The sequence below is a fragment of the Bifidobacterium catenulatum PV20-2 genome, assembly GCF_000800455.1.
Classification (GTDB): domain Bacteria; phylum Actinomycetota; class Actinomycetes; order Actinomycetales; family Bifidobacteriaceae; genus Bifidobacterium; species Bifidobacterium kashiwanohense_A.
Window position 1 is genome coordinate 863,541 of record NZ_CP007456.1, and the last position, 115,343, is coordinate 978,883.

Below are 115,343 nucleotides of genomic sequence, written 5' to 3' on the forward strand. Positions count from 1 at the left end.
AAGTCTCGTTAATGGCTCTCGACACCGTCGAGCGCCGTGCCGAACGTAGTGCCGCAGGTCGTCTGTTCTATGAACGGATAAAACCTGATTTAATCAAGGTGGCATGAGCATGGTTGTACATCAGGATTGGCGGTATCGTGACTTTGTGACATTGATCGCCATGGTAGAGCATCTGGTCCATGCGTATGGTGATGCGCAATATTTTGATGCTGCGGAAGAGTTGGCTTGCGATCGGAGATCGTTTAATTCTGTTGCTATGGAGCTTACTCAAGCACAGGAGTGCGCACGTCGGTTGTCCAATGAGTTTCGTGATGTCACGCCGCAATTACCATGGCGTGAATTGCGCGGCATGCGAAACGCCATTATTCATGAGTACGATGCCATTGATGAGGAGGTTTTGTACAGCACTGCCATCTCGGATGCGTGGGAACTCGCACAGATGCTTAAACCGAAAGTGGAAGCTATGGCAGCGGCTTTTGGTGTGGAACTGGGAAAAGTGTGGGACGAATTATGGCAATGTAGTTCAGAATCAGTATAACGTCCACTTCAGGTCGGCGATGGTCCAGAATAGGAATGCTGATCAGTCCTAGGTATCCAATAATCATGCCTCTCATGGAATACCGCTTCTCTGCAGGGTTTCCATGGTTCGATCGCTTATTAACCTTCATGATGTCCATTCAAAACTGCACGGTGATACGGAATATGTGAACTCGCTGAAAACGGTGTTGAAATCGGATGTAATGAAGGGACAGTGGATTGCGGAATGTAATACAGAAGAAAACGTCAATCGTTTGACTTCATGTGGGATTGAACGGTTATGATGGCGCAAGAGGGATTGTGTTCATTTTTGAGTGAGGAGTTCGTCATATGAGTATCGCAGCAGGAAAGAAAATCGCTATCGTCACCGGTTCCGCGCTTGGATTGGGATATGAGCTGACTCGACAGCTGATCGCCAAAGGATGGTTCGTTGCTGGTATTGATTTCAATGGCGCACGCCAGGCGGAGTTGTCGAAGACTTTTGCTGCCGACGAATACAGAGCTTTTGTGGGCGATATTTCCGACGAATCGTTCGTGAAGGACTCTGTTGCCGCAATCTCGAAAATCGGTCATATCGATTTGCTGATCAACAATGCCGGGCAGCCTTCGTTCAAAGTCCCGACCGCATACGAGGCGGCCGATGTGGACAAGTGTCTGAAGGGCCTGAAAGGCATGGTGTTGTGGAGCGTGGAAACGCTGAAAGCGGACGGTGAGCAGGATCTCAAAATCGCCAACGTCATGTCTACTGCGGCAACGCGAGGTAATCCCAACGAATCCGTGTACTGCGCCACCAAGTGGGGCGAGAAGGGTTACACCAAGAGTTTGCAGGCCGCATACAAGGGGACCAGTGTGAAAATCGTGGGTGTCTATCCAGGTGGCATCGACACCCCGTTCTACCGTGACAGCCATGACTACGTTTCAGAAGAAAAGCAGCATACCTTCATGCGTGCCAACCAACTGGCCGAAGTGATTCTGTTCAATCTGGTCAACGAAGCGAATCTGACCGTCACCGATATCGAAATCAACCGCAATCCGGCGTGAATATAACGGATATGAAGGATTGAAGGAACGTAAGAAAAAGTATCGGGCATAGGCTACAGTTATCAGGTTTGCGCAACGTGCGTAATATTTGACATGAAAGGCCATTGTGCCCGATACCGTTTTTGATGAAGATACCCTCGCAGCCGCTTCCGAAGCGATGGGCGAGGAAGAGGAACGCCCGCTGACGTTCGCCGAGCTCGGCGTTCCTGGTCCGCTGGTCCGCGTGCTTGCGGCCGATGACAAGAAAACCGCTTTCCCGATTCAGGCCGACACGCTTCCCGATTCGTTGGCTGGGCGAGACATTCTCGGCCGTGGTCGTACCGGCTCCGGTAAGACGTTGGCATTCTCGATTCCGCTGGTCGCTCGCCTGGGCGAAGTGGATGCCAACGAATATGAGAACATGAGCCAGTTCCGCCATGAGGTTGATCGTGTGAAGCAGGCTCATGCCAAGGAGCGTCGCGCCGACGATTTCGTGCCTCATCCGCGTGGCTTGGTGCTTGCTCCGACCCGTGAGCTTGCCAACCAGATCAACGACGTGCTGATGCCACTTGCCCAGATATACGGCATCAACACCACCACCGTGTACGGCGGCGTACGTTATGCCCGCCAGATCCGTGACCTTCAGGCCGGTGCCGATATTGTGGTGGCCTGCCCAGGTCGTCTTGAGGATTTGATCGAACAGGGCGCGCTCACCTTGGACAAGGTTGAGGTCGCGGTTATTGATGAGGCCGACGAAATGGCCGATATGGGCTTCCTGCCGCCAGTCAAGCGACTGCTCGGCCAGATTTCGTTCGACGCGCAGATCATGCTGTTCTCCGCCACGCTCGACCATGGCGTGGACGAAGTGGTGGAAACCTTCCTGTCCGATCCGAAGGTGCATAGCGTCGATTCCGCGACGGCGACCGTTGACGAGATGACCCACCATGTGTTCAAAACCACGCAGGGCAACCGTCACGAGCTGGTGCGCACCCTCGCTTCCGGCAAGGGCCGTCGCATTCTGTTCACCCGTACCAAATTCCAGACGCAGAAGCTTGCCAAGGATTTAACGCAGAATGGCATTCCTGCGGCCGAATTGCACGGGAATCTGAGCCAGAACCAGCGTGACCGCAATCTGGCCGCCTTCAACTCCGGCGATGTGAACGTTATGGTGGCCACCGATGTGGCCGCGCGAGGCATCGACGTTTCCGGTGTGGAACTCGTGGTGCAGGTCGAACCTCCGGAAGATCCGAAATCCTTCCTGCATCGTTCCGGACGAACCGCGCGAGCCGGCCATTCCGGTGACGTGGTGACCATCATTCTGCCGAACCAGCGCCGCAGGACCCGTCGCATGATGCGTGAGGCCGGACTGACGGTCGAACCGATCGACGTGGCCCCTGATTCGCCGGAAGTGTTGGAACTCGTAGGCGAAGTGGCCGAGCCGGTGTTCGGCTGGACGCTTGAGCAGTCGCAGCCGGCAGGAAATCCGCGCCGTAGGAAGAACGGCAAGGGGAGTGCCGACGGCGAACGTTCCGGCAGGTCGAACCGTTCCGGCGGGCGTAACAAGGATCGCGGCAAAGACAAGGGCGGCAAGCCGTTTAAGTCCGAACGTAAGGATCGTCGCGATCGCGATCAGCGTGAGGAGCGTAACGACAGCACGAAGAAGTTCGAACCGAAGAAGAACCGTGCGGAACGCCGTGCCGCCAAGTTCAAAGGTCGTGACAATCGTGAATTCGAAGCGCGTGAACATCGTTGGGAACATCCTGAAATTCAGGAGGAACGCCGCGAACAGCACGAGGAAAAGCGCAACAACAAGCGTCGTGAAAAGTATGCGCGCCTGCATGAGCAGCAGCGCAGCGACAACGAACAACGCGAAACGACGAACAAGCGTAGGAACGACAGCGATTACGGCAATACCGACAATCGCAGGAAACTGGGAAAGAAGAAGTCCGGACAGCTTGCGAAAAAGCAGGGTGCGCCAAGCAAGAAGCAGCGCAAGTCTGAAGCCCGTGCCGAACGTCAATATGACGATAATCGTCGGTCCAAAGGCAAGAAGCATGACGAGCGTTCCTCGGATGCGAAACGCTATGACCGTCATACGGAAGTCAAGCGTGGCGGCCGTGGCGAACGTCACGACAAGCATGCAGGACAGTCGCGCCATCGCCATGCGAACATCAGGAAAGCGCCATTCCGCACGCGTTGATCGCTGAAAAGCAAAATCAAAGCTTGCGCAGCTGGTAGATAATAGAAAACGGCGTCCGCCAAGGTATATGAACACTTGGCGAACGCCGTTTTCTGTTAAATCTGATCGTCTATTAATTTGATTGACTATATGAAAGTTGTTTAGCCTGCGATCGGATTGTATTGATCGTCTGCAGTGAAGCACTTACGGTACGCCATCACCATAATGAGACTGTCGGCCAGAAGTGTCAACGCTGCGATGGCGGCGAGAATCAGGAACTGGTATTTCGCCGCATCGATAGGATTGCCGCCGGCGATGATCTGACCGGCCATCATGCCAGGCACCGTCACAATGCCGCTGGAAGCCAGCGAGGCGGTAGTCGGCAGCAGACCCAAACGAATCGACGAGACGATGGACGGGCGTGCGGCCTCCCAAGCGGTCGCACCCAACGCCAGCAGCGTATCCACTTCGTCACGGCGTTCCTTCATGCTTTCGAAGAACCGGCTCAATCCAACCGCCAAAGCGGACACGGTATTGCCAAGCAGCATGCCGGTCAACGGTACCACCAATTGCGGCGCATACCACGGTTGCGGGCGAATGATCAATTCGGTGACCAACGAAATCATAATGAGCATGGTGATGACCAAGCTCAAAAACACGGGACCGGCCAAGCCCTTCGGCACACCCTTGGCACGAGACAAGGTGATTTGCACGGCCGCGATCAGCATGAACATCACCAGCAACAGCACCAACCATGGATTATTCGACTTGATGACGAACTCCATAATGAAACCCATGGCGCACAATTGCAGTAACGCACGGCACGCCGACCATAGCAGTGTCTTGCCAATGCCCATGCGCATCGCTTCGGAAATGCCCGCAGCCACGGCAACCATAACCAATGCGATAAGCAGACCCCAAATATCAATGGAATAATAATTGCCGCTCATGCCTGCACTCCTTGCATCGAATCGGACTGTGCCGCGAAACCATTGGAATCATTGGTTACTGCGGTGCGCGGAGCATTCGCACTTTGCAATACGCCATTGGCCAGTGTGAGAATGCGTGTGGCACGCCCATCCGGCGGGCGATGGCGAATACGGATCACCGTCATGCCCCGCTCTGCAGCCTGAGCCATGATGGACGCTACCTTATCGGCGTTCTCATCATCCAAACCGGCATCAACCTCATCGGCAAGCAGCACTTTCGGCGAAGTAAGCAAGGTGCGCGCCAAACTCACGCGGGCGGCCTGGCCTCCAGACAAGTCATGCGGAGCACGCCCCAAATCAATATCCGCGCAGCCAATGGCGTCAAGCGTGGCTCGAATGCGAGCATCCGGCAGTAGATCTGCGGGTTTGAGAGACTTGTCGGCCGACCATTTCCTGCCGAATCCACGCTTGGCTTCACCAGTGCGAATGGACAGCGTGAACGGTAAACGAATCGCCTCGGCCACACTCGCACCGATCAATACCGGCTTCTGCGGCAAATACGCCACCTGACTACGCCACTGCTGCGGTGTGAATTCGCTGGCAGGGCGCCCTTCAAGCTGAAAATCGCCGTTCGCATTCGGATTCAATCGTGCGAAAGCGGTAAGCAGACTACTTTTGCCCGATCCGGAAGGGCCGACCAAATCCACAATCTCACCATGCTTCACATCAACGGATAATCCGCTGAAAATCGTGCGTTGCTCACCATCGACAGGCACGACACAGGAAACATTCGACGCCGAAAAAACATACTGCATAGTCCAACACCATACCGCTTGGCTGCTGCTCGGGAGCATTGGCCGCGTTTCTAGTGTCTTCTGAGATGGAATCACATTGTATGGGAATATTTTGCATCTGCCAGTCACGAATTGAAGACACTGCTCGACGTGGTGCAGACAGAAAATTCGGAAAAACACCGTCAATGCGGCACATGATGGCGTTCGAGGCGTGATCGGCAAAAGGCAAGAACGCTACCGAATAGCATCATTCATTCAGCTTGCTCACAGTATTTTTCGTCGATATTCCAAGGAAAATCAGCCTCAAGGATGAGGTCGTGCCAACGTTTCATGGACTACAACTGGCACATTGGAAATGAAGAATATGAAAGCAAGAAGTGAGCATGCGTGCATGGTTGATGAACATAAGCTTGGTGGATGGCTGGTTTCCGGCAACGTTGTTTTCGATAACCGCGGTGCTGGCGGCGATACTGTTGGGTATTGCAATATGGGAGACGGTTGGCGGAAGCCGTGACGGCGGTAAACGTGCAATTGCCATAGTTACGTGTCCGATGGTGATTGCGGTTATTGCCGGCATTGTCGGATTGGTGATTGCCTGGTTGCTGTCGGACGTGTTTGTGGTGTTCGGTGTTGAGCTGGGCCCGCGTGTGATCGCATGGGCTGGTTGCGGTTGCGCGATCATCGGATTCGCGGTCAGCCATGCGATGCTGCATAGGGGAGTGTTGCGTGTCGTCGCCGTAATACTGGTGGTATGCGCAGTGTCTTCCACCGCCACCGGCATCGATCAGGCGTATGGAGAATATGCCACCATCGGATCACTGTTCGGCCAAGACGCCTATCGCGAAGCCGACCTGACGGGAATGACGAAACGCAGCGATTTGATTAGCGTCACGCAATGGAGGCAGGAAGCGGCAGACGGTAGCGTCAGCGATATTCCCGCACATGGCGAAGTCAGGAAAGTAAATATTCCAGCCACAGCATCGCATTTCGAAGCGCGACGGGCGCTGGTATATCTGCCGCCGGCAGCGCTTGTCACAGCCAAACACAAGCCGGCGTTGCCGGTCATACTGATGATGAGCGGCCAGCCAGGCTCTCCGGGTCGTGTGTTTGCCGCGGGCGGCATTCAAACAATGATGGACGATTACGCGCAGCATCATGGCGGACTTGCGCCCATTGTTATTGCAGCCGACCAGTTGGGAGACGATTCGCATAACACCCTATGCGTGGATTCGCCGGTGTACGGCAATGCATTGACCTACTTGACGAAAGACGTGGTCGACTGGGTGGAAACCAATCTTCCTGCGGCACAGCAAGCACAAGATTGGGCAATCGCAGGTTTTTCACAGGGGGCCACATGTTCGCTGCAAATCGGTGCGAACCATCCGGATTTGTTCGGCACCATCATCCCCACCGGCAGCGAGCTTAAACCGACCAATGGCAGTGAAAGCAGTATGATCAGCCGGTTCTTCCACGGCGATCGCACCGCATACGAGAAGCAGATTCCCATCAACGCCATCCGCGACCATGCGCCTTCGAACCAGACGCTTGTTATCGGTGCGGGGGAGCGTGATCGCGAGTCCATGCGCAATATCGAACGCATCGTACCGGTTGCTCAACAGGCGGGCATGCATGTTACGGCAGTCGAATCGCTTGGCAATGCGCATGACTGGCATGCCGTGCAAGACACGTTGCGGTACGGACTTGCCGTATTCGGTTATAATACGGGACTGAGCGATGCCAAGCCAAAATTGGCGGACCATCCGAATCTCAGACGCATCGCGATCTGATATGTCGTTTTGAAGCGTCAGCAACTCGCAATCGCAAGTATCAATCTGAATCGTCAATCTGAATCATTTATCGAATCATTAATCCGAATTATCGAACGGAATCATTGTCATGACAACGCAATCGCAGGAATCAGCAGTAAAACCATTATTCGGCTTTCGTGCGCTCATATCCGATCTTGCCGACTGGATTCGTCGGCACCGTATGACCTTGGGCTTCGTGCTGTTCATCACGCTGTTCAATGTCAGCATGCAGCTCGTATGCGGCATCAGACATACGCAATTTCCGCCGCAATTGTCGCGCGTGAGTTTTGATGCGCTCGCGCATGGGCGCTGGTATACCGCGCCGATCTCACTGCTGTCGGTGCCTCAGTTGGGTCGTCTGCTGATCGACATTCCGCTGATACTCATCGCATTCGGCTTATGCGAAACAATGATTGGAAAGGCGAAGACGGCATGGGTGTCGCTGATCACCACGCTTGGCGGCATAGCGCTCGGCATGGGATTATGCTCGCTGTTCGCAGGAAAAAGTCCGCAATGGCATGCGATTTCGCATGATGGCGCGATTCTGGGGCCGCTGGTTGTTGTGGTGGGTACGCTGATGTGTGCCAGCGCATTCACCGCCATGCTGTGGCGTCGGCGTATTCGTGTGATCGGCTATAGCGTGGTGCTGATCCTGTTCCTTTACCGTGGCGAAGCCGGCGATTATTGTTTGCTGGCTGCCGCGCTGATCGGTCATGTGCTTGGTTATTTGATGGCGTCCGAAAGTCAAGGCGATGTGTATAGGCATGGTGCCTTGTACGAGATGCGAAGGCTGATTGGTATGGCTGCCGGCGTACAGGCGGTCGGTTCGCTGGTTGCCGTTTCCTCAACGCAATCATTCGGATTGCTTTCCATGTTCGGCTTGCTGACCGGTTCCACGGAATTCGACACGGAACAAGTGTTGGATTGTCTCAACGGTTCCTCGCATGCCAACTGTTTCGCGCAATATCGTATGATGCGATTCACCATGCCCGGAAACTGGCTGGTGTCGTTGATGCCGACACTGATGCTGCTGTTGATCGCGTGGGGTCTGTATCGCGGACGCCGCATTGCCGCCGTGTTAAGTGTGCTGTTCAATGCGTGCACGGTGGTATTTGCGACGCTGTTTTATGTGGTGCTTCCGCTGCAATATGTTGGCGATTCGCAGGCTGATGCGTTGCCTGCGTTGGCTCGTCACGGTGCGTTTCACGCGATGTTTTCCACTATGGCATTGCCGTTGATTTTTATCGTTATCGTTATTGTGTTTCGTCAGTGTTTTACGATTCGCACCCGAAGTGAGATCATGTTGCGTGCTGCGGCAGGTGCATTGTCGGCTTTTCTGTTGCTGGGATTGATGTATGTTGGGTATGGGCTTGCCTCTCCCGATGATTTCAACGAAAGTCCGCAATTGATTGCACTGCTTGCCGATTATGTGCAACGATTGTTGCCGATCGGACTGCTGAGTGGCATCGAACCTGAGTTTGTACCCGTCGGGCAAATCTCCTTGCTGGTATATCAGTGCGTCGGTCCGGTGTTTTGGATTATCTCTCTGCTGTGTGTTTGGGATTGTTTGAGGGACCGTTCCATGGTGAATGACGCTTCGCGCCATCGTGTTGACGCGATTATTCCGCTTGGCGGCGAATCCATGTCATTCATGGCAACTTGGAAAGGCAATGATTATTGGTTTTCTGCAACCGGACGTTCCGCAATCGCCTATCGAGTGTCGTACGGCATCGCATTGACGGTGACAGGACCATTCGGAGATTCATGCGAATATGCGGAAGATCTCACTGATTTCGCAACATTCTGCACACAACATTCCTGGACGCCCGTGTTTTACAGCGTACACGAGTCGCAGCGAGCCGAACTCGCCAAAGCCGGATGGGACTCACTTGACGTCGGCACGGAAATGATCGTCAATCCCAACGAATGGCAGACCCGAGGCAAGAAATGGCAGGACGTGCGCACCGCCATCAACAAAGCCAAACGAGACGGCATCACCGACGTGCTTACCACTTTCAAGGAGGCGCCCTTCTCAGTGCAAACGCAGATTCGTGAGATCTCCGCACAGTGGGCCGGCAAAAAGGCCCTGCCGGAAATGGGATTCACCTTGGGAGGCGTCGACGAACTGATTGACTCCCGGGTGCGCCTGCTCTACGCGGTCGACGGCAACGGCAAAGTCCTTGGCGTAACCAGCTGGCTGCCCACCTATCGTGACGGTACGATCATCGGTTGGACGCTTGACTTCATGAGGCATCGCACCGACAGCGTCAACGGCATCATGGAATTCCTGATTGCACGCATGGCTGAACGACTACGCGACGAAGGCAACGTGGAATTCATGAGCCTATCGGCGGCGCCGCTGGCCGGTATGGGGTCCAACGAAAGCGAACACGAGGAAAGCGAAGTGTTGCGTCATGCACTGCAAATGGTCGCAGACATCATGGAACCAGCATACGGATTCCACTCACTGTTCCGTTTCAAATTGAAATTCCACCCCGACGAAGAGAAAGTGTATATCTGCTATCCTGACGCGGCCAAACTGCCGCAAATATCGCTTGCTGTGGCGCAAGCCTACGTGCCGTCGCTCACACCTGCCGAAGCCATGCGTTTTGTGCGCACCATCACGCCACATGATTGACGATACGTCAGATTTGGCATGGTATCAGCTTTGACAGGATGTCAGACTTGAGACGGTCCATGGTTCTGGGGTAGCTCGGGTCTACACTAAAGAACGGTTCATAAAGTACTACTTTTCCTGATGGAAGGGGTCAGCATGTCAGCTGAAGCAAACGTCGGCGTAGTCGGTCTTGCCGCAATGGGCGGTAGCCTCGCGCGTAACCTCGCACACCACGGCAACAAAGTGGCCGTGTTCAACCGCTCCTACGGTCGTACCGAAAAGCTCATGAACGAACACGGCAGCGAAGGCGAATTCTTCCCGGCAAAAACCCTCGAAGAGTTCGTGGACAGCCTCGTCAAGCCGCGTACCGCCATCATCATGGTCAAGGCCGGAGAGCCGACCGACGCCATGATCAACGCGCTCGCCGACCTGATGGAACCGGGCGACATCATCGTCGACGCAGGCAATGCCTACTTCCCAGACACCATTCGTCGCGAGAAGGAAATCAGCGCTCGTGGCCTGCATTTCGTCGGATGCGGCGTGTCCGGTGGTGAGGAAGGTGCTCTGCTTGGACCTTCCATGATGCCGGGCGGCTCCGAAGAATCCTGGAAGACGCTGAAGCCGATTTTCGAATCCATTGCAGCAAAGGCTGAAGGCGAGCCGTGCGTCACCCATATCGGACTTAACGGTGCCGGACACTTCGTCAAGATGGTGCACAATGGCATCGAATACTCCGATATGCAGCTCATCGCCGAAAGCTACGATCTGATGCGTCGCGGTCTTGGCATGACCCCGGCTGAGATCGGTGATGTGTTCGAAGAGTGGAACAAGACCGAACTCGACTCCTACCTAATCGAAATCACCGCTGAAGTGCTGCATCAGGTCGATAAGAAGACCGGTAAGCCGCTGGTTGATCTGATCGTCGACCATGCTGGTATGAAGGGCACTGGCACGTGGACAGTGCAGACCGCACTGTCTCTGGCCGTTCCGGTCACCGGCATCGCCGAAGCCGTGTTCGCCCGCGGTCTTTCCTCCGAAGCTGATCTGCGTGAGGAAGCCGCCAAGCAGGGCTTCAATGGACCTGATGGCAAGCTGAACCTTACCGACGATGAGAAGAAGACCTTCATCGAAGACATTCGTCAGGCACTCTACGCTTCCAAGATCGTCGCCTACGCCCAGGGCTTCAATGAGATCACCACCGCCGCCGATGAGTATGACTGGGATATCGACCTCGCTTCCGTGGCACGCATCTGGCGTGGCGGCTGCATCATCCGTGCGAAGTTCCTCAACCGTATTTCCGAAGCGTTCGAATCCGGCGAAGCCAACGTGTCGCTGCTGTTCGCCCCGTACTTCAAGAACGCCATCGAAACCGCCGAAGAGTCTTGGCGTAACGTAGTGGCTCAGGCCGCCGTCAACGGTTTGCCTACTCCGGCATTCGCTTCCTCGCTGTCGTACTTCGACGGCCTGCGTTCCAAGCGTCTGCCTGCCGCTCTGATCCAGGGTCAGCGCGACTATTTCGGCGCTCACACCTACCAGCGCGTGGATCAGCCGGGCGCATTCCACACGCTGTGGGCTGAGCCGGGTCGTGAGGAAATCGAAGCCTGATTTTCCCGAGTCTGCGATGTCGCAAGACATAATGGCCCCCGCAGCGCATGATATGCTGCGGGGGCCATTATGTCTTGTGGTCTGACATCACCTTCATCGGGTTGTTCTATATTTTCTGGGGAAAAAGCAAAACATGAGGCAGGTCGGCTTGATGAACATATTCCATCAAGCCAACCTGCCTCATGTTTGTCAGTGTGTGCTATGCGTCGATGCCGCGCGTCGCACAGCGACCGAAGCCAGCAAACCGATGAGCAGCATGCAGCCTGCCACCAAAAGTGTCCAACGGTTGCCCTCGATGAATCCGGAAGTCATCGCATCGGCGATTTTCGGCGCTTCGTCACCGAATTGGGCCGCTGGTCCATCTCCGCTGCGGAACGAGCCAATTACACCGCCAGCCGAGCTGCTGACCGCCTTGGCCAGTCCATCGCCGACTTTAGCGGGCAGTCCAAGGGATTCAAGTTGTGCCGGCAACGTCCCGTTAATGGCCATGGTCAATGCCGCGCCTGAGATGGCCGAGCCCATGGCGGTGCCAAGCTGACGGACGGTGGACTGGGTGGCCGATCCTTCACCGGACTGGGGAATCGGCACTTCGGACAGCACCACGCTGGTCAGCTGCGCGGAAGCGAGCCCTAAGCCGCAGCCGTAGGCGGTCAAAGGAAGAAGCTGCCACCACACTGCGAATTCCACCGGCATGAGGACTGCAATCACGGCTACCGCGATGATCTCAATCACCAAGCCAAGTTGGACCACGCCGACCGGAGTGAATTTGGAGGCCAGTATATGTGCCTGACTACCGGCGATAATAGAGCCCAATCCCATCACGGCCAGCATCGCACCGGCCTGTAGCGTGTCGAGTCCGCGTGCGTTGATGAGATACAGCGGAAGCGCGAACACCAGCGCGAACTCGCCGGCGGCGATGGCCGCAGCCGACAGATTGCCCCACGAGAATGTCTTGATGCGGAACAGGGTCATGTCCAGCATCACCGGCTGTCCGGCTTTGCCTCGTGCAAGTTCTACGGTTACGAAGACGACCAGCAGGAGCATACCGGCGACCAGACAAATCGGCACCGGCGACAGCCAGCCGTGGTTCCATGTCAGACCGCCCATCTTCAACTGAGTGGAAGTCTGCTTCCACCAGCCGTAGGTCTCGCCTTCGATAAGTCCGAATACGAGCAGGGCAGAAGTCAGTGCGGACAGCACCACGCCTGGAATGTCCACATCAATGCTTTGGAATCGAATGGTAGAAGAAGCGGTTGAGGAAGTGATGTTCGAGGTATGTCCACCGGTCTTTGGCACCAAAGGGATGGTTGCCACAAAGATGATAATGCCTAGCGGAAGGTTCACTAGGAAAATCCACCGCCACCCCAAGGTCTCGGTAAGCACGCCGCCGAGCAACGGTCCGAGAGCGGCGGCTGAACTCATTACCGCGCCCCAGACCCCGAAAGCCGCAGCGCGATACTTGCCACGGAATGTGGCGGACACCGTAGACAGGGTGTTCGGCATGATCATCGCGCCGCCGATTCCCTGCAACGCGCGAGCGGTGAGCAGCATGCCGGCGTCCTGCGATGTGGCGGCGAGCAATGAGCTTGCCACGAAAATCACAGTTCCGATTTGGAACACCAGTTTGCGTCCCTTGGCGTCGCCAAGCTTGCCGAAGGGAAGCAGCAGCGCGGCAAGCACGATGTTGTACAGTGATGTGACCCACTGTGCGTCGGTCAGGTCGATGCCGATATCGTCGATAATGGTGGGGATGGAGACATTGACGATTGAGCTGTCTAGCACAATCATGGCCAGTCCCAAAGCCAACACCCACAGCGCGCCCCATGGCGGAGTTTGTTCCGGATGAGGTGACGAGGACATCGTGGAAGACGATGGCATGTCGGGCTGAAGCTGATGCTGGAACTTAGATGACTGGTCCATGATGACGTTTCCTCTCATAGTTATAATGCGGAGTCTGGCACGTCTGGCTGCCGTTATACTACTACGCATGGCGTTGGACGCTCACTCGTTCAGACGATTCAGCCTTGATGTTTAGCCATGGGAGTAATCCATGTCAGGCAGAAACTTAGATGACGTGCCCGTCACGGAACCAATGGACCCTGGCTCTCGGGATTCCAGTCCCAAGTTCCTGCATCACAATCTGGAGGCGGCACCTTCATCGATAAGCCAGAGCAGCTCTTCGCCGTTGGCATATGAGCTTGGGGCATGCGGGTTGTTGCGTCGCGCGAAGGCAGTTTTGACAGCGTTGGCCTTGCGTGTTTCGGACGTGAACACCCACGTATGCTTCGAACGGGCGATCATCGGCACGGTCAGCGTCAGTCGCAGCGGCGGCGGCTTCGGCGAATCGCGCACGCCCGCCACCAGCACATGTGGATCGTCGATTTCAGCTTCGCCATGGTCGGGGAACAAGGATGCGAAATGCGCGTCCGGTCCCATGCCGAACATCGCGATATCCAATGCCGGATTTTCTCCCAGCTGCGCAGCCAGCTCACGCTGGTATTCGGCGGCGGCCTCGGCCAGCACCGAATCGGTCTGCTCGGGGGAGGCCTCCGTGATTTCGGTGGCGCTACGGGTGTCGGCAGGCATCGCATGGACGTTCCCGGCAGGCATGCGTCCATCTTCCACAAGCGCACCGTACCAGGCTTCGCGAGCCTGCTTCGCATTGCGGTTGTCGTCATCGGCCGCCACGAAGCGTTCGTCGCCCCACCACACATGCACGCGGTTCCAGTCCACGGCATCGTTCAACGGACTGGCATTCATCGCGGCGAATACGCGGTTGCCGTCGGTGCCGCCGGTCACTGCGATGTCCACGCGACGACGTTCCGGTTCGGCCAGCAGATCGATGATGGTCAGCAATGTGCGTGCGGCCACGGCCTGCGCCAGCATTTCAGGATTCGGATACACAATGGTCTTGCGTTCTGCCATATTTGCTCCTTATACGGTGTCGCCCCGCCGGGTCATGGGCAGGGCGACTGGTTTTTCGGGTTCAGCGCTTCGGATTGATTAGATCCCAACCCTGAGTCACCACTTCGGCGTAAATCTCGTCCGGATAGAGACGTCCCAGTTCCTCGCTCAGACATTCCTCAAGCGTACGTGCGGGCACGCTAATGGTCTGAGGTGATTGACCAGGCACGTTCTGCACCGCGATGCCATCATCGGTGGAAGGGCGTTCCAGACTCAGCACGCCATCGGAACGGGTCAGATACACGCCGGTCACCGCAGTTGCGTTCGGATCGTCTTCTATCACCACCGGTACGTTGAGACGCAAACGCAACCATGCGGCCAACAGGTCCATCGGCAGATAATCCTTCTTGCCGGTCACACGCACACCGCTTACCGGCGGATGCGGAGGCTGGTCGAGCATCGAGGCGAGCATGGCGCGCCATACGGTGAGCCTGGTCCACGACATATCCACGTTCTTCGACGACCAATTACGACGCAGGTCATCCATCGTGTGCATCGGATTCGAGGAATGCATCGCATCCGTGATACGGCTGCGGGCCATCGACCCCAACAGGTCGGTGGACAGGTTCGCCGGAGCCTCGTTCGGCCACCAAGCCACCACCGGCGCATCGGGAACCAGCAATGGAATCACCAGCGTGTCCGGATGATGCACCAAGCCGCCAAGCGGACGCAGCACGATAATCTCTCCTGCGCCGGCATCGGAGCCGAATCGCACTTCCGCGTCGAGGAAGGTGTGCGGCTTGCCATCATCGACAGCGGCATCCACCTTACGTGAATTCGGTGCGATTGCGATCACGCGGCAAGGATGCTCTCGGCTGGCGTTGTTCGCCACGGCAAGATCATGCTCCAGCGACGTCTCATTCGTGGAGATCAGCAGTGTGAGCACACGGCCCAAAGCCGCTTCGCCACGCTCCTCATGCAATTCGTCGATTTTCGCCGAAATCTCACGGGTTTCGGTGTTCTTCATGGTAATGATCACGGCATCCTCCAACGGTGTCCATCGCGGGCCAGCATTTCGGTGGCCTCCTGCGGCCCCCATGTTCCGGAACGATACGGCTGCGGCTGGCCGAGCGTGGACCAGAATTCCTCGATCGGGTCGAGGATCTGCCAGCTCAATTCCACTTCGCGCGTGGTCGGGAACAGCGGCGGATCGCCCAGCAATACGTCAAGAATCAGACGTTCATAAGCTTCCGGAGACGATTCGGTGAACGAACGGCCATAACCGAAGTCCATGGACACGTCACGCACTTCCATCGAGGTGCCGCCCGGTACCTTCGCACCGAATCGCATGGTAACGCCCTCATCAGGCTGCACACGAATCACGATCGCGTTCTTGCCGAGCTCCTTCGTTGCGGTCGACTCGAACGGCAGATGCGGCGCACGCTTGAAAATCACGGCGATTTCCGTGACACGCTTGCCGAGACGCTTTCCGGTACGCAGATAGAACGGCACGCCAGCCCAACGACGGGTATCGACATCCAGTCGGATTGCCGCATACGTTTCGGTGGTCGAGGCTGGATTAATGCCCTTCTCATCCAAATAGCCGACGACCTCATGCGATCCCTGCCATCCGGCGGCATACTGGCCGCGGGCCGTATGCGCGGCCAAATCCTTCGGCAGACGCACGGCGGATAGCACTTTTGTCTTTTCGGCAGTCAGATCGGCGGCGGAGAAGGAGACCGGCTCCTCCATGGCAGTCAATGCCATGAGCTGCAGCAGATGGTTCTGGATGATGTCGCGTGCAGCGCCAATGCCGTCATAGTAGCCGGCACGACCGGCCACGCCGATATCCTCGGCATGCGTGATCTGCACATGGTCTACGTAATTGTTGTTCCAAATCGGCTCGTACATGGCGTTAGCGAAGCGCAACGCCAACAGATTCTGCACGGTCTCCTTGCCGAGATAATGGTCGATACGGAACACGCTTGACGGGTCGAACACTTCGGAAACCACACGGTCGAGTTCCTTGGCACTGGCCAAATCATGGCCGAACGGTTTTTCGATGATCACACGACGCCAAGCGCCCTTATCGCTTTTAGCCAGACCGCAATCGGCCAGCTGGCGGGAGACCTGCGGAAACGCGCGTGGCGGAACGGACATGTAGAACGCATGGTTACCGCGCGTGCCACGATCGCGGTCAAGTTCCGCAACGGTTTCCGACAATCGTTCGAACGCTTTCGGATCATCGAAAGTGCCCTGCACGAAACGGATGCCATCGGCAAGCTGCTTCCAAGTCGATTCCTTGAACGGCGTACGGCAGTGAGATTCGACGTTCTCGCGTACAAAATCCTTGAAATGCTCTTCGGTCCAGTCGCGGCGAGCAAATCCTGTCAGTCCGAAGCTTGGTGGCAACAGACCACGGTTGGCCAGATCGTAGATGGCGGGAAGCAGCTTCTTACGGGACAAATCGCCGGTCACACCGAAAATCACGATGCTGCAAGGGCCGGCAATACGGGGAAGTCTCAGATCGCGCGGGTCGCGCAACGGATTCGTCCACGCGCCGGCCGCGTTGGATGCGGTTGAAACGGTTTCACTCATGTGTTTCATACTAGCCCCATAGCCGCACAGCCCGGCGGTGCGTATCCATTCTCCCGTTTCGATTCTGCCTATAGCCGGTTCCTATGCCGGGTTGTTTGCCGTCTTACCGGTCGAATGAATAGCGTAGCCAGACGGTGTCATCCTCGTACGAGGTGGCGGATTCGAGTTTCAGGGCAACGGGCCTGTGTTCCATCGGCAGGCCGTCGATTGGCATCATCATGTGGCATACGATATAGGGCTTGCTCATGGGCTTTGCATTCCTTTCCTGCATGTACACCGCGAGCCTATGCCGAAACGCTTTGCATATCCAATGCCGATGGAATGGAACATGGAAACGCATGCAGAAATGTGCAGTAATTCTGATGTAGGTGGTCGAACGGCGGATGAGTGGTTCTCAGACGGAGTAGGTCATGGCCTGTTCGAGGAAGTCGTGCACTGCCTCGCCGGTGTCGCGCGGCGAGAAACAGGTGCGCCCGGCATCGAGCGTGGCGATGGCGGCCATTTCTTCGTCGGACAGCGCGAAGTCGAAGATGGCGAGGTTCTGCCGCATGCGTTCCGGATTCGCCGACTTGACGACCGGCACGACGCCGCGCTGCGTGAGCCAGCGCAGCACGATTTGCGGTATCGATTTGTCGTGGACGCCCGCGATATGGGAGAGCAGGTCATTATCCAGCAGTTCCGCATGTCCTGCGGCCAGCGGCGACCATGCCTGCATGACGATGCCATGTTCGTGCAGGTAGCGTTTGTCGTATTCGCGCTGATAAAAGGCGTTGCACTCGACCATGTTGACGGCGGGCTTGCGGTCGTTGAAGAACAGAAAGTCGGCCATGCGATCCGGGGTGAAGTTGTCCATGCCGATGGAACGTGCCAGTCCTTCATCCTGCATTTCGCCGAGTGCGCGCCACGCGCCGTAGTAGTCGTTGTACGGCTGGTGAATGAGCAGCAGATCCACGTAGTCCATGCCGAGCTGTTCCAAGGAACGTTCCACCCCTTTGCGTGCGCCGTTGTAGCTAGTGTCGGTGATCCACAGCTTGGTGGTGACGAAGATCTCGTTTCGTGCCACGCCGCTGCCGCGTACGGCGGCCCCTACCGCACGCTCGTTGCCGTAGGCGGCGGCCGTGTCGATGAGACGGTAGCCGGCCTTGATCGCCTCGGCCACCGCGTGCTCGCATACGGCCGGATCGGTCATGCGGAACACCCCGTAGCCGATGCGTGGTATGCGGTTCCCGTCGTTCAGTGTCAGATAGAGGTCATTCGTATCCATTGGTGCTCCTTGACTTGTCGTGCTTGATTGCGATGTGTTGCCGGGTATTGTATGGACGCTGCCATGGTAATGGCAAATAGCTATGGCTCATCGGTTGCTAGAGTTGATGGGAATAGTATGCAGAAGGAGTGCGGCATATGTGCCGGGTTGGAAGGAGTTGATGATGGATGTTCGCGTATTGAGATATTTCCTTGCCATCGCCAGGGAGGAGAGTTTCACCGGTGCCGCCGAGGCACTGATGATGTCGCAGCCGACACTGTCCAAGCAGATTGCGCAGCTCGAACGCGAACTGGGCAAGAAACTGTTCGAGCGCGGTGGTCGGCGTGTCACGCTGACGGAGGACGGCATGCTGCTCTACCGCCGTGCGGAGGAGATCGTCACATTGTTCGGCAGGGCCGAACGCGAGCTCAAATCCGACGAGTACGATGTGACGGGAGAGGTAGCTGTCGGAGGGCACATCCCCAGGTTCCTGCTCAAGGCCGCGGCCCGGACCCATGAGATGCACCGGGGCATCCGCTTCTACTGGCACAACGGGGATGCCACCGATGTGTCGGAACGGCTCCAGCATGGCACGCTCGACTTCGCGGTGCTGCTCCAGCCGGTGGACGTGGTGTGCTATGACTTCGTGCCGTTGCCGGACGTGGCGCGGTGGGGTGCTCTGGTGCCTACCGGCGGCGAGCTGGCCGGCAGAGACGTCCTGACCGTGGACGACCTGAAGCATGTGCCGTTGGTCATCCACCACCGCGAGGGGCTGCAACGGGAGTTCAGCCTGTGGGCGGGGGCGGATATGGACGAGTTCGACGTCTCCGCCACCTACAACGTGCTCAACGGCAGCCCCTCGCCCTTCGTGATCAGCGGTCTGGGATGCGTGGTCACCACGGACGATCATCTCGACGGCGGCGAATTCGCCGACGTGCGTTTCCTGCCGCTCGACCCACCTCTGGAGACGCGATGCGCATTGGTGTATCGGCGGCATGCTGCACTGTCGAAATCCGCGGCCATATTTCTGGAACAGGTGAACCGATCACTGCAATCCATGCACGAAGGCAATGGGAAGGAATAGCGCATAGCTATTTGCTATTGCATGGCCGTAATCCTACAATTCCCATTCGGGCCGGTACCGTGGGCGCGGTGCGGCAGGCCCGGAACACGGCATGTCATGCCGCGACGCAACGTGAGACGTGGGACGCCGGAGCGCAAGACGCGCAAAGCCGCACGGAAAACAGGGAACAAGGATAAGGGAACGGCAGAGGAACATGACAAGGGGTAAGGCGACAAACAAACAGGAAATAGACATGCTGCACGGCCGTATCTGGATCAAGATCCTGCGCTACGCGCTGCCTGTGGCCGCAACCGGTATCTTGGAACAGCTCTTCAACGCATCCGGCATCATGATCGTCGGCAACTTCTCTCAGTCCGACGGCACCGCGGCGGTCGCCGCCGTCGGTTCCAACGCGCCGGTCACCGGACTCATCCTCAACCTGTTCATCGGCATCGCGCTTGGCACGAACGTCGTCATCGCCAACGCCATCGGACGCGGCAGCCGTGACGCCGTGCGCAAGGCCGTGCACACGTCCATCGTCACAGCCCTGATTGGCGGCATAATCGTCGCTATCATAGGTGAGCTGCTTGCCGGTCCGCTCCTCGGCATGCTTAACGTGACTGATGAAGTGTTCCCGTTGGCGCTCACTTACCTTCGCATCTACCTGCTCGGCATGCCCGTCATCCTGCTTTACAACTTCGAGGCTGCCATTTTCCGCAGCATCGGCGACACCCAGGCACCGCTCGCCGTGCTCGCCATCTCCGGCGTGCTCAACGTGACCATGGGGCTGATCTTCGTCATGCTGTTTCATCTGGGCGTGGCCGGCGTCGCGACAGCCACCGTCATCGCCAACATCACCAGCTCCATGATCCTGCTGTACCGGCTGACGCGCACGGACGCCGCCATCCACGTGGACCTGCGCGAGCTCGGCATCGACCTGTTCACCCTGCGCCAGATCCTGCGCATCGGCCTGCCGGCCGGCGTGCAGAGCGCCGTGTTCGCCGTGGCCAACATCATCATTCAGGCCGCCATCAACAGCCTCGGCACCGTCGTCATGGCCGCTTCCAGCGCCGCGTTCAACATCGAGATCATCGCCTATTACGTGCTCAACTCATTTAGCCAGGCATGCGCCACTTTTACCGGACAAAACTATGGCGCCAAGCAGATCAGGCGTTGCAAGCGCGTGCTTGGCGTCTGCATTCTGGAGGATTTCATCGCCACCGCCGCCACCATCGCCGTCGTACTGTTTTTCGGTCATGGTCTGCTGGCATTGTTTGACGCCACTCCTGAAGTCATCTCAGTCGGCTACACCAGACTCGTCATGGTTTTCTCCGCCTACACGTTCAGCATGCTGTACGAAGTCATGTCCGGTTACCTGCGTGGTTTCGGTATCTCCTTGGTGCCGGCGTTGCTTACCGTGATCGGCGTGGTTGGCGTGCGCATCACCTGGATTGGATGTGTGTTCCCCATGCATCGCACCTTCGAAACAATCATGATCGTCTATCCAATCAGCCTTGCCGCCACCGCCATGCTCATCAGCATCGCCTTGCTGTGTTACCGTCCGTCCAAACGATTTGCGGCAAAACCTTCCGAGGCAGCATCGCAAACAGACTGAATCGTATCGACGACGATGCGCGGACGTTTTAGCGTTTTGGATTTCCACCGTTCATGACGGCGGCGATTTTGCGGGTGAGTGCGCGGGGGAGCGTGCGTTCCGCGGTTGCGCCCGCCTTGGTGAGCGGACCATGATAGGCGAGAACGGAACCGCGCATCATCTTGCGGTAGGCATATACCGCCAATTGCCGTGCGGTGGCCGGTTTGGTCATGGTGAAGAAGTTACGGCCATGCATGTTGGCGGCCTTCTCGAAACCGGTGGTGGTTGGGCCAGGACATACACAGGTCACCATCACACCCGTGCCACGCAGCTCATGGGACACAGCCTCCGACAGTGATCGCACGAACGCTTTCGTGGCGAAGTACATCGCCATATACGGTCCTGCCATCATTGATGCGACTGATGAAATATTCAAAATCCTGCCATGTCCGTTGGCACGCATGTCACAGCCATACCGGTACGTCAATTCGGCGGACGCATGCATGTTGAGCTGCATCATCTCATTCTGCCGGTTCCAATCGGCGTCAAGGAACCCGGTCCAATCCGCGAAACCCGCGTTATTGACGAGATGGTCGACCACAAGGCCCTGTGACGTGGTGAATTCATGGAGTTTCTTCGGCGCGTCGGATTCGCTCAGGTCAATGGCGAATGCCACCACATGTATGCCGAAACGCTGTTCGAGCCGGTCTTTCACCGTATCAAGTCGATCCTGGCTGCGGGCGGTAATCACCAGATTATGTCCGTCCGCAGCGAACAACGTCGCCAATTCACGCCCGATGCCGCCGGACGCTCCCGTGATGAGCACGTATCCCATGCCAACTCCTTCGTTGATGTCCGTTGACAATTATATTGGGAATGTAATGGAAATGGATGTTGCACGGAAGTCCCATTACGATTCGCCACTTGGCGGTATCACCGGTCATGCGGGAGGATTGGAGACCAAAATCCGTCTGCTCCAACTTGAAGGCGCGCTGAAACGGACATATGTGAATCGCGAATCTAGAAACCGGCTGCCGTTGGGGATGTCTTCGTGCGGTATGCGAGCAGGCCGTCGATGAACCGTGCGAGCCCTTCGATCATACGCGAGCGTGGGCATGCCACGTTGATACGTACGAAATCGTGTCCGTTCCCACCGTATTCGGAACCTTCGGAGAACATCACCTTGTGTTCGCGCTTGAGATAATCGCACAGCGCGTCTGTATCGTGCGTGATGGACGAACAATCGACCCACAGCAGATAAGTGGCATGGCCTTCGATCATAATGACGCGTCGGTCGTTCGGCACGGATGCGTTGTATGCGTCAACCATCGCACGCGCGGTGGCCTTGTTGCCTGCCAGATAGGCGCACAGCTCATTCAGCCAAGGTTCGCCTTCCTTGAATGCGGCCAGCGTGGCAGTCATGGCGAAGGCGTTCGGTTCGGCCACTTCGTCGGTGTTAAGCGCACGCCACACCTTATGGCGGAGCACGGGATTCGGAATCATCGCGGCAGCGGAATTGAGGCCGGCGATATTGAAGGTTTTGGTTGGTGCCATGCAGGTCACCGAATTCATCGCGCAACGTTCGCTCACGGAGGCGAACGGTACATAATCAAAACCCGGATCGGTCAAATCGCAGTGGATTTCGTCGCTGATCACCGTCACATGATGCTTCCAACACAGCTCACCGATATGATTCAGCGTCTCTCGGTCCCAGATACGATCGATCGGATTATGCGGATTGCATAGGATCATCAACGTGGTCTGCGGATCGGCAAGCTTCGTCTCGAGATCGTTCCAATCGATCGAATAGTGGCCTTCGCCGTCATAGGCAAGCGGCGATTCGAGTACCCGGCAACCGTTGTTGAGAATCGAATTGAAGAAAATGTTGTAAACCGGCGTCTGGATAAGCACATTCTCATTCGGCGTGGTGAGCTTCCTGACCATGCTGGAGATGGCGGGCACCACGCCAGTGCAGAATACCAGCGAATCAGGGTCGATGACAAGCCCATGGCGACGCCCCCACCAATCCACATACGCCTGGTTCCATTCAGGCGGCACTATCGAATAGCCGAAGACACCATGTTCTACGCGCCGACGCAACGCCTCGCGAATCTCGGGCGCGGTCTTAAAATCCATGTCCGCCACCCACATGGGCAATGCGTCGCCGGCCTCCTCCCATTTGAGCGAATAGGTGCCGGAACGGTCGATCGGAGTATCGAAATCGTAGGTCATATGGCCGATTCTATCTACCGCTCCGTAACGTTGGCCGTGATAACCGTCGTTGCCGACGGATCAATCCTCTCCGGATCAAGCGTCAGCTCACCGATCGCATCGGCGCGGATCACACCGGACGCAGGATTGAACACGCTGTCGATCGTGCCATGCACGTCCACGTCCACGGAAGAATATTCAAACGCCAGCGTGGTGTTGATAAGCCGACAGTTACGCAATACCAGATTGTCCACATAGCACAGGCCCTGCAGACTTTCGATGGTGCAGTTCTCGAACGTCACATTACGTGAGTTCCAAGCCAAGTATTCGCCGGAAATAAACGAATCGCGCACCGTCACGTTCTCGCAGTTCCAGAAGCAATCCTTCGAAATCAGACGGGAATTGGAGATTTCCACATTACGGGCCCCGTCGAACGGATAATTGCCGACCAACCGTAGATTATCGGCCTTCACATCCGCGCAATTCATCGCCAGATAATCGCCATGCGCGCTTACATTGTCCAACGTCACGTCGGAACAGGCCCACAGCGTCTCCTCCGCGTTGACAAAATCCACATTGCGCAATGCCACCCCATGGCAACGGCGGAAATTTTTCGGTGCCTCGATCGTTGAATTCTCTACCGTGATATGGTCCGTGTACCATACGCCGGCGCGCGCCATCTCGAACCATGTGCAGTATTTCGCGTCGATGTTCCGGCAATACCACAGTGGATACTTCCATTTGAATGAACTCGACTCCAGCATGACGTTATGCGCATGCTTCAACGGCGACTCGCCATCGTCGAAAATCGTGTCGACATAATGACGGTCATGTGCAAAAAACTCCGCGCGCTCGCCGGTGAGAAGCGCCTGACGGGTCTCGGGAATGTCTTGATCGGCGTTGGATTCAAGTGTCTTTGGGATGTTCACCATATGCTCCTTCATGTGCTCCGGTGGAAGAGCATAGAAACCTCAAGCACTCGAAGTCAAACGGGCGGCCATGTTCGTGAAAAGCGAAACCTGGCCGCCCGTTCGGCAGTGGATTGCGATATGGGGCGATCAGCCGATTAGCGCGGCAGGATACTTGGACACGGCTTCGTCGATTTGCTCTTCGGTGGACGTGGCAACGCCTTGGACGAGGAACGGCTTCAGATACGTCGCATGCGTATGACGGAACGTGGTCTCGAACGGGGAAAGCAGCTCGTCCATGGTGCGCGCATGGCTGCCTTCACGGGTGTAGGAATCGGCTGGAGATCCGGTGGACACGGACAGCATGAACTCCTTGCCTTCAAGGGCGCGGCCGCCGCCATAAGCCCAACCGGCCTTGATCACGTCATCCTCCCACTGCTTGAGCAGAGCGGGGGAGCTGTACCAGTAGAACGGGAACTGCAGCACGATGCGGTCATGCGTTTCGATGAGCCTCTGCTCATGTTCGACGTTGATTCTGAAATCCGGATATGCGGCGTATTCATCGACCACGGTCACGTCTCCGGTTTCGTTGGCCGCGTCCATGAGCTTGCGGTTGACCTGCGATTTTTCCAGATGCGGATGGAACACCAGAACCAGCGTTTTCATACATACTCCTTTTTGACTGTCCGACGATTTTCGGTATGCAGCATAATAGCCCTTTCCGTTACGTTTCGAGTGCGATCGGCCATAACCGGAGCCGATGGGCCTAAGGGCGTTTGTCGGGGAGCGCGATAGTATGATGGCCGGCGTGCCATGAGATGAGACGAGGATTGAAAGGAAAGGCATTTGGTCTCGCGAATACAGGGTAGGAAGGCGGTCGCATCCACAGCCTTTAAAACCGCTTTGCCCAGAACGTTGCCGGTTTGTGTCACCTTCTTCCTTCTGGCTTTGTCATATGGCGTGCTGATGGGAACGCGTGGTTTCTCCTTCCTGTGGCCCATGTGCATGAGCGCGTTCATCTTCACCGGTTCCATGGAATTCGTGACGGTGAATCTGCTGGTGTCCGCGTTCAATCCGTTCGCCACGTTCATGCTTGCCGTCATGCTAGGCACAAGGCATCTGTTCTACGGCATTTCCATGCTTGGCCGGTTCAAGAACATGGGGGTGAAAAAACCGTATCTCATCTTCTCCCTGTGTGATGAGACCTTCGCCATCGACAACGGCACTGTCATTCCCAAAGGCGTCAACCGAGGCTGGTTCTACTTCTTCGTGGGATTCCTCAACCAATTCTCCTGGGTGGCTGGTGCCACGGTTGGAGGCATTCTCGGCGGACGTATCACGTTCGATACCTCCGGACTCGATTTCATTATGACCGCCATGTTCGCCGTGATCTTCGCAGACCAGTGGCTGACTACGAAACATAAGAGCCATATGGCGGCGTTGACCGGCATCGTCGTGCCTGCGATTTGTTTGGCAGTTTTCGGCGCCGACAATTTCATGATTCCCTCGCTTGCCGGCATGCTGGTCATGTTCGTTCTGCTGCGGCCATATCTGAACGATCTGAAAATCGACAAGACGGATGAAACCGGCGGAGCTGGCAGCGTAACGTCCGACGATATGCAGAAAGAGGCACGCGCATGATGATCATGACCACCTGGCAGGGCGTCGTCACTATTGTCATGGCGATACTTGGCACCATTTTGACCCGTTTCCTGCCGTTCCTGATATTCCCCGAATCGAAGGAACCGCCGCGTTTCATCACCTATCTGGGCACGGTGCTGCCATACGCCATGACCGGTCTGCTCGTCGTGTATTCGCTCAAGGGCGTGCATCTGCTGTCCGGCAGCCACGGCATTCCCGAATTGCTTGCGATTATGGTGATCGTTCTGCTGCACGTATGGAAAAGAAACATGCTGCTGTCCATCGCCGGTGGCACCGCTGCTTACATGCTGTTGGTGCAGCTGGTATTCTCATGAAAGCCTTTGCGTAACAGCGCGGCTTTCGGCCGTGTCGCAGTGGGCCGTGATTATCTGGCGAGTCCCATATCGTATTTCAGCGTCATCACACGGATGGCGGATTGCGTTACCTTGTCTGCAAAAGCGGAATCAGCCGCGGCCTTCGCATTCAAACCATCCAAAACCTGCTGAACATAATCGAAAGCGCCAATACAGGCAAGATCACCGCCGGCTTCAACCAATCGCACACCCAAATCACTCGGCTGAACACCGCTCAGGGCAGTGGCGGAGAGGGAATCCGAAGTGATGACACCCTGAAAATCAACCGTATTACGTAGATAATCCGTTACCAAAGTGCTGGAAAACACGGCGGGATTGTTCGGATCAATGGCCTGATAGGTGGCCAAAGACATCATCACCATGGAAGGGTTCGCCTCCAACGCGCTATTGAATGCGTTGATTTCCGCACCGTCCAACGTGGTGGTGGTGTCAAGAATGCCGTCGGCGGTGAAATCGGTATTGCCGGTTACCGAACCAAGTCCCGGATAATGCTTGACGGCGCTGCCGACACCCGAATCCGCCATGCCCTGAATGAACGCCTTGGCGTGGTCGGCATTACCTGCCGCGTCCAATCCAAAATCACGATTCAACGCTCCGACAGGGTCGTTCGTGGCGCGATCCACCGTCACCGTACCCACCACCGGCGCCAGATCGACATTGATGCCAGCCGATTTAAGCTGGGAACCCCATATGGCCGCCGACTGACGAAGCTGATCGGTCGACATCGTTCCCTGATCGGTGGCGGAAGGCATCTGGTCGAAACCAGAGCCTTGAAGATGCTGCACCAAGCCACCTTCCTGATCGGTGGTCATCAACAGCTGATTATTGGCCGGCGCATACGATTGCAATGCGGATGTGGCTGCGGCGACACCGGCCGTTCCCGAATTCCAGTTGCCGATGATCAGCACCGAACCGACATGCTGGTTCACAATGAGATCCTGCAATAAGGAAGGATCGGATCCCGCGTAGAGGGGTGCCATGACGAGCTGACCGACGCGCTCTGCAAGACTCATGGCATTAACTGCAGCCACGGCTTTGCCGTGCGGAGAGCCGTCCGCCACGCTTGGCACGTTGGATTTGTCAAGCGCATCATGTGATGCGTCGGACCGCTGCGAATTGGATTGCTCGGATTGGTTGGAGCCAGCATTCAAACCCGCGCTGGATGAACACCCAGCGAGTGATAGCGGCATCGCGATGGCGCACAGTGCGGCAGCACAACGAGCGAAATGAACGTGGACCCTCTTCATAGTGCCATTATCTATCACATGCCAGTGATGGCGAATACGATCGCATAAGAAAAGAACGGGTGGATTCGTGTTCGTGAATTGCGTAAACATTAGGCTAGCGGCATAAAGACGTTCCGTGCCTATCGATAGGCTATTAGCATGTCTTTTTTTGATATGTTTGGTCCCATGTTCGACCCGGAAAGCGGCCCGAACCGCCCTCAAGGGCGGCGTGCCAATAAATCCGGCAACGATGATCCCATCATTCTCAATGTCGAAACCGATGGTGATAACACCGCCCGGTCTTCGGCGAACATGCCTCCAAGAGGCCCGTCCGGTCCGCGCATCACACGCAAGCCGAACCGTCCGCGCAAATCGTCGAACGGCAACAAGATTCTGATCGGCGTGGTGCTGGCGCTTGCCATCATTATCGGCCTGTTCTTTGGCTTGGCGCAGTTCATCACCGACGTCATGTGGTATGCGCAGCTTGGCTTCCAAAGCGTGATTTGGACGCAGCTGGGCACCAGGGTAGGTCTGTGGGTGGCATATGCTCTGTTGATCGCCGCGGTCGGATTCCTTTCCGCGTCGCTTGCGATCTGGGCTCGCCCCGATGCCGCCGATGGTTCCACCATTCGTATTAACGGCGACACCATCGAAGTGGGCAAGAGCGTAAGTTCAAAGAGTGCACGTCGTGTGGCGGTAGTGATTTCATTGATCGTCGGTTTGATGTTCGGATCGCAGTTCAATGCGAATTGGTCTGAGATCCTGCTGATGTTCAATGCGCAGAGTTTCGGCACCACTGATCCGCAATTCGGCATTGACAATGGTTTCTACGTATTCGTGTTGCCTGGCTTGAAATTGATTGTGTCGGCGGTGTCGCTGCTGTTGCTTGCAGGCATTATCTTCTCCATCGTCACGCATGTGATGATGGGGGGCATTCGCATCACCATGCCAGTGCATGGTCGTGGACTGTTCCACATCACCAAGCGTGCGCGTAGGCAGATTGGCATCTGGCTGATGCTCAACATGTTCGCATGGGCGGTGAATCAGGTGCTTGGTGTGTTTTCTCACCTCACGCAGGAGGGTAGCCGCATCACCGGCGCCACCTACACCACGGTCAACGCCACGATTCCCGTCACCTTCATCATGGCCGCCATCACCGCCATTCTTGGTGTGGTTCTCGGCGTGTGGATCATGAAATCACATGCGCTGGAAGGCCAAGCCCCGATCGCGGTGCGCGCCTCCGAAGCGCTCAAGGCGTGGAAGGTGCCGACTGTTGCCATCGCATCCGCCATTGTCGTGAGCCTGGTGCTTACCGTGGCATGGCCGATGCTGCTGCAGCGTTTCCGCGTGAACCCGAATGCGCAGGAGATGGAATCAACATATATTCAGCGCAATATCGACGCCACGCGTGAAGCCTATGGTCTGAACAATGTGAAGACGGAACAATACCAGGCCACCACCGAAGGCGAGGAAGGCGCACTGGCCGACTCCGCGGAATCGACCGCGCAGATCCGACTGCTCGATCCGCAGATCGTTTCCCCAACGTTCAAACAGTTGCAGCAATCCAAGCAGTATTACACGTTTGCCGACACTCTTGCCGTCGACAAGTATGAGGTCGACGGTGTGAGCCAAGATACGGTGATCGCAGCACGAGAACTTGACCTTGCCGGTCTTGACAATCGCAACTGGGTCAACGACCATACCGTGTACACGCACGGCTATGGTGTGGTGGCCGCCTACGGCAACAAGGTGACGGCCGACGGCCAGCCGAAGTTCTTCGAAGCGGGCATCCCAACCCAAGGCAAGCTCACCGAATCCGAACAGTATGAGCCGCGTATCTACTTCTCGCCGAACGCTTCCGAATATTCGATCGTGGGCGCTCCGGAAGGCACGCAGTCGTGGGAGTTCGATTACCCGACCGGTTCCGAAGGCGCCACCAACACATTCGGCGGCAATGGCGGCCCGAAGATCGGCAATATCTTCTCTCGATTGTTGTACGCCATCCGTTTCGGTTCCGATCAGATTCTGTTCTCCAACCGTGTGAACTCCGAATCGCAGATTCTCTACGATCGTTCCCCGAAGGAGCGTGTGGCCAAGGTCGCACCATACCTGACGCTTGACGGCCGTGTGTACCCGGCGGTTGTGGATGGTCGTGTCAAGTGGATCGTCGACGGCTACACCACGTCTGACGCCTACCCGTATTCGCAGATGACCGATCTGGGCGAAGCCTCCAAGGATTCCACCACGGAATCTTCGGCCACGGTGAGTGAGCTGGCTTCGAAGAACGCCAACTACATTCGTAACTCCGTGAAGGCCACCGTCGATGCGTATGACGGTTCCGTGGACCTGTACGTGTGGGATGAATCCGATCCGGTGATCAAGGCATGGCAGAAGATCTTCCCCGGCCAGTACCACCAGTTGTCGGAGATTTCCGGCGATTTGATGAGCCACCTGCGTTACCCGGAAAGCCTGTTCAAGGTGCAGCGCGAACTGTTGACCAAGTATCATGTGTCGAGCGCCAGCCAGTTCTTCTCCGGTGAGGATTTCTGGCAGACTCCGGTCGATCCAACCGAATCTCAGCAGGCTCAGGAACGCGACATTCTGCAGCCGCCGTATTATTTGACGCTGCAGACCGGTGGGTCCAACGAGCCGGTGTTCTCGTTGACGTCGTCGTATATTCCCGCAGGTACTTCAACCCGAGAGATTTTGACGGGATTCCTGTCTGTCGATTCCGATGCGGGCAACGAAAAAGGCAAGATCGGCGCGAACTATGGCACTCTTCGATTGCAGGAGTTGCCGAAGGATTCCAATGTGCCAGGCCCCGGTCAGGCGCAGAATAACTTCAATGCGTCGGCCGACGTGTCGAAGGAACTTAATTTGCTTGAATCCGGTTCCACCAATGTGCAGCGAGGCAATCTGCTTACACTGCCGCTCGGCGGCGGATTGGTGTACGTGCAGCCGGTGTACGTCAAGTCCTCCGGTTCCACCAGTTTCCCGCTGTTGAAGAAGGTGTTGGTGGCCTTCGGCGACCAAGTCGGATTCGCCAACACGTTGGACGAAGCGCTCGATCAGGTGTTCGGCGGCAACTCCGGCGCGTCCGCGGGCGATGCCGAAAACGTTGACGGTTCCACCAGCAGTAAGACCGACACGAGCGATACCACCGGTACCAGTGGGGATGCCTCCGCTAACGGTTCTTCCGGAACCGACGGCACTGACTCGTCATCTGGATCGAATTCCGACAATGACAGCAGTTCCGGCAATACTGGCAGTTCCAGCACGATGAGCAACGATCTGAAGAGTGCCCTCAACGACGCTTCCCAGGCAATGAAGGATTCCGACGCGGCCATGAAGAAGGGCGATTGGTCCGCTTATGGCGAAGCGCAGAAGAAACTTCAGGAAGCGTTGAACAAGGCGCTCGAACTCGAACGGTAGTTTCTGCACAAGTTCCGTACGATCGCTGTTTACACAAGGCGGGAGTCTGGTTCCCTCATATATGGTTATATGGAACCGGTCTTCCGCCTTCTGCATATGCCCGGTATGCTCAAAAACATGAGTGAGTATTCCTACCGCATCGCAACGCAAAACGACATTCAAGCAATCACTGACATTTACAACGCTGCAGTCATACGAGGTGGATCATCGGCCGATATAACCCCACGCACATACGAACAGCGCAAAGCATGGGTTGAATCGCATCATGATCCGTACGCGGTGTTCGTTACGGAAACGGCAGATGATGACGGAAAGAAGCAGATCATTGGATTCAGCGCGCTTTCCGTTTTCTATGATCGCGCGGGATATGACGGCGTCACCGATCTTGCCTACTACATCGACCCGCAATGGCAGGGCAGGGGAGTCGGCACATATACGCTCACCAAACTGCTTGAAGAATGCCGACAGCGTAATATGCGTAAGGCATGCGGCATTATTTTCGCAGACAATGCCGGTTCGATCGCACTGATGAAACGGTTCGGTTTTACACAGTTTGGCCTCATGCCAACCGCCGCCACCGATTCCACCGGCACCATGCGTGACATGAGTTACTGGTATCTCGACCTGTAAGTACAATCTTTGCGGTTATCAAGACGAGACAACGTGGCGCAATATGAATGTGCGCAATCGTACGTATGAATGAATGGAACGATTTCAATGGCATCTGATTTCTGGCTGATCGCAGGACTTGGCAATCCGGGCTCCAAATACGAAGGCACCCGTCACAATATGGGATTTATGGCAGCTGATCTGCTTGCCGAACGTTGGTCGGTCAACTTTTCCGACCATAAAGGGCTTGCCATGCTCGGCAAGGGTGTGATGAACCTGTCCGGTCGTAACGTCAAATTCTTCCTGGCAAAGCCGCTCACCTACATGAACGAGTCAGGCAATGCGTTGGCTTCCATCAGCGCCTATTACCAGATTGAACCGGACCATATCGTGGTGATCCACGACGACATGGATCTTGATTTCGGACGTATCAAAGTCAAGGCAGGCGGCTCCGCAGGCGGCCATAATGGCATCAAGTCGATTGATCGTGCCTTGGGAACACCGAAGTATGCCCGTGTACGCATGGGCGTTGGACACGCGCAGCGAGGTGCCCACGCCCACGACAACACCGTGAACTGGGTGCTGGGCGGATTCGGACCGGATCAGCGCAAGCAGCTTCCGGAATTCCTCGCCGATGGCGCTGACGCCGCCGAAACCATCATCTTCAATGGCCTCGCCAAGGCTCAGGAGCAGTTCAATGGCCGCTGATCCGGTGCAGTTGCCGACTTCAGGTTCCCTGGCTGGCATTCTTGACGTACTCGAAACCGACGAGGATTTCCGTGCGTTGATTTCCGGTGAGATCGAGGTGCCGGAATCCGACATAGACCCCAGCATTACCGTTGGCATTCCCGAAGGATTGCGCCCGGCACTGGCCGCTGGAGCATCGGGAACGCGGCCGGTTGTGCTTGTGGTGGCCTCTGGCCGCGAAGCCGAAGAGACGGTCGAGGCGATTCGTTCGTGGTATTCCGGTGATCCAAACGATGTGGCACAGCTTGAAGCATGGGAAACCTTGCCTCATGAACGCCTTTCGCCACGCGCCGATACCGTGGCGAGCCGTATGGCGGTGTTCCGCAGGCTGAAGCACCCTCAAGAGGGAAGCAAGCTGTTCGGCCCCATCCGCATTCTCGTCATGCCGGTGCGATCCCTGATCCAGCCAGTGGTTGCAGGTTTGGCCGACGTGGAGCCTTTGGTGTTCTCTCAAGGCGAGGAATTGGCGCTCGACGAGGCGTCGAGTCGACTGGTGGAGAATGCTTATACTCGAGTCGACTTGGTGATGGATCGTGGTGAATTCGCGGTGCGAGGCGGCATTATCGACGTGTTTCCGCCGACATTGCCGCATCCGGTGCGTATTGAGTTCTTCGGTGATGAGATCGATACCATCAGGGAGTTTCACGCTTCGGATCAGCGCACGTATGGTGAGGACGTTCCTGTGGTTTGGGCCACGCCATGCCGTGAACTGCAATTGACCGACAAGGTGCGCAAGCGTGCGAAATCCCTGATTGGATCCATTCCCAATGCCGAAGACATGCTGGAGTCCATTGCCAACGCCATTCCGGTCGAAGGTATGGAATCGTTGCTTCCCGCATTGGTCGACGACATGGAGCCGGTGCAGGGCATGTTGCCCAAGCATGCGCTGGTCATGCTCTCTGATCCGGAAAAATTGCGTCGTTCGGCTGACGATCTCGCAAAAACCGCCAATGAGTTTCTTGCTGCCAGCTGGCATGTCGCAGCATCCGGTCATGGTGCCGGTGCTCCGATCACGTTTGATCAGGCGAATTTCTACGATTTTGAAGAAACGATTTCATCGCTGGTTTTCTCAAGGCACGACGTATGGAAGCTTACGAGTTTCGGCGTGGACCCAAGCAGGGAAGGACACGTTCAGCTCGACGCTGCCAATCCCGGCGAATATCGCGGGGATGAAGTCAAAGCCGCATCCGGTATCGAAGGTCTTCTTGATGCCGGCTATGCCGTCACCGTCACTGCAGGAGCGCAAGGTACTCTTGTCCGACTCAAGCGTGCCATCAACGAAACGGGAATCGCCAACTTCGACTGCATCAGATCGCGTGCCATTGATGGATTCGTCGATAATGCTGCGAAAGTCGCGTTGCTTACCGAACGCGACCTGACCGGACGTACATCGGCCGCGGGACAGGCAAAAACACCGAAACGTCGCCGTAAGGCCATCGACCTTATGGAGCTCAAAGCCGGCGATTACGTGGTGCATGAGCAGCATGGCATCGGCAAGTTCCTCGAAATGCGACAGCGTACCATCGGAGCGGGAGCTAACCAGACCACACGTGAATATCTGGTCATCGAATACGCATCCAGCAAGCGCGGCGCACCTGCCGACAAACTGTTCATCCCCACCGACCAGCTTGACCAAGTCAGCAAATACATCGGTGCCGACGCTCCAAAACTCAACAAACTGGGCGGATCCGACTGGGCTGCTACCAAGGCGAAAGCACGTAAGCATGTGCACGAAATCGCCGAAGATCTGGTCAAACTGTATTCGGCACGTCAACGCATGCAGGGGTATGCCTTCAGCAAAGACACCCCATGGCAGAAAGAATTGGAAGACGCTTTCCCATACCAAGAAACCGCCGATCAGCTGACCACCATCGACGAAGTCAAATCCGATATGGAAAAGCCCGTGCCGATGGATCGCCTGATTTGCGGCGACGTGGGATTCGGCAAAACCGAAATCGCCGTACGTGCCGCATTCAAGGCGGTGCAGGATTCCAAACAGGTGGCTGTGCTGGTGCCGACCACATTGCTGGTGCAACAGCATTTCGAGACGTTCACCGAACGTTTTGAAGGATTCCCGGTGGAAGTAAGGGCGATGAGCCGTTTCCAAACCACCAAGGAGATCAACGACACCATCAAGGGACTTGAAGACGGTTCCGTCGATGTGGTGATCGGTACGCACAAACTGCTCGGACCGAAGGTCAAATTCAAGGATCTGGGACTGGTCATCATCGATGAGGAACAGCGTTTCGGCGTCGAACACAAAGAGACGTTGAAGGCGCTGCGTACCAATGTGGATGTGCTGAGTCTGTCGGCAACACCGATTCCGCGAACGCTGGAGATGGCCGTTACAGGCATTCGTGAAATGTCCACGTTGGCCACGCCTCCGGAAGACCGCTTGCCGGTGCTTACCTACGTTGGCGCGTATGAGGATGCTCAGGTCACTGCTGCGGTCAGGCGTGAGCTGTTGCGCGGTGGCCAGGTGTTCTACGTGCACAACCGAGTGCAAGACATCGCTTCGGTTGCCGCGAAGATTCACGAGCTGGTGCCGGAATCGCATGTCGGCATCGCCCATGGCAAGATGGGGGAGAAGCAGCTCGACGGTGTGATCCGAGACTTCTGGCATCGCGACATTGATGTGCTCGTATGCACTACCATCATTGAAACCGGTCTTGATATTTCCAATGCGAATACGTTGATCGTCGATCATGCCGACCGTTTCGGCCTAAGCCAGCTGCACCAGCTGCGTGGCCGTGTCGGGCGAGGCCGTGAGCGTGCCTACGCGTACTTCCTGTACGATCCGGCCAAGCCGATGACCCAGCAATCGCATGACCGACTGGCCACCATCGCGCAGAACACTGCGCTCGGTTCAGGTTTTGACGTGGCGATGAAGGATCTTGAGCTGCGTGGCACCGGCAATCTGCTGGGCGACGAGCAGAGCGGGCATATCGAGGGCGTTGGCTTCGATCTGTATGTGCGCATGGTTTCCGAAGCTGTCGAACGGTACAAGGAGCCGGAACGTACGGAATCGGTTGCTGTCACCATCGATCTGCCGATCGAAGCGTCCATTCCCGTCAGCTACATCGATTCCGACAAATTGCGATTGGAAGCCTACCGCAAGCTGGCAGGGGCACGTACGGAAGCCGATCTTGACGAGTTGCGCGATGAGCTTACGGATCGTTACGGCAAGCCTCCGGTCGATTTCGAAGCATTGTTCGATGTGGCGAGATTGCGATTCAAAGCAAGAAAGCTTGGCATTACGGAGATCATCGGTCAAGGGCGCAACATTCGTGTGTCCAAATTCGAGCCACGTGAATCCGTACAGATGCGCATGGCGCGAATTTACAAAGGCATCCAGTACAGGCCTGTCACCCAAACGTATGTGATTCCCACCCCGTTTGCGGGTTCGCTTGGATCCGGGCCAATGAGTTCCGATGAGGTCATTGGATGGACGAACCAACTTCTCGACGATCTTGACTGGAAGCCAACGCCAAGGAAATAGCAGGCGAAGTTCGGGGCGCGTCCGACACGATTTATGTGAGCGTTCACATAAATCGTGTCGGATAAGTTTGCCATACGTCCACAAAACGCACTATTCTAGGCAATGTCATCACAACCTAACGTTTATAAGGAGTAGTTGTGGCAGTAATTGAAAGCGTTTACGCGCGTCAGATTCTCGATTCCCGCGGCAACCCGACCGTTGAGGTCGTTCTCGACACCGAAGACGGTGCTCAGGGCCTGGGCCTCGTTCCGTCCGGTGCTTCCACCGGTGAAGCTGAGGCTTGGGAGCGTCGCGATGGCGACAAGTCCGTGTACCAGGGCAAGGGTGTTCTCAATGCCGTCAAGGCCGTGAACGAAGAGATCGCTCCGAAGGTCATCGGCATGGACGCTTCCGACCAGCGCGCTCTCGATGAGGTCATGATCGAGCTCGACGGCACCCCGAACAAGGGTCGTCTGGGCGCCAACGCCATCCTCGGTGTGTCCCTGGCTGCCCTGTACGCCTCCGCTGAGTCCGCAGGCCAGCCGCTGTACCGCTACATCGGCGGCACCAACGGCCACATCCTGCCGGTTCCGAACATGAACATCATGAACGGTGGCGCTCACGCTGACTTCGCCACTGACATTCAGGAGTACATGATCTCCCCGTACGGCTTCAACACCTACAGCGAGGCTCTGCGTGCAGGCGTTGAGGTCTACCACACCCTGAAGAACGTCCTGAAGAAGGAAGGTCTGGCTACTGGCCTCGGCGACGAGGGCGGCTTTGCTCCGAAGATGAAGTCCAACAAGGACTCCCTGAACTACATCATGGACGCCATCTCCGCCGCCGGCTACGAGCCGGGCAAGCAGATCGGCATCTCCCTCGATGTGGCTTCCTCCGAGTTCTACAACAAGGAGACCGGCAAGTACCACTTCGAAGGTGACGATCGCGAAGCCGGCTACATGCTCGACTTCTACGAGAACCTCATCAACGAGTACCCGATCGTTTCCATCGAGGATCCGTTCCAGGAAGAAGGCTGGGAAGACTGGGCTGCCATCACCGCCAAGCTCGGCGATCGTCTGCAGTTCGTCGGCGACGACCTGCTGGTCACCAACCCGGCACGTCTGGCTAAGGGCATCGAGCTCGGTGCCGCCAACTCCCTGCTGGTCAAGCTGAACCAGATCGGTACCGTCACCGAGACCCTCGACGCCATCGAACTGGCCACCAAGAACGGCTTCACCTCCATGGTTTCCCACCGTTCCGGCGAGACCCCGGACACCACCATCTCCGACCTGGCTGTGGCAAAGAACACCGGCCAGATCAAGACTGGTGCTCCGGCTCGTGGCGAGCGTATTGCCAAGTACAACCGCCTGCTCGAGATCGAGGAGGAGCTCGGCTCCACCGCTCAGTACGCTGGCTACAGCGCTTTCAAGGCTTGCAAGAAGTACATCGCCAAGTGAGCGTAAGCGCATCGAATATGCGCTGATGTAGAGTGCCCGTCGTGTTCCTCGTCGAACGCGACGGGTATTTTCGTTGCTATGAGTTCAAAGTCACGCAAGAAAGCATCCAAAAGAGGCAGCGCTGGTCCCATCGCGTTCTTTGTGGCGGTATTTATCGTGGCTTTAGGATCTATCCAGTTGGCGTCGACATTCCACACCTATGCGTTGAATATGGCTGAATTGAATGGCTTGAAGAAGCAGGAAGCCTCATTGATAGCGCAAAAGCAGGAATTGGAAAACGACATCGCGCGTTGGGATGATAAAGCCTACGTTACGGCGCAGGCGAGGGATCGTCTGGGATTCGTATTTCCGGGAGAACAGGCTATTCGTGTGGAACATCCCGAAGCGGTAACCGGCGAAATCACAGAAGATAAGAAGACGACGGACGAATCGCAGAAAACCGTACTGCCTTGGTACAAGGAAATGGCGTATTCGTTCAAACAGGCCGATCAATCGGATGAAGTGAAATCGAGGGAAACGTCCGAAAGTACGTCAACCGGCGAATCGGATGCGAATGGAACGAGCCAGGAATCCGGTGGCCAGCAGCAGACTTCACAAGACAACAACCAACAGCAATCAGGAGATCAGCAGGAGTGACACAGGGTATGACAATCAGCGAACAGGCCAAAACCTTGGCGAAGAAGGTTCTCGACCAGCCTGCCACCGAGCATGATATTGCTGTGGTCGAGCGTCAGTTGGGGCGTTACCCGCGTGGCATGGTGGCTGTCGGAGCACGTTGCGTGTGTGGCAGGCCTTTGGCTGTGGTCACGCGTCCGCTGCTGCCGGGAGGCGTGCCTTTCCCTACCACTTGCTATTTGACTGGCCCGGAAGCGGTGAAAGCCATCTCCCACATCGAAGCCGAAGGCAAGATGAAGGAGTACAACGATCTTTTGGCTGAAGATGACGATCTGAAAGCTGCTTACGAGCGTGCGCACGAACTGTATTTGGCGTTCCGGCATGAAATTGCCGTTGCTATGGAAGACAGCGAAGAGCATATCGAAGGCACCAGTGCCGGTGGCATGCCTGTTCGCGTCAAGTGTCTGCACGCCTTGCTGGCGCAAACGCTGGTGATGGGCGAGGGCGCCAATCCGATCGGAGACATGGCATTGGAGGCGATTCGTCATGAATTCGACCCCAATGTATGCCGCTGCACGGTGGAAAACGAAGACTGAACCATATTCAGACAGAAAGAAGAAGCAATGAAATCCGTTACTGTTGCCGGCATTGATTGCGGTACGAACTCGATTCGTCTGAAGGTCTCCCGAGTCAGCGAAGACGGCGTTGAAGATATTGTTCCGCGTATTCTTCGTGTGATTCGTCTCGGTCAGGATGTTGATAAGACGCATCGTTTCGCCGATGAGGCATTGGAACGTGCTTACGCCGCTGCCCGCGAATTCGCCGAGGTGCTGAAAGAGCATCCGGTGGATGGCATTCGTTTCGTTGCCACTTCGGCCACTCGTGATGCTGAGAACCGTGAGGAATTCGAAGACAATATCGAGCAGATCCTCGGCGTGCGTCCGGAAGTCATTCCCGGTACGGAAGAGGCTGATCTAAGCTTCCTTGGTGCCACGAGCGTGGTTCGTCGCGACGTCGAAGCTCCGTATTTGGTGGTTGATTTGGGTGGCGGCTCTACGGAATTGGTGCTTGGCGGCGATGGTGTAAGCCATCCGAACACGCAGGTGCAGGCCGCGTTCTCCATGAACATTGGCTCGGTGCGTATGACCGAACGCCACTTGAAGAACGATCCGCCTACCGAAGCGCAGATTCAAGAGGCTATTGCCGACATCGACGAGCATATCGATGAAGCGTTCAAAACGGTTCCTGCAGGTAAAACGCGCACTATCATCGGCGTGTCTGGCACAGTGACTACCATGACCGCTCTGGCCATGGGATTGACCGAATACGACCATTCCGCGGTGGATGGTGCCAGATGCTCGCTGGAAGACGCTTATGCGGTCGATAACAAGTTTCTTAAGATGCCGCGCGAAGAGCGCCTGACCTACAAAACCATTCACCCGGGTCGTGTTGACGTGGTCGGCGGCGGTGCACTGGTGTGGAATCGTGTGCTCGCCAAAGTCAGTGAAGCGGCCTATGCTGACCATGGTCAGCATATCGACTCCTTCATGGCCAGCGAACATGGTTTGCTTGATGGCATTGTGTTGGATTACGGCACGCGATTGCTTGCCGAACGTTAACGTGGCATAATAACTTGGGCGTCGGCTTGTTCGATGCCTTGCCGCCATGGCGAAACTGGTATACGCAACCGACTTAAAATCGGTCTCTTCGGATTGCGGGTTCGATTCCCGCTGGCGGCACCATGCGACCCAATCAGAATATACTGGTTGGATTTTGTTTTATCTCGCGCTGAGATGAGCTTAATGTTGACTCAAAATCCGGTGTCCACATGATGAACAACGCATGACAATCGTCGTGCAAGGGGCTAGTTTTCTCTGCTGTGAGAGTGGTGAACGGCGAACAATCTATGCGAAGCAGAAGATATGCGTCTCTATCTATTGACTATTTGACAACGAATCTTGCATACAGTGCGGTACTGTCGATGCTTCCGATAATGCTCACCCAGCGTGTCGGCTCAGCGAGTGTTTTGTCGGGTGTGATGCTTGGTGTTCTATCGGCTGCAGCACGGGGAAGTACACTGTTTTTAGGCCGGTTGATTGAGAAAATATCAACACTATGGCTCATGCAGATCAGCTTGGCGATTATCGTACTGGGACTAGTATCTTTTGCATGGCTATTGCAGGTTTCGCCTGTATTTGCTTTGCTTGGCTTGATGTTGTTCGGTGTTGGCATTTCATTGGTGAATTTCACTCTTCGAGGGCACATCATTGCAACCACTGCAGATAGCAAGGAGCAAGCATCATTCTTTTCGCTGGCAACCTTGTCTGCGAACTTAGGAGCTGCTATTGGTCCTATCACAGCGTCTTATGTACAGTGCAGACTTGGTCTCGCCAACTTTCTCATCATCATTTGTCTGATATATGCCGTCATATCCGTTATCACCGGAATTTGTTTTGATCGACATGTTTATCTACGAACTTCAGATAGTCCTTCAGAGGAAAAAACTTCGATTCTTTCCACCATCGGTACATTATTGAGCAGTCGAAGAATGTTGCCGGTATTGCTGATTGTCGTTACTGGCAGTGTGATGAATGGGCAGCTTTTTTCTGGCATGTCACTCGTATTTCATGGTTTTTCTTCAGATCTGCTGCCGAGTGGACTGTTCTTCACTGTGGATGCCATTGCTGGGATAGTTTTGCAGTTCCCCATCAGCAGGCTGGTGGTACGCATCATGGATACAGGAAAAACATCAACGTATTGCATGGGCTTAAGCCTAGGGTTGTACGGCATCGCTTTTGTGCTGTTCGCAGCGGGAACGTTGATGCAATCGGTATGGTTCATATTTGCTGCTCTGCTGGTATTTGCATCTGCGGAATGCACGTACGCACCGTTGACAAATGTCGCCATGGTGGAATCCGGAGAAAACATGCCTCTTGTCGACATACTCAATTGTCGTCTTATTCTGACAGCCATTGGTGAATCCATCGGATCATTTTGTGGCGGATTTTTCGTGCCTTTTCTCACATCGGCTTTCCATGCAACATGGATGTATTGGCTGGCTTTGTCCATTATTGCAGTTTGTGGGCTTTTTTTAATGTATCCGAAAGGAAATGCAGATAAATGAATAAGAAATTTGACGTTGTGTCTCAAATACTACGTAATGCAGAAATTGCTCCTAAAAAAAATCGCCGTTGAAGATATGTCTGGATGCCTCACATATGAACAACTAGTTCAACAATCGATGAATCTCAAACAAAAGATACTCTCCCAGTATGCTATTCAATAATGATGACTTGTCATTCATAGTCCGATCTCAGGTCTTCTGGCTGCGATGACGGCCTAATGGTCGAGGTCGTTGTGAAATATTGCTGGATAGCACGTACGAAACAATCCGTTATTACACTGGCGGCATTGATAACCCCAAGTAGCCGACTGGAACGGAAAAAGTATGACGTCGAAAGATATCAAGCCAGTAATCGAACAGCCCGATACGGAAATTCCGCTGATGCTCTCCCAAGCGATTATCGTCGCAGGAATTTTGGCTGTGGGCGAACTGGCTTGTTCTCCGCTGTATTTCTCGTTGTTGAAGGCGTCGTTGGCATTGATTCCATGGGCTATGGAAGCGGTGTTCATGGCAGTGGCGTTCACGTTCGTTGTGGGCTTTGCGCTGCTGTGGTGCGCCGAATCGTTCACGATCAAAATGCGTGAACGGTTTCGACCGTTCGCATATGCGATTGTTGGACTTATCGGTTACGGTGTGTGGAGCCTGCTGGTGTTCTCCGCCACCATCAATTCCGTGCTTGCCATGGTGGGGGAGAGTGTGCTCACCAATGGCCAGATTGGTGCGATTGCGTTGAATGGCGCAGCTCTTGGTTTCGTCGCCTTCCTGTTCGCCAAGTTACTTGACGTTAAACTCGGCAATCGTAAAACCACGGCCATTATCATGCTGGTGGTGGAAGTTGCGGCCGCCATCATTGGTTTGATTATTATGATTCTCATGTTCCGTGCATTGTATGCAGCCTGAGCAAGACACCTGAGAAGCAAGGCGACGATTGGTATGTTCAGTATTCTCGAAATGTTCAAGATAGGCGTTGGGCCAAGTTCCTCACATACTGTTGGTCCGATGGTGGCGGCATGCAAATTTGTCGAATCACTTGAACATACGGGAACGCTTGGCCGTGTGAGCCGCGTGCGCACGGTACTGTATGGATCTCTTGCGTTGACGGGCTTGGGGCACGGTACCGATCGCGCGACTGTGGCAGGTCTGGAAGGTAACATGCCGCAAACCGTCGATACGGACCATGTGAACATCATTCGTCATGAATGCGAGTCGAGTGGGGAACTGCTGCTGGCCGGTAAGCATCGCATCGATTTCGACTATGCGCATGATGTGGTGATGGACATGTGGCATCGCTTGGCCGCACACCCTAATGGCATGCGTTTCCAGGCATTTGACCAGCAGAACAATCTCGTTGATGAACAGGTCTGGTATTCCGTCGGTGGAGGCTTCGTACGGCAAGGCAATGCCGAGGATCTGATGATCGGCATCCATGAGCGTCCGCCGATCGGAACGTCTTTCGCCGATCAGCAGAGTGATTCTTCACTTGATGACGGCTCGGATGTGCCATATCCATTCACGTCATGCGACGAACTCATTGCATTATGTGAGAAGCACCATATGAGCATTGCCGACATTGTGTGGGCCAACGAAACGGCCATGCAGTCGGCGGTGCAGGTTCGCAGCGAACTGGATAATGTGTGGCGGGTGATGCGTCGTTGCGTACAGCACGGATGCCATACGTCGCAGACCGTGTTGCCCGGCGGTTTGAATGCGCCCCGCAGGGCACCGAAAATGTATGCAAGGCTTGCCTCGAACAGTGATGTGCTTGCGCGAGACAAGAAACGCGCGGATGCGGTGCTCGAATCGTCGGATGCGGCATGGGTGGATTTGTTCGCTTTGGCGGTGTCGGAGGAAAACGCCGGCGGTGGGCGAATCGTCACCGCACCGACCAACGGTGCCGCAGGAATCATTCCGGCAGTACTTCACTATTACTGGCATTTCGTTGACCATGCGAACGAAGAGGGTGTTATTACCTTCCTGCTCACTGCAGGCGCGGTAGGGTACCTGTTTAAACGCAATGCCTCCATTTCCGGTGCGGAAGTCGGATGTCAGGGAGAAGTCGGTACGGCATGTTCGATGGCTGCGGCCGGTTTGTGCGCGGTGATGGGCGGTACTCCACAGCAAGTGGAGAACGCTGCGGAAATCGGTATCGAGCATAATCTGGGACTGACCTGTGATCCCGTGGGAGGTTTAGTACAGATTCCATGCATCGAACGCAACGCCATGGCTGCGAACACTGCCATCAACGCGGTTCGTATGGCCATGCTGGGAGATGGAACGCATATCGTGACCCTCGATCAGGCCATTAAAACCATGAAAGACACGGGCGAAGACATGATGTCCAAGTATAAAGAAACCTCAAAAGGTGGTTTGGCGGTCAATGTCGTTGAATGCTAGCGGTGGTTGGTGCTAGTCTAGGTGGCATTGTGCTTTTCAAGGAGGTTCACCATGGCATCTCAAATGCCCGTTGTCAATGTTGAGTTCGGCGATCGCCCGACCATCGAATTCCCGTCCGAGACCGCTCCGACAGGTCTGAAGGTTGTGGAGCTGCTCGAGGGCAATGGTCCGATGGTTCGCCGCGGCGACACCGTCACCGTTAACTATCACGGCGTGGTCTGGGGCAAAGACACCCCGTTCGATTCCAGCTTCGACCGTCACCAGCCGGCTAGCTTCGGCATCGGTGTCGGACAGGTCATCAAGGGTTGGGATCAGACCGTTCCGGGGCACAACGTCGGTTCCCGCTTGGTGGTATCCATTCCGCCGGAGTATGGCTATGGTTCCCGTGGCGTTCCGCAGGCCGGCATCGGCGGCGAAGACACCCTGGTGTTCGTGATCGACATTATCTCTACCCGCTGAAACTAAGCGGTATAAAGTAATTTCCAAGGTCAAGGAGGCAACATGGCCGAAGAAAAAACGCTTCTGCTGACGCAGGAAGCTTATGACAAGATGAAAGAAGAGCTCGCTTGGCGCGAAGGCGAGTATCGTGACGAGATCCTCTCCAAGGTTTCCGCGGCTCGCGCCGAGGGTGATTTGAGCGAAAACGGTGGCTATCAGGCCGCTCGTGAGGCTCAGCGAGTAAATCAGGGCCGCATCGAGGAACTGACCGTCAAGTTGCGCAACGCGAAGATTCTGACCGCGCCCAAGGCCGGCGAAGTCGGTGACGGTTCTTTGGTGACGCTGGATGTCAACGGCCGTGAAATGGTCTACGTGCTTGGTACGCGTGACCTGTCCATCGCTACGGACTACAGCATCATCAGCCCGGAATCCCCGATCGGCGCAGCCATCAACGGTGCTCACGAGGGAGACACGGTGTCGTATACCGCTCCGAACGGACGTGAGATTTCCGTGACCATCAAGGAAGCCAAGCCGCTCGCCTGAGTGATGTTCGTTATAAGCTGAATCTGATATTCCAGCGATATAAATAACAAGGCTGGTTCATCGAATACAACGGATGAACCAGCCTTTTCGTATATTTCGTCAAACTGCAATCAGATATGATCTGAACTTACGGCCATAGCTGCACGATCACCATGTAGATCGCCACCATGTGGCATGCGTAACCGGCGACGGTGCCGCAATGGAAAATCTCATGGAAGCCGAACACCTTCGGCCATGGATCAGGCTTACGTAGCGCGTATACGATGGCTCCGGCGATGTAGCAGGCGCCGCCTGCGGCCAACAGCACCACAACCGCCGGACCGGCGTATGGTGAAATCCAGAACAATCCCATGAATGCCACGCCGGAAACGCCGAAAATAATATACACAATCACATAAAGCCAGCGTGGGGCGCTGATCCAGATGACGTGAATGATGAGAGCCACGGTAGTGCAGATCCACATGCCCGCGATGATTGAATTGCGCCAGAACGGTTCGAGTGCAAAGGAGACCGGCGTATAAGTTCCTGCGATCAGCAGGAAGATATTCATATGGTCGATGCGTCGTAGCACATCGGTAGTGCGAGGTGACCAATCGCCCAAATGGTAGCAGGCGGAATTGCCGAACAATACCAGCGAACACGTCATGAACACGGCGCACGCCCACTTCAAACCGGTACCGTACGCTAGGCAGATCAGCACAATGCCGGCCGCTAATGCCAGAGGAGCGGCCACGGCATGAATCCAGCCGCGCATCGCCGGTTTGGGCCGACCGTGCACGTCAAGACGAATCTTACGTTCGATCTCCGCCGGAGTGATGCCTTCCATTTTCGCGGCACGAGCTTCGCCCTTGGCTATAGCCATTTTCGCCTTGCCGTCGGCCTTCTTGCGGATGTTCTCGGCCTTGTTGCGTGCCTTCACGCGAATAATATCGGCCTTGGCTTGAAGGGCCTGTTCGCGTGCTTCTGCGATGATCGCTCGTTTTTCCTCGATCTGAGCGTCTGTGGGTTTCGCCATCTGCGTGCCTCCACTATAAGTTACGGAACCGTAACCTACGTTACCGTAACTCATGGATATGTCAATATCTTTTTCCAATAATATGCGTCTAATATGCGCATGTGTCGTGCAAAACCTCTGGCGTGATGCGTATGATGGAACGCATGGCTGATTTCTCATATATCTTGACGACCCGTCCCGATTTCGATGACGAAGATCGTGAATGGCTGCATCATCTGGTCGCCGACTGGCAGGTGATTGCCGACTTGAGTTTTGCCGACCTGCTGCTCATTTTGCAAAATGGCGAGGGCAAATACATTATCGCCGAGCAGTGTCGTCCATCCACGGTGATGAGCCTGAGAACCGATGACGTCGTTGGTGATGTTGTTGAGGAGGAGATGAGCGCTGAATTGGATGCCGCGATGGCTTCCGAGTCGGTGTTCCGTTCCACGGTGCTCCGCACGGTGGGTGGTTCCACGGTATGCAACGTGTACGCGCCGGTGCGCCACAACGGTAAGACGCTGGGACTGGTGGTACGTGAGACGAACATGGCTACCCGAGAGTCGAATGGACGTTACGAATCCGAAAGCATCAGCGCGGGCAAGCAGCTGTATGAGATGATTCCGCGTGGACAGTTCCCGTACCGCAATCCGGTCATGAACCAGCGTCATAATGCGCGTGTGGCGGACGGTTTCATCGTGCTCACCGTCGACGGCATCGTGCGATACGCTTCGCCAAACGCCATCAGTTGCTTCCGACGTTTGGGATCGGTCAGCACCATGCAGGGGGAGTACTTGAGCGAAATCGGCACCAAACTGCTGCGTGAGAACGATCCCGTGCTGGAAACCCTGCCTCTGGTGCTCAGTGGCAAGGCTGCCGTCGATTCTGAACTTGACGCCAACAAGTCTGCAGTGTCCATGCGTTCGCTGCCATTGGTGGATGCCAATGGCCGTGTTGGCGCTGTTGTGCTATGCCGAGATGTGACCGAGCTTCGTCGTCGTGAAAAGGAACTGCAGACCAAGGATGCGACGATTTCCGAAATCCACCATCGCGTCAAGAACAATCTGCAGGCGGTTTCCGCATTGTTACGGCTGCAGGCACGTAAAACCAAGTCCGAAGAAGTCAAGAAAGAGCTGAAAGAGGCTCAGCGCCGTGTGCAGACCATCGCCATGGTTCATGAAGGCTTGAGCCAGACCGCCGATGAGATCGTGGACTACGACAAGGTCATTTCCAATCTGTTGAAGATGGCTGTGGATCTGGCCACCATGCGCGACCAGCACATTGACATCGATTTCATCGGTCGATTCGGCATGATGCCGGCGCAGGATGCCACGCCGCTGTCTCTGGTGCTGACCGAGCTGATCACCAATTCCGTGGAACATGGTTTTGAAGGTCGAAAAGACGGGCACATTACGATTTGTGTGGGTCGTGGTGGCAACAACCTTAATGTCGTGGTTGAAGACAATGGCATCGGTTTGGCCAATGAAGAGCATAACGGCATGGCGCGTTCCTCCGGGTCCGGCCTGGGCACGCAGATCATCAGCACGTTCGTCAACAACGATTTCGGAGGTACGGTCCGTTGGGAACCTCGCCGTGGCGGCGGCACCCGAGTGGTGCTTGACATGAAGCTGCGTGCGGCGTAAGGCGTGATAAACGCGAAAGCGATTCGGAAGGCATAAAAAAGTCCGGTCAGCTGCTAGCAGTCAACCGGACTTTTTTGTAAGCTGCTATTCGCAGAGCGTATGCGAATGACGAATCTTCGAAAAACCTTTAGATCTGCATCTGCATGGCCTGGGAACGACGGGCGCGCATGGCACGACGCTTAAGCGCGCGGCGCTCGTCCTCGCTCAGACCGCCCCAAACACCGTAATCCTGATTGGTGTCGAGAGCACATTTCAGACACGCGTCAATCACCTTGCAGGTGCGGCAGACGGCCTTGGCCTCTTCAATCTGCTGGTAGGCGGCGCCTGTGTTGCCGACCGGGAAAAACAGTTCCGGATCCTTGTCGCGACATGCGGCCTTGGCGCGCCAGTCAAAAGCACTGCTCATATAATCGCCTTCCTCTTGCCATGTACGGCATGTAAGTCCGTTAATCAGATAACCACGAATCGTGCGACTTTTCAAGAGTCTTCACGAAAAGAATCCCACGAATCGTCAAAAACCTTGAAATTCCACACACTGAATAGGGCAGGCTTTGGCTTGTTGAATGAGAACGCCACGACCGTGGAGGGTATAGTCGTCCGCTGAGAATTCGTCCAGAATTGCGCCGGGAATGCCCAACATCAGATCATTGGAACGTTCTCCGCAGGGGAATGCCACCCGGGTAGGGCATCGGTCCAACAGTGCGGAAGTAGGTTTTTCCATAGCTGCGATCACGGTGATATTGGGATTTGCCAATGCCTCCCGCAGTTCGTTCGCCTCAGGCGAAGTGGAAAAAGGATTGAGCGGCTCGTCCGCATCATCCACAATCCAAATGGTGCGTTCATGCAAAGGCGAGGGCCTTCCGTCATCCGTCGTCATGCCATGTTCGCTTTTGCGTGTGAAACGAATATTGGCACGACCTGTATCATACAGCCAACGTGCGCAATGCAGCAGCAGATTGGTTTTGCCGCTGCCATAAGCGCCGATAATGGCGATGTTTTGTTGGCTCACGTCAAGAATGGCGGTATGTACAAGCACTCCATCGTCGGCAAGGGCGAAAGGAATTTCGTGCCATGGCCGGTTCGTTGTGGTCGACAGATCGGATTGCGTCGCATGCCGGGCGAGAGGATCGGAAAACAAGAGATCGGGGTGTTTGCAAGCATGGAATCGTGCGGCTGTGTTGATGTTGCGGCTAAGACGGTCAACATCTCGAACCGCGCTGCACAGGAAAGGCGTGGTGCGCTGTCCGTCATTGCAATAGGCGGCGCCAGGCATATTGGGAGGAATCAACGCCGCGTTGCGTATGCCGATCAATTCGTTCGACTGCATCTGGTCCGTAACCCTTAAACATATGTTTAACGATATGTTGGCCTTCATATCTGCATGGACCTGGCCCATGGGATTTTGCGTGCAGACAATCAGATGCATGCCGAGGGAACGGCCGAGCGATGCAAGACGGTTCAACCGTTGCATATAGTCGGGCAGACGGTCGCGAAGCGCGTGGAACTCGTCGATGACCACGACCAGTCTTGCCGGAGGATTGGACAGCTGATCGAAACGGGAGACACGTTTGGCACTCACCAAAGCCTCACGCCGAGTCAGCTCCTGTTCTATGGCGTTCAGTGCACGGACCGCATGGGACAGATCAAGATCGCAAACATTGCCAACCGTGTGTGGAAGCTGTTCCAAGGCGTTGAACGTCGATCCGCCCTTGAAATCCAGAAACACGAAATGCAGATCGTCCGGGCTGTACTGCATGGCGAGCGATAGACACCAACTGATGAGCAGTTCCGATTTTCCCGATCCCGTGGTGCCTGCAACCATCGCGTGCGGGCCTGACCGTTGCAAATCCGCACGGAACAAGCCATGTTGCGTGATTCCTAAGGGGCAGGAGGATGTGGGAGAGAGCCACGTTCGTGCGATGGAACGCCACGGCAGCATGTCGTCGTCCAAACCGTAGAGGCGTTCGAAACATACGCGGGGCATCGTGGCGAATGGTGGTCGGTCAATGGCCCGCTCTAGCGTTTCCGCGACCTTCGACGGTGTGCCGTCCGCAGGTTCGTCATGATGCTGTTTCTGACGGGACCGCAATGCCATGGATACCAACGACATCGCACTGCCGATAAGCCCCGGAGCAAGCATAGCCACGTACAGCCATTGTCGTTGCGTTACCATCACGACAAGCATGACGAGCTGCGCCAGCACAGGTGCGGCCCAACTGACGAGCATCAGCCGGTCTTCATTGAATCCATCGGTATGCTTGCGTTTGTTCTTGCCATTCATACCCGCCATAGTGGGCAATGCGGATGAGCGGGTGCAAGCTGAAACTAGGGTTGTGGTCGGAGGATGAGTTATCCACATCTTCCGACCGGAATGTCAGCCCTACTGTTCGGCAAGCGTGCCTACAGTGCCTGCCTTGTGGGTGCCTTTGGCCAGCTCGGAGAACAATTCGAGATTCTTCTCCTCATCCAGCAGCACGCTGGAGCCAACGCCATCAACGTAATAGTCGGGGTCGGTCCAGTAGACGCTTCCCGAAATGCCTTGGTCTCCAGAAGCGCTTTTGAAGGCCAAGGCCATGCGCATCAGCGATGAGGTCGAAGCTTTCTCATCCACGGTCACGGAGCTTAACGCCGCTTCCGCGACTTTCTTGACCTTGCCGAAGTTCAGAAGCGTATTCTTGGATGCGCCTTTTTTCACTATGGCGTTGATGACCTGGCGCTGACGGGCTGCACGACCGAAATCACCTTGCGCGTCGGCGTAACGCATACGAGAGAACGCAAGTGCGGTGGTGCCGTCGGCAGTATGGCAACCGGCAGTCCAGTTCAGTTGGGAGTACGGGTCATCCACGTCTTGGTCGTAGCACAATTCGACGCCGCCAAGGGCGTCGACCACTTTGACAAGGCCGCCGAACTGCACCATGGTAACATGGTTGATTTTCTGCCCTGTGATGTCTTCAACCTCATTGACCAGCTGTTTTCCGCTATACAGTTGCGCGACCGCATTGATTTTCATATAGCTTTGGTCGATTTCCACCAAAGAATCACGCGGAATGGAAATCAGTGAGGATGGGCCGGATTTCGGCTTGGTGAGTACGAGAATGGTGTCTGTTCTGAAACCGGTCACGTCTCCCGCATCGCCAATGGTGCCTTCGCGCTCATCGGAACCGAGGATCAGCCAACTTTCACCGGCGGTATCGGCTTTGTCGGTCAGCCAGGACTGTTTGTTGAGCTGCCCGTCCACCCAATTCCATGAGGAGAATATCGACAATCCCAAAGTGAGGATTATGGCAAGGAAGATGATCAGAATAGTTCTTCCCACATGTCGCTTTCCATGCGGTCGAGTGGCTTTTTTTGCGACGGATTGCAATGCCAATGCGCCGGAGCCAGCCATGTTTTGGCTTGGGGTGCCTTGTTTGGTCATTCGTGGCGTGTTTGCTGATATGGAGGAGGAGCCTCGTACCTGTTGTGCCGCACGTTTCGGATTATGCGGTGCTGAAGCAGGTGCGAATGATGTGGGAGAGGACGTGGCCGGTTTGCGTGTTCCGTTGGCGGAACGTGCGGCAGGACGGAAGCTTTGCGGTATGCCCGACGAAGCTGCGGATGGCGCTGCGGAAGGTGATTGCGTGGATCGTCTGGCCGAATGCGAAGCACTCGAACGGGCCGGTTGCGAGGCAGGAGAAAAGCTCGGAATCGATTGGGAACCGGATTTCGGAGGAACCGGGGATTTATGAGGTTGTGGTTCCGTCTTCTTCCGTCCTGCGGACGGGATGAAGCTCGGTGGTACGGACATGGGGTCCTTGCCGCCGTTTTCTTCACTCATATAAATATCCTCCAAAAAGAAATCCGTTCCTACACCATTTACACCGTGTAGGAACGGATTCGGTGAAAGCGGTCTAGTTCTTTGCGGGAACGGCACAAACCGTCGCGTTGAGGTAACGGTCGGCAAGTCCGATGTACTGCCCGGTAAGAGCGTCATGGATGGAACCATCTTCAGGGTCGACCGTGCCGCCGGTGTTCGGATCGATCAGCGTGCCATCCGCCTGCGTGATCAGACCAGTGACTGGATCGGGTGTTGGCGCGGCTTCCTGGGAACCCGTGTTGTCGGTGCCTTCAGCCGAATTATCGGTGGAATCGCCGGAATTGTCTGCGTTGCCGGCATCAGTGTTCGCATCGGACTCATCAGAACCATAAATCGGCTTGTCCGCGCGCATCTTCTCCCAAAGCGTCTCTGCCTCATCGGCCCAGACCGAACGGTTCGGATCCGACGGCGCGGACACCACTGGAACGGTCTGCGAATACAGGTTGGACAGATTGAAATCCTTGAGGCTCATGGCGAGACCTGCAAGTGCGGCAGTGTCGGCCATGCCTTGCGAAATATACAGTGATTGCAACGCCGATTTCGCCAGCTGGTATAGCTGTGCGGTATCGGTGAAAAGATTCTTGCTGAGCGCCTCGTTCATCAACTGTTTGATGAGGTATTGCTGTCTGGTCGTGCGCGACGTGTCGGAACCATCTCCCAAACCATGGCGGGTTCGCGCGTACTGCGTCGCCTGATATCCGTCCAGATGGTGCAGCCCCTTGGTGAGCTGCAGGCTGGTGTAGGGATCGTCGACATCCTGCGGGATGCACAGGTCGACGCCTCCCACGGCGTTGATCATCTTGACCAAACCTGCGAAATCCACGACGATGAAGTTCTGAATGTTCAATCCGGTGAGACTGTTCACTGCATTCAACGTGCAGCTTGCGGCCGAAGCGAGATCACCGCCGGTCTGATATGCGTTTGCGAAAATCGAATTGAACATCACATTGTATTGCGCGGGAATCGTACCATTGGTTGTCTCGCACTGAGGCACATCCACCAAGGAATCGCGCGGAATGGAAACCAGGTTGATTTTGGTGCGGTCCGCGGAAATCTGCGCCACCATCGTGGTGTCAGCCTGATGGTTGCCTACCACATCGTCGAAATTGCCTCCGACGGACTGGTTTTCCTCGCCGTCGCGGGAATCCTGCCCGATGAGTACGAATTCGATGGGCTTGCCGGAATTTGGGTCGATGATTGATGCGTTGGCGTCAAGTGAACCTTGGCCGATAATCTCCACTGAATGGTTCTTGATGATGCCATTCACATCCAGCCATGTCGCGGCTGCCGCGGTTCCCGAGAACACCAGCATCGCCGCGATGACCGAAGCGACTATCGTTCTCGCGCGATGCTGCACTCGATAGCCAAGGCTGTGACGCGGCTGTGCGTCTCGCAGTCCATTGACGTTAGGAAGCTTATCGCCGGCTGGTGATGTGGTCACGGTATCGCCTTCCTGTTTATACAAAAGATCACGCCATATCTCAACGCGTTCTAGAACATACCACAATGCTGTTATGGGATTATAGAGATGTTCCCCGATTTTCGCTGATTCTGCTTCAGACCCCCGTCACCTTTGTCGTTCCTTATACCACATTTTTCTTGAATCAAGGTTATTGACACGGCGGAAACTTGACAAAAAGAAATTGCATGTGTGTAATTTAACACGACCAAAGTGCGCATACGTATAGATAGGGGAGGACGCATGTGGGGCGTGATTGATGAGTCCTCCGACAATCCGCTTGCGGAGTTGTGGGGTCTGTTCAAGCGCGATGACGATGTTTCCTGGCAGCATAGGGCCTTATGCTCCCAAACCGACCCGGAGGCGTTCTTCCCCGAAAAGGGCGGTTCCACTAGGGACGCCAAACGCGTGTGCGCCCAATGCGAGGTTCGTGAACAGTGCCTGAAATGGGCCATCGAACACGATGAGCGATTCGGTATTTGGGGTGGTTTGAGCGAACGCGAGCGTCGTCGTTACAAGAAGGAACACAAGGAACGGGCATGACGTACGGCATACCCCGTGCGTACACTTGAAATTATGAATTCTAATGCCAGCAGCGATATTCAGGGAATCGTGACCGATCTGCTCAACAGCAGGCCGTACTCTCACCGGCAGGATGCCGATCCGTCCGTGGCTGCGGTGATCACCGCGCAAAGCGATTTACGCTTTTTCCCTGCCACCTTTGCGGCGGTGCTCGCACAGAGTGTGCTTCCGGGCACCATCATCGTTGCGGATTGCACCAATCAGGTTGAGCAGCCCATGCAGATGACGTTTGACGTCATTCCGTCGCCGGCTGGCGTGCTTACGGAAGTTCCTGAAAGCAAAACCGTACGTGTCATTCTGGTAGGGGTGAAAGGGGCGACGTCATTCACGAACGCCGTGTCTCGCGCGATGCGTCAGCTCGATCTTGACGCCCAGATTAGCGCACTGTGGACTTTGCACGACGACTCCAGGCCGGCCGACGAGTCGTGCCTCGAATCATTGCTTGATGCTTGGAGAAACACGCCGACGGCGTCTTTGCTCGGCGCGAAACAGCTGGATTGGCAGGCGAAAAGTCTGCATAACGTCGGTCTGTATGCGGGGCACCACAATCTCGTGTCTTTGGTGGTGGATGGGGAACCCGATCAAGAACAGTATGATGGCCGGCAGGATATGCTGGCAGTCTCGCTTTCCGGCGCGTTGGTTCCATTGGCCACCTTGCGAACGTGGAAGGGCGCTGATTCCTGGTTTGGTACCTTCGCAGAGTCCACGGATCTATGCCGGCGCATCTGTCTGGGCGGAGGTCGTGTGGTGGTAGTGCCGCAGGCTCGGATTGCCCATAGGAGAGCACGGTTCGAAGGCGTACGCTCCAAAAGTGGCCAGCAGGTCGAAGACGAGGATGGTCGCATCGATCCATATCTCGCGAAGCGTGATGCGAATACGAAATATGCGTACACGGATGTGCACCGTTCCTGGTGGCCTTTGCTGTGGATCTGGTCGATTATCAAGGCGCTGGGCTTGTCCGTGCTCTGCCTCACCCGTAAGCAGCCGTACCATGCCTGTTGCGAGCTAGCTTTGCCGTGGCGTTCGCTGCTTTACCTGCCGGGCGCATGGCGTGCTCGCGCCAGGCTGCGCGAGCAAAGCAAGGTTTCCCTGAAATCATTGTCGGCATTACAGGCGAGCCGTCAACAAATCAAACAATGGAACGATCGCAAGCGAGCCTTCCTCGACCAGCGTGGCACGGTGATTCTTAGCCCCCTCGCTAAAGTGCATCTGCGCAAAAGGCTGATGCGCAGGTGGGGATTTGCCCTCACTTCTGCGTTGATCGCGTTCGCTTGGATCGTCTTCCTGTATTGGAATGTGTTCCGTAGCGTGTTCTCCGGCGCATCGATGTATTCGCATACATTGTTGCCGACCGACGCAAGCTTTGCCCAGCTGGTCCGTGCCGCCACTACGTCGTGGGCATATACCGCGGGAACTGGAGTCAGCGCGCCGAGTGCGCCATGGCTGTTGGTGCTTATGGTGGTTTCCGTGTTCACTGCAGGGCATGTGGCGACCGCCGTCGCTGTGGTGTTTTTCCTGTCCGCGCCATTGATGGTGCTGTCGTTCTGGGCTTTGGCTGGAATATTCACCCGCTCTGACACGGTACGTTGCGTGACCTCATTGGCATGGTTCGCCATAGCGTTGTCAATGAGCGTATATAACGATGCTGATGTGGCGATGATGACGGTTATGGTGTTCCTCCCCGCGGCTTTCGCGTTCTCTTTCCGAGCTGTGGGCATGTATCGAACGGAGGATTTGCTCAAGCCTCAGGCTTCCGTGCAGGCCGCCGCTCTTGCCGCGTTATGCTTCATTCCCGTTGTGGCCGCCGAACCGCAATTGTTACTGCCGTTGATGTTGTCGTTCCTTGTGTTCCTTATTCTTGTGCGCTCCCATAGAACGACTTTGCTGTTGATTCCGCTGCCGGCTGCGTTCGTATGCGCGCCGACGTTGGTCAATGCGGTTCGCTACGCGGGAGCTGGCACCTGGCGTCAGATTTTCGGTAGCGTGATGTTGCCGTCGTCGGCGCATGATGGGCGTCCGATGATCGTCAATCTTTCGGATATCGTTTCCCGCGCGTTCGGCGTCACCCTATCAGATGAGGCATGGCAGTATGCGGCTGTGGCGGTATTGGCCTTGGCTGTGCTTCTCGCCGCGGTGTCGCTGTTCCTGCCTTTTGTGCTTCGTGTGTCGCGCATGATGTGGGTTGTGTCGGTTGCGGGCTTGGCCACTTCGCTGCTTTCCGCTGCAGTCGTGGTTGCGGTCGACTCCGATGGAGCCGTGGCTGGTTCCGTGCTTCCAGGTGTTTCGTTCACGATGATGGGATTGCTGTCTTGCGTGTGCATGGTCGCCGGTAGCGCGGTGCAACGATTCGTCATGCTGTGGCGGCGGCCCGCCGGTGATGTTGGGATTGAGGAGCATGGATCCTCTGAGGGCATTATTGCCGGTCGTGCCGTGCGAATCGTGCTGGTCGTCTTGATTGCCGCATCTGTTGTAGCGAGTGCTGGTTTCGATTTCATCACGCGAGATCATGACACGGTCGCTGCCAGCGATTCGGGACTGCCTATTGTCGCTTCCGACTTTCTTGCGCAGGATGAGGCGAGGCGTGTGCTTGCCGTACGTGCGGATAGCACAGGTTCCATCAGCTACAGTGTGATGCGCACCCGTCGAGGTGATTTGATTGACGGTTCTCCGGCGCAGCGCGTCGAAGTGGCTTTCGGTCGTTCCGATGATGCGAGCAAGGCGATTGCGAAGGACTGTGCTCAGCTATTGTCGAATGCTGATTCCGATGCCGTCACTGATCTGAGCGAATTGGGCTTCGGCGGCATCTATGTGGTGCGTTCCGGTGATGACAAGGCACAAAGGCAGATATCCGACCAGTTGAGTTCCAATATCAGCGCTTCCGATGGTACGCAGAACGTTGTGAGCACCGATGCGGGGACGTACTATCGCCTTACCATTCAAGACACAGCCAAGCAACATATCGACCGCAAGGGGTATCGCCAGGCTGAGTCGAGCGTTTGGCGCCAGGCATGGCTGTGGTGCATGGGAGTTGTTATTGCTGCGTACTGCTTGGTTGCGTTTCCGCGCATGAGGCGTCAGGGTCAGGAGGAAGCATGAGTAAGCATTCCCGTTCCAAAACGGTTTGGCGTGTGACGCTGGCAGTTGTGTCGGTGCTGGTCATCGTCGCATTGGTGGCTGTGTCTGCGGTATATCGTCCGACATGGATTCATGCCGATTCGCCGGCGACGCAACGCTCGTCCGTGTCTCGTACGGTCAGCCCCCGCCAGCTGGAAACGTATTGCCCTGCGCGAATGACGATTGCCGATACCGATGCGTATGGTGATAGCGAATATCAGGCGTCCAACGGCAATATCGCATCGTCGGCGCGTTACACGGCATTCGGCGCGGTGTTCCATTCCTCCGTAGGACTTCTTGGCGCTGATGAGACCACTTCGGCGTTGGTACTGAACAAGGATGATGAGGGATCGGACGATGATGTTTTTATTGCGTCCGGTACCGTCGATGACGGTTCCCAGTTGCAGGACACCCGTTTGTTGTCGGCTTCCGATGGAACGGGAGCGGCTTCCTCGATAATGTCTTGGGCCACTGATGGAGATTTGAAAGGCGTTTCCGCGGCTTCCTGCGTCACACCGGCTTTGAAGCAGTCGTTGATGGTGCCGGGCACCAAAACAGGCATGACCCAGCAACTGATTGTGGCCAATCCTTCAGCCAAAGCCACATCAGTGAACATCAAGGTCTGGGGATCCGACAAAGCCGGTGCCTTGGCGTTGTCTACAGGTTCGACGTTGACGGTGGGAGCGGGCAAGGAATCCATATTGAACCTTGCCGCGGCGGCTTCCGAACAGGACGCCTTGTATGTCACCGTGTCCAGTGCGGATACTCCGGTCGCTGCCGTGGTCCGCACGATAGCAATGGACGGTCTGACTTCAAAAGGTTCGGATTATGCGGTCCCCAACAATGCTTCAGCGAAGGCGCTGGCGATTAACGGACTGTCGGAAGGCGACACCGTCAATCTGTATGTGTATCCGTCCCGGCAGTCCGACGTCACGGTATCTTGGACGGACGGAACGGGAACGAAGAACACCAATCAACAGACGCTTGAGGCGAATCGTGTTTCAGTCATCGACTTGGGTTCCGTTCCCAAGTCAGCAACCGGCCTCACCATCAGCGCCACCGAGCCGGTAACGGCTGCTGCAAAAGTCACCAATGATGGAGACGGCGATCAGGCTGATTTTGCTTTGGTCAATGCCTCGGTGCCAATGAACGTCTCCGCCATGGCCGTTCCCGACCATGCCACGGCGCAAGTGAACGTCACCAACACAGCGGACGGCGATCGCACGGCTACATTGACGTCATATAACGGAGATGGCGATATTGTGGATCAAAATGACCTTACCATCCAAGCCGGCGCTTCGACTACGGTTGAATTGGCGGATATCAATGATGGAGACGTGGCCGCGGTCAGTCTCGCCGATCCGGATCAATCCATGGTGTGGAACATCCGCGTAAGCCAGAAGGACGTTTCGGATGCAAAGCTGGCCGGAGTGTCCATTATCGGCGCAACTGATCTGAAGGAAGCCCGCGAACAGGTGTGGTCCAATCAGAACATGACCATCGTGCGCTGATCACATACCCCAATCCGGGTCGATCTCCTCAGGACGGCGCCCATACAGTTCCGCAAGACGCAACACCACTTCGTCTCGAATCGCGAACTGAAGATCCATGCGGCTGCGCGCATGCGACTGCAAAGGCATGCGGTACAGCACTATGCGCGGCGGTATGCCATGCTCGGCAGGAAACGACTGCGATCCCAAACGCGGGGTGGCCTCCCAAGGCGCCGGGTCGGATGGCGGTACATCCTCGACAGCAAACTGCACCGGCGCCACCAGTTCCGGCCACGCATCGTTGAGCCTGCGGATCTGCGCCACCAGCATATCGTCGAACATGCCGCTTCTTGTGCGATACCGTGGAAGTCTCGTGCCGAACATCGGCGTTCTCGTTCCACGACCATGACGATTTCTATACACGGTTGATTCCCAAGGCAATTGATACATGACCTCTACCATATCAGTGCTTTGCGCGAATCATGCGATACCATATTGTTCATTGCACCGACATAGGAGGAACGATCATGGCGGATATTTCCGTGCCCTGTTGGAATGACGTGAATATCGATGATTTGTGCGCTGGGACACGACTTATCGCCTTCGATCTTGACAATACACTGGCAAGATCGAAAAAACCGATGAAGGACGATATGGCCGAATGCTTCTCCGCATTGACCTCACTGATCGACGTCGCGGTGATTACCGGAGGCAAGTACGCGTTGCTGAAAAGCCAGGTGGTGGAACGGCTGACAGGGCAGGCAAACCGGGCGAATCTGCATCTTATGCCGACCAGCGGCACGCGATACTATCGTTGGGATGGTGCGAATTGGATGCAGGTCTTCGCCCACGACCTCAGTGAAGAGGATCGTGTGAAAGCCTACGAATCGTTGGAACGCAATGCACGCGAGCAGAACATATGGCTCACCCATGTTTGGGGCGAGCGCATCGAAAATCGCGGCAGCCAGATCACGTTCTCTGCATTGGGGCAGCTTGCACCCATTGAGGCCAAGGAGGCATGGGATCCGACCAACGAGAAGAAGAATCGTTTGGCACGGGCCGTCGCTGCCGATTTACCGCATCTTGAGGTGCGTACGGGTGGAGCCAGCAGCGTTGATATTTCCGAAAAAAATGTCGACAAGTCGTTTGCAGTCCGGGAATTGGCCGATATTCTTGGCATCGAGGTGGACCAGATCGTATTCGTAGGGGACCGTATGGATCCCGATGGCAATGATTACCCTGCGGCTCGGGCCGGCACCAGGGCGGTGAAGGTCACCTGCCCAAACGATACCGTGAAACTGTGCGGTGGAATCATCGCCAGTCTGTCACGGTAGAAACGAATGGAAGTCTGCGCATGAACTCAATGACGAGGGTATGTTCGCAGGTTGCCGGTCTGCTGTTTCCCAGAGGCTGCGCCGGCTGCGATAGGCCGGACGACGTGCTGTGCGAAGACTGCATGGCGTTGTTCGCCCGTTCTTCCGTCCAGACCTTCGATGGCGTTGCGATGGGAAACTGGTTCGCATGCGGATGGTACCGCGGCACCGTCAGAAAAGCGGTTCTCGCATGGAAGGACCATGGGGATGAGGAATGTGACAGGCCGTTTTCTGAAGCCATATGCAGACTTGCTGAAACATCTGGCGTCATTGATTTCATTCGCGACAGACAAAACTCCTACCGTGCCGTTTTCGTGGTTCCGGCACCGTCGTCACACGCTTCGATGCGGCGTCGAGGACGAAGGCACATGGTACCGATCGTTAAACGGCTGGCAAGTTTTCTTCAACGGCAAACAGATTGCAAGGTGACGGTATGCGACGCCTTGCAAAACAAGGGTGTCAGAGGAAAATCAGTGCAGACCAAGGGTGCGGCACAGCGTTCGCAGCGCTTGAAAGGGCACGTTTCGGTGCGTTCTTCGGTTTCATTGCAGAATACGATGGTGATTTTGGTGGATGATATCGTCACGACTGGCGCGACCATGCGCAGTTGCGTCGAGACGATGCGGAAGAACGGTGCCACGGTTATTACCGTGTTCGCATTGGCGCACACTCCGGCGGGAAAGCAGGCGGACGAGCCAATGTAAGCACAGTAATAATCGCAGAAAAAATCATTCGTTATCTGAAATGTTATATTTCGGCAGGATGATTTCGAAATCAGCACCGCGAGGATCATCGACGACCCTCACCGAACCGCCATGCAATTGGGCGGCCCAACGTGCGATTGACAGGCCAAGGCCGGTTCCGCCCGATTCGGTGCCCGGTCCTGTTTTTCCCTTGACGAAACGACGGAAGATATCGGAACGTGCCTCCTGTGGAATCTGGGAGCCGAAATTGACGACATTCGTGACGATGGTGCCGAAATCCTTGTTCTCATGCGCTTCGATAAGTACTTTGGTGTTGTCTGCGGAATGTTTGAGCGCGTTCGCGATGATATTGGTGAACAGTTGGCGCAAGCGGTTTTGGTCGCCTTCCATTTCGATATCGTCGGGCACATGCATTTCAATGTCGTGCGCATGCCCCGCGTCGGCGATTTCCAAAGGTTCCACGGTTTCATCGAGAAAATCCGCGAAATTGAACATTTCGATCTGCAGGCTTGCCGCACCGGCTTCCATGCGCGAAAGATCAAGCAAAAACGCGATCAGGTCGGATAGGCGATGCGTTTGGTTGAGGATGCTTTCCAGATTCGAGGGAGTGGGTTCGACCACGCCATCCGCCATGTTCTCAACCATGGCTTGCAGTGCCGATACCGGCGTGCGTAATTCGTGACTTACATTGGCCACCATATCTCGGCGCATCTGATCGGCATGCTGGAGTTCTTCCGCCATTTCGTTGAAGGTGAGGGCAAGCTGCCCGACTTCGTCGCGACTATTGGAATCGACATGCACGCGCACGGTGTAGTCGCCGTCGGCCATCGCTTCGGCCGCGTCGCGCATTTGGCGCAGGGGAGAGGTAAGGCCTCTGGAGAAGAAGTAGGTGATGCCCAAAGCTACGGCAAGGGTGATTGGCATGGCGATCCATACGTTCAGACCGACTTTGAGCAGAAACCACGCCATGATGAACGTGATGGCGGTGGAGAGGGTGATAAGAACGCTCAATTCGACTTTGAGCGATGAAAACAAACCAATAGGGCGTTCGGTCTCCAATGGATTGACCGAACGCCCTGATTTCGTATCAGTAGCATGCATACTACCGAATCTTAGCGCAGTAGCTCCTCGAGCATCAGTCCTGGTGTTCCGGCGGTTCGAATGCGTAACCGACGCCATGCACGGTGCGAATGGTCTTCGAGCCGAGCTTGTGGCGGAGCGCCTTGACATGCGAGTCGACCGTGCGGGTGCCGGAGGCATCCACCCAGTCCCACACCTCTTCGAGTAGTTTCTCGCGGGTGAGCACGGACTTCGGCTTACGGGCCAGTGTGGCCAGCAGATCGAATTCCGTAGGAGTCAGATGCACCTGCTTGCCGTTGACGGTGACGATGCGTTGCGCCGGATCGATGACCAAGGAACCGAAATCGAGAAGCTTCTCGTTTTCGGAATTCTTGGCGATGACCTTGGCGCGATCCACACGGCGCAGCAGCGCCTTGCAGCGGGCGATGAGCTCGCGCATGGAGAACGGCTTGGTCATGTAATCATCGGCCCCGGCACCGAGGCCGATGACCTTATCGGCCTCGTCGTCTCGTGCCGTCAGGATCAGCACTGGCACAGGACGTTCCGCCACAATGCGTTTCGTGGCCTCAAGTCCGTCCATCACAGGCAACATGATGTCCATGATGACCAGATCAGGACGCAGGGTTGCGGCGGCCTGAACCGCGCTGGCACCGTCAGATGCCACACGTGCCGTCCAGCCTTCCGCTGTAATGCGTTGGGCGATGGCAGTGGCCAGTGTCGGCTCGTCTTCGACTACCAGAACGGTACGTGGAGTCGCTGTGGGTTGTGCTGATGAGTTGAGCATAGCTTTCCGCCTTTCTCAGAGTTCCGGCTTCAAGAATACTGCGCCTAGTGCCGGAACGGTGATCTTTGCGGACCAATCTCGTGAATGATACTCGCCTTCGACTGCTTCGACCGTGCCATTATGGATGCCGGAACCGCCGTAGATCTCGTCGTCCGTGGTCAGCACTTCCGTCCATTTTCCGCCCTTGGTGAGCGGCACCTGATAGTCTGACCAGGCCTCGCCGGAGAAGTTCACGACTGCGACCATCTGCTCGCCATCCTTGCCGATACGCACGAAGCTGAGCGTGTTGTGGTCGGCGTCATCGCTGGTGAGCCACTGGAAGCCCGCAGGATCGAAATCCTGGCTCCACAATGCCGGCGATGTCTTGTACAGCTCGTTCAAGTCGGCGACAAGCTTCTGCACGCCTTGATGATCGGGCCATTCAAGGGCATCCCAGTCGATGGAGCCGTCGTGGTCCCACTCGCCATACTGGGCGATTTCATTGCCCATGAAGGTGAGGTTCTTGCCCGGATGAGCCCACTGGTAGGCGAACAGCGCACGGACGCCGGCATACTTCTGCCAATCGTTGCCTGGCATCTTGCCAAACACGGAACCCTTGCCGTACACAACCTCATCATGGCTGATCGGCAACACATAGTGTTCCGAATAGGCATACACCATGGAGAAGGTGATCTCGTTGTGGTGCCATTTGCGGTTGATCGGCTCCTCATGCAGGTACTGCAGGGTGTCGTGCATCCAGCCCATGTTCCACTTGAGGCCGAATCCCAAGCCGCCTGCGTCGGTCGGTGCGGTGATGCCCGGGTATGCCGTGGATTCCTCGGCGATCATCATGATGCCCGGATTGTTCTTGTATGCCGTGGCGTTGGCTTCCTTGAGGAAGTCGATGGCCTCGAGATTCTCGCGGCCTCCGTAGATGTTCGGATGCCACTGGCCGGCCTCGCGGCTGTAATCCAAGTACAGCATGGAGGAGACCGCGTCCACGCGGAGAGCGTCGATATGGAACTCATCCAGCCAGAAGCAGGCGTTGGCCACTAGGAAGTTGCGCACCTCGCGGCGTCCGAAGTTGAACACGTACGTGCCCCAATCCGGGTGTTCGCCACGCGTCGGATCCGGATCCTCGTACAGCGGCGTGCCATCGAAGCGCCCCAGTGCGAACGCATCCTTCGGGAAGTGGGCCGGAACCCAATCCATAATCACGCCGATGTCGGCTTTGTGCAGCTTCTCAACGAGATACTTGAAGTCGTCCGGGCCTCCCAAACGTGAATCAATCGCGTAGTAACCGGTTACCTGATAGCCCCAGGAGCCAGAGAACGGATGCTCCGCCAGCGGCATGAACTCCACGTGCGTGAAACCTTCCTTCTGCACGTAGGGGACCAGCTTGTCGGCGAGCTCGCGGTAGTTTTTCACGTCCTTGCGCCAGCTGGAGGCATTTACCTCGTAGATGCTGACAGGGCCGTTATGCGGGTCTTTGGCCGCGCGCTCGGCCAGCCAATCGGCGTCATTCCACTCATGGGTGGACTCTACCACGATGGATCCGGTACGCGGTGGAATCTCATGGGAGCGTTCCATCGGATCGGCCTTCATGGTCCACTCATTGTTGGCGTTGAGGATCTCATACTTATAGATCTCGCCAGCGCTGATGCCCGGGATGAACAGTTCCCAGATGCCGGAGGATCCGAGTTCACGCATGGCGTGGGCGCGGCCATTCCAGCCGTTGAAGTCGCCGACCACACGCACTGCGTGGGCGTTCGGTGCCCACACGGTGAACGCGGTGCCGACCACCTGCTCGTCCTTTACACCCTCGGAGGAACCCATCGGGTCGTCGTAGCGGAGCACGTGCGCGCCAAGCGCATCCCACAGGCGCTCGTGGCGTCCTTCGCCAAACAGATACATGTCCATCTCGCCGATGGTCGGCAGATAACGATAGGAATCGTCGGAAACAACAACGGAACCGTCTTCATATTCAGTGCGAATGCGGTAATCCGGCACGCCGTAGCCATCATCGGTGGCCATAGCGGGAACGAGTGCCATGAAGACGCCATTGTATTCATGGATTGCGAGTGTTTGACCTTGTTCAGTGAGGATCGTCACGGATTTTGCCAACGGACGCAAGACGCGGATCGTGACGACATCCGCGTGCTTGCCGGAACCGAGGTGTCCACCGAGCACCTCGTGGGGATTGTAGAACGTACCGTTGCTTACTGCATCCAGTGTGCCCTGGGAAACAGGAACAGCAACGACATCTTCATTGATCTTGGATTCTGTAGCCATGGCAAAAGTGTAAGCACGAAATGCAGGAAAAGTGGCCCGTGTCGCGCCTATTTTTTCGTTTTTTCAAGCGTTTTTGGTCAAGTCCACCCCTGATGGCACAATAATTCGGGTTTTGTGTAAGCTTTTCACGGAGGATTCATGGGTTACAAGGTCGGCGACATGGTCGTCTATCCGCGTCACGGCGCTGCGAAGGTGGAGGCCATCACCGAACGGACAGTCAAGGGAATCACCCGCGAATATCTGCAGCTGTCGGTGCTTTCGTCTGACGGTCTGGTTATCAACGTTCCGGTCGACAATGCTAAGAAAGTTGGCGTGCGAGACATCGTCGACGCCAACGAAGTGGCCAAGGTGTTCGAGATTCTGCGTACTCCGATCATTGAGAAGGAGATGAACTGGTCTCGTCGCTACAAGCTGAACGTCGAGAAGATTGCCACTGGCGACGTCAATAAGATCGCCGAAGTGGTGCGCGATCTCGCTCAGCGTGATGTTGACGAGCATGGTCTGTCCGCGGGTGAGAAGCGCATGCTTACCAAGGCCCGCAATATTCTGACCTCGGAGATTTCCCTGTCTGAAAAGCTCGACGAAGCCGAAGCCCAGCGTCTGCTGGATGTGAATCTTGGATATGAGCCCGCTCAGCCTGGCGATGAGAAACACCATACCGAGGCTCCTGAGGAAGCCGCTATGGATACGTTGGCTCGAGTCGAAGCCGAAGGCAAAAAGTCCAAGAAGAAGTAAGGCTTTTTCATGCGTATCGGTCAGGGTTTTGACGCTCATCGATTCGCATCCCGTGATGCAGGCAAGCCGTTGTGGCTTGCCTGTTTGCGTTGGGATGGCGATGGTATCGAGGGTGATTCGGATGGCGACGTCGCGGCACATGCGTTGATTGACGCATTGCTTTCCGCAGCACATCTTGGTGATATCGGCACTTTGTTCGGTGTCGGCTCGCAGTCTGACGGCGCCGGCAAACATGGTGCCGAGATGCTGCGGACCACGGTCGACTATCTGAACGAACATGGCATGAGGCCGTCGAGCGCCAGTGTGGTCGTGATCGCCAATCGGCCGAAAGTCGGCAAACGTAGGGAAGAGGCCGAGCGGGCGCTGTCCGAGGCTGTGGGCTGTGACGTGTCGTTAACAGCCACCACTACGGATGGTATGGGATTCACCGGTTCCGGCGAAGGCGTCGCCGCAATCGCCAATGCTTTGGTGGAGCCGGTCGAGCCGGTACGGCATGAAGCCTAATTCCCTTTCCTCACGGCTGTTTCGTTATTTCCTTTTGGCGGATTCAACCGCTTTCGCGATCGCCCAGAACAGCGTTGAAATCGTTACGATAATGAAGCTTGGGGGAGCTGGGAACATGGTGGAAAGCACCAGTCCTCCCCAAATCGAAATCAGGCAGATTACCGTGGCGACGACCATCGCCTTGAATGGCGAGCGGGCAATGATGTTGGCGGTGGCGGCGGGAGTAATCACCAACGCGAAAATCAACAATGTGCCAACTGCTGGAACTGCAATCGTGATGACGCCGGCCATAATCGCCATAAAACAGATATTCATAAAACCGACGGGCACGCCTTTTGCCTGCGCTACCTGCTCATCGAGCGAACTGAATAACAATGGACGATAAATAACGGCCAGAACCGCCAACAGCAGCACGTCGAAAATCGCAAAGCCAATGATCTGACCGTCGGTAATCGTCAGAATCGATCCGAACAAAATCGACTGCATCTGTTGTGAGGCCGAACTTGACATACGTGCGAAAAACAAGCCAAGGCCGGTGGCGAAGGCGAGCACGGTTCCAGTGGCGATCTCACGCTGTGAAGCCTTCTTGCCGAGCGCACCGATCACCAGTGCTCCGCCGAGAGCGAACACGCCAAGACCTGCGGAAACAGGCAGACCGAGCAATACGGCTCCGGTGGCACCTGGCAGTCCGATATGCGCCAAGGCGTGGGCTGCGAACGTGGAATGTCTGGCGATGGTGAAATAACCCATCACGCCGGCTGCCAATGCGATGCACAGGCCGGCGAGAAATGCGTTCGTCATGAATGGGGCGTTGAGTGTGGAAACCCAATCCGGGTCGAAAGCGAATGCGGTGCCGTCCATGCTCAGTCCTCCTGCGTGGTGTGGCTGTGATGGTGAAATTGCGCGATTTCTTCTGGAGCGTGTGCATCGATGCTCATGTTCTCAGGCTCGTCCTCGCTTGGCGTCACGAACATATCTCCCTGCGGAGTGGTGACCACCTGCACGGTCGTGCCATACAAATGCGTGAGTAGATGGGAATCCAGCACCTCATTCATGCCTGCATAGTGTGGATGCCCGTCAAGCAGATAGACGGCTCCGGTAAGGATCGGCAGCAACATGTTGAGATCGTGCGCCACCACCTGAATGGTCATGCCGAGCTCGCGGTTGAGTTTGGCGAGCACGTGCACGGTGGCGCGTTGGCTTGCCAGATCGAGATTGGCGAGGGGTTCGTCGAGCATCAGCAGTTTTGGATCGTCCACGAGCGCCTGCGCGATGGCGACCCTTTGGCGCAGTCCGCCCGAAAGCTCGGACAGGCGGTAATTCGCTTTGTCTTGCAGACCAACGAAGTCCATGGCCTTGCGGGCCTTGTCTCGAAGTGCTTTGGTGACGGGATGGATGCCGAATTTGGTGCCCGTCAGGCCGAGGAGCACCGACTGTTCCGCGGTGATATTCGATTCGATGTCGGAAGCGTAGCTTTGCGGCACATAGCCGATGCGGCTGTTCGCGGAACCTGCAGGCTGTCCGAGCACCCTGATGCTGCCGTGCGTGGTTGGGATCAGTCCTAGTTCGGCCTTCATCATCGTGGTCTTGCCGGCGCCGTTGGTGCCGACGATTGCGGTTACCGAGCCTTGCGGAATGCTGAACGTGCCATGTTGCCAGATGACGCGATCGCCTCGCTTGACGCAGGCGTCATCGAATTCGATGCAGGCATGTGTCTCGTCGTGCATGGCTTCTCCTTGGTTTGAATGCACGTACATACTTGCAAATGGTGTTGACAATCATTCTCAATAAGGGAGATGCGGGCCGGCATTCAGAGCGACTCGTTGAAGAAATCCCAAGATGATGTCAGAAGCCTTCACAAACGAGAAGAAAGGCCGTCTCACGTTCGATCGAACGGTGAAACGGCCTTTGAGATGATATTGAAAGGTTATTTTCTCGGATTTGGTTGTGGGGAGTCGCTTGATTCATCATTCGATTCATTCGCCGTTTGCGAATCGTCGGCATCGGAGGAATTCGCAGGATCCGTCGAATCCGTACTTCCTGAGCCGGCGTTGGAACTGGTGTCGGCATCGGATTGCTTGGCGAACATGTCGTTCAGTGAGAGGATGAGCGATCTGATCCATGATGTCAGGCTTTTGCAGTCGGAAGGCATCTGTTCGCTGATGTCAAGTACGGGAACATCCGATTTGTAAGCGGTGCCGGTCAGCGTGTTCGTGGCGTCGTTTGCGGATTGCGTGTCGTTGATAAGCACGTCGACCTTATGTTTTTCCAGCAATTCCTGGAATTCCTGAAGATCGTCAGGGGTTGGTTCAGAGCCTGTGCCTGCCGATTGCAGGTATCCCTCCGGCGTGTTGTCGGTGAACCCCATGTCGCTGAGCAGATAGTAGGCGACGGGTTCGGTGGCGGCATAGGAGGAGTTCTTATGCGTGTCGCTGAACGCCTTCATGTCCTTCTCTATTTTCTTTTCTCGTCTGTTCCACGCGGTGAGTTTGTTATTGAAATACTTCTTTTGCGCGGGCATGATGCGGCTGTATGTGTCGGCCAATTCCTTGGCCATAGCGTTGCGGGCGTCGCTGGAGAACCACAGATGCGGATTGTCGCCCTCGATTGCTCCGACCATCTGTGCCGCGGAAACGGAAACGGTGTCTTTGCTGAGATTCTTGGTGGCCCAAGCGTCGTAGCCCGCGCCATTGGACACCGCGACCTGCGCCTGCTGAATCTTGCCGATGTCGTCGGTCCTCGGCTCGAAATCATGCGCGTCAACATCGGTCGAAGACAGGATCGACGTGACTTTCACGTGAACGCCGCCTATCTGCTCGGCGAGAGATCCCCACTGGTTGACCGAGGCGACCACCTCGATCGGCGTGATCTGTTCGGTCTGGGCATCGGAATCGGCGGAAGCATCATCCTTCTGAGAAGAGGATCCTCCGGAGCATGCTGTCATGCCGAACGTCATGCAAAGCGTGAGTCCTGCGGCAAAAGCGCGTAACGAAGAACGTTTGTGCATGCACATATCGGATGCCCTCTTCCTGAACCGCCTTAATCGTGTTCATCTCATAAATACGTGTGCGACTTACGACTGAAACCAAGATAGCCTACGATACATGCAAATGCCAATACAACAGCAATCCAATAAAGAGGGGAGTGACCGGCATGGCAGTGAAAATCGATGGAAAGATGGTGTCCGCGCAGATTAAAGCGAATCTCGCCGAACGCGTCGCGTCGTTGAAAGAGCGGGGGGTTAACCCCGGTCTTGGCACCATTCTGGTCGGTTCCGATCCCGGCTCCGTCAAATATGTTGCTGGAAAACATGCTGATTGCGCTGAAATCGGTGTGAACTCCATTAGGAAGGAGTTGCCCGCCGACGCAACGTTCGAACAGATTGCTGAAGCCGTGCAGGAACTCAACGCTGACCCTGCCTGCACAGGCTATATCGTGCAGCTGCCTCTACCGAAAGGTATTGACGAAAACGCCATCATTGATCTGATCGACCCCAAGAAGGATGCGGATGGCATGCATCCATACAATCTTGGCGAACTTGTGCTGCACGCGCGAGGTGACATCACCACGCCGCTGCCGTGTACTCCGCGAGGCGTGATCGAACTGCTGAATGCCTATGACATCGACTTGGACGGCAAAGAGGTCTGCGTGCTCGGTCGAGGCATCACCATCGGGCGTACGGTTGGTCTTTTGCTGACGCGCAAGGCGGTGAACGCCACGGTCACGCTGTGCCACACAGGCACCAAGGATGTGCGCAAGCATATGCGCGAGGCCGACGTCATTATTGCGGCCATGGGTTCTGCGGGCTTTGTCAAGCCGGAAGACGTCAAGGAAAGTGCGGTGCTGGTCGATGTCGGCGTTTCCCGTGTGTTTGACGAAGAAGCCGGCCGCTATCGCGTGAAGGGCGATGTTGACAAAGCCTGCTACGAGAAGGTTTCGGCATATACGCCGAACCCGGGTGGTGTCGGCCCTATGACCCGTGCCATGTTGTTGGAGAATGTGGTCGAGATGGCCGAGCGTCAGCTGTAATTGCGCTTTATGCACGATGCAAGCTGATTTCGGGCGTGTCGCATGTTGCGGCACGCCTTTTTTGTGCATGGTCCCATGTAAACTTGCGCCTTGCATGTGTTATATCGCATGCACATAACTGAAGACCGATTTTATCCACCCACTATTTGTAAGAAACCAAATTAATGGCAGAGAACAATAACGAAGTCACCAAGGTCGCCATCAACGACATCGGCACCGAAGAGGACTTCATCAAGGCAGTCGATTCCACCATCAAGAACTTCGGTGATGGTGATCTGGTCGAAGGTACCGTCGTCAAGGTCGATCACGACGAGGTCCTGCTCGACATCGGCTACAAGACTGAGGGCGTCATTCCCTCCCGCGAGCTTTCCATCAAGAAGGACGTTGATCCGGACGAAGTCGTCGAGGTCGGCGACACCATTGAGGCTCTTGTCGTCACCAAGGAAGACAAGGAAGGCCGTCTGATTCTGTCCAAGAAGCGTGCACAGTACGAGCGTGCTTGGGGCGACATCGAGAAGATCAAAGAAGCCGATGGCGTTGTCGAAGGCACCGTTATCGAAGCTGTCAAGGGTGGCCTCATCGTCGACATCGGTCTGCGTGGCTTCCTGCCGGCATCCCTGGTCGAAATGCGTCGCGTCCGCGACCTGTCCCCGTACATTGGCCAGACCATCAAGGCCAAGATCCTCGAGCTCGACAAGAACCGCAACAATGTGGTGCTCTCCCGTCGCCAGTACCTCGAAGAGACCCAGTCCGAAGTGCGCGAGACCTTCCTGTCCCAGCTCAAGAAGGGCCAGATTCGCGAAGGCGTCGTGTCCTCCATCGTCAACTTCGGTGCATTCGTTGATCTGGGCGGTGTTGACGGCCTGATCCACGTTTCCGAGCTGTCTTGGAAGCACATCGACCACCCGTCCGAGGTTGTCAAGGTCGGCGACAAGGTCACCGTCGAGGTGCTCGACGTTGACCTCGACCGTGAGCGCATCTCCCTGTCCCTCAAGGCTACCCAGGAAGATCCGTGGCAGCGCTTCGCTCGCACCCACGTTCCTGGCCAGATCGTCAAGGGCAAGGTCACCAAGATCGTTCAGTTCGGCGTCTTCATCTCCGTCGAAGACGGCATCGAAGGCCTCGTGCACATCTCCGAGCTGGCCAACCGCCACGTAGAGAACCCGGAGACCGTCGTCAAGCCGGGCGAAGAAGTGTTCGTCAAGGTGATCGACGTTGATCTCGATCGTCGCCGCATCTCCCTGTCCCTCAAGCAGGCCAACGACTCCGTCGATCCGGCTTCCGAGGACTTCGATCCGGCTCTGTACGGCATGCCGGCAGAGTACGACGAGCAGGGCAACTACAAGTATCCGGAAGGCTTCGACCCGGCAACCAACGAGTGGATCGCTGGTTACGAGAAGCAGCGTGAGGAGTGGGAGTCCCAGTACGCCGCCGCTCACGATCTGTGGGAGCAGCACAAGGAATTTGTGGCCAAGGAGCTCGAGAACGCTGAAGCTTCCGCCGCTGAAGATGGCCAGGCTCCGAAGGAAGAGAAGGTCGAAGAGGTGTCTTCCAACTACTCCTCCGAGAACACTTCCGCCGGCACCCTCGCCGACTCCGACCAGCTCGCCGCTCTGCGCGACCAGCTGCTCGGCAAGTGATTGTATCCTGAGCTAGAATCCAATCCGGCTCAAGCTAGATCCTAGAAAAGACCCCGTTCCTGATTCAGGTTCGGGGTCTTTTCGTAAGTGCATGGCAAGCGTGCATGCGAAGCGCATTACAATGGCGGTTGTGGTGATTCGAATAGGATTGACCGGCGGCATAGCGGCTGGCAAAAGCACGGTATCTACAAAGCTGCGTGAGCTTGGTGCAGTACTTGTCGATTATGATCTGCTTGCGCGTCACGTGGTGGAACCGGGCAGCATTGGCCTTCAGCGTATAGCGGAATGTTTCGGCCCCGATGCTTTGACCGATCGAGGCGATCTCAATCGAGCGTGGATGGCAGAGCATGTGTTTTCCGGCGCTGATGCGGAACGAAAACGCAAGATTTTGGACGGAATCGAGCATCCACTGATTTATGAACTTGCAGTGCAACTCGAACATGAGGCTGTTGAAGCTGATTGCCAAGCAGTAGTGGTGCATGACATACCGTTACTCGCCGAAGTAATTGACAGCATTCCTTTTGAATTCGACCATATCGTAACTGTCGAAGCGCCTGAACAGGTGAGGGTCAGCAGAATGATGACAACGCGAGGCATGAGCGAAAGCCAGGCATGGAATCGTGTGAACCATCAATCCAGCGTGGAACAGCGTCTTGCCATTGCCGATGAGGTCATCGATTCCACACAGCCATTGGAACAAATGTTCGAGCATATTGATATGCTAATGAAACAATGGCGCACGGAAGCGAGGTAGGCATGGGATTCAATATTGAACGCACGAACAAGCCGTTTGTGGTCAAATCGCCATATAAGCCGAGCGGCGACCAGCCCAAGGCGATTGAAGAGCTTGCGGAACGCATTGAAAACGGTGAGAACGATGTGGTGCTCATGGGTGCCACCGGAACTGGCAAAACCGCCACCACAGCATGGCTTATTGAACGTCTGCAACGCCCGACGTTGATCATCGAACCGAATAAAACGTTGGCAGCGCAGCTGTGCGCCGAGTTCCGTGAACTCATGCCAGACAATGCGGTGAGCTATTTCGTTTCGTATTACGACTACTACCAGCCGGAAGCCTATATTCCGCAAACCGATACGTATATCGAAAAGGATTCCAACATCAATGACGACGTGGAACGGCTTCGCCATGCGGCCACGGCGAACTTGCTGACGCGTCGTGATTGCGTGGTCGTGGCAACGGTTTCCTGTATTTACGGCCTTGGTACGCCGGAAGAATACGCCGGGCGTATGCTGTTTCTCGAGGAAGGCCAGCAGATCGACCGTGACGACTTGCTGCGCACTTTCGTCTCCATGCAGTACAAGCGCAACGATATCGCCTTCACCAGAGGTACGTTCCGTGTGCGCGGCGATACTGTCGAAATCATTCCCGTATATGAGGAACTGGCCATCCGTATCGAATTCTTCGGTGATGAAATCGACCGTATTTCAACCCTGCATCCGCTGACCGGCGATGTGATTGCCCACGAGCCGCAGGTCCATATTTTCCCCGCATCACACTATGTGGCGGGGCCGCAACGTATGGAGCGAGCGTTGTCTACCATTCAGCAGGAACTTGATCAACGTACCGCCGAACTGCGCAAACAAGGCAAGGAACTTGAGGCACAACGTCTTACTATGCGCACCACGTACGATTTGGAGATGCTCTCCCAAGTTGGCGTCTGCTCCGGAGTGGAAAACTACTCAAGGCATTTCGATGGCCGTGAGCCGGGCACGCCGCCGCATACGTTATTGGATTTCTTCCCTGACGATTTCCTACTCGTCATTGACGAGTCGCATGTTACCGTGCCGCAGATCGGAGCCATGTACGAAGGCGATGCCAGTCGCAAACGCACGTTGGTCGAACATGGCTTTCGTCTGCCTTCAGCGATGGACAATCGACCGCTCAAATGGCCGGAATTCCAGGAACGCGTTGGCCAGACGGTATATCTGTCGGCGACGCCGGGCGACTACGAACTTGGTCTGAGCGATGGAGTCGTCGAACAAATCATTCGTCCGACCGGTCTTGTCGACCCGCAGATTGACGTGCGTCCGGTTGACGGGCAGATCGATGATCTGCTTGCGGAGATCAAAGACCGTGTAAACAGAAACGAGCGTGTGCTCGTCACCACGCTCACCAAGAAGATGGCTGAGGATCTGACGGATTATCTTCTGGAGCGTGGCATTAAAGTCGAATACCTGCATTCCGATGTGGACACCCTGCGACGTGTCGAATTGCTGCGCGAACTGCGCGAAGGCAAAATCGACGTCATCGTCGGCATCAACCTGCTGCGTGAAGGTCTCGATTTGCCGGAAGTGTCATTGGTCGCCATTCTTGACGCGGACAAGGAAGGTTTCCTGCGTTCCTATCGTTCGCTCATCCAGACCATCGGACGTGCCGCACGAAACGTGTCCGGCACCGTCATCATGTATGCGGACGACATCACCGAAGCCATGCACAAGGCCATCGACGAAACCAATCGCCGCCGTGATATCCAGATCGCCTACAACAAGGAACACGGCATCGATCCGAAGCCGCTCATCAAGAAGATCTCCGATGTCAACGACATGCTTGCCAAAGAGGACGTCGACACCCAGACATTGCTCGGTACCGGATACCGCAACGCGGACAAAGCCGGCAATTCTCATCTTGGCGTGCCTGCCACCAGCAAGGAGGAATCCGACAGACGGCATGAGGAGATTCTCAAGGCCGGACTGCCCGCGCAGGATCTAGCTGATCTCATTCGGCAACTGTCCGAGCAGATGCATACCGCCGCCGAACAACTGCAATTCGAGCTTGCAGCTCGTTTGCGTGACGAGATCCGTGACCTGAAAAAGGAACTTCGGCAGATGACGGAGGCGAGCAAATAGTTCTCGACTGGTCATACGGCATCCGTACCATAGTGGATTATGGCTGAAACACCACTTGTTTTTGAAATCGCCACGTTCGCGGTGCTTGCCGTCTTCTTCGTGGTCGACTTGTTCATCATCGGACGTAAGCCCCATGTGCCCTCCACCAAGGAATGCGTGCAGCATATCGCGTTCTTTGTAGTCATGGCGTTGATCTTCGGCGGACTTATGTGGTTCTTCGCGGGATCGAAGCCGGCCATCGAATTTTATTCGGGCTGGCTTACGGAATATTCGCTGAGTATTGACAATCTATTCGTCTTCGTCATCATTATGTCGAATTTTGCGGTGCCAAAACAGCTGCAGAAATTCGTGCTGTCCATTGGCATCACCATCGCATTGGTGTTGCGCGGCGTGTTCATCCTCATCGGCGCGGCCATTATCTCCCGCTTCACCTGGGTGTTCTTCCTGTTCGGCGCATTTCTTATCGTCACCGCCATCAAGTTGGTCACTGGGGGAGACGAAGATGAGGAATATCATGAGAATGGCTTGATCCGCGCATTGCGCAAGGTCATCAAGATTACCGATGAGTATGACGGAGAAAAGTTGCGTACCGTTAAAAACGGTGCCAAGTATTGGACTCCGATGCTGATCGTCTTTCTGACCATCGGCACCACCGATGTGATGTTTGCCTTTGATTCCATTCCTGCTATTTTCGGTTTAACGAAGGATCCGTTCATTGTGTTCACGTCCAATGTGTTCGCGTTGCTCGGCTTGCAGCAGCTGTACTTCCTGCTTGGCGAGCTGCTCGACAAGCTGGTGTATCTGCCGCTTGGACTTTCCGTGGTGCTGGGCTTCATTGGCGTCAAGCTCATTATGGAGGCATTGCATGGCAATTCGTTGCCGTTCATCAATGGCGGTCAACCGATCGCTTGGGTGCCTGAAGTGCCTACATGGCTGTCTTTGGCGGTGATCGTTGTGTCGATTGGTGGTACCGCATTGGCCAGCGTGCTGAAGATGCGTGCCATCGAAGCAAAGGAAAAGTGACGATTTGAGAAACCGCATGGAAACATGCGGTTTCTTTTTAGCAAAAAAATGTGAGCGCTCACAACACGCCTCGTTTCAAGGTGGAAGTGAGCGCTTTTTGCTAGTAGACTGGTCGGTTGGAAACAGGGTCGTCAGATCCCAAAACAATATCAACAAGAATAGGCAGGCATTCATGCGTAAAGCCAAGATCGTAGATACCATCGGTCCAGCTACCGAGTCCCTGGAAGGCATCACCAGCCTTGTCGAAGCAGGTATGGACGTCGCTCGTCTGAACCGCTCCCACGGCACTCCGGAGGACCACCTCAAGGTCTACAACAACCTCCGCGCCGCCGCCAAGGCCACCGGCCGCAACGTCGCAGCCCTGGTTGATCTGCAGGGTCCGAAGATCCGTTGCGGTTGGTTCAAGAAGAACGCCGACGGCGAAGACAAGGTCCAGCTGACCGAAGGCCAGGAGTTCGTCATCACCACCGACGATATCGAGGGCGACGAGCATATCACCTCCACCACCTTCAAGGGCCTGCCGGGCGATTGCCATGCTGGCGACCCGATCCTCATCGATGACGGCAAGGTTCGTCTTGAGGTTACCAAGGTCGAAGGCAACAACGTGTACACCAAGGTTGTCGTGGCCGGACCGGTTTCCAGCCACAAGGGTATCAACCTGCCGGGTGTTGCGGTGTCCCTGCCGGCTCTGACCGAGAAGGATGAAGCCGATCTGCGTTGGGCTATCCGCACCGGCGCCGACATCATCGCCATGTCCTTCGTGCGTTTCGCCACCGACATCGACCGCGCCCACGAGATCATGGACGAGGAAGGCCGTCGCATCCCGGTCGTCGCAAAGATCGAGAAGCCGCAGGCTCTTGAGAACCTTGAAGAGATCGTCAAGGCCTTCGATGGTATCATGGTCGCCCGTGGCGATATGGCCGTCGAGTGCCCGCTGGAAGAGGTTCCGCTGGCTACCAAGCGCTGCATCGAGCTGGCTCGTCAGTACGCCAAGCCGGTCATCGTGGCTACCGAAGTCCTTGGCTCCATGGTCAATTCTCCGGTCCCGACCCGTGCAGAGGCATCTGACTGCGCCAACGCCGTCCTCGACGGCGCCGACGCCACCATGACCTCCAACGAGACCGCCGTCGGCAAGTACCCGGCAGTCACCGTGAGCACCATGAGCCGCATCTCCTCCTTTGCCACCGAGCACGGTTTCGACCGTATCCCGGAACTGAAGAACCTGGATATGTCTTCCACCGGCGCCGTGTCTTCCGCAGCTGTGGATCTGGCTGACAAGCTGAACGCCAAGGCCATCGTTGCTTACACCCAGACTGGTTCCACCGTGCACCGCGTGTCCCGCGAACGCCCGGCCACCCCGATCTATGGCATCACCAACAACGAGCACACCTATCACTGGCTGGCTCTGTCTTGGGGCACCGAGTCCTTCCTGCTCGATGAGGATTACCACGACAAGTCCCGCAAGGACCTGATGATCTTCACCGATAAGATCCTGAAGGATGCCGGCAAGGTCACCGATGGCGACAAGATCGTTGTGCTGAGCTCCGCCCAGGGCGAGCACCAGCCGGGTCGCACCGATTCCATCTACGTCCACACCGTCGGTGCTTGCGACTGAGATGCGTTTCGGTCAGTGACTGACTGATTAGCGAATAGGAGGGCTTCCGTCCGTTTGGATGGAAGCCCTCCCGTTGTTTTTGGATGATGTTGATATGTTGCCGATTTGCAGACTGCGACAGGTTGCGATCAAGATGTTGCGCATGGTGCGAAACGCCGACTGCTCAAGGACTTTGCAAAATCATTTTTCTGTGTTAATATGATTAAGTTGTGCGAAGGCCCCTGTATCCCAATTGGTAGAGGAGACAGCCTCAAAATCTGTACAGTGTGGGTTCGAGTCCCACCGGGGGCACCGGATTAATGAACAGCCGCGGTTGGAGATTTCCAGCCGCGGCTTTTTCTTTGAAACCCATCTGGCGCATGTGCCGTTACATGGGAGCTCAGTACCTTGCCATCCGCCAGATTGTAGGTTATCTCCACGTCTCCGCCTTTTCGCGCACCTCGTCGAGCGCATCAAGGGTCTCAGCCGGAATGGATTGCCTCGATAGGCTGAGCGGGATACGGTTCTCCCTGACGATCTGCCGGTAGAACGCGCGAGTCACGCTGGACAGGTCAAGTCCAAGATCCTCCACGATGTCCGTAGCCTGTTTTTTCGTGGCGTCGTCCACGCGGACCGTCACTGAAGTCATGGTCATCTCGACCTCCATCTTTTGCTGATTGTTGTAAGACGATTATAGCTCAATGTCTTACGTTTGGTATGGAGAGTCTGTGCATCCTGCTTTTCGGTTGACGGAATGCGGTTTTCGAGAGATTGTGTGCCTTTGCGGTTCTGAGGATTTAAGTATTTCTTGTTTTGAGGGTGTGGGCGAGCTGGTTATCTTCAGGTCCTCCTTGGCTACGTTGCATAGGTTCTCGTGGATCAGGTCCGTGCGTTCCCGAGAATCCATGATCTTGTCCAAATGCTGGTGGATGGCTTTTGCGGCGGCGTCCATTGCGGCGTTCTGGTACTGTTCGTGGATGACGTCATTTTCGTATGCGAACACTTCGTAGCGTTCGCTCCCCGATGACGTGATTCTTGCCACGGTTTCCTCATCCGTGTCGAACAGCTAGGGGTCCTCACGCTCATATAACGAGCTCTTAAACCAGATCGTCATGCCATCCGTGATGCGCTAGGGAGGCATGTTGTACAACCATGGATCGTATCCATCCCTCAGATGTTGGTGTTCGTGCAGCGCGCTTCGGTATTCCTTGGCTTTTCGGCCCGTTCGGGCGTTTCTTCACCGGGAAAAGCATATGGCGCGAGCTCTGTCAGCCTGCCTTGTACTTCCCTCAGATGGTTCGCCAAACAGGGGAGGCTGGCTAAAACCGGACGCCGATGCATACTTTGCCCGAGCCCGATCCAAAGATTTCGGAAATGCTCGTGAAAGCGCATCGAAAGGCCCGCAACGTTCTGACTGCCTTGCCAAACGTGAAGTCCGGATGGACCATTGCATGCCAGGCTTTTCATGCGATGCCCGGCTGCGAATCCGAAATGAAAGAGTATCAATACCCGCGAGAAGATTTCTTCACGGAAGCGGCCGCAGGTGATGATTTCGTCGGCGTGCAAGCGTACCTGCGCACTTTTATCGGCAAAGATGGTCCGGTGCCAGTTGCTGATGAGGTGGAACGTACCCTTACAGGCTGGGAATACTTCCCTCCGGCTCTCGGCATAGCTGTGCGACACACATGGGAAGTCGCCCGACAGACGCCGATATTCGTTACCGAAAACGGGCTTGCCTCGACGAACGACTCTCGTCGCATTGACTACACGTTTGATGCCTTGGCAGGATTACATTCCGCAATGGAGGAGGGAATCGACGTTCTTGGTTACCTGCACTGGTCGCTGCTGGACAATTACGAGTGGGGCTCGTTCACGCCTACATTCGGTCTTGTCGGTTGGGATAAGAACACGTTCGAGCGATTACCGAAGCCATCTCTTGAATGGCTAGGAGAAATCAGCAAGAAGGGAGTTGTCTCGCATCCGTGAGATGCCGTTCATATGGACTGATTCATTTAGTGGGCTCTTCCTGATGGATGAGCCCACTTACTTTACATGCCTTTTTTAATGGATTATGAGCTGGTCAGTCCTTGACCAGTCCGCCATCGACCACGAGGTTCTGGCCGGTCACCGCGCGAGACAACGGACTCAGGAACAGTAGTGCCGCATCCGCGAATTCAGCGGGCGTGGTTACATGGCCGAGCGGCGTGCCTGCCGCGATACCATCGAACACCGCCTCGGGAGTCGCGGCACTGGCGTCCGTCACACGCAGCAAACCGCCTGAGACCATGTTGACGGTGATGTTCTTCGGCCCCAGATCAGCCGCGAAGGTGCGCGTCAGGCTCAGCAGCGCGGCCTTCGCGGCCGTGTAGTCGTGATATGGGACCACGGGATTCTGGAACAGGTTCGTCCCGATGTTCACGATTCGTCCGCCGCCATTGCGGTCAAAACCATCCAATGCGGCCTGGATCACATTCAAGGCACCTCCCACGGCACCGCGGAACTGTTGGTCGAACCGTTCGAATTTGATGTCTTCGGCCTTCGGACGGGCATCGCTGTCGAACGAGAAATCCACAAGAGCGTTATTGACCACGCTGGTGATCGGACGCCCCGCCGATCGTTCCGCCTCGGCGAAAAGTCCGTCCACCGAGGCGCGGTCGGTCACGTCCGCCTGGATGGCCCATGCCTTGCCTGGGTGGGCGTCGGCGATGGCTTGGGCGCGTTCCCTACTCCTGTAGTAGTTGATGACGACGCTGCCTCCATGGGCGAGCACCGATTTGGTGATCTCCTCACCAAGACCACGCGCTCCACCCGTTACCAGGACAAGCTGTTGATTGATATCCATGTTCAACGCATCATTGCTCATGATGATGTCACACTCCCTCCGCCAATGTGAATTGGATCAGGTTCAACGGGTATGTTCTCAGCCAGCTCATGCCGGCACCCCCGTGCCTACGGAAGCAATACTAGCATTGGAAATGAATCCCACCAAGGGTATACGTTTTCAATTTCTGGTACTGGTCCCGTGAAGAAAAAGGTCGTCTTGGATGGCCTTTTTCTGCGTTCATAGCGAAGACAAGCGCCTTCGGCGACAGTCTAAACGACTGAAACCGCCGGTCGCTCAGTGTTTTACAGCCAAGGTCTGCTGCAGCGTATGCGAATCGTGTGGAGGCACGACGACTGCGCAATCGCGATTGTTGACTGCTTCCACGCACACGAAGCCACGCCATTCGCCGTCGCTCAAATCTCCGATGGCATTGCCGGCTTGCTCTCCCGGATTCCATACCACGGTCTGCGCTGCGCCCTGCTTGGCGACAATGATGGTGCGCTGCAACACGGGATCGCGCAGCTCAAGCGTATCCGCCGAATAGTAGATGCGGTCAACCATGCCTTGGAAGGTCACAGGTTCATCACCTTGGCTGCAACGCGGATCGCCATCCAATACGGTGTCGAGATAGTCCGCGCCCTCCAGTCCGCACACCTGCGACTGTTCGGCGTCGCCAACCTGCAGATACGTATGCAGTGCCTCTTCGTAAGACAATGGCTCGTCGCCATCGTTATATACGGTAAGCGACATCGTCAATTCACGGCCGACTTCAATGGTGTAAACGGCATGAAATTGAGGATTCGGGCCAGAAACAAACTGGGAAAGTATGTCTGCGTTGATCTCACTGGAATCCAATGTATAGCGCAACAAAGCATCGGAAGAACCTTCCTCGTCATAATGCCAAAAACTGTTGCGGGCAAAACCATGCTTAGGTGCCTTAGAAGCCACATGGCCGTCTTCGAAACCGGAATTGAACCAAGGGAAAATAATGGGAACACCACCACGGATGGCAGTGCCTTCCTTAAGGTAAATCGCTTTTGATCGCCAAACCACAGCCTGTTCGCCGGCGGGTGCCCAGGAAAGCACATGCGCACCGTAATCACTGACTGATGCCGTTGCGTCTTCGTTGACAATATCTCTGATAGTGAAAGTGCTACTCATACGCCCAGTATAAACAAGGTGACGTTGAAACATGATTCCCGGAAAGATGCTTTGCAAGATTGCGATATTTCCTGAATTTTCCAGCTTTATATGCAAGGCAGGAATGAGGGTTGCTGCAACACGCACTTGTAGGCTTCTGCTAGTATCATCCATGAAAGTACAAGGAAGATAGCCGGTTCGTTTCAACTTGCGTTATGGAAGGTGAATCAAGGCTGTGGAAAGCTGAGAATTCCCAGAATCAGAACGATTGCAAGTAACTGCATCGAATCATTCCGGAAGCGAGTAGGGGCGTGCAAGGCCGGCTTTGGGTGTGACAGTGGAAAGAGACCGACATGTCTGCAGAAAAGACCACGGAACCGGACGAAGTGCTCACCGACGATGAACTTCAGGCTGCCGCAGCGCCTGAGCGGCCCCTCGAAGAGGAGAAGCCTCGCAAGCGTACCGTCGTCGTGGCCGAAGACGAATCCGTGAACCGTATGGATTTGGTTGCCATGCTAGAAGATAATGGCTACGAGGTTGTGGGCGAAGCCGCTAACGGTGAAGAGGCAGTTGATCTGACTCGCAAGTTCCGTCCGAGTGTAGTGTGCATGGACGTTAAGATGCCCCGTATGGACGGCATTGAGGCGGCGGGCATCATCTGCGACGAGAACATCGCCCCGGTTGTTATGCTTACGGCATTCTCCCAGTCCGATCTGGTGAAGAAGGCTACCGGCGCTGGTGCCATGGCGTATGTTACCAAGCCGTATGAGGAGTCCAAGCTGCTGCCGGCTTTGGAAGTGGCCATGGGTCGTTTCGCCGAAATCAACGATCTGCTCGACAATGTGGAGCGCAGCGAATCCAAACTGCATGAAACTGAAGAGCGTCTCAAGAAGGCGGAAGAGCAGCTGAAGAAGGCTGAGGAAACCCTCGAGGAGCGTAAGCTCGTCGACCGTGCCAAGGGCCTGCTTATGGACAAGGCCGATTTCTCCGAGCAAGGCGCATTCCGTTGGATTCAGAAGACCTCCATGGACCAGCGCATTCCGAAGAAGCGCTTGGCCATGGCCATCATCGCCAAGTATGGTGATCAGAAGTCGGAAGCAGAGGATGAGCGCTAACACAGTAACTGTGGAAGGCACTTCACGCGGGACGCTATTGGTCGTTGACGGCCATTCCTTGGCGTTCCGCGCTTTTTTTGCCTTGCCCGTAGAGAATTTCAGTACATCCGCAGGCCAAGCAACCAATGCCGTCTGGGGTTTCGCCACTATGCTGTCGCAAGTGATCGATGCCGAGCATCCCGATCATCTTGCCGTCGCTTTCGACGTCAAAGGCGGCACGTTCCGCAATACGATGCTGCCGCAGTATAAAGGCACGCGAGATGCGGCTCCGGAAGATCTGCTTACGCAGTTGCCTCTGATTCAACAGATGCTTGATGCGTTGGGCGTCACGTTCATCGAAAAACCCGGATATGAGGGTGATGACGTGATCGGCACGTTGGCGAGCATGGGAGACGAAGCTGGCTATCGCACGCTGGTATTGTCCGGAGACCGTGACGCGTTCCAGCTCATCAACAACAACATCACCGTGCTGTATCCGGGGCATCATTTCAAAGACCTGAAACATATGACTCCCGATGCGGTGGTGGAGAAATACCATGTCACCCCGGAACAGTACCCGGATTTGGCGGCGCTCCGCGGCGAAACCGCTGACAACATTCCAGGCGTTCCAGGCGTGGGCGATGGCTTTGCAGCCAAGTGGATCAACCTGTATGGCGGGCTTGATCAAATCATCGAGCACGCCGACGAGATCGGCGGCAAAAAAGGCGAGGCACTGCGGGCCAACATTGACCAGGTCAAGCTGAACCGTTCCGTGAACGCCTTGGTGCGTGACCTCGATCTTGGCGTGTCCATCGAAGACCTGACCTTCGGTCAGGTGGATGCCAACCAGTTGAACGAACTGTTCACCAAGCTTGAATTCGGCATTCGCACCAAAAACCGTGTGCTAAGAACATTCAACGCGGGCAAGCCTACGAACAATCTCGTGCCCCAAGACGAGTCCAGCAAACTGGAAATACCCGAATACGAAACGATTGATTCGCCGGAAGCGCTGGAATCATGGGCACAATCCAATCTGCAGGCGACGAACAAGCATCTGCATGATGAGCGAGAAACCGCGCCGAAAACAACTCCTTTCGGTTTCGCCATTGATCATACGAAGAAATGCGCGCAATCCGTGGCCCGTTCATGGGTGTTGCAGGTGGAAGGCGAAAGCAAGCCGGGGAACGCGGACTATTCGTCACTGATGATCGCATCGCAAGGCAAAGCGATTCGCATCGATCATATTGATCGCGATATGGCGTCACAACTGCAAACGCTACTTGACGAATACCACCAATCCATGGTGGTGCATGGCTATAAGGAACAGTCCCATCTGTTGGGAAGCACCGGCGTGAAACTGCCGGAACCGCTGTTCGATACCAAACTTGCCGGGTATCTGGTCCATCCCGATTTCCATGCAGACACTTTGGAACAGGCGGCGGCTCATTTTTTGGATCTGCATATCGAGGAGCAGTCCGAAAGCGCTACGCAAGGAACGCTTGATTTCGACGAGCCTGAAGAATCCGTGCAGCAGAAAGACGACCAGCTTCCGCGCCACACGGCGATTGTGGGGCTGTTGGCACGAAATCTGGCGAATTCGCTAGATCAGCGTGAACAGTTCGCCTTGTTGGAATCCGTGGAGATTCCAGTATCTCGTGTGCTTTATGGCATGGAGCATGTCGGCGCGCAAGTCGACATGAACAGGCTAATGAACATGCGCGAACATCTTGCCTCCGATGCGAATCATGCGCAGGAAACGGCATGGCAGTATGCGGGCGAACGTGTGAATCTGCAAAGTCCCAAACAGTTGCAGAAAATTCTGTTTGAGGATATGGGTTTGAAACCCACGAAGAAGACCAAAACCGGTTCGTATACCACGAATGCGGCGGCTTTGCAGGCGTTGCGCGATCGTTCGTATGAGAATGACAGCGCATGCCAGTTCCTTGACGCGTTGTTGCTGCATCGCGAGAAGAACAAGCTCAAGCAGATTGTGCAGACGTTGATCGATGCGACCAACGGGTCTGACGGACGCATCCATACGACGTTTGAGCAGACTGTGGCTGCGACCGGTCGATTGAGTTCGGTCGATCCGAATTTACAGAACATTCCGAATCGTGATCCGGCTGGACGTGAGATTCGTTCGGCTTTTGTGCCCGGTGAGGGCTTTGAATCGTTGCTGAGTTCGGATTATTCTCAGGTTGAGTTACGTATTATGGCCGACCTTTCCGGTGATGAGGCGTTGATTGAGGCGTTCCGTTCCGGCAGGGACTTCCATAAGTATGTGGCGAGCTTGGTGTATGGCGTTCCTGTTGATGAGATTACGTTTGATCAGCGCAGTCATGTTAAGGCGATGAGCTATGGCTTGGCGTATGGGTTGAGCACGTATGGGCTTTCGCAGCAGCTTGGCATTAAGCCGGGTGAGGCCGAGTCATTGAAGCAACAGTATTTTGCGACGTTCGGCAAGGTCCATGAGTATTTGGAGTCGTTGGTTTCCACGGCCCGTGAAAAGGGATATACGGAGACGATTTATGGTCGTCGTAGGTATTTCCCGGGGCTGAAGTCGCCGAATCGTGCGGTACGTGACGCTGCGGAGCGTGCTGCGTTGAATGCGCCTATTCAGGGTTCCGCTGCGGACATTATGAAGATCGCCATGATTCGGGCTGATGATGCGTTGCATGAGTCTGGTCTTGCCAGCCGGATCATTCTGCAGATTCATGACGAACTTGTGGTGGAGATTGCGCCGGGCGAGGCGGAGCAGGCCACCGCGTTGGTGAAGGATGCCATGGAACATGCGGTTGACATGGCGGTTCCGCTGGATGTTTCCACGGGTATTGGTTCGGATTGGCAGCTTGCCGCGCACTGATGCCGTCTGTTTGAAACATGCCGGTTGTCGTGCGATGATGCCACGTATGTGAAATCGCGGATGATGAGGAGGTTGCAATGGCTGCATTAAGCCAGGTCGTTGATGTGTTGGAAACACTGTATCCGCTTCGCTATGCGGAACAGTGGGATGAGCCTGGTCTTATCGTGGGTGACTTGCGTCAGCCTGTGCGCAATATCGCTTTTGCAGCTGATCCCTCTATGTCGGTGGTTGATCAGGCGATTGCGGGGGACGTTGATTTGCTGGTCTGCCACCATCCGTTGTTCTTCCGTTCCGTTCATGCGGTATCAGGATTGGGTTTCCGCGGTGAGATCGTGCGCAAGCTCAATCGTGCCGGATGCGCGCTGTGGGTGGGGCATACGAATGCCGATGCGGCATATCGTGGTGTCGGCATGGCTGCGGCTGACATGTTTGGTCTGGTGGACCAGCGTCCGCTCGTACCCATCGACGATCCGAACGCCGAGCATCCGGTCGGCCTGGGACGTGTCGGGCGGCTTGCCGAATCTGTGATGCTGCGTGAATTCGCCCGCCGTGTGGCCGACGTGCTGCCGTATACTGAACTTGGCGTGCAGGTTTGCGGTGATCTGGACGCTCCCATCAATACGGTGGCGATATTGCCGGGATCCGGTGATTCGCTGTTCGATGAGGTGCGTGCGACCGGAGCCGACGTGTATGTGACCAGCGATCTGAGGCATCATCCCGTAACGGACGCCATTGAACAGGCCCGCTATGAGGCTTCCATGCGCGCTTCCGGCATCGCCCTGGGTCATGGCGATGAACATGTGCGTCCGGCGTTTATCAACACTCCACATAGCGCCATCGAATCCATGTGGTTCCAGTATGCGATGAAAGACGTTCCTCAGGCGGTCGCGTCCGTGACCGGCGACACTCCCGACGTACGTTGGATTTCCATGAACACCGATCCATGGAACATGGTGATCCCCTCGAGCGGACAGGAATGATGACACGTCATGAGTAATGAAGCGGCAGACGAAACCCAAGTTGATGCATTGCTGGACGAGTCCAGTGACGGAGTGGACATGTCCGGCACGGTAACGGTGCTTGACAGCGAGCACGTGTACCAGGGTGCTATCTTCGGTGTCGACGATATGCGGATCGCATTGCCGATGCGTGGCGGCGGGCGAACGGTGATTCGTCGGCAGGTGATGCGCCACGCGCCTTGCGTGGTCATGCTGGTGCATGATTGCGCGAACGACCGGTACCTGATCGAACGCGAATACCGTATCGGTTGCGACGCGTTCGCTTACGGTCTGCCGGCCGGACTCATCGACAGGGGAGAGGACGTTGAAGAGGCCGCGCTGCGCGAACTTCGCGAGGAGACCGGTGTGGAACCCACCGGGCATGACGGCATCGAATTTGACCATGTGGGTCAGTTCTACTCGTCCGAAGGCATGACCGACGAGCTTGCCAACATCATGGTGCTTCACCTGCGTTCATGGCGCCCCGTCGAACGTCACTTCGACGGCGATGAGCATGTTGAATCGGCGTGGATCTCTTGGCAGCGGCTACGTGACACTCGCATCACCGCATCCAATTCCATGATCGCCATTCTTCACGAGCAAATTAGGCGAAACCGGCAAAATACAGTCAAAAGTTCTTTCGAATCGTAAAAATAATCGCCGAATAACACGAAATTACGATTTGGTGGCTAAAACGTGAGATACTTGAATCATGCAAATCAGACCCGGATCGATGTATCCGCTCGGCGCAAGCTATGACGGCGCCGGCGTGAATTTTGCCCTCTTTTCCCAAGTGGCACAAAAGGTCGAGCTTTGTCTTTTCGATGAGGAAGACAACGAAACTCGAATCGAAATGACCGAGCAGAACTCGTATGTCTGGCACAACTATCTGCCCGGAATCCAACCGGGGCAACGTTACGGCTACCGTGTGTACGGCCCGTACGACCCGATGCAGGGTTTGCGCTGCAACCCGAACAAGTTGCTGCTTGACCCTTACGCGAAAGCCATCGAAGGCAATATCGACGGCGATGAAAGTCTCTACTCATACTGGTTCAAAAGCCCTGACGACGTTACCAGCATGAATACGCTCGACTCGGCCGCACACACTATGAAAGCGGCCGTGGTGAACCCTTATTTCGACTGGGGCAACGACCAGCATCCGAACATCTCATACCACGATTCGGTAATTTACGAAGCCCACGTACGCGGCATGACCAACCTCAACATGGACGTGCCGCCGGACATTCGCGGAACCTACGCGGGACTGGCCTACCCCTCCGTAATCGAATACCTGAAGAAGCTGGGCGTCACAGCCATCGAACTCATGCCCATCCACCAGTTCGTCAACGACAGCTTCCTGCAGGAAAAAGGCTTGAGCAACTACTGGGGATACAACACCATCGGCTTTTTCGCCCCGCACAACGCCTACTCCAGCTCAGGGCAGCGCGGCGAACAGGTTAACGAGTTCAAATCCATGGTCAAGGCATACCATCATGCCGGCATGGAAGTCATTCTCGACGTGGTGTACAACCATACCGCCGAAGGCAACAACCGCGGACCGACCCTCAGCTTCAAAGGCATCGACAACGGCGCCTACTACCGTCTGGTAGACAACGACCGCAGACACTATTTCGACACCACAGGTACCGGAAACTCGCTGCTCATGCGTTCGCCGCACGCGTTGCAGCTCATTACCGACAGCCTTCGCTATTGGGTCACTGAAATGCACGTCGACGGATTCCGATTCGATCTTGCGGCCACATTGGCGCGTCAGTTCCAGGAAGTCGACAAACTGTCGGCATTCTTCGACATCGTCGAGCAGGATCCGGTCATCTCCCGCGTCAAACTGATCGCCGAGCCATGGGATTTGGGTTCCGGTGGATACCAGGTGGGCGGCTTCCCGTCCAGCTGGTCCGAATGGAATGGCCGCTATCGCGATTGCGTGCGCGACTTCTGGCGTTCGCAACCGTCTACCTTGCCGGAATTCGCCAGCCGTCTCATGGGCAGTTCCGACCTGTATCAGGTCAACGGCCGCCGACCGGTCGCATCTGTGAACTTCATCACCGCGCACGACGGCTTCACCATGAACGATTTGGTGAGCTATAACGAAAAACACAACGAAGCCAACGGCGAAGGCAACAGGGACGGCGAAAGCAACAACCGTTCTTGGAACTGCGGTGTCGAGGGTCCTACGACCATCAAGGATGTTAACGAGCTTCGTCAACAGCAGATGCGCAACATGTTCGCCACACTGTTGCTCAGCCAAGGCATTCCGATGATCTGCGGTGGCGATGAGGTTGCGCGCACCCAGCAGGGCAACAACAACGCCTACTGCCAAGACAATGCGATCTCCTGGACGAACTGGGATTTGGACGAGGATCAGAAGGACCTGCTCGAATTCGTATCGAAGCTGATCCATTTGAGGCTTGAGCATCCTGTGCTGCATCGCCGTCGCTTCTTCTCCGGTCGCGAGCAGGGAACCGACAGCACTACGATTCCTCAGGTCGAATGGATGGATCACACCGGTTCCATCATGGATATGGACGACTGGTCGAACACACACGCCTTCACTGTGATGATCTATCTGAACGGTTCCGATATTCCGGAAACCGACTGGTACGGCAATCAGATGGTCGACAATGACTTCATTCTGATTTTCAACGCGCATTACGAGCCGATCATGTTCACCCTGCCCGATGAGCAATATGGCAAGAAATGGCGCTTAATTGTCGACACGCATAATCCAAAGGGGCCGGAACTTAATTATGAGGCCGGTTTTGCGATTACCGCGCAATCAAGAAGCTTCCTGCTGTTGATGAGCGACAAGAAGCCGTCCAGTAGGCATCACAACTTCTGATTGTTTTTCCGACGCTGTTTTCCAGCTGCGGTTTTAGACTTCTGAAGCAAGCCGGGAAACAGTGTCGGGAACAGTTTCGCTGACTTCCGCAAGATCCTCGACGGAGCGTGGTCTCTCAGATTGCGCCAGTATCAGCTGCGTCTGCACGCGGTCCGCTTCGATGGCGGCGATTTGACGCGAGAAAATGATGAACCAGCCAAGGAACATCATGCCGGCCAACGCCTCCACGTTCGTCAGCGTGTCATGCCCACTCAGCCATTGGAATCCGGCATAGGCGCCGATTCCGATTGCAAGATCGGAAACCACGTATACGACCTTTGAAAGTTGCGGGGCAAGCCAAGGCAGGGCAATCATCAGCACACTCATCAAACATGGTAGGCCGCGGGCGAACACGTTGTGCAAAATCGGATGCGGCGTGTAACGGAACATGCCGATGCCTACGAAAGCGATGCCGGCCAACGTCAACATGATCGACAGCAGCAGAATCCTCGTACGAAAATGCTTCGGCGTTTCATTGATGGCGTTGGAATCCAGATACTGCAATTGCAGACGATACGTGGTAATGAGCTCGGAAACGGCGAAATAGCTGATGATGACGATACAGATGCCCGCGAGCATCAGCGTCGAATTGAACATGCGTGCGGCGAAGGTAGTACGGTCGCCTAATTGGGAGAAATTATTGTTGTACCAGTACGGATCGTCGGACGTCAATCCTGCGATGCTCACGCCAGACACCACGAAAAACGGCAGTAGGGAAGCGATCGTTTTAGCATTCATAAGTTCCGCCTGCACGAAAGTGATATAGCCTACAACGCCTGCGATGGCCGCGCATAGGATCGGCAGATAGCCTTTCAGCGTGCGGATGCCCATCATGTTGTTGATGATGGACAGCATCATGAACGATGTGACGAAAATGGTCGAAGCATACACAACGGAAAGCGCGAGGATTTCGAAAACACGACGAACCGGAGTGACCCAGCCATGTTTGAGCGTCAACGAACGTGATTTTCGTGCATAACCCAAACTGAATGAAACGACTCCGCATCCTGTCGCGATTCCCGAGCAGACGGTGAACAGCCGCTGCGTGACACGCCAGATGGCCGGGGCAAACTGCGTGTAGGCGTTCATGACAAACCAAGCGATGATGGCGCATATTACAAAGGAGATAATGCCCGATGATTCAGCCTGCTGATGACGTCCCATGCCACTCTCCCTTCCGAAACGCTATTGTAAGCCTGTCGTTGTCCAACCATACGCTATAATAGAAACTTGTGTTCACATGATGCGATTCCGTGAGGCGGATTCGCGGTGTGTAAACATGAACGGGCTGTAGCGCAGTTTGGTAGCGCGTCTGCTTTGGGAGCAGAATGTCGCAGGTTCAAATCCTGTCAGCCCGACGAAAACCGTTGGAAACAAAGGTGTTTCACGCGGTTTGAAAAATCCTTTTTCCGGTTTCCGGTATAAAACAGTACAAACACGGAACAACCTCTTTGACGTCAGTTCTCCAGCATGCGGAGCGGAGCATCTCGACCGCGTCCGCGCAACCGTCCAGATTCTCCGGCCACAACGCCGCGTACGTGCCCAAAGTGATCGTCGCGCTGCATGGTGATACCGAAACATGATTTTCCACGGGTTTTGGATACGATAAACCCTATGAACGCATCTCAAGAGAATCTTTGGCCGGCGCCGTTTGCCAGCAAGTCGCTTGACGCCACCGTTGTGGTGCCGGGCAGCAAATCCCTGTCGAACCGTTATCTCATTCTTGCGGCTCTCGGGCATCGTCCTGTGCGATTGGTCGGGCTGTTGCGCTCGCGTGATACCGAGCTGATGATGGACGCGCTGCGTTCGTTGGGAGTGCGCTGCGAAATCGATGAGCAGGTTGACACCACGGTGACGGTGGTGCCGCCGTCCGACGGCCGGTTCCACGGTGGTACGAAGGTGTTCTGCGGTCTTGCGGGAACGGTGATGCGCTTTGTGCCCGGTCTTGCCATGTTCGCGGACGGTCCTGTGGATTTCGACGGTGACGAGCAGGCGTACGCACGTCCGATGAAGCCCGTGTTGGACGGTCTTGAACAGTTGGGGGCATGTATCGAATACCGCGGCGAGGAAGGTCGCCTGCCATTTACAATCACTCCACCTCAAACGGTGAGCCAGCGCGTCAAGCCGAGCGTAGTCAGCATTGATTCTTCGGGATCCTCGCAGTTCATTTCAGGACTATTGCTCATCGGCTCTCGAGTGCCAGGCGGTTTGGAACTGCATCACACGGGGGAGAAGACGCCGAGTTTGCCTCATATTCGCATGACCGTGGCCGATCTGCAAGGTTCCGGCGTGCGTGCCAACGCAGACGAACACGCCCGCGTATGGACCGCGCAGCCGGGAGCCGTGCAGTTGCCCGAAACCGTGACGGTCGAGCCTGACCTGTCGAATGCCGCCCCGTTCCTCGGCGCCGCACTGATCGCCGGCGGAACCGTTCGCGTGCCTCACTGGCCGGAATCCACCACCCAGCCGGGCGTCCTGCTTCCCGGATACTTGGAACATATGGGCGCTGAAATCAGCTTCCCCGTGATCGACGGCGTCCGGTACTGCGAAGTGACCGGCAGCGGCCATATCAACGGCTTGGGTGATTTCGACCTGACCGCGGCAGGCGAGATCGCGCCATCGCTGGCCGCAATCCTGCTTTTCGCTGACAAGCCTACGCGCATGCTGGGCATCGGCCACTTGCGCGGCCACGAGACGAACCGTCTGGAAGCATTGGTCAACGAAATCACCAGAGTCGGGGGAGAAGCCCGTGAGCTGGCCGACGGTTTGGAGATCGTGCCAGTGCCGGCAATGAATCTCAAGCCGGCTGAAATGGAAACCTATGCGGACCATCGCATGGCGACGTTCGCCGCGATGCTAGGGCTGAAAATCAACGGCATTCTAATCAAGAACATCGCCACCACTGCGAAAACGCTTCCCGATTTCGCGAATATGTGGACCAACATGCTTGCCTAGCAAGGATTGTCAAAGATAATCCGCAAATAATCCACGATACTGAAAACGGTACGGAAATGTCCTTCATCCGCAAAAACAGAAGAAGGACATTTCTACGTTTGCACAGAATACGTATTTGTATTGCATTTCGAGCGATGGGAGCGCAGATGCCTGACAGCTACAAGAAGCTCATCAAGAGCAACCCCGACGAGACCGAGATCAGGAGTTTCCTAGTGGACGGCGACCAGGTATCCGTGACTCTGCGCATTCCTGATACCTTGCGCGACGCGGCGAAGGAGGAGGCCCTGCGGGGCATGAGCTTCTCCGCTTTCGTGCGCACCTGCATGATCGAAGAGCTCGCGAAGAAGGGGGCGCGAGCATGATTCGGGTCAAGACTCTCACCGTCCAGCTCATAGATGAGCAGCCGGACCGCATCCGCATCTGCCGCATCACCGGCGAGTCGCTCGTGACCGTCATCGTTCCGAGGGAGGACCTCGCCGAGGCGAAGTCGCTGCCGAACATCCCTCAGCGCGGCGTCTACTACCTGCTCGACGAGAACCACGGCAACGTGAGCCGCGTCTACGCGGGGCAGACGACCCAGGGCATCGCCCGGCTCGACGCGCACAAGACAAAGAAGGAATTTTGGAACAAGGCCGTCATGTTCCTCGACGACGACCAGAACATCAGCAGGGACGAACTGGATGTCCTCGAGGCGAAGGCCATCGACTACGTGCGCACCCACGGCTCGTACGAGACCGACAACTCGGCGACGCCCAAGCCCTACGTCGACCCATATAAAGAAGAGTCCGTCGAGCGCTTGCACAAGAGGATCCTCTTCAGGATGGCGGCTCTGGGGTACGACCTCAACAGGGTCGACCAAGGCCCCGCAGGTGCGCCGGCGGTCTTCCACACGAAGAAGAACGGCATACGCGGTGCGGGGCGCTATGACAAGGCCACCGGGCACTTCACCGTGCTCGCCGGCTCGAAAGGAACCTCTCGGGGCCCGTGCTGAAGAACGTGGGCGTCGCGGTCGCGCGCAGGGAGATATTCGGCGATTCGTGCGGCACCGCAGAGCTCGCCGAGGACATCGAGTTCCCAACGCCCAGCGCCGCGGCGGTGTTCGTGCTCGGCGGCAGCCAGAACGGCTGGACCGAATGGGTAAGCGACGACGGAGAAACGCTCAACCAAGTCTATAGAAGCGAAGGAAACTAAATCAACAAGCAGTGGCTGGCCTCCAAGATATAGGATTCCGCCAACAAGATGCGCTCCAAGATTGAGGTTAACGAGTACGAGGGTTACATTCTGGGATTCATTTTCTACAAATTCTTGTCCAGGACGGAAGTCGACCGCATCGATGTCGCTTTCGACGTCCGTCCCAGCCGTGCGGCTGAGAAGTGGCTGAACGCATGGTGCTCTCATAGCTGATTGAAGAACTTTGTCAGGAAATGATTGCTTTTTCGGGGAGCCCATCGAAGTCAAGCATCGAAAAACAAAATAAGTTCAGAGCCAAATGCAAGTCTTTATAATAGATGCGACCGAGATTTGAGGATGGTGGTTGCACAATCATACTTCCGATGGGGCAGCCCATCGGAACCGACGAAGATCACGGTATCGTTTTTGATGTCCTTCAGCTTGAGTTCGCCGTGCGCTCTTTACCTGCTGAGTTTTTACTCCCTGTTACATGTGAACACGTTTCCGGCATATCTGGGTAGTAAATGCCGCGGCATTTCCCCTGATAACTCCCATTTTTATCAAGACGGCAGGATTTTTTACTCCCCAAACCACTTGGGAAAACGCCATGCGGAGGCCATCGAAAAGCCCATTGAGTTCGATTTGAGTTTCACGGGCCTTGAAACGGCCCTGTCTCGCCCTCAGGGACAAAAACCGCGCGTCCACTCGCTTGGGATAAATCCTTACTCCCATTCTTCCGAATAGAACCCCGTACCTTGTTGTCTTGAAACACGGGGAGTAAATAGCGAAATCGCAGGTGAAAGGGAATAAAACGACAAAAGCCTCTGTCCCAACGCGGGGACGGAGGCTCGATTATCGTTTTTACTCACCGATGCCGCTGGCGGCTTTGCCGTGAGTCGCATACGAAACGAAACTCAGCAGTACACCACGGCACTCAAAAGTGCAGGTCAAAGCCTTGTCGGCTTATTCCCACTCGATGGTTGCCGGCGGCTTGGACGTGCAGTCGAGCACCACACGGTTGATCTGACGGCATTCATTGGTGATACGCGTCGAAATCGTGGCAAGCACATCGTACGGAATGCGGGACCAGTCTGCGGTCATGGCATCTTCGGAGGAAACCGGACGCAACACGATCGGCGAACCATATGTGCGCTCGTCGCCCTGCACACCTACGGAATGCACATCGGCAAGGAGCACGACCGGGCACTGCCAGATATCGCGGTCAAGACCAGCCTTAGAAAGCTCTTCGCGAGCGATGGCGTCGGCCTCGCGAAGCAGATCCAAACGTTCCTTGGTGATCTCGCCGATGATGCGGATGCCGAGGCCCGGGCCAGGGAACGGCTGACGCCAGACGATTTCGTCCGGCAATCCAAGCTCGGTACCGATGGCACGAACCTCATCCTTGAACAGGGTGCGCAGTGGCTCGACGAGCTGGAACTTGATGTCGTCAGGCAGGCCGCCCACATTGTGGTGCGACTTGATGTTGGCTGCGCCGTCGCCGCCGCCGGATTCCACAACATCCGGGTAGAGGGTGCCTTGAACGAGGAACTTGACTTCCTTGCCGGAAGCGCCCGCCTCTTCGATGACCTGTCGCTGGGCCTTTTCGAACGTGCGAATGAACTTTTCGCCGATGATCTTGCGCTTCTTCTCCGGCTCGCTCACACCCTTCAGGGCGGTGAGGAAGTCCTCGGAGGCGTCTACAGCGATGAGCTTGATGCCGGTCGCCTCGACGAAATCATGCTTGACCTGCTCGGCCTCGCCCTTGCGCAGCAGACCGTGATCCACGAACACGCAGGTGAGCTGGTCGCCGATGGCCTTGTGCACGAGAGCCGCCGCGACTGCGGAATCAACGCCGCCGGACAGGCCGCAGATCACCTGTGCGTCACCGACCTTCTCGCGGATTTTAGCGACCTGATCCTCGATGATGCTGGAGGCATCCCAGTTGTTGCCGAGACCTGCGCACTTGTGCAGGAAGGTTTCGATAAGCTGCTGGCCCATCGGGGTGTGCTTGACTTCAGGATGCCACTGCACGCCATACAGCTTGCGGGATTCATCCTGCATGGCGGCAACAGGCGCACCCTCGGTGTGTGCCAGCACTTCAAAGCCTTCCGGCGCGGTCTTAACAGCCACGCCATGGCTCATCCACGTGTTCTGGTCGGCGGGGGAGCCTTCGAGCAGACCCTTCGACTCGTCGATGAAGGTCTCGGTCTTGCCATACTCGCCAAGGGCGGCCTTGTCGACATCCGCGCCCAAGGCATAGGCCATGGCCTGGAAGCCGTAGCAGATGCCCAGCACTGGAACGCCGGCCTCGAACAGTTTCTTATCCACACGCGGCGCGCCCGGCTCGAATACCGAAGCCGGACCGCCGGAAAGGATGATGGCCTGCGGATCCTTGGCCAGCATCTCGTCGACCGGCATGGAATGCGGCACAAGCTCCGAATAAACATTTGCTTCACGCACGCGACGTGCGATCAGCTGGGCGTACTGGGCTCCGAAATCAACAACGAGCACAGGACCTGCAGCCATAACACTCTCCCTTTTGATATGAGGTATGAAGAAGCAACAATATTAACTGTTCTATTGTGGCGACGCTAGCAGACATTGGAAACGCTGTGAACAGAAAGTGAACAAACCTCACAATTGCTTACTACGCATGGTTCAACACGCCGCATGCAAGTATTGCAAAACGAACGTGAAAAAGGTGTGAGAATAGCTTGAAATCGTTGATATTGAGCCGTTTATCAATCTTTTTAATAGCATGTGAAGTATTCACAAATCTCCCGATAAAAGCTCTCATTTTCTAACAGAAACGACACACTTACGCACACAGTCGCAAAAAAACAGCAAAAAGTCGCACCTCGCTCGTAATATGCTCAAGTGATTGGGAATGAATCGTTCCGCGGAACCGCAAGGTTTTGCGAGATTCAGGACCGAATGAAAATAAACAATCGCACAACACAGTGCAGGAGTACAGGAGTACACATGACGAGTCCTGTTATTGGCACCCCTTGGAAGAAGCTGAACGCTCCGGTTTCCGAGGAAGCTATCGAAGGCGTGGATAAGTACTGGCGTGCAGCCAACTACCTCTCCATCGGCCAGATTTATCTGCGTAGCAACCCGCTGATGAAGGAGCCTTTCACCCGCGAAGACGTCAAGCACCGTCTGGTCGGTCACTGGGGCACCACCCCGGGCCTGAACTTCCTCATCGGCCACATCAACCGTCTCATCGCTGATCACAAGCAGAACACTGTGATCATCATGGGCCCGGGCCACGGCGGCCCGGCTGGTACCGCTCAGTCCTACCTGGACGGCACCTACACTGAGACCTTCCCGAAGATCACTAAGGACGAAGCTGGTCTGCAGAAGTTCTTCCGCCAGTTCTCCTACCCGGGCGGCATCCCGTCTCACTACGCTCCGGAGACTCCGGGTTCCATCCACGAAGGTGGCGAGCTGGGTTACGCCCTGTCTCACGCCTACGGTGCTGTGATGAACAACCCGAGCCTGTTCGTTCCGGCCATCGTCGGCGACGGCGAAGCTGAGACCGGCCCGCTGGCTACCGGCTGGCAGTCCAACAAGCTCATCAACCCGCGCACCGACGGTATCGTGTTGCCGATCCTGCACCTCAACGGCTACAAGATCGCCAACCCGACCATCCTGTCCCGCATCTCCGACGAAGAGCTTCACGAGTTCTTCCACGGCATGGGCTATGAGCCGTACGAGTTCGTTGCTGGCTTCGACAACGAGGATCACCTGTCGATCCATCGTCGTTTCGCCGAGCTGTTCGAGACCGTCTTCGACGAGATCTGCGACATCAAGGCCGCAGCTCAGACCGACGACATGACTCGTCCGTTCTACCCGATGATCATCTTCCGCACCCCGAAGGGCTGGACCTGCCCGAAGTTCATCGACGGCAAGAAGACCGAAGGCTCCTGGCGTTCCCACCAGGTTCCGCTGGCTTCCGCCCGCGATACCGAGGCTCACTTCGAAGTCCTCAAGAACTGGCTCGAGTCCTACAACCCGGAAGAGCTGTTCGACGAGAACGGTGCTGTGAAGCCGGAAGTCACCGCATTCATGCCGACTGGCGAACTGCGCATCGGTGCCAACCCGAACGCTAACGGTGGTGTGATCCGCGAAGAGCTGAACCTGCCGGCTCTCGAAGACTACGAGGTCAAGGAAGTCGCCGAGTACGGCCACGGCTGGGGCCAGCTCGAGGCAACCCGTCGTCTGGGCGTCTACACCCGCGACATCATCAAGAACAACCCGGACTCCTTCCGTATCTTCGGACCGGACGAGACCGCTTCCAACCGTCTGCAGGCCGCTTACGACGTCACCAACAAGCAGTGGGATGCCGGCTACCTGTCCTCCCAGGTTGACGAGCACATGGCTGTCACCGGCCAGGTCACCGAGCAGCTCTCCGAGCACCAGATGGAAGGCTTCCTCGAGGCCTATCTGCTCACCGGCCGCCACGGCATCTGGAGCTCCTACGAGTCCTTCGTGCACGTGATCGACTCCATGCTGAACCAGCACGCCAAGTGGCTTGAGGCTACCGTCCGCGAGATTCCGTGGCGCAAGCCGATCTCCTCCATGAACCTGCTCGTTTCCTCCCACGTGTGGCGTCAGGATCACAACGGCTTCTCTCACCAGGATCCGGGTGTCACCTCCGTCCTGCTGAACAAGTGCTTCAACAACGATCACGTGATCGGCATCTACTTCCCGGTGGATTCCAACATGCTGCTCGCTGTGGCTGAGAAGTGCTACAAGTCCACCAACATGATCAACGCGATCATCGCTGGCAAGCAGCCGGCCGCTACCTGGCTGACCTTGGACGAAGCTCGCGCTGAGCTTGAGAAGGGTGCTGCTGAGTGGGAGTGGGCTTCCACCGCCAAGTCCAACGACGAAGCCCAGATCGTTCTCGCCTCCGCTGGCGACGTTCCGGCTCAGGAGATCATGGCTGCTGCCGACAAGCTCAACGAGCTCGGCATCAAGTTCAAGGTCGTCAACGTTGTGGATCTGGTCAAGCTGCAGTCCACCAAGGAGAACGATCAGGCTATCTCCGACGCTGACTTCGCTGAGCTGTTCACCGAAGACAAGCCGGTTCTGTTCGCTTACCACTCCTACGCCCGTGACGTGCGTGGTCTGATCTACGATCGCCCGAACCACGACAACTTCAACGTCCACGGCTACGAGGAGCAGGGCTCCACCACCACCCCGTACGACATGGTTCGCGTGAACAACATCGACCGTTACGAGCTCGTTGCCGAAGCTCTGCGCATGATCGATGCTGACAAGTACGCCGAGAAGATCGACGAGCTCGAAGCCTTCCGTCAGGAAGCCTTCCAGTTCGCAGTCGACAACGGCTACGATCACCCGGATTACACCGACTGGGTCTACTCCGGTGTCAACACCAACAAGCAGGGTGCTGTCTCCGCTACCGCCGCAACCGCTGGCGATAACGAGTGAGTCTAGCCTCTATAGGCTGATTGCTTGAATAAAGCCCCAAGGGATTTTCCCTTGGGGCTTTTGCCATATCCGTAACTCTGTAATGCGTTGTGACACCATGTCATGAAATGCGTGTCTGTTACCGTTCACGCATTACAATGGCACATGGTGCGAAACAGCGCAGTCACACACCTTAAAAACAACGAATAGGAGCAGACATCGTGAGTCTAACCAGCGTCACCATTATCAGCCCTGAAGCAGCAAACGGCCGCAACGTCGTGGCCCTTGGCGTCACCAAGGCATTCGCAGCTACCAAGAAGACGGCCGTGTTCCGTCCGGCGGTTTGCCGCAAGGAAACCTTCACCGACGTTCTTCTTGAAGCAAGCAACTCGGGGCTGAGCCGTGAACAATCCGTCGGTGTTTGCCCGAAGCGTGCACGCACCGACAAGGAAGGTTCCCGGGCCGATATCGTGGCCGCCTACACGGAAGCCATCGAAACCGCCCAGCCTGAAGCCGTGGTTGTTGTCGGAACGGACAAATCCGCCATCAACGACCCGTCCATCTTTGCGTTCAATGCTGACGTAGCTGCTGATCTTAAGTCTGTCGTGCTTCTTGCCGTATGCACCATCAACCGCACTCCGGAACAGGTCCTGGGCACTGTCGAGGCGTCGAAGACCATCATTGAGAATGCAGGAAGTAAGGTCGCCGGCGTGTTCATCACCGGGTGTAAAGATGAACAAGTGGAACCTCTCAAGGAGGAGTTCGCAGCTTACGAGGTGCCGGTGTGGACGTTACCCGCCGTTGATTTTGACGAGGAAGACGCCGTGGCCAAAGCTACTGAGGCATTCGAGGCGAATGTCAACGCCGAAGAGCTTATCTCCGCTGTTGAGGCTCCGTTCAAGGCACCGACCACGCCATACGCATTCCAGTACAGTCTGCTGGGCAAGGCCAAGGCAGACAAGAGAACCATCGTGCTTCCGGAAGGAACCGAAGACCGCATCATCAAGGCGGCCGACTATCTGCTCGAGCGTGATATCGTCGATCTGATCATCGTCGGAGACAAGGAAAGCATTCTCGCCCGCGGCGAGGAGCTTGGACTCAGATCCCTTGAAAAGGCGCAGTTCCAGGCCAAGGATGACGAGGAAGTGCTCGCTCCGATGGTCGCCAAACTGTGCGAGCTGCGCGCCAAGAAGGGCATGACCGAGGAACAGGCACGCAAGCAGCTCACCGATGACAGCTACTTTGGCACCATGCTCGTGGTGCTCGGCAAGGCAGACGGTCTCGTTTCCGGATCCATCAACTCCACGGCCAACACCGTACGTCCGGCACTGCAGGTCATCAAGACCAAGCCGGGATCCTCCCTCGTGTCCGGCGCGTTCCTCATGTGCTTCAAAGATCATGTCGCAGTGTTCTCGGATTGCGCCATCAATCTGAACCCGTCCGCGGAACAGCTGGCGGAAATCGCCATCCAGTCCGCCGAAACGGCGAAGGCGTTCGGCCTCGATCCGAAGGTCGGCATGTTGTCGTATTCCACGCTGGGATCCGGCAAGGGACCGGATGTCGACCTCGTGGAAGCAGCAACCGCACTCGTGAAGGAGAAGGCTCCGGATCTCGCGGTTGTCGGCTCCATCCAGTTCGACGCGGCTTGGTCGCCGACCGTCGCAGCCACCAAGGCCAAGGGCAACGATGTGGCGGGCCACGTCAACGTGTTCGTGTTCCCGGATCTGTGCGCGGGCAACATCGGGTACAAGGCCGTCCAGCGTTCCTCCGGCGCAGTGGCCGTCGGACCGGTGCTGCAGGGCCTGAACCGACCGGTCAACGACCTGAGCCGTGGCGCGACCGTGCAAGACATCATCAACACTGTTGCCCTGACCGCCATCGAAGCCCAGTAAAACGCTATTTTGTAGCAAGCAAAGAGTAATCTAAAGTTTGGAAAGTCGCGCAAGCGGCACATCGATTAACACATGGAGGATGCCCACAATGGCGAAAACCGTCCTTGTCATCAATTCCGGTTCCAGCTCTATCAAGTATCAGCTGGTTGATCTTGAAACCGGTGAAGGTATTGCTTCCGGCCTGGTCGAGAAGATCGGCGAGCCGGTTGACGGCCACTACAAGCACGAGTTCAACGGTGAGAAGCATGAGCTGGAAGAGCCGATCCACGACCACGAGCAGGGCCTGAAGCGCGTGCTCGGCTTCTTCAACGAGTTCGGCCCGAAGCTGGACGAGGCTGGCATCGTGGCAGTCGGCCACCGCGTGGTGCAGGGCGGTTCCATCTTCCCGAACCCGGCTCTGGTCACCGACAAGACCATCAACCAGGTCAAGGACCTCGCTGTGCTCGCGCCGCTGCACAACGGTCCGGAAGCCAAGGGTGCTGAAGTCATGCGTGCGCTCCTGCCGGACGTTCCGCAGATCTTCGTGTTCGATTCCTCCTTCTTCTTCCAGCTGCCGAAGGCCGCAAGCACCTACGCGCTGAACAAGGAAATCGCCGACCAGTACCACATCCGCCGTTACGGCGCCCACGGCACCTCCCACGAGTTCATCTCCTCCGTGGTGCCGGACGTCATCGGCAAGCCGGCTGAAGGCCTCAAGCAGATCGTGCTGCATATCGGCAACGGCGCTTCCGCTTCCGCAGAGGTCTCCGGAAAGCCGGTCGAGACCTCCATGGGTCTGACCCCGCTCGAAGGCCTCATGATGGGTGGCCGTACCGGCGATATCGATCCGGCCGTCGTCTTCCACCTGATCCGCAACGCCCACATGAACGTGGATGAGCTCGACGCTCTGTTCAACAAGCGTTCCGGCATGATGGGCATGACCGGTTTCGGCGATCTCCGTGAGGTTCACCGTCTGGTCGCCGAAGGCAACGAGGACGCCAAGCTGGCTCTCGATGTCTACGTGCACCGCATCGTCGGCTACATCGGCAACTACACCGCTCAGATGGGCGGCGTAGACGTGATCACTTTCACCGCAGGCGTCGGCGAGAACGATGACGTGGTCCGCAAGATGGTGTGCGACAAGCTCGCTCCGTTCGGCGTCAAGCTGGACGAAGAGAAGAACGCCACCCGTTCCAAGGAACCGCGCATCATCTCCACCCCGGATTCCAAGATCACCATCTGCGTCATTCCGACCAACGAGGAGCTGGCAATCGCCCGCAAGTCCGCGGCCATCGCAGAAGTAGGCGAAGACACTTACGGCAACGTCTTCTCCAAGTGAGCGAGGAGATCCCGCAGTCAAATGATTGACGGGACCGTATAAGAGGACCGTACGTTCCATTGGCATCAAATCAATACCAATGGAACGTACGGTCCTTTTTCGAATAATCGTTATGTCTCCACCGCTTCCGAGGTTGCGTTCACCGAATGTTTTTAATCGTCCCAGACAACACCTTTCCATATCTGTTCATGATCCGCATAATGGGGGAGGGGCTGGTAGTACGATACGAAACGTTGTTCCTATTACGCACATACGTCGCATGTTGAGAGAAGCGGTTGATTGTTGTGATAAGACGTCGTTTTGTCGGTCTGAATGGCCTCAAGGGCATCGCCTTGATCGCGATAGTGTTGTATCACTGCGACCAGGGCTCGCTGCGGGGCGGATTCCTAGGTGTTGACATATTCTTCACCATTTCAGGTTTTCTGATTTTCTCGTCGTTGCTGAATCATATTGATTCCGGCAGGGGAATAGGTTTCAAGGAATATTACCTCAGGCGTCTGCGCAGAATATACCCGGCGTTGATTCTGATGATTCCCGTCACCGTATCGTTGGCATGGTTCATCAACCAAGACATGTTGGTGGACATTAAAAACCAGATAGTGACGGCTATGTTGGGTTGTTACAACTGGTATGCCATCGGTAGTGGCGCCAGCTATTTCTCGCAGATGAATCCAGACATGTTCCGTCATCTGTGGTTCATGTCGGTGCTGATGCAGTTCTATCTGTTGGCTCCTTTGCTGATCTACCTGCTTCGAAAAATTCTGGTACGTTGGGTACCAGTGGCAGTACTTGCCGGACTTGCCGTGTGTAGTGCGCTTTCCATGGGATTGCAGTATCACCCGGGAACCGATCCAACCAGAGTGTATTTCGGTTCAGACACGCATGCCATGGGACTTTGGCTAGGTGCCATGCTGGCATGGCTGCTGATGATCATACGGCGTGGCAACGGTCGTCCGGAAGAAACGGCGATCATGGAACGTGCTTGTCTGGTCTGGAGCAAGATCGGCCCTGCGGCGGCTTTTGTGGCATTACTGATTCTGTTATGGATGATGCAGCACGTTGAACAGGGTCCTGCTGCCTTCTATGGAGGGATTTTCGCGGCCTCGCTACTTTCAGTGGTTCTGGTCGCTGGTTCCATTCCTTTTGGATCTTGGATACAGGATCTGCTGGTGTTCAAACCATTTGATGTGGTCGGCCGATATTCATACGGCATTTACCTGTGGCATTGGCCTTTATGGTTGTTCACCAAGGCGATGTTCCCCCAGTGGGGTGCGCGGCATCTTGGATGGATGCTGCTAATCACACTCGCTCTTACCGCATGTTGTACCGCCATGTCGTGGAAGTTGGTGGAACAGCCTGTTGCCCGAGGCAGATTCATCGCCATGATTCGTCCTCTTCCGGAAAATGGCATGTGGGATGCTGCCAGATGCTGGATAACGATTGTCGTGGTATTGAGTACATGCTTGATGTCTGGATACGTGGTGGACAACGTGCCAAAGCAGACCAGTGTGGAACGCGCGCTGGAAGAGAATGCGAGAATGCTGAAAGAGCAGCAGGGCATGAATCTCGACTTCAATAGGAAGCATCCACCAACGCCCAGGAAACCCGTACACACCATGCCTAATGGACAGCAGATGGTCGCATTCGGTGACTCGGTGATGCTCGCCTCCAGTAAAGGTTTGCAATCCGTTTTCCCTGGAATCACTGTTGATGCGGAAACCTCACGTTCGATGACCAAGGCGTTGGGACTTATAGACCAGACCAAAAGCCAGCCGGAAGGTTTGCGCCAATGGGTGCTGGTCGGCTTGGCTACGAATTCAGCGGTGACCGATGGCCAGCTCAATGACGTACTGAACGACATTGGACCGAATCATGTGCTTGTGCTGATTAACGCGCATGCCCCCGTGTCTTGGGTCCCCAGAACGAACGACGCGTTGAGTAACTTCGCGGCCGCCCATTCCGAGAACGTTGTTCTCGTTGACTGGGATGCTACGATTTCGGCGTATCCTGATGAGCTTGCCGGAGATGGTATTCACCCTGACATGTCCAATACGCTGTACGCCCAAGCCGTTAAGGATGCGATTACGAATTGGATCAAGCAAGGACACTGAGAATACTTTTCGTGAATCCCGATAAAGCAGTTTTGCGATGAATATGGAATCCCCCCTGACTCGTTTGAGCAGGGGGGATTCCTCATATCATCTTAAGACTGAATAGTCTCAGTTTTCCTGATGCTGCGGAGCCGACAGGAAATGCTCTTCACTCGGCAGCAGCGCATTCAGCAGCACGGCCACAACGAACGACACAGCGATGCAGTTGGATGCGAAGATGGACTGGAACAGCGACGGGAAGTTGACGAAAATGTCACCGACCTGCGTGAAACCGATGCCGATGGTGAGGCTCAACGCTGCGATGGTGATGTTGCGCTGCGTGTAGCCGGCCTCGGAAATCATCTGGAAGCCAGACAGGATGATGTTACCGAACATCATGATGGTGCAACCGCCAAGCACGGCCTGCGGCAGGGAATTGAACACTTCCGCCACGGCAGGAACGAAGCTTGCGATCACCAGAATCAGGCCACCGGAAAGAATCACCTTACGGTTGACGACCTTGGTCATGGCGACCAAGCCGATATTCTGTGCGAACGACGTCAACGGAAGGCAGCCGAACAGACCGGAGACGGAGGAGATGAGACCGTCGCCTGCGATGGCGCCCGCAGTCTCCTTATCGGTAGGCTGACGGTCGAGACCAACCTTGGTGAGCGCCGCGGTATCGCCGAGCACCTCTACGGAAGACACGACGTACAGCAAGGCGAAGGAGATAATCGCACCCGGATCGAATTCAAGCTGGAAAGGCATGAAATGCGGCACGGACACGACCTGCAGATTCGAGAATCCAGAGAAATCAACCTTGCCCATGAAAATCGCGACAATATAGCCGACAACCAAGCCGAACAGCACGGAAAGCTGCTTGGCGGTACCCTTCATCAGCAGCTGGAAAGCCAGGCAGGCGACCAGCGAAATTAGACCGAGCGTGAGATTCTGCCAGCTTCCGAAATCCTTAGCACCGGAACCGCCGCCGAAACTGGTGGCACCAACAGAAAGCAGCGAAAAACCAATCGACGTAACCACAATCGCGGATACGATCGGCGGCACGAAGCGACGCCAATACTTGGCGGTCAAACCAAGCACTACCTCCAACAGGCCGCCAAGCACGACCGCGCCGGCAACCGCACCATAGCCTTGATTCTGGGAGATCGACATGGCGGCGGCCACATATGTGAAGGAAATGCCCGTGACCATTGGCAGTCGGGAGCCGATCAGCCACACGCCGTACAGCTGCAGGCAGGTACCCAGACCTGCCACCAGCAGACCGGCCTGAATGATTGTGGCAGACTGCTCGGCACTCATGTTGGCGGCGGAAGCCACTAGGAAAATCGGAGCCAGATTGGCCACGAACATCGCCATGACATGCTGCAGGCCGAACGGGATGCCCTTCCAGAACGAAACAGGTGCGTCCAAGCTGCTTAGTGCTTCAAAGGAAACGCCCTTCTTTTCGTTCGTGTTGTCTTTCTTCTTCTCTTCGCTCACAACGAATCCTCTCTTATTCATTCATACTGTGATGAGCAACAGATTGTAATGGTTTCTGATGCGTGCCCTAAGATACGACGATCAGGAGCGGAACTCGATGGCACCGGTTTCCGGATCCATCGACTCCACGATTGCCAGGGAATCGACGTCGTATCCCGCTGCACGCAACTCATCGCCGCCGCCTTGGAAACCCTTCTCCACTGCGATGCCGATGCCCTCGACCGTCGCTCCGGCATCATGGCACAGATTAATCAGGCCCTTTAGAGCCTTGCCGTTGGCTAGGAAGTCATCAAGCAACAGCACATGGTCGCCTTCGTTGAGGTACCTCTTGGACACGATGACGGGAAATTCCTTCTGCTTGGTGAAGGAGTAGACAGTGGTGGTGTACTGGTCGCCATCGAGATTGATGGACTGCGCCTTCTTGGCGAACACCACAGGTGCATTGTCGAAATGACGTGCGGCAACACAGGCGATACCAATGCCGGAAGCTTCAATGGTCAGGATCTTATTGATGGTCTTACCGGCAAAATGCTCCGCCCAAGCGGCACCCATGCGGTCGAATAATTCGACATCGCACTGGTGGTTGAGGAAAGCGTCCACTTTCAGCACATTACCCGGCTTGACGGTACCCTGCAGGCGAATGCGCTCTTCGAGCTCCTTCATGAATCCCCTTAGATTGTTGGCCGCATAAGGCGGCGTTGATGTTGACATACGGTGAACCGCATATAAACGTTCAGCATACGCGTGTCAATTGACCATGCGAGTGTTGCGCTGACCTGCATGTGTGATAGACATGAATTTCGCAGTAATCGACTTCGAATCTTCATGGAAAGAGGAACCGGTGGAGCAGAATATGGGACCAGGTCTGTGCGATCCGCAAAGTCTGATCAAGGACCTCAATCCGCAACAGATGGAAGCGGTGAAGTACTACGGCCAGGCCCTGCTTATCGGAGCAGGTGCCGGATCCGGTAAGACCCGCGTGCTCACCAGACGCATCGCATGGCTGCTGGCACACGGTTTTTGGGCGAGCAGCATTCTCGCCATCACCTTCACCAACAAGGCCGCAGCGGAAATGCGTGAACGCCTTGCTGCCCTCGTAGGGCCTGAAGCCGAACATATGTGGATCTCCACCTTCCATTCCGCGTGCGTGCGTATCCTCCGACGCGATGGCAAGGAAATCGGCCTTACCTCAGGATTCTCCATTTATGACACGGCTGATTGCGAACGTTTGGTCAAGCTCATCAGCGGCGATTTGAACATCGATACGAAACGGTATACGCCGCGCATGCTGCTCGGCAAAATCTCCGACTGCAAGAATTCATTGACTTCATGGCAGGACCAGTTGAAAAGCGTGAACTGCGACTACAAGCCAGGCCAACGCGGATATCAGGTTTCGGCCGGCGACGTCGACGAGCTGGTCGCCGTGGTGTATGCGGAGTACCAGCACCGTCTGGCCATGGCGAACGCCGTGGATTTTGACGACCTGATCATGCGCACCGTCGAATTGTTCCAGCGTTGCCCACAGGTGAGCGAATACTACCGGCACAAGTTCCGTTATATTTTCGTGGACGAGTATCAGGACACCAACCATGCGCAATATGTGCTCGTACGTGAGCTCTCCGGCATTGATTCAGGAGAACAGCCCGATCCACATATGCGAGGAGCGGGCCGTGTCGGACCGTCTTGGATTACGGTGGTAGGCGATTCCGACCAGTCGATTTATGCGTTCCGAGGCGCGGATATTCGTAATATTCAGGATTTCGAGCAGGATTTCCCGAACGCGAAAACCATCATGCTCGAACAGAATTATCGTTCGACGCAAACCATTCTCGACGCAGCCAATGCGGTGATTGCAAGAAATGAAAATCGCAAGCCGAAAAAACTGTGGACAGCACTTGGCGAAGGCGACAAAATCGTCGGATACGCGGCCGACAACGCGCAACAGGAAGCAGGATGGATAGCCAACGAAATCGCGCGAATCCACGAAGAGGAAGGCGTCGCATACCGCGACATCGCCATCATGTACCGTGCCAACGCGCAATCACGTTCGCTTGAAGAGGCCATGCTCAACGCCAATCTTCCATATCAGCTGGTCGGTGGCACCAAATTCTACGAGCGTAGGGAAATCAAGGATGCGCTCGCATATCTGCAGGCCATTGTGAATCCTGCGGACAATGTGAACGTCCGCCGCATCCTCAACGTGCCGAAGCGTGGATTGGGAGTTCGTGCCGAAGGCCTCATTGCCTCGTATGCGGATGCTCACGACACTACGTTTTTTGGCGCGATTGAGCATATGGAGCAGATTGAAGGCATGTCCGCGCGCACGACGAAGCCGCTGGGCGTGTTCCGCGACATGATGCATGGGCTTGCGGATTTCGCGAAGGACCATGATACGAAACCATCCGAAGTGGTTGCCGAAGTGCTCTCCAAGAGTGGGATTCTGGAGGAGCTGCAGCGTTCTGAGGACCCGCAGGACGCTTCCCGCGTCGACAATCTTTCCCAGCTGCAGTCGGTGGCTGCGGAATTCGAGCAGAACACGCCTGATGCCACGTTGGCGGGATTCTTGGAAACTACGGCTTTGGTGGCCGATTCCGACCAGTTGCCAGGGGAGAACGAGGACTCCGGCAAAGTGACGATGATGACTCTGCATACGGCTAAGGGTCTGGAATATCCGTACGTATTCCTGACCGGCATGGAGCAGGGAACATTCCCGCACCAGCGGGCCATGGAGGACACCAGTGAGCTTGCCGAGGAGCGTCGCCTTGCCTATGTGGGCATCACCCGTGCGAAGCGTCGACTGTACGTGACGCGTGCGGCCGTGCGTGCGCAATGGGGGCAAGCCAACGATATGATGCCCAGCCAGTTCCTTGACGAGATTCCCGACGAGCTGATCGATTGGAAAAGACGTGAGGCCGGAGTCGAACGCATGCGTGCCGGCTGGCGGAATGATGACGACGAGTTCGGCGGCTGGGACGATGACGATGATTTCGGATCAGTGTCGTTTGGTGGCTCCTCATATGGAAAGTCGAGTTACGGTGGCTCCTCATATGGTTCCGGCACGTATGGATTGCGGTCCTCGTACGGGTCGTCCTCGTATGGGTCGGGTCGCACGCAATACGGTGGTTCGTCCGCGCGCGGCGCATCATCCTCATATGGCTCTAGCTCGCGACGTTCGTATGCAGGAGCAGAATCGAGCTCTTCATACGGTTCGTACGGCTCCGGCAAGCCCAGCGGAAAATCCGGCAAGGTCACTACTAGGCGCGTCAAGCCGAAAACCAAACCTGTGGACCTGACCAAATCTTCGCAGGCAAGCCAAACCGACAATCGGAGCGGCTTGAGCATCGCGGACGTGCATGTCGGAGACAGGCTCACGCATGACCATTTCGGCATGGGTACGGTCATCGAAATACAGGACAAAGGCGCGAATTCGGTCATTACCGTTGACTTCGGCAACGGTGAAGTCAAACGTCTGCTGCTGCGTATGGCACCCATCGAAATGCTGTGATGAAGCTGGAAAGCGTATGAAGCCTTTCTCTATAGCACGAAGTTGAAGAAAAAACAAGACTTTCTTTTTCAAAAGGACCTTGCAATAATCAGCGATGCTGGTCTTTTTTGAGAGGAAAATCATGAATAAGAAACTGTATGCCGGTATTTCGCAGATTCTACTTGGTGCTTTGGTGGCTATCGCACCGCAGACCTTCGCCCGCGTGTGCGCGGTCAAAGAAACGCCGATGGCATGCCATTACACGGCTCAGGCTGCGCTCGGCATCGGCATTGTGATTGCGGTGCTTGGCGTCGCAGGGCTGTTCGTTTCCGATCAGACCCGTGCTGGTCTTGACATTGCCAATGCCGTGCTTGGTGTGCTGACCATCACTGTGCCGACCGTGCTTATCGGCGTGTGCAAGGGTGCCATGATGCACTGCCATATGGTCGCCTTGCCGACGCTGATCGTGCTTGGCGTGCTGCTGGCCGTGCTCGCGGCAATCGCTGCGTATCTTGATCTCAAGCCGGCAAAGCGCGCCTGAGCTTACGATGGCGAATCACATCACCCTCGCCGGTTTGCCACTGGTCAACCTCAAGCGCAAACCGTTTCGTACTGCAGCGCTTACCATCGTCGTCACCATGCTTACCGTGGCCTTTTATGGAGGCTCGCTGCTGTCCATGAATCTTGAAGCTGGTTTGAACAGCATGCAGGAACGTATGGGCGCCGATCTTATGGTCACGCCGCAAAATACCAAAAACGAGGCCGAGGCGCTGCTGACCAATGGGTCAGCAAGCACGTTCTACTTCACCAACGACATCACCGGTGAAGTGGCGAAAGCCGACGGCATCGACGAAATCACGGAGCAAACATATATCTCATCGCTGGCCGCCGCATGCTGCGACGAAAAAGTGCAGATCATCGGATTCAATCCCGAGACCGACTTCGTAATCACCCCTTGGATTGCATCGCAGTTCGACGGCACGCTTCAGCGCGGTCAGATCGTTGCCGGAGCCAGCATCAGCGTGTCGAGCAATAACACGGTCAAACTGTACGGACATGAATTCCCAGTGGCGGCGCAACTCGCCAACACGGGTACGTCACTCGACAATTCCGTATTCGTGAACATGCAGACCGTTCCCGACGTGGTTGGCTATTCCGTCAAGGTAGGTCATGCCGCCATTCCGGAAGACTATGCCGACAAAGCCGTTTCCGCAGTGCTCATCAAAGTCAAAGACGGTTATTCCGCTCAGCAGGTCGCTTCAAACATCACCAAAACGACCGGAATCAAAAGCCTTGGATACGTGTATCCAGGAGGTATTACGGCTACCACGAAAACCAATCTGAACGTGATTATTCGCTACGTGACCCTTTTCGTCGCGGTGTTCTGGGTTATGGGCCTGATCGTGCTGCTTGCGGTATTCTCGTCCGCCATGAACGAACGTAAGCGTGAATTCGCCGCATATCGCATTCTTGGCGCCAATCGTTCCACTTTGGTTGGCATCATTGTGAAGGAATCGGCCATGATTGGAGCTTTGGGCGGAGTTGTTGGCATTGCGGTCGCATCGCTTGCGATTTTCCCGTTCAGCACGCTTATCGGACAGCAGTTGCAGTTGCCGTATCTGCAAACCAACATATGGAATGTGCTGGCATTGATCGCAGTGAGTTTCGTGTTCGCAGTGCTTACCGGACTACTCGCCTCCGTGGCGACGGCGGTGAAACTCTCCGCTCCCGAAACCTATCTGACTTTGAGAGAAGGTGAATGATGGCGGAAAACACGGTTCTCGAAGTAAAAGAGCTCACTCGCGAGTTCACACGTCGCGGCAAACCGTTCGCGGCTGTAGATCATGTCGACTTCACCTTGAATCAAGGCGAGTTCGTGGCGATCGTCGGACGTTCCGGCAATGGTAAAAGCACGTTGCTGAATCTTATAACTGGTCTGCTCAAACCCACGTCCGGATTCATCGATTTGGACGGTAACGACGTGACGCGGCTGAATGACAGGCAAATGTCGATCGTGCGCAATCGCACCATCGGTTTCGTCACACAAAGCCAGACGTTGCTGCAGAATCTTACGGTGCTTGACAATGTGATTCTTCCCTCCATTCTGCAGAACGGCAAAACAGAGCAGTGCGATACCCAGGTACTTGCGGATTCGTACGATTTGAAAGCGACGGAAGAGAACGCTTCCGATTCGCCTTCCGAACAGACGGTCGATGACGGACTTCCGGATGTCATTGCGGCGGTTCCGGCGGCAAAAACGCAAAACAATCTCGTTCAGGATCATGCCGTGGAACGTGCGCACTCGTTGTTGCGCCGACTGCAGGTCGATGATTTGGCGGAATGCTATCCGAAAGAACTTTCCGGTGGTGAGATGAGACGTGTCAGCATAGCGCGAGCTTTGATGAACGGTCCAAAACTACTGATTGCCGATGAACCCACCGGCGATTTGGACGCCGAAAACACCACCATCGTTATGAGGCTACTGCAGGAAGCCGCCAAAGACGGTACGGCCGTACTCATGGTCACCCATGATCCGGACGCGCTCGCATATGTGGATCGAACTTACCGCATGGACAGGGGCGTACTGTCTGAGGCATAGCGTCGAAATGGCAGTGTGACATGCCGAAGAGGGCGGAACGGCAAGCTCGTCCCGCCCTCATGTGTATTATTAACGATTGGTGTGCGCCCGCAAGGGAACATGCCGTCTGGAGTCTTAGCCCATCAGTGGGTCGGCGGCCGATACGAGCTGTATTACGGCACGTGTTCAAGCCGTTCGTGTTCTGCACGAAGAAGCACTGGAGAGGCTGGCTCAGCGCATATCGGGAAACCGGTTTGCGCTCCGTTCAGACAACGACAGAACAAACAAAGGATTAAACCAATGACGAACGTTCAGCGTTCTCGCCGTCAGGTGCGTCTTTCCCGCGCCCTCGGCATCGCACTGACCCCTAAGGCTCAGCGCATTTTCGAAAAGCGTCCGTATGCTCCGGGCGAGCACGGTCGCACCCGCCGTCGCACTGAGTCCGATTATGCAGTGCGTCTGCGTGAAAAGCAGCGTCTTCGCGCTCAGTATGGCATCTCCGAGAAGCAGCTTCGCGCCGCTTACGAGAAGGGCACCCACACTGCCGGACAGACCGGTAACGCCATGCTGACCGACCTTGAGACCCGTCTTGACGCTCTGGTTCTGCGTGCAGGCTTCGCCCGCACCACCGCCCAGGCCCGTCAGTTCGTGGTCCACCGCCACATCCTCGTTGACGGCAACATCGTCGACCGCCCGTCCTACCGCGTCAAGCCTGGCCAGACCATTCAGGTCAAGGCCAAGAGCCAGACCATGGTTCCGTTCCAGGCCGCTGCCGAAGGCGTGCACCGCGATGTGCTGCCGGCGGTCCCGGGCTACCTGGACGTCAACCTGCCTTCTCTGAAGGCCGCCCTGACTCGCAAGCCTGAAGCCGAGGAGATTCCGGTGCAGGTCAACATCCAGTACGTGGTCGAATTCTACGCCCGCTGATCTGGATCTACATACTGTAAGAACCTACAGTATAAGGACATACAGCAAGAGCCTCGCAATCCCAGCGGTTGCGAGGCTCTTCGCTATCTAATGAACGTAACTGTTAACACCTAGTCGCCGATGATGCCTCCCACAACGCCACTGACAATCGTCATGACAAGAGAGCCCAGCACAGACCATACGAATCCGTCAATAGTGACGCCCACGGAGAAAAACGACAGCGCCAACCATGATGCGAGCTGCATGAACAGCCAGTTGATCACCAATGCGACCAACCCGAACGAAACAATCGACAATGGCAATGCGATGATGTGGATGATTGGCTTGATGGAAGCGTTGATCAGCGCCATGAACAAAGCGAACGCAGCAATGCCAAGTACAGGAGGCTCTCCGATGGCATGCATGCCGGGGAGAACCGCGACCATAACGCCCGCCGCGACGGTAAGAATTAGCCAACGAGAAATAAAATGATCCATAACAACATCGTATAGCACGAATTTGCTCAAACCGTGAGGGTAGCATGGAGCCCATGTTGCTTCATCTTCATCTCGTCCGACATGGGCAGACGTTTTTCAACCGATATAACAGGTTGCAGGGCTGGTCGAATTCTCCATTGACGGAATCCGGCATCGCCGACGCAGACAAGGCCGCAAACAAATTGAAGGATTTCGATTTTGCCGCGGCATACTGCTCCGACACCACGCGTGCGCAGATGACCGCCCAACATATTCTTGATGTGAACGAGGCGTCCGGGCATGTTCGCCCTCAATTGATGAGCGACATGCATTTCCGTGAACAGTTCTACGGCTATTTCGAAGGGCAGGATATGGGCGTGGCATGGACCGCCGCTGGAGGCCCCCACGGTGCGAAGAACTACAATGACATCGTTGAACAGTACGGCCTTGGTGCAACGCGTGACTTCCTTAAAGAGGCTGATCCGTTCCACGACGCCGAATCCGATGCCGAGTATTGGGCGAGGGTCGAAGCCGGTTTTGCTTTGATCGCATCCAATCCCATGCTGAAGGACGGCGATGATGTGCTGCAGATTTCTCACGGCAACACGCTGCTGAGCCTTATGCACCGTTTTGCTCCGGAGGGATACGATTTGAGTGAACGCCCGGCCAATGGATCGGTGACCGTTCTTGACTTCGATACGACGAAACCCATCGAAGAAGCGGTAAGCGTCATTTCATACAATCAGTGAACATAGCTTGCCTTAGGTCGGGGCTTTTTACTACTGTTATGCGGGTATTGCGTTCGCGGGCAACCGTGGGACTGAAAAGAGGTTCAAGATGGGTGTTGGAGAAATAGCCGGTCTGATTGCGGCAATCGCTTTTGCGATTCTTGCCGGTTTCATGATCTACCCGTTGATTCGTCTCGGTAAGCTGTTCGACCAGATCGCCGAAACCGTCAAAGATACGGGGGATCATGCGATTCCTGCGCTTGACGAAAGTGTGATCACCGTCCAGCAGGTCAACAAATCGTTGGAAGACGTCAACAAGATCTCCGCAGCGGCTTCCACGACGGCCAATAATGTCGGTGCGCTGACCGATCTGTATGGATCGTTCCTCGGCAAGCCGATCATCAAGGTCGCTTCCGCGGCATATGCCCTGAAAACCACTGCGCAGTCCTTCATGAACAAGAAGAACATCAACAGCGCAGCAAGTAACAAGGGGGAGTGATGTTCAAGCGTCTCTTCTGGATCTCCATCGGTGTGGGCATCGGTGCTGTGGCCGTGACCAAGGCACAGGCATACGTCAAGGCCAACACTCCTGACGCGGCCAGGCAGTTCCTGCTTGGACCAGACCAAGATCACGTGGCCGTACGTACCCTTGAAGGCTTGTTCAATGAGTTCGACAAAGCCCGCCGAGCCCGCGAAGCTGAACTTAACACCAAATATGCGAGCAAAATCAGCTGATTCTTCAGCGTGACACAAGTTCAGACAACAATCACGAATTCTTTGGAAGGCATTAGGCTTTCCAGCAAAAAAGGAGCTCAATCTCAAATGCGCACTTCTGAAATCGCGAAGCGCTATCTTGATTATTTCGAAAAGCACGGCCATCTTATCGTGCCTTCGGCATCGCTGATCTCTCCGAACCCGACCACCCTGTTCACCATCGCAGGCATGGTCCCGTTCATTCCTTACCTCATGGGCGAGCAGACTCCGCCGAAGAGCCGCATGGCATCCAATCAGAAGTGCGTGCGTACTTTGGATATCGACGAGGTCGGCAAAACCACCCGTCACGGTACTTTCTTCCAGATGCTGGGCAATTTCTCCTTTGGTGATTACTTCAAGGAAGAAGCCATCCACTATGCGTATGAGCTGCTGACCACCCCGCAAGACAAGGGCGGCTACGGCTTCGATCCGGAGAAACTGTGGATGACCACCTTCACCGACGATGAGGAAGCCCGCTCGATGTGGAAGAACGAGGGTGTTGACCCCGAACACATCCAGATCATGGGCATGGAAGACAACTTCTGGACGACCGGTGGTCCTGGCCCCGGCGGCCCGTGCTCCGAAATCTACGTGGACCGTGGACCGGAATACGGCGTGGAAGGCGGTCCGATCGCCGACGAGAACCGCTACATTGAAATTTGGGATCTCGTGTTCGAAAACTACGAGGTCGATAATGTCAAGTCCAAGACCGACCTGCACATCGTGGGCGAACTTGAGAACAAGAATATCGACACCGGCGCTGGTCTGGAACGCCTTGCCTATCTGATGCAAGGCAAGCAGAACATTTATGAGACTGACGAGGTTTTCCCGGTCATCGAAGCAGCCCAGAAGCTGTCTGGCCGTATGTATGGCGATGACGAAGCCATGGACGTGCGCTTCCGCATCGTGGCCGACCATGTGCGCTCCGCCTTGATGATCATGTCTGACGGCGTGCGCCCATCCAACAACGGTCGTGGCTATGTGCTGCGTCGACTGCTGCGTCGTACTGTCAAGGCCATGCGTGAACTCGGTGTGACCGGTCCGGTCATGCCGACCCTGCTGCCGACTTCCAAGGCGGCTATGGAGCCGAGCTATCCGGAACTCAATAACACTTTCCGTGATGTGTCCGAGGCGGCTTACGGCGAGGAAGATGCGTTCCGCCGCACGTTGGAATCCGGTACCGAAATCTTTGATCTCGCTGTGGCAAAGGCCAAGGAATCCGGATCCGACGCCGTTTCCGGCGAAGATGCGTTCAAGCTGCACGACACCTATGGCTTCCCAATCGAGATCACCCTTGAAATGGCCGCAGATCAGGGTGTCAAGGTCGATGAGGCCAAGTTCCGTGAGCTTATGGCCGAGCAGAAGAGCCGCGCACGTGCCGATGCTCTTAAGAAGCGCCACAACGTGGATCTTTCCGTCTACGACGATTTCAAGAAGACGCTGGTTCAGCCCATCGACTTCCTCGGTTACACCGACATGTCCGCGCGAGCCAAGGTGTTGGGCATCATGCAGGAAGGCAAGGGCTCCGTTCCCGCAGCCACCGGTCCGGCCAATATCGAAGTCATTCTCGACCGTACCCCGTTCTACGCGCAGGCCGGTGGTCAGCTCGCCGATCAAGGCGAGATCCTCTCCGACGATGGTGCCGTGCTCGAGGTCGACGATGTGCAGAAGCCGATCAAGGATCTCATCGTGCACCAGTGCCGTCTGACCGAAGGCACACTGGTTGTCGGTGCCGAGGTCAACGCCAACATCGATCTTGATCGCCGTGGCGCCATCGCCCGCGCGCACACCGCTACCCACATGGTGCACAAGGCGCTGCGTGAGGAGCTTGGTCCTCAGGCCACCCAGCGCGGTTCCGAAGATGCGCCGAACCGTCTGCGTTTCGACTTCCAGTGGTCCAGCGCTCCGAGCAAGGATGCGATGAACTCCGTGGAAGCTCGTGTCAACGAGAAGCTGCGCGAAAATCTCGCCGTCACCACTCAGGAAATGAAGTTCGATGATGCCATTGCTCTGGGCGCCATGCACCTGTTCGGAGAGAAGTACGGCGACGTCGTGCGTGTGGTTTCCATTGGTGAAGACGGCTGGAGCCGTGAGCTCTGCGGCGGTACCCACATCGATCATGTAGGTAAGATCGGCGCGGTCAACATCATGTCCGAAGCTTCCATCGGTTCCGGAGTGCGCCGTGTCGATGCGGTCGTAGGCGAAAGCGCTTACGAGTTCAACGCTCGCGAGCATGCGTTGGTGTCTCAGCTTTCCGACATGGTCAACGCCCGTCCGGATGAGCTGGCTGACCGCGTGAACGCATTGCTTGCCAAGCTCAAGGAATCCGATCGCCGTCTTGCAGCTATGTATGAATCCCAGCTTTCCGCTTCCGTTCCGGTTCTGGTTGCGGAGACCAAGGCTTCTCA

95 protein-coding genes, 3 tRNA genes, 1 pseudogene and 1 riboswitch (2 of these 100 cut by a window edge) are annotated in these 115,343 nt (G+C 55.9%); of the genes and pseudogenes, 65 read left to right on the forward strand and 34 right to left on the reverse strand.

The genetic code is table 11. From position 1 onward, the window contains the following. The 4 genes from AH68_RS03635 to AH68_RS03650 all read left to right on the forward strand — a co-directional run. Positions 1 to 107 carry the 3' end of a nucleotidyltransferase domain-containing protein gene (locus tag AH68_RS03635; RefSeq protein ID WP_173405841.1) on the forward strand. Its footprint begins 394 nt before the window's first position, so 107 of the gene's 501 nt are visible here — the last part of the coding sequence; the start codon falls outside the window, past its left edge; it ends in the stop codon at positions 105 to 107. Between the two features lie 2 nt (positions 108 to 109). After that, positions 110 to 538 (forward strand): HepT-like ribonuclease domain-containing protein, encoded by a 429-nt coding sequence (locus AH68_RS03640; RefSeq protein ID WP_081995866.1) that lies wholly within the window; start codon positions 110 to 112, stop codon positions 536 to 538. Positions 539 to 867: 329 nt separating this feature from the next. Beyond that, a complete protein-coding gene (locus AH68_RS03645) occupies positions 868 to 1,578 on the forward strand; it encodes an SDR family NAD(P)-dependent oxidoreductase (RefSeq protein ID WP_039197731.1) in 711 nt (236 codons plus the stop codon). Between the two features lie 106 nt (positions 1,579 to 1,684). Next, entirely contained in the window at positions 1,685 to 3,757 is a 2,073-nt protein-coding gene (locus AH68_RS03650; protein WP_039197733.1) for a DEAD/DEAH box helicase, read from the forward strand. Between the two features lie 140 nt (positions 3,758 to 3,897). Here the strand turns inward: AH68_RS03650 and AH68_RS03655 are convergent, their stop codons facing one another. Next, positions 3,898 to 4,686 (reverse strand): ABC transporter permease, encoded by a 789-nt coding sequence (locus AH68_RS03655; protein ID WP_022245518.1) that lies wholly within the window; start codon positions 4,684 to 4,686, stop codon positions 3,898 to 3,900. Then, positions 4,683 to 5,480, reverse strand: coding sequence for an ABC transporter ATP-binding protein (locus tag AH68_RS03660; RefSeq protein WP_039197738.1), 798 nt, complete (start codon positions 5,478 to 5,480; stop codon positions 4,683 to 4,685). Before AH68_RS03660 ends, AH68_RS03655 begins: the two co-directional genes overlap by 4 nt. Positions 5,481 to 5,842: 362 nt before the next feature. Here AH68_RS03660 and AH68_RS03665 point away from each other — a divergent pair, with 362 nt between their 5' ends. From AH68_RS03665 to gndA, 3 genes are all read left to right on the forward strand, one after another. Beyond that, the gene (locus tag AH68_RS03665; RefSeq protein WP_039197739.1) at positions 5,843 to 7,246 is read left to right on the forward strand and encodes an alpha/beta hydrolase; all 1,404 of its coding nucleotides are present in this window, start codon (positions 5,843 to 5,845) and stop codon (positions 7,244 to 7,246) included. 109 nt (positions 7,247 to 7,355) lie between these two features. Next, the gene (locus tag AH68_RS03670) at positions 7,356 to 9,905 is read left to right on the forward strand and encodes a bifunctional lysylphosphatidylglycerol flippase/synthetase MprF (RefSeq protein ID WP_039197740.1); all 2,550 of its coding nucleotides are present in this window, start codon (positions 7,356 to 7,358) and stop codon (positions 9,903 to 9,905) included. A gap of 135 nt (positions 9,906 to 10,040) precedes the next feature. Next, positions 10,041 to 11,489 (forward strand): NADP-dependent phosphogluconate dehydrogenase, encoded by a 1,449-nt coding sequence (gene gndA / locus AH68_RS03675; RefSeq protein ID WP_039197742.1) that lies wholly within the window; start codon positions 10,041 to 10,043, stop codon positions 11,487 to 11,489. 189 nt (positions 11,490 to 11,678) lie between these two features. On the opposite strand, the gene AH68_RS03680 is transcribed toward gndA, so the two are convergent. From AH68_RS03680 to AH68_RS03700, 6 genes are all read right to left on the reverse strand, one after another. Further along, on the reverse strand, positions 11,679 to 13,409 hold the full coding sequence (locus tag AH68_RS03680) for an MFS transporter (RefSeq protein ID WP_039197744.1): 1,731 nt from the start codon (positions 13,407 to 13,409) through the stop codon (positions 11,679 to 11,681). 213 nt (positions 13,410 to 13,622) lie between these two features. After that, positions 13,623 to 14,414 (reverse strand): 6-phosphogluconolactonase, encoded by a 792-nt coding sequence (pgl, locus tag AH68_RS03685; RefSeq protein WP_039197746.1) that lies wholly within the window; start codon positions 14,412 to 14,414, stop codon positions 13,623 to 13,625. Positions 14,415 to 14,475: 61 nt separating this feature from the next. Further along, entirely contained in the window at positions 14,476 to 15,432 is a 957-nt protein-coding gene (locus AH68_RS03690) for a glucose-6-phosphate dehydrogenase assembly protein OpcA (protein WP_039199776.1), read from the reverse strand. Further along, positions 15,429 to 16,991 (reverse strand): glucose-6-phosphate dehydrogenase, encoded by a 1,563-nt coding sequence (gene zwf / locus AH68_RS03695; protein WP_039197749.1) that lies wholly within the window; start codon positions 16,989 to 16,991, stop codon positions 15,429 to 15,431. Before zwf ends, AH68_RS03690 begins: the two co-directional genes overlap by 4 nt. Positions 16,992 to 17,094: 103 nt before the next feature. After that, complete coding sequence (locus AH68_RS10860; RefSeq protein WP_173405842.1) at positions 17,095 to 17,238, reverse strand: hypothetical protein; 144 nt, start codon at positions 17,236 to 17,238, stop codon at positions 17,095 to 17,097. 147 nt (positions 17,239 to 17,385) lie between these two features. Then, positions 17,386 to 18,255, reverse strand: a complete 870-nt coding sequence (locus tag AH68_RS03700; protein WP_039197751.1) for an aldo/keto reductase — start codon at positions 18,253 to 18,255, stop codon at positions 17,386 to 17,388. A gap of 82 nt (positions 18,256 to 18,337) precedes the next feature. On the opposite strand from AH68_RS03700, the gene AH68_RS03705 reads away from it, so the two are divergent. After that, on the forward strand, positions 18,338 to 19,318 hold the full coding sequence (locus tag AH68_RS03705) for a LysR family transcriptional regulator (protein ID WP_081995867.1): 981 nt from the start codon (positions 18,338 to 18,340) through the stop codon (positions 19,316 to 19,318). A 193-nt stretch (positions 19,319 to 19,511) separates the two neighbouring features. Further along, positions 19,512 to 20,912, forward strand: coding sequence for an MATE family efflux transporter (locus AH68_RS03710; protein ID WP_039197756.1), 1,401 nt, complete (start codon positions 19,512 to 19,514; stop codon positions 20,910 to 20,912). A gap of 28 nt (positions 20,913 to 20,940) precedes the next feature. Here AH68_RS03710 and AH68_RS03715 read toward each other — a convergent pair whose 3' ends face one another. The 4 genes from AH68_RS03715 to AH68_RS03730 all read right to left on the reverse strand — a co-directional run bounded on the left by AH68_RS03715 (position 20,941) and on the right by AH68_RS03730 (position 24,676). Beyond that, positions 20,941 to 21,726 carry an SDR family NAD(P)-dependent oxidoreductase gene (locus AH68_RS03715; RefSeq protein WP_039197758.1) on the reverse strand — a complete coding sequence of 262 codons (786 nt, stop codon included), beginning with the start codon at positions 21,724 to 21,726 and terminating at the stop codon, positions 20,941 to 20,943. 185 nt (positions 21,727 to 21,911) lie between these two features. After that, entirely contained in the window at positions 21,912 to 23,123 is a 1,212-nt protein-coding gene (locus tag AH68_RS03720; RefSeq protein WP_039197759.1) for a MalY/PatB family protein, read from the reverse strand. A 14-nt stretch (positions 23,124 to 23,137) separates the two neighbouring features. Continuing rightward, positions 23,138 to 24,046 carry a DUF3737 family protein gene (locus AH68_RS03725; RefSeq protein WP_039197761.1) on the reverse strand — a complete coding sequence of 303 codons (909 nt, stop codon included), beginning with the start codon at positions 24,044 to 24,046 and terminating at the stop codon, positions 23,138 to 23,140. A 114-nt stretch (positions 24,047 to 24,160) separates the two neighbouring features. Beyond that, positions 24,161 to 24,676 (reverse strand): NAD(P)H-dependent oxidoreductase, encoded by a 516-nt coding sequence (locus tag AH68_RS03730; protein WP_039197762.1) that lies wholly within the window; start codon positions 24,674 to 24,676, stop codon positions 24,161 to 24,163. Positions 24,677 to 24,913: 237 nt separating this feature from the next. Here AH68_RS03730 and AH68_RS03735 point away from each other — a divergent pair, with 237 nt between their 5' ends. After that, a complete protein-coding gene (locus AH68_RS03735; RefSeq protein ID WP_472924259.1) occupies positions 24,914 to 25,651 on the forward strand; it encodes an AzlC family ABC transporter permease in 738 nt (245 codons plus the stop codon). Continuing rightward, the gene (locus tag AH68_RS03740) at positions 25,651 to 25,986 is read left to right on the forward strand and encodes a branched-chain amino acid transporter permease (RefSeq protein WP_039199777.1); all 336 of its coding nucleotides are present in this window, start codon (positions 25,651 to 25,653) and stop codon (positions 25,984 to 25,986) included. The genes AH68_RS03735 and AH68_RS03740 overlap by 1 nt, the downstream gene beginning before the upstream one ends. 50 nt (positions 25,987 to 26,036) lie before the next feature. Here the strand turns inward: AH68_RS03740 and AH68_RS03745 are convergent, their stop codons facing one another. Continuing rightward, positions 26,037 to 27,272 (reverse strand): glycoside hydrolase family 3 N-terminal domain-containing protein, encoded by a 1,236-nt coding sequence (locus tag AH68_RS03745; protein ID WP_052189136.1) that lies wholly within the window; start codon positions 27,270 to 27,272, stop codon positions 26,037 to 26,039. A gap of 138 nt (positions 27,273 to 27,410) precedes the next feature. Here AH68_RS03745 and AH68_RS03750 point away from each other — a divergent pair, with 138 nt between their 5' ends. From AH68_RS03750 to AH68_RS03815, 14 genes are all read left to right on the forward strand, one after another. Further along, a complete protein-coding gene (locus AH68_RS03750) occupies positions 27,411 to 30,683 on the forward strand; it encodes a UPF0182 family membrane protein (RefSeq protein WP_039197767.1) in 3,273 nt (1,090 codons plus the stop codon). Positions 30,684 to 30,800: 117 nt separating this feature from the next. Continuing rightward, the gene (locus AH68_RS03755) at positions 30,801 to 31,313 is read left to right on the forward strand and encodes a GNAT family N-acetyltransferase (RefSeq protein ID WP_039199781.1); all 513 of its coding nucleotides are present in this window, start codon (positions 30,801 to 30,803) and stop codon (positions 31,311 to 31,313) included. Positions 31,314 to 31,400: 87 nt separating this feature from the next. Then, a complete protein-coding gene (gene pth, locus AH68_RS03760) occupies positions 31,401 to 32,000 on the forward strand; it encodes an aminoacyl-tRNA hydrolase (RefSeq protein ID WP_003835284.1) in 600 nt (199 codons plus the stop codon). Next, positions 31,990 to 35,538, forward strand: coding sequence for a transcription-repair coupling factor (gene mfd, locus AH68_RS03765; protein ID WP_039197771.1), 3,549 nt, complete (start codon positions 31,990 to 31,992; stop codon positions 35,536 to 35,538). The genes pth and mfd overlap by 11 nt, the downstream gene beginning before the upstream one ends. Positions 35,539 to 35,675: 137 nt before the next feature. Continuing rightward, a complete protein-coding gene (gene eno, locus AH68_RS03770; RefSeq protein ID WP_039197773.1) occupies positions 35,676 to 36,974 on the forward strand; it encodes a phosphopyruvate hydratase in 1,299 nt (432 codons plus the stop codon). Between the two features lie 78 nt (positions 36,975 to 37,052). Next, entirely contained in the window at positions 37,053 to 37,610 is a 558-nt protein-coding gene (locus tag AH68_RS03775; RefSeq protein WP_039197775.1) for an FtsB family cell division protein, read from the forward strand. An 8-nt stretch (positions 37,611 to 37,618) separates the two neighbouring features. Then, positions 37,619 to 38,185: a DUF501 domain-containing protein gene (locus AH68_RS03780; protein ID WP_039197776.1), complete on the forward strand. Its 567-nt coding sequence runs from the start codon at positions 37,619 to 37,621 to the stop codon at positions 38,183 to 38,185. A 27-nt stretch (positions 38,186 to 38,212) separates the two neighbouring features. Then, a complete protein-coding gene (locus AH68_RS03785; protein ID WP_039197778.1) occupies positions 38,213 to 39,208 on the forward strand; it encodes a Ppx/GppA phosphatase family protein in 996 nt (331 codons plus the stop codon). A gap of 40 nt (positions 39,209 to 39,248) precedes the next feature. Beyond that, a tRNA-Leu gene (locus AH68_RS03790) sits at positions 39,249 to 39,331 on the forward strand. Between the two features lie 251 nt (positions 39,332 to 39,582). Then, entirely contained in the window at positions 39,583 to 40,713 is a 1,131-nt protein-coding gene (locus AH68_RS03795; protein WP_230307361.1) for an MFS transporter, read from the forward strand. A gap of 324 nt (positions 40,714 to 41,037) precedes the next feature. Then, entirely contained in the window at positions 41,038 to 41,613 is a 576-nt protein-coding gene (locus AH68_RS03800; RefSeq protein ID WP_039197780.1) for a hypothetical protein, read from the forward strand. Between the two features lie 33 nt (positions 41,614 to 41,646). Continuing rightward, a complete protein-coding gene (locus AH68_RS03805) occupies positions 41,647 to 43,107 on the forward strand; it encodes an L-serine ammonia-lyase (RefSeq protein WP_039197782.1) in 1,461 nt (486 codons plus the stop codon). A 51-nt stretch (positions 43,108 to 43,158) separates the two neighbouring features. Beyond that, entirely contained in the window at positions 43,159 to 43,566 is a 408-nt protein-coding gene (locus AH68_RS03810) for an FKBP-type peptidyl-prolyl cis-trans isomerase (RefSeq protein WP_039197784.1), read from the forward strand. A 42-nt stretch (positions 43,567 to 43,608) separates the two neighbouring features. After that, the gene (locus AH68_RS03815; RefSeq protein WP_003835271.1) at positions 43,609 to 44,088 is read left to right on the forward strand and encodes a GreA/GreB family elongation factor; all 480 of its coding nucleotides are present in this window, start codon (positions 43,609 to 43,611) and stop codon (positions 44,086 to 44,088) included. Positions 44,089 to 44,215: 127 nt separating this feature from the next. On the opposite strand, the gene trhA is transcribed toward AH68_RS03815, so the two are convergent. Continuing rightward, the gene (trhA, locus tag AH68_RS03820) at positions 44,216 to 45,103 is read right to left on the reverse strand and encodes a PAQR family membrane homeostasis protein TrhA (protein ID WP_039197787.1); all 888 of its coding nucleotides are present in this window, start codon (positions 45,101 to 45,103) and stop codon (positions 44,216 to 44,218) included. Between the two features lie 143 nt (positions 45,104 to 45,246). Here trhA and AH68_RS03825 point away from each other — a divergent pair, with 143 nt between their 5' ends. Continuing rightward, positions 45,247 to 46,725, forward strand: coding sequence for a sensor histidine kinase (locus AH68_RS03825; protein WP_039197790.1), 1,479 nt, complete (start codon positions 45,247 to 45,249; stop codon positions 46,723 to 46,725). Between the two features lie 127 nt (positions 46,726 to 46,852). On the opposite strand, the gene AH68_RS03830 is transcribed toward AH68_RS03825, so the two are convergent. The 4 genes from AH68_RS03830 to AH68_RS03850 form a co-directional block, all read right to left on the reverse strand. Continuing rightward, positions 46,853 to 47,131 carry a WhiB family transcriptional regulator gene (locus AH68_RS03830; protein WP_003835265.1) on the reverse strand — a complete coding sequence of 93 codons (279 nt, stop codon included), beginning with the start codon at positions 47,129 to 47,131 and terminating at the stop codon, positions 46,853 to 46,855. 105 nt (positions 47,132 to 47,236) lie between these two features. Next, positions 47,237 to 49,015: an FtsK/SpoIIIE domain-containing protein gene (locus AH68_RS03835; RefSeq protein WP_052189138.1), complete on the reverse strand. Its 1,779-nt coding sequence runs from the start codon at positions 49,013 to 49,015 to the stop codon at positions 47,237 to 47,239. 90 nt (positions 49,016 to 49,105) lie between these two features. Then, complete coding sequence (locus AH68_RS03840; protein ID WP_173405843.1) at positions 49,106 to 50,542, reverse strand: LCP family protein; 1,437 nt, start codon at positions 50,540 to 50,542, stop codon at positions 49,106 to 49,108. Positions 50,543 to 50,615: 73 nt separating this feature from the next. Then, positions 50,616 to 51,938, reverse strand: coding sequence for an LCP family protein (locus AH68_RS03850; RefSeq protein ID WP_472924260.1), 1,323 nt, complete (start codon positions 51,936 to 51,938; stop codon positions 50,616 to 50,618). A 345-nt stretch (positions 51,939 to 52,283) separates the two neighbouring features. Here AH68_RS03850 and AH68_RS03855 point away from each other — a divergent pair, with 345 nt between their 5' ends. From AH68_RS03855 to AH68_RS03865, 3 genes are read left to right on the forward strand one after another with little or no spacing between them, the layout of a single operon-like run. Then, complete coding sequence (locus tag AH68_RS03855; RefSeq protein WP_033501720.1) at positions 52,284 to 52,583, forward strand: WhiB family transcriptional regulator; 300 nt, start codon at positions 52,284 to 52,286, stop codon at positions 52,581 to 52,583. 33 nt (positions 52,584 to 52,616) lie between these two features. Continuing rightward, complete coding sequence (locus tag AH68_RS03860) at positions 52,617 to 55,718, forward strand: glycosyltransferase family 2 protein (protein WP_039199790.1); 3,102 nt, start codon at positions 52,617 to 52,619, stop codon at positions 55,716 to 55,718. Then, complete coding sequence (locus tag AH68_RS03865; RefSeq protein ID WP_039197825.1) at positions 55,715 to 57,247, forward strand: DUF5719 family protein; 1,533 nt, start codon at positions 55,715 to 55,717, stop codon at positions 57,245 to 57,247. The genes AH68_RS03860 and AH68_RS03865 overlap by 4 nt, the downstream gene beginning before the upstream one ends. Here AH68_RS03865 and AH68_RS03870 read toward each other — a convergent pair whose 3' ends face one another. After that, positions 57,248 to 57,676 (reverse strand): metallopeptidase family protein, encoded by a 429-nt coding sequence (locus AH68_RS03870; protein WP_081450277.1) that lies wholly within the window; start codon positions 57,674 to 57,676, stop codon positions 57,248 to 57,250. 77 nt (positions 57,677 to 57,753) lie between these two features. Between AH68_RS03870 and AH68_RS03875 the strand changes: the two genes are divergently transcribed. Both AH68_RS03875 and AH68_RS03880 read left to right on the forward strand, forming a co-directional pair. Next, positions 57,754 to 58,560, forward strand: a complete 807-nt coding sequence (locus AH68_RS03875; RefSeq protein WP_039197827.1) for an HAD-IIB family hydrolase — start codon at positions 57,754 to 57,756, stop codon at positions 58,558 to 58,560. Positions 58,561 to 58,580: 20 nt separating this feature from the next. Further along, positions 58,581 to 59,303 (forward strand): ComF family protein, encoded by a 723-nt coding sequence (locus AH68_RS03880; RefSeq protein ID WP_039197829.1) that lies wholly within the window; start codon positions 58,581 to 58,583, stop codon positions 59,301 to 59,303. A 24-nt stretch (positions 59,304 to 59,327) separates the two neighbouring features. On the opposite strand, the gene AH68_RS03885 is transcribed toward AH68_RS03880, so the two are convergent. The 3 genes from AH68_RS03885 to glgB are packed head-to-tail and all read right to left on the reverse strand — an operon-like array spanning position 59,328 to position 63,438. Beyond that, positions 59,328 to 60,404 (reverse strand): sensor histidine kinase, encoded by a 1,077-nt coding sequence (locus AH68_RS03885; RefSeq protein WP_039197831.1) that lies wholly within the window; start codon positions 60,402 to 60,404, stop codon positions 59,328 to 59,330. Between the two features lie 34 nt (positions 60,405 to 60,438). Then, the gene (locus AH68_RS03890; protein WP_039197833.1) at positions 60,439 to 61,167 is read right to left on the reverse strand and encodes a response regulator transcription factor; all 729 of its coding nucleotides are present in this window, start codon (positions 61,165 to 61,167) and stop codon (positions 60,439 to 60,441) included. A gap of 15 nt (positions 61,168 to 61,182) precedes the next feature. Next, on the reverse strand, positions 61,183 to 63,438 hold the full coding sequence (glgB, locus tag AH68_RS03895) for a 1,4-alpha-glucan branching protein GlgB (protein WP_039197836.1): 2,256 nt from the start codon (positions 63,436 to 63,438) through the stop codon (positions 61,183 to 61,185). A gap of 138 nt (positions 63,439 to 63,576) precedes the next feature. On the opposite strand from glgB, the gene AH68_RS03900 reads away from it, so the two are divergent. Further along, entirely contained in the window at positions 63,577 to 64,173 is a 597-nt protein-coding gene (locus tag AH68_RS03900; protein WP_039197838.1) for a CarD family transcriptional regulator, read from the forward strand. A gap of 9 nt (positions 64,174 to 64,182) precedes the next feature. Continuing rightward, the gene (gene ispF / locus AH68_RS03905) at positions 64,183 to 64,677 is read left to right on the forward strand and encodes a 2-C-methyl-D-erythritol 2,4-cyclodiphosphate synthase (protein WP_039197840.1); all 495 of its coding nucleotides are present in this window, start codon (positions 64,183 to 64,185) and stop codon (positions 64,675 to 64,677) included. 24 nt (positions 64,678 to 64,701) lie between these two features. Here the strand turns inward: ispF and AH68_RS03910 are convergent, their stop codons facing one another. From AH68_RS03910 to AH68_RS03920, 3 genes are all read right to left on the reverse strand, one after another. Beyond that, positions 64,702 to 65,538, reverse strand: coding sequence for a metal ABC transporter permease (locus tag AH68_RS03910; protein ID WP_039197842.1), 837 nt, complete (start codon positions 65,536 to 65,538; stop codon positions 64,702 to 64,704). Positions 65,539 to 65,540: 2 nt separating this feature from the next. Then, a complete protein-coding gene (locus tag AH68_RS03915) occupies positions 65,541 to 66,434 on the reverse strand; it encodes an ABC transporter ATP-binding protein (protein ID WP_052189140.1) in 894 nt (297 codons plus the stop codon). Positions 66,435 to 66,604: 170 nt separating this feature from the next. Next, positions 66,605 to 67,690, reverse strand: coding sequence for a metal ABC transporter solute-binding protein, Zn/Mn family (locus AH68_RS03920; RefSeq protein WP_039197846.1), 1,086 nt, complete (start codon positions 67,688 to 67,690; stop codon positions 66,605 to 66,607). A gap of 140 nt (positions 67,691 to 67,830) precedes the next feature. On the opposite strand from AH68_RS03920, the gene AH68_RS03925 reads away from it, so the two are divergent. From AH68_RS03925 to AH68_RS03955, 7 genes are all read left to right on the forward strand, one after another. Further along, complete coding sequence (locus tag AH68_RS03925; protein ID WP_039197848.1) at positions 67,831 to 68,706, forward strand: bifunctional methylenetetrahydrofolate dehydrogenase/methenyltetrahydrofolate cyclohydrolase; 876 nt, start codon at positions 67,831 to 67,833, stop codon at positions 68,704 to 68,706. Between the two features lie 164 nt (positions 68,707 to 68,870). Continuing rightward, the gene (gene rpsA, locus AH68_RS03930; protein WP_039197850.1) at positions 68,871 to 70,346 is read left to right on the forward strand and encodes a 30S ribosomal protein S1; all 1,476 of its coding nucleotides are present in this window, start codon (positions 68,871 to 68,873) and stop codon (positions 70,344 to 70,346) included. A 121-nt stretch (positions 70,347 to 70,467) separates the two neighbouring features. Then, positions 70,468 to 71,100: a dephospho-CoA kinase gene (coaE, locus tag AH68_RS03935; RefSeq protein ID WP_236682471.1), complete on the forward strand. Its 633-nt coding sequence runs from the start codon at positions 70,468 to 70,470 to the stop codon at positions 71,098 to 71,100. A 2-nt stretch (positions 71,101 to 71,102) separates the two neighbouring features. Continuing rightward, positions 71,103 to 73,214 (forward strand): excinuclease ABC subunit UvrB, encoded by a 2,112-nt coding sequence (gene uvrB, locus AH68_RS03940; protein WP_039199795.1) that lies wholly within the window; start codon positions 71,103 to 71,105, stop codon positions 73,212 to 73,214. 39 nt (positions 73,215 to 73,253) lie between these two features. Then, on the forward strand, positions 73,254 to 74,237 hold the full coding sequence (locus tag AH68_RS03945; RefSeq protein ID WP_039197853.1) for a TerC family protein: 984 nt from the start codon (positions 73,254 to 73,256) through the stop codon (positions 74,235 to 74,237). A 172-nt stretch (positions 74,238 to 74,409) separates the two neighbouring features. Continuing rightward, the gene (gene pyk, locus AH68_RS03950; protein WP_033501733.1) at positions 74,410 to 75,852 is read left to right on the forward strand and encodes a pyruvate kinase; all 1,443 of its coding nucleotides are present in this window, start codon (positions 74,410 to 74,412) and stop codon (positions 75,850 to 75,852) included. A gap of 217 nt (positions 75,853 to 76,069) precedes the next feature. Continuing rightward, positions 76,070 to 76,143 (forward strand) — tRNA-Leu (locus tag AH68_RS03955). 118 nt (positions 76,144 to 76,261) lie between these two features. Here AH68_RS03955 and AH68_RS03960 read toward each other — a convergent pair. Both AH68_RS03960 and AH68_RS03965 read right to left on the reverse strand, forming a co-directional pair. After that, on the reverse strand, positions 76,262 to 76,486 hold the full coding sequence (locus AH68_RS03960) for a type II toxin-antitoxin system RelB/DinJ family antitoxin (protein WP_052189141.1): 225 nt from the start codon (positions 76,484 to 76,486) through the stop codon (positions 76,262 to 76,264). A 51-nt stretch (positions 76,487 to 76,537) separates the two neighbouring features. Further along, the gene (locus AH68_RS03965; RefSeq protein WP_039197855.1) at positions 76,538 to 76,873 is read right to left on the reverse strand and encodes a hypothetical protein; all 336 of its coding nucleotides are present in this window, start codon (positions 76,871 to 76,873) and stop codon (positions 76,538 to 76,540) included. 332 nt (positions 76,874 to 77,205) lie between these two features. Here AH68_RS03965 and AH68_RS03970 point away from each other — a divergent pair, with 332 nt between their 5' ends. Further along, the gene (locus tag AH68_RS03970; protein WP_236682449.1) at positions 77,206 to 77,817 is read left to right on the forward strand and encodes a family 1 glycosylhydrolase; all 612 of its coding nucleotides are present in this window, start codon (positions 77,206 to 77,208) and stop codon (positions 77,815 to 77,817) included. 94 nt (positions 77,818 to 77,911) lie between these two features. On the opposite strand, the gene AH68_RS03975 is transcribed toward AH68_RS03970, so the two are convergent. Together AH68_RS03975 and AH68_RS03980 are read right to left on the reverse strand one after the other, a co-directional pair. Continuing rightward, entirely contained in the window at positions 77,912 to 78,694 is a 783-nt protein-coding gene (locus AH68_RS03975) for a 3-oxoacyl-ACP reductase (RefSeq protein ID WP_201772601.1), read from the reverse strand. After that, a riboswitch (TPP riboswitch) is annotated at positions 78,691 to 78,786 on the reverse strand. Its footprint overlaps the gene before it by 4 nt. A gap of 163 nt (positions 78,787 to 78,949) precedes the next feature. Next, entirely contained in the window at positions 78,950 to 79,816 is an 867-nt protein-coding gene (locus AH68_RS03980; RefSeq protein ID WP_039197857.1) for a D-hexose-6-phosphate mutarotase, read from the reverse strand. Between the two features lie 332 nt (positions 79,817 to 80,148). Between AH68_RS03980 and AH68_RS03985 the strand changes: the two genes are divergently transcribed. The 5 genes from AH68_RS03985 (at position 80,149) to glgX (ending at position 87,607) form a co-directional block, all read left to right on the forward strand. Next, complete coding sequence (locus AH68_RS03985) at positions 80,149 to 80,910, forward strand: ANTAR domain-containing response regulator (RefSeq protein ID WP_033501237.1); 762 nt, start codon at positions 80,149 to 80,151, stop codon at positions 80,908 to 80,910. Then, positions 80,900 to 83,752: a DNA polymerase I gene (gene polA, locus AH68_RS03990; protein WP_039197860.1), complete on the forward strand. Its 2,853-nt coding sequence runs from the start codon at positions 80,900 to 80,902 to the stop codon at positions 83,750 to 83,752. Before AH68_RS03985 ends, polA begins: the two co-directional genes overlap by 11 nt. Before the next feature lie 77 nt (positions 83,753 to 83,829). Continuing rightward, positions 83,830 to 84,732 (forward strand): Nif3-like dinuclear metal center hexameric protein, encoded by a 903-nt coding sequence (locus AH68_RS03995; RefSeq protein WP_039197862.1) that lies wholly within the window; start codon positions 83,830 to 83,832, stop codon positions 84,730 to 84,732. A gap of 9 nt (positions 84,733 to 84,741) precedes the next feature. Further along, on the forward strand, positions 84,742 to 85,401 hold the full coding sequence (locus AH68_RS04000; protein WP_052189142.1) for an NUDIX hydrolase: 660 nt from the start codon (positions 84,742 to 84,744) through the stop codon (positions 85,399 to 85,401). A 61-nt stretch (positions 85,402 to 85,462) separates the two neighbouring features. Then, on the forward strand, positions 85,463 to 87,607 hold the full coding sequence (glgX, locus tag AH68_RS04005; protein WP_173405844.1) for a glycogen debranching protein GlgX: 2,145 nt from the start codon (positions 85,463 to 85,465) through the stop codon (positions 87,605 to 87,607). 33 nt (positions 87,608 to 87,640) lie between these two features. Here the strand turns inward: glgX and AH68_RS04010 are convergent, their stop codons facing one another. Beyond that, a complete protein-coding gene (locus tag AH68_RS04010) occupies positions 87,641 to 88,810 on the reverse strand; it encodes a hypothetical protein (protein ID WP_039197866.1) in 1,170 nt (389 codons plus the stop codon). A gap of 120 nt (positions 88,811 to 88,930) precedes the next feature. On the opposite strand from AH68_RS04010, the gene AH68_RS04015 reads away from it, so the two are divergent. The 6 genes and pseudogenes from AH68_RS04015 to AH68_RS11260 form a co-directional block, all read left to right on the forward strand. After that, a tRNA-Pro gene (locus tag AH68_RS04015) sits at positions 88,931 to 89,004 on the forward strand. A 256-nt stretch (positions 89,005 to 89,260) separates the two neighbouring features. Then, on the forward strand, positions 89,261 to 90,601 hold the full coding sequence (gene aroA / locus AH68_RS04020; protein ID WP_039197868.1) for a 3-phosphoshikimate 1-carboxyvinyltransferase: 1,341 nt from the start codon (positions 89,261 to 89,263) through the stop codon (positions 90,599 to 90,601). Positions 90,602 to 90,747: 146 nt separating this feature from the next. Further along, a complete protein-coding gene (locus AH68_RS04025) occupies positions 90,748 to 90,963 on the forward strand; it encodes a YlcI/YnfO family protein (RefSeq protein ID WP_236682450.1) in 216 nt (71 codons plus the stop codon). Further along, on the forward strand, positions 90,960 to 91,592 hold the full coding sequence (locus tag AH68_RS04030; RefSeq protein ID WP_236682451.1) for a GIY-YIG nuclease family protein: 633 nt from the start codon (positions 90,960 to 90,962) through the stop codon (positions 91,590 to 91,592). Before AH68_RS04025 ends, AH68_RS04030 begins: the two co-directional genes overlap by 4 nt. Next, positions 91,586 to 91,792, forward strand: a complete 207-nt coding sequence (locus tag AH68_RS10955) for a DUF4357 domain-containing protein (RefSeq protein ID WP_236682452.1) — start codon at positions 91,586 to 91,588, stop codon at positions 91,790 to 91,792. The genes AH68_RS04030 and AH68_RS10955 overlap by 7 nt, the downstream gene beginning before the upstream one ends. Continuing rightward, positions 91,793 to 91,924: pseudogene (locus tag AH68_RS11260) on the forward strand (type I restriction-modification system subunit M N-terminal domain-containing protein); the annotation flags it as partial. A gap of 810 nt (positions 91,925 to 92,734) precedes the next feature. On the opposite strand, the gene guaA reads toward AH68_RS11260, so the two are convergent. Then, positions 92,735 to 94,297 (reverse strand): glutamine-hydrolyzing GMP synthase, encoded by a 1,563-nt coding sequence (gene guaA, locus AH68_RS04040; RefSeq protein WP_033501228.1) that lies wholly within the window; start codon positions 94,295 to 94,297, stop codon positions 92,735 to 92,737. Positions 94,298 to 94,753: 456 nt separating this feature from the next. Between guaA and AH68_RS04045 the strand changes: the two genes are divergently transcribed. From AH68_RS04045 to AH68_RS04060, 4 genes are all read left to right on the forward strand, one after another. Beyond that, complete coding sequence (locus tag AH68_RS04045) at positions 94,754 to 97,231, forward strand: phosphoketolase (protein WP_039197875.1); 2,478 nt, start codon at positions 94,754 to 94,756, stop codon at positions 97,229 to 97,231. 200 nt (positions 97,232 to 97,431) lie between these two features. Next, positions 97,432 to 99,102, forward strand: a complete 1,671-nt coding sequence (gene pta, locus AH68_RS04050; RefSeq protein ID WP_039197878.1) for a phosphate acetyltransferase — start codon at positions 97,432 to 97,434, stop codon at positions 99,100 to 99,102. 88 nt (positions 99,103 to 99,190) lie between these two features. After that, complete coding sequence (locus AH68_RS04055; RefSeq protein ID WP_039197880.1) at positions 99,191 to 100,420, forward strand: acetate/propionate family kinase; 1,230 nt, start codon at positions 99,191 to 99,193, stop codon at positions 100,418 to 100,420. A gap of 275 nt (positions 100,421 to 100,695) precedes the next feature. Then, the gene (locus AH68_RS04060) at positions 100,696 to 102,531 is read left to right on the forward strand and encodes an acyltransferase family protein (RefSeq protein WP_052189143.1); all 1,836 of its coding nucleotides are present in this window, start codon (positions 100,696 to 100,698) and stop codon (positions 102,529 to 102,531) included. Positions 102,532 to 102,639: 108 nt separating this feature from the next. On the opposite strand, the gene AH68_RS04065 is transcribed toward AH68_RS04060, so the two are convergent. Together AH68_RS04065 and AH68_RS04070 are read right to left on the reverse strand one after the other, a co-directional pair. Beyond that, the gene (locus AH68_RS04065; protein ID WP_144245692.1) at positions 102,640 to 104,031 is read right to left on the reverse strand and encodes a nucleobase:cation symporter-2 family protein; all 1,392 of its coding nucleotides are present in this window, start codon (positions 104,029 to 104,031) and stop codon (positions 102,640 to 102,642) included. Positions 104,032 to 104,091: 60 nt separating this feature from the next. Then, positions 104,092 to 104,673, reverse strand: a complete 582-nt coding sequence (locus tag AH68_RS04070) for a xanthine phosphoribosyltransferase (RefSeq protein WP_039197883.1) — start codon at positions 104,671 to 104,673, stop codon at positions 104,092 to 104,094. Between the two features lie 190 nt (positions 104,674 to 104,863). On the opposite strand from AH68_RS04070, the gene AH68_RS04075 reads away from it, so the two are divergent. The 5 genes from AH68_RS04075 (at position 104,864) to rpsD (ending at position 110,999) form a co-directional block, all read left to right on the forward strand. Further along, entirely contained in the window at positions 104,864 to 107,515 is a 2,652-nt protein-coding gene (locus AH68_RS04075; RefSeq protein ID WP_052189251.1) for a UvrD-helicase domain-containing protein, read from the forward strand. 121 nt (positions 107,516 to 107,636) lie between these two features. Next, a complete protein-coding gene (locus AH68_RS04080; RefSeq protein ID WP_039197886.1) occupies positions 107,637 to 108,035 on the forward strand; it encodes a DUF4418 family protein in 399 nt (132 codons plus the stop codon). A gap of 7 nt (positions 108,036 to 108,042) precedes the next feature. Then, positions 108,043 to 109,257, forward strand: a complete 1,215-nt coding sequence (locus AH68_RS04085) for an ABC transporter permease (protein WP_039197888.1) — start codon at positions 108,043 to 108,045, stop codon at positions 109,255 to 109,257. After that, positions 109,254 to 110,093, forward strand: a complete 840-nt coding sequence (locus AH68_RS04090) for an ABC transporter ATP-binding protein (protein WP_144245694.1) — start codon at positions 109,254 to 109,256, stop codon at positions 110,091 to 110,093. Before AH68_RS04085 ends, AH68_RS04090 begins: the two co-directional genes overlap by 4 nt. A gap of 279 nt (positions 110,094 to 110,372) precedes the next feature. Next, positions 110,373 to 110,999: a 30S ribosomal protein S4 gene (gene rpsD, locus AH68_RS04100; RefSeq protein ID WP_039197891.1), complete on the forward strand. Its 627-nt coding sequence runs from the start codon at positions 110,373 to 110,375 to the stop codon at positions 110,997 to 110,999. A gap of 110 nt (positions 111,000 to 111,109) precedes the next feature. Here the strand turns inward: rpsD and AH68_RS04105 are convergent, their stop codons facing one another. Then, the gene (locus tag AH68_RS04105; protein ID WP_039199809.1) at positions 111,110 to 111,475 is read right to left on the reverse strand and encodes a phage holin family protein; all 366 of its coding nucleotides are present in this window, start codon (positions 111,473 to 111,475) and stop codon (positions 111,110 to 111,112) included. A 53-nt stretch (positions 111,476 to 111,528) separates the two neighbouring features. Here AH68_RS04105 and AH68_RS04110 point away from each other — a divergent pair, with 53 nt between their 5' ends. The 4 genes from AH68_RS04110 to alaS all read left to right on the forward strand — a co-directional run. After that, positions 111,529 to 112,203 (forward strand): histidine phosphatase family protein, encoded by a 675-nt coding sequence (locus tag AH68_RS04110; RefSeq protein WP_039197894.1) that lies wholly within the window; start codon positions 111,529 to 111,531, stop codon positions 112,201 to 112,203. An 88-nt stretch (positions 112,204 to 112,291) separates the two neighbouring features. Further along, complete coding sequence (locus AH68_RS04115) at positions 112,292 to 112,681, forward strand: DUF948 domain-containing protein (RefSeq protein WP_039197897.1); 390 nt, start codon at positions 112,292 to 112,294, stop codon at positions 112,679 to 112,681. Next, positions 112,681 to 112,917 (forward strand): hypothetical protein, encoded by a 237-nt coding sequence (locus AH68_RS04120; RefSeq protein WP_003835127.1) that lies wholly within the window; start codon positions 112,681 to 112,683, stop codon positions 112,915 to 112,917. The genes AH68_RS04115 and AH68_RS04120 overlap by 1 nt, the downstream gene beginning before the upstream one ends. 87 nt (positions 112,918 to 113,004) lie before the next feature. Beyond that, positions 113,005 to 115,343, forward strand: partial view of an alanine--tRNA ligase gene (gene alaS, locus AH68_RS04125; protein ID WP_039197900.1) — the 5' portion only. 340 nt of this gene lie beyond the right edge of the window; only the first 2,339 of its 2,679 coding nucleotides appear in the window; the start codon lies at positions 113,005 to 113,007; its stop codon lies beyond the right edge, outside the window.

Bases quoted from the DNA above. Each gene is read 5' to 3' on its own strand.
- AH68_RS03640 (WP_081995866.1), top strand. From the start codon at position 110: ATGGTTGTACATCAGGATTGGCGGTATCGTGACTTTGTGACATTGATC.
- AH68_RS03645 (WP_039197731.1), top strand. From the start codon at position 868: ATGAGTATCGCAGCAGGAAAGAAAATCGCTATCGTCACCGGTTCCGCG.
- AH68_RS03655 (WP_022245518.1), bottom strand. From the start codon at position 4,686: ATGAGCGGCAATTATTATTCCATTGATATTTGGGGTCTGCTTATCGCA.
- AH68_RS03660 (WP_039197738.1), bottom strand. From the start codon at position 5,480: ATGCAGTATGTTTTTTCGGCGTCGAATGTTTCCTGTGTCGTGCCTGTC.
- AH68_RS03665 (WP_039197739.1), top strand. From the start codon at position 5,843: ATGCGTGCATGGTTGATGAACATAAGCTTGGTGGATGGCTGGTTTCCG.
- AH68_RS03670 (WP_039197740.1), top strand. From the start codon at position 7,356: ATGACAACGCAATCGCAGGAATCAGCAGTAAAACCATTATTCGGCTTT.
- gndA (WP_039197742.1), top strand. From the start codon at position 10,041: ATGTCAGCTGAAGCAAACGTCGGCGTAGTCGGTCTTGCCGCAATGGGC.
- AH68_RS03680 (WP_039197744.1), bottom strand. From the start codon at position 13,409: ATGGACCAGTCATCTAAGTTCCAGCATCAGCTTCAGCCCGACATGCCA.
- pgl (WP_039197746.1), bottom strand. From the start codon at position 14,414: ATGGCAGAACGCAAGACCATTGTGTATCCGAATCCTGAAATGCTGGCG.
- zwf (WP_039197749.1), bottom strand. From the start codon at position 16,991: ATGAGTGAAACCGTTTCAACCGCATCCAACGCGGCCGGCGCGTGGACG.
- AH68_RS10860 (WP_173405842.1), bottom strand. From the start codon at position 17,238: ATGAGCAAGCCCTATATCGTATGCCACATGATGATGCCAATCGACGGC.
- AH68_RS03700 (WP_039197751.1), bottom strand. From the start codon at position 18,255: ATGGATACGAATGACCTCTATCTGACACTGAACGACGGGAACCGCATA.
- AH68_RS03705 (WP_081995867.1), top strand. From the start codon at position 18,338: ATGGCTCATCGGTTGCTAGAGTTGATGGGAATAGTATGCAGAAGGAGT.
- AH68_RS03710 (WP_039197756.1), top strand. From the start codon at position 19,512: ATGACAAGGGGTAAGGCGACAAACAAACAGGAAATAGACATGCTGCAC.
- AH68_RS03715 (WP_039197758.1), bottom strand. From the start codon at position 21,726: ATGGGATACGTGCTCATCACGGGAGCGTCCGGCGGCATCGGGCGTGAA.
- AH68_RS03720 (WP_039197759.1), bottom strand. From the start codon at position 23,123: ATGACCTACGATTTCGATACTCCGATCGACCGTTCCGGCACCTATTCG.
- AH68_RS03725 (WP_039197761.1), bottom strand. From the start codon at position 24,046: ATGAAGGAGCATATGGTGAACATCCCAAAGACACTTGAATCCAACGCC.
- AH68_RS03730 (WP_039197762.1), bottom strand. From the start codon at position 24,676: ATGAAAACGCTGGTTCTGGTGTTCCATCCGCATCTGGAAAAATCGCAG.
- AH68_RS03740 (WP_039199777.1), top strand. From the start codon at position 25,651: ATGATCATGACCACCTGGCAGGGCGTCGTCACTATTGTCATGGCGATA.
- AH68_RS03745 (WP_052189136.1), bottom strand. From the start codon at position 27,272: ATGAAGAGGGTCCACGTTCATTTCGCTCGTTGTGCTGCCGCACTGTGC.
- AH68_RS03750 (WP_039197767.1), top strand. From the start codon at position 27,411: ATGTCTTTTTTTGATATGTTTGGTCCCATGTTCGACCCGGAAAGCGGC.
- AH68_RS03755 (WP_039199781.1), top strand. From the start codon at position 30,801: ATGAGTGAGTATTCCTACCGCATCGCAACGCAAAACGACATTCAAGCA.
- pth (WP_003835284.1), top strand. From the start codon at position 31,401: ATGGCATCTGATTTCTGGCTGATCGCAGGACTTGGCAATCCGGGCTCC.
- mfd (WP_039197771.1), top strand. From the start codon at position 31,990: ATGGCCGCTGATCCGGTGCAGTTGCCGACTTCAGGTTCCCTGGCTGGC.
- AH68_RS03775 (WP_039197775.1), top strand. From the start codon at position 37,053: ATGAGTTCAAAGTCACGCAAGAAAGCATCCAAAAGAGGCAGCGCTGGT.
- AH68_RS03780 (WP_039197776.1), top strand. From the start codon at position 37,619: ATGACAATCAGCGAACAGGCCAAAACCTTGGCGAAGAAGGTTCTCGAC.
- AH68_RS03785 (WP_039197778.1), top strand. From the start codon at position 38,213: ATGAAATCCGTTACTGTTGCCGGCATTGATTGCGGTACGAACTCGATT.
- AH68_RS03795 (WP_230307361.1), top strand. From the start codon at position 39,583: ATGCTCACCCAGCGTGTCGGCTCAGCGAGTGTTTTGTCGGGTGTGATG.
- AH68_RS03800 (WP_039197780.1), top strand. From the start codon at position 41,038: ATGACGTCGAAAGATATCAAGCCAGTAATCGAACAGCCCGATACGGAA.
- AH68_RS03805 (WP_039197782.1), top strand. From the start codon at position 41,647: ATGTTCAGTATTCTCGAAATGTTCAAGATAGGCGTTGGGCCAAGTTCC.
- AH68_RS03810 (WP_039197784.1), top strand. From the start codon at position 43,159: ATGGCATCTCAAATGCCCGTTGTCAATGTTGAGTTCGGCGATCGCCCG.
- AH68_RS03815 (WP_003835271.1), top strand. From the start codon at position 43,609: ATGGCCGAAGAAAAAACGCTTCTGCTGACGCAGGAAGCTTATGACAAG.
- trhA (WP_039197787.1), bottom strand. From the start codon at position 45,103: ATGGCGAAACCCACAGACGCTCAGATCGAGGAAAAACGAGCGATCATC.
- AH68_RS03825 (WP_039197790.1), top strand. From the start codon at position 45,247: ATGGCTGATTTCTCATATATCTTGACGACCCGTCCCGATTTCGATGAC.
- AH68_RS03830 (WP_003835265.1), bottom strand. From the start codon at position 47,131: ATGAGCAGTGCTTTTGACTGGCGCGCCAAGGCCGCATGTCGCGACAAG.
- AH68_RS03835 (WP_052189138.1), bottom strand. From the start codon at position 49,015: ATGGCGGGTATGAATGGCAAGAACAAACGCAAGCATACCGATGGATTC.
- AH68_RS03840 (WP_173405843.1), bottom strand. From the start codon at position 50,542: ATGAGTGAAGAAAACGGCGGCAAGGACCCCATGTCCGTACCACCGAGC.
- AH68_RS03855 (WP_033501720.1), top strand. From the start codon at position 52,284: ATGTGGGGCGTGATTGATGAGTCCTCCGACAATCCGCTTGCGGAGTTG.
- AH68_RS03860 (WP_039199790.1), top strand. From the start codon at position 52,617: ATGAATTCTAATGCCAGCAGCGATATTCAGGGAATCGTGACCGATCTG.
- AH68_RS03865 (WP_039197825.1), top strand. From the start codon at position 55,715: ATGAGTAAGCATTCCCGTTCCAAAACGGTTTGGCGTGTGACGCTGGCA.
- AH68_RS03870 (WP_081450277.1), bottom strand. From the start codon at position 57,676: ATGTATCAATTGCCTTGGGAATCAACCGTGTATAGAAATCGTCATGGT.
- AH68_RS03875 (WP_039197827.1), top strand. From the start codon at position 57,754: ATGGCGGATATTTCCGTGCCCTGTTGGAATGACGTGAATATCGATGAT.
- AH68_RS03880 (WP_039197829.1), top strand. From the start codon at position 58,581: ATGAACTCAATGACGAGGGTATGTTCGCAGGTTGCCGGTCTGCTGTTT.
- AH68_RS03885 (WP_039197831.1), bottom strand. From the start codon at position 60,404: ATGCATGCTACTGATACGAAATCAGGGCGTTCGGTCAATCCATTGGAG.
- AH68_RS03890 (WP_039197833.1), bottom strand. From the start codon at position 61,167: ATGCTCAACTCATCAGCACAACCCACAGCGACTCCACGTACCGTTCTG.
- glgB (WP_039197836.1), bottom strand. From the start codon at position 63,438: ATGGCTACAGAATCCAAGATCAATGAAGATGTCGTTGCTGTTCCTGTT.
- AH68_RS03900 (WP_039197838.1), top strand. From the start codon at position 63,577: ATGGGTTACAAGGTCGGCGACATGGTCGTCTATCCGCGTCACGGCGCT.
- ispF (WP_039197840.1), top strand. From the start codon at position 64,183: ATGCGTATCGGTCAGGGTTTTGACGCTCATCGATTCGCATCCCGTGAT.
- AH68_RS03910 (WP_039197842.1), bottom strand. From the start codon at position 65,538: ATGGACGGCACCGCATTCGCTTTCGACCCGGATTGGGTTTCCACACTC.
- AH68_RS03915 (WP_052189140.1), bottom strand. From the start codon at position 66,434: ATGTACGTGCATTCAAACCAAGGAGAAGCCATGCACGACGAGACACAT.
- AH68_RS03920 (WP_039197846.1), bottom strand. From the start codon at position 67,690: ATGTGCATGCACAAACGTTCTTCGTTACGCGCTTTTGCCGCAGGACTC.
- AH68_RS03925 (WP_039197848.1), top strand. From the start codon at position 67,831: ATGGCAGTGAAAATCGATGGAAAGATGGTGTCCGCGCAGATTAAAGCG.
- rpsA (WP_039197850.1), top strand. From the start codon at position 68,871: ATGGCAGAGAACAATAACGAAGTCACCAAGGTCGCCATCAACGACATC.
- coaE (WP_236682471.1), top strand. From the start codon at position 70,468: ATGGCGGTTGTGGTGATTCGAATAGGATTGACCGGCGGCATAGCGGCT.
- uvrB (WP_039199795.1), top strand. From the start codon at position 71,103: ATGGGATTCAATATTGAACGCACGAACAAGCCGTTTGTGGTCAAATCG.
- AH68_RS03945 (WP_039197853.1), top strand. From the start codon at position 73,254: ATGGCTGAAACACCACTTGTTTTTGAAATCGCCACGTTCGCGGTGCTT.
- pyk (WP_033501733.1), top strand. From the start codon at position 74,410: ATGCGTAAAGCCAAGATCGTAGATACCATCGGTCCAGCTACCGAGTCC.
- AH68_RS03960 (WP_052189141.1), bottom strand. From the start codon at position 76,486: ATGACCATGACTTCAGTGACGGTCCGCGTGGACGACGCCACGAAAAAA.
- AH68_RS03970 (WP_236682449.1), top strand. From the start codon at position 77,206: ATGCTCGTGAAAGCGCATCGAAAGGCCCGCAACGTTCTGACTGCCTTG.
- AH68_RS03975 (WP_201772601.1), bottom strand. From the start codon at position 78,694: ATGAGCAATGATGCGTTGAACATGGATATCAATCAACAGCTTGTCCTG.
- AH68_RS03980 (WP_039197857.1), bottom strand. From the start codon at position 79,816: ATGAGTAGCACTTTCACTATCAGAGATATTGTCAACGAAGACGCAACG.
- AH68_RS03985 (WP_033501237.1), top strand. From the start codon at position 80,149: ATGTCTGCAGAAAAGACCACGGAACCGGACGAAGTGCTCACCGACGAT.
- polA (WP_039197860.1), top strand. From the start codon at position 80,900: ATGAGCGCTAACACAGTAACTGTGGAAGGCACTTCACGCGGGACGCTA.
- AH68_RS03995 (WP_039197862.1), top strand. From the start codon at position 83,830: ATGGCTGCATTAAGCCAGGTCGTTGATGTGTTGGAAACACTGTATCCG.
- AH68_RS04000 (WP_052189142.1), top strand. From the start codon at position 84,742: ATGAGTAATGAAGCGGCAGACGAAACCCAAGTTGATGCATTGCTGGAC.
- glgX (WP_173405844.1), top strand. From the start codon at position 85,463: ATGCAAATCAGACCCGGATCGATGTATCCGCTCGGCGCAAGCTATGAC.
- AH68_RS04010 (WP_039197866.1), bottom strand. From the start codon at position 88,810: ATGGGACGTCATCAGCAGGCTGAATCATCGGGCATTATCTCCTTTGTA.
- aroA (WP_039197868.1), top strand. From the start codon at position 89,261: ATGAACGCATCTCAAGAGAATCTTTGGCCGGCGCCGTTTGCCAGCAAG.
- AH68_RS04025 (WP_236682450.1), top strand. From the start codon at position 90,748: ATGCCTGACAGCTACAAGAAGCTCATCAAGAGCAACCCCGACGAGACC.
- AH68_RS04030 (WP_236682451.1), top strand. From the start codon at position 90,960: ATGATTCGGGTCAAGACTCTCACCGTCCAGCTCATAGATGAGCAGCCG.
- guaA (WP_033501228.1), bottom strand. From the start codon at position 94,297: ATGGCTGCAGGTCCTGTGCTCGTTGTTGATTTCGGAGCCCAGTACGCC.
- AH68_RS04045 (WP_039197875.1), top strand. From the start codon at position 94,754: ATGACGAGTCCTGTTATTGGCACCCCTTGGAAGAAGCTGAACGCTCCG.
- AH68_RS04055 (WP_039197880.1), top strand. From the start codon at position 99,191: ATGGCGAAAACCGTCCTTGTCATCAATTCCGGTTCCAGCTCTATCAAG.
- AH68_RS04065 (WP_144245692.1), bottom strand. From the start codon at position 104,031: ATGAATAAGAGAGGATTCGTTGTGAGCGAAGAGAAGAAGAAAGACAAC.
- AH68_RS04070 (WP_039197883.1), bottom strand. From the start codon at position 104,673: ATGAAGGAGCTCGAAGAGCGCATTCGCCTGCAGGGTACCGTCAAGCCG.
- AH68_RS04075 (WP_052189251.1), top strand. From the start codon at position 104,864: ATGGGACCAGGTCTGTGCGATCCGCAAAGTCTGATCAAGGACCTCAAT.
- AH68_RS04080 (WP_039197886.1), top strand. From the start codon at position 107,637: ATGAATAAGAAACTGTATGCCGGTATTTCGCAGATTCTACTTGGTGCT.
- AH68_RS04085 (WP_039197888.1), top strand. From the start codon at position 108,043: ATGGCGAATCACATCACCCTCGCCGGTTTGCCACTGGTCAACCTCAAG.
- AH68_RS04090 (WP_144245694.1), top strand. From the start codon at position 109,254: ATGATGGCGGAAAACACGGTTCTCGAAGTAAAAGAGCTCACTCGCGAG.
- rpsD (WP_039197891.1), top strand. From the start codon at position 110,373: ATGACGAACGTTCAGCGTTCTCGCCGTCAGGTGCGTCTTTCCCGCGCC.
- AH68_RS04105 (WP_039199809.1), bottom strand. From the start codon at position 111,475: ATGGATCATTTTATTTCTCGTTGGCTAATTCTTACCGTCGCGGCGGGC.
- AH68_RS04110 (WP_039197894.1), top strand. From the start codon at position 111,529: ATGTTGCTTCATCTTCATCTCGTCCGACATGGGCAGACGTTTTTCAAC.
- AH68_RS04115 (WP_039197897.1), top strand. From the start codon at position 112,292: ATGGGTGTTGGAGAAATAGCCGGTCTGATTGCGGCAATCGCTTTTGCG.
- AH68_RS04120 (WP_003835127.1), top strand. From the start codon at position 112,681: ATGTTCAAGCGTCTCTTCTGGATCTCCATCGGTGTGGGCATCGGTGCT.